The organism is Moorena bouillonii PNG (assembly GCF_001942495.1).
Taxonomy (GTDB): Bacteria; Cyanobacteriota; Cyanobacteriia; order Cyanobacteriales; family Coleofasciculaceae; genus Moorena; species Moorena bouillonii.
The window spans coordinates 715,297-823,804 of sequence record NZ_MKZS01000001.1; the positions used below are offsets into that span (position 1 = coordinate 715,297).

78 protein-coding genes and 3 pseudogenes are annotated in these 108,508 nt (G+C 42.7%); 51 read left to right on the forward strand and 30 right to left on the reverse strand.

Features of this window, described 5'->3' with window-relative positions; all coding sequences use genetic code 11:
• Nucleotides 1-103: 103 nt before the first annotated feature.
• On the reverse strand, nucleotides 104-1,078 hold the full coding sequence (locus BJP37_RS02975; RefSeq protein WP_081431042.1) for a 2-keto-4-pentenoate hydratase: 975 nt from the start codon (nucleotides 1,076-1,078) through the stop codon (nucleotides 104-106).
• Nucleotides 1,079-1,720: 642 nt separating this feature from the next.
• Here BJP37_RS02975 and BJP37_RS02980 point away from each other — a divergent pair.
• The 3 genes from BJP37_RS02980 (at nucleotide 1,721) to BJP37_RS02990 (ending at nucleotide 8,345) form a co-directional block, all read left to right on the forward strand.
• A complete protein-coding gene (locus tag BJP37_RS02980; protein WP_075896347.1) occupies nucleotides 1,721-3,370 on the forward strand; it encodes a response regulator in 1,650 nt (549 codons plus the stop codon).
• A gap of 626 nt (nucleotides 3,371-3,996) precedes the next feature.
• On the forward strand, nucleotides 3,997-5,391 hold the full coding sequence (locus BJP37_RS02985; RefSeq protein ID WP_075896349.1) for an ABC transporter substrate-binding protein: 1,395 nt from the start codon (nucleotides 3,997-3,999) through the stop codon (nucleotides 5,389-5,391).
• Nucleotides 5,392-5,861: 470 nt separating this feature from the next.
• Complete coding sequence (locus BJP37_RS02990; protein ID WP_075896351.1) at nucleotides 5,862-8,345, forward strand: hybrid sensor histidine kinase/response regulator; 2,484 nt, start codon at nucleotides 5,862-5,864, stop codon at nucleotides 8,343-8,345.
• 270 nt (nucleotides 8,346-8,615) lie between these two features.
• Here the strand turns inward: BJP37_RS02990 and BJP37_RS40665 are convergent, their stop codons facing one another.
• Nucleotides 8,616-8,765 (reverse strand): hypothetical protein, encoded by a 150-nt coding sequence (locus BJP37_RS40665; RefSeq protein WP_198953940.1) that lies wholly within the window; start codon nucleotides 8,763-8,765, stop codon nucleotides 8,616-8,618.
• Between the two features lie 46 nt (nucleotides 8,766-8,811).
• Between BJP37_RS40665 and BJP37_RS40670 the strand changes: the two genes are divergently transcribed.
• On the forward strand, nucleotides 8,812-8,976 hold the full coding sequence (locus BJP37_RS40670; protein ID WP_198954358.1) for a hypothetical protein: 165 nt from the start codon (nucleotides 8,812-8,814) through the stop codon (nucleotides 8,974-8,976).
• Here the strand turns inward: BJP37_RS40670 and BJP37_RS02995 are convergent.
• Nucleotides 8,968-9,216 carry a hypothetical protein gene (locus BJP37_RS02995; protein ID WP_075896353.1) on the reverse strand — a complete coding sequence of 83 codons (249 nt, stop codon included), beginning with the start codon at nucleotides 9,214-9,216 and terminating at the stop codon, nucleotides 8,968-8,970. The two genes, BJP37_RS40670 and BJP37_RS02995, sit on opposite strands and share 9 nt — an antisense overlap.
• 149 nt (nucleotides 9,217-9,365) lie before the next feature.
• Here BJP37_RS02995 and BJP37_RS03000 point away from each other — a divergent pair, with 149 nt between their 5' ends.
• The 4 genes from BJP37_RS03000 to BJP37_RS40680 all read left to right on the forward strand — a co-directional run bounded on the left by BJP37_RS03000 (nucleotide 9,366) and on the right by BJP37_RS40680 (nucleotide 14,978).
• Nucleotides 9,366-9,605 (forward strand): hypothetical protein, encoded by a 240-nt coding sequence (locus BJP37_RS03000; RefSeq protein ID WP_075896355.1) that lies wholly within the window; start codon nucleotides 9,366-9,368, stop codon nucleotides 9,603-9,605.
• Between the two features lie 382 nt (nucleotides 9,606-9,987).
• On the forward strand, nucleotides 9,988-12,003 hold the full coding sequence (locus BJP37_RS03005; protein ID WP_075896357.1) for an ATP-binding response regulator: 2,016 nt from the start codon (nucleotides 9,988-9,990) through the stop codon (nucleotides 12,001-12,003).
• Between the two features lie 497 nt (nucleotides 12,004-12,500).
• Nucleotides 12,501-13,790, forward strand: coding sequence for a phosphate/phosphite/phosphonate ABC transporter substrate-binding protein (locus tag BJP37_RS40675; RefSeq protein ID WP_198953941.1), 1,290 nt, complete (start codon nucleotides 12,501-12,503; stop codon nucleotides 13,788-13,790).
• A 21-nt stretch (nucleotides 13,791-13,811) separates the two neighbouring features.
• The gene (locus BJP37_RS40680; RefSeq protein WP_198953942.1) at nucleotides 13,812-14,978 is read left to right on the forward strand and encodes an ATP-binding protein; all 1,167 of its coding nucleotides are present in this window, start codon (nucleotides 13,812-13,814) and stop codon (nucleotides 14,976-14,978) included.
• Nucleotides 14,979-15,429: 451 nt separating this feature from the next.
• Here the strand turns inward: BJP37_RS40680 and BJP37_RS03015 are convergent, their stop codons facing one another.
• The 3 genes from BJP37_RS03015 to BJP37_RS03030 form a co-directional block, all read right to left on the reverse strand.
• Complete coding sequence (locus tag BJP37_RS03015) at nucleotides 15,430-16,242, reverse strand: class I SAM-dependent methyltransferase (RefSeq protein ID WP_075896359.1); 813 nt, start codon at nucleotides 16,240-16,242, stop codon at nucleotides 15,430-15,432.
• Between the two features lie 49 nt (nucleotides 16,243-16,291).
• A complete protein-coding gene (locus BJP37_RS03025) occupies nucleotides 16,292-21,751 on the reverse strand; it encodes a non-ribosomal peptide synthetase (RefSeq protein WP_081431043.1) in 5,460 nt (1,819 codons plus the stop codon).
• Nucleotides 21,752-22,118: 367 nt separating this feature from the next.
• The gene (locus BJP37_RS03030; protein ID WP_075896361.1) at nucleotides 22,119-22,304 is read right to left on the reverse strand and encodes a beta-ketoacyl synthase N-terminal-like domain-containing protein; all 186 of its coding nucleotides are present in this window, start codon (nucleotides 22,302-22,304) and stop codon (nucleotides 22,119-22,121) included.
• Nucleotides 22,305-22,754: 450 nt separating this feature from the next.
• On the opposite strand from BJP37_RS03030, the gene BJP37_RS03035 reads away from it, so the two are divergent.
• Entirely contained in the window at nucleotides 22,755-23,912 is a 1,158-nt protein-coding gene (locus tag BJP37_RS03035) for a YcjF family protein (RefSeq protein ID WP_075896363.1), read from the forward strand.
• Here BJP37_RS03035 and BJP37_RS35495 read toward each other — a convergent pair.
• Nucleotides 23,909-24,127, reverse strand: a complete 219-nt coding sequence (locus tag BJP37_RS35495) for a hypothetical protein (protein ID WP_075896365.1) — start codon at nucleotides 24,125-24,127, stop codon at nucleotides 23,909-23,911. The two genes, BJP37_RS03035 and BJP37_RS35495, sit on opposite strands and share 4 nt — an antisense overlap.
• Nucleotides 24,128-24,349: 222 nt before the next feature.
• A complete protein-coding gene (locus BJP37_RS03045; protein ID WP_075896367.1) occupies nucleotides 24,350-25,228 on the reverse strand; it encodes a glycosyltransferase family 2 protein in 879 nt (292 codons plus the stop codon).
• Between the two features lie 374 nt (nucleotides 25,229-25,602).
• On the opposite strand from BJP37_RS03045, the gene BJP37_RS03050 reads away from it, so the two are divergent.
• Nucleotides 25,603-26,187, forward strand: a complete 585-nt coding sequence (locus BJP37_RS03050) for a DJ-1/PfpI family protein (RefSeq protein ID WP_075896369.1) — start codon at nucleotides 25,603-25,605, stop codon at nucleotides 26,185-26,187.
• A 447-nt stretch (nucleotides 26,188-26,634) separates the two neighbouring features.
• Here BJP37_RS03050 and moeB read toward each other — a convergent pair whose 3' ends face one another.
• Nucleotides 26,635-27,807: a molybdopterin-synthase adenylyltransferase MoeB gene (gene moeB / locus BJP37_RS03055; RefSeq protein WP_075896371.1), complete on the reverse strand. Its 1,173-nt coding sequence runs from the start codon at nucleotides 27,805-27,807 to the stop codon at nucleotides 26,635-26,637.
• Nucleotides 27,808-27,841: 34 nt separating this feature from the next.
• Complete coding sequence (locus tag BJP37_RS03060; protein WP_075896373.1) at nucleotides 27,842-28,318, reverse strand: M67 family metallopeptidase; 477 nt, start codon at nucleotides 28,316-28,318, stop codon at nucleotides 27,842-27,844.
• Nucleotides 28,319-28,580: 262 nt separating this feature from the next.
• Here BJP37_RS03060 and BJP37_RS03065 point away from each other — a divergent pair, with 262 nt between their 5' ends.
• The 5 genes and pseudogenes from BJP37_RS03065 to BJP37_RS03085 all read left to right on the forward strand — a co-directional run bounded on the left by BJP37_RS03065 (nucleotide 28,581) and on the right by BJP37_RS03085 (nucleotide 34,001).
• Nucleotides 28,581-29,768, forward strand: a complete 1,188-nt coding sequence (locus BJP37_RS03065; protein WP_075896375.1) for a hypothetical protein — start codon at nucleotides 28,581-28,583, stop codon at nucleotides 29,766-29,768.
• A 434-nt stretch (nucleotides 29,769-30,202) separates the two neighbouring features.
• The gene (locus BJP37_RS03070) at nucleotides 30,203-31,906 is read left to right on the forward strand and encodes an ABC-ATPase domain-containing protein (protein ID WP_075896377.1); all 1,704 of its coding nucleotides are present in this window, start codon (nucleotides 30,203-30,205) and stop codon (nucleotides 31,904-31,906) included.
• Nucleotides 31,907-31,961: 55 nt separating this feature from the next.
• Complete coding sequence (locus tag BJP37_RS03075; protein ID WP_075896379.1) at nucleotides 31,962-32,303, forward strand: DUF433 domain-containing protein; 342 nt, start codon at nucleotides 31,962-31,964, stop codon at nucleotides 32,301-32,303.
• Between the two features lie 16 nt (nucleotides 32,304-32,319).
• Entirely contained in the window at nucleotides 32,320-33,180 is an 861-nt protein-coding gene (locus tag BJP37_RS03080) for an alpha/beta fold hydrolase (protein ID WP_075896381.1), read from the forward strand.
• 399 nt (nucleotides 33,181-33,579) lie between these two features.
• A pseudogene (locus tag BJP37_RS03085) lies at nucleotides 33,580-34,001 on the forward strand (YccF domain-containing protein).
• Nucleotides 34,002-34,309: 308 nt separating this feature from the next.
• Here BJP37_RS03085 and BJP37_RS38310 read toward each other — a convergent pair.
• Nucleotides 34,310-34,456: a hypothetical protein gene (locus tag BJP37_RS38310; RefSeq protein WP_158069381.1), complete on the reverse strand. Its 147-nt coding sequence runs from the start codon at nucleotides 34,454-34,456 to the stop codon at nucleotides 34,310-34,312.
• Nucleotides 34,437-34,717, reverse strand: a pseudogene (gene brnA / locus BJP37_RS03090) (type II toxin-antitoxin system BrnA family antitoxin). The gene BJP37_RS38310 and the pseudogene brnA overlap by 20 nt, the downstream one beginning before the upstream one ends.
• 113 nt (nucleotides 34,718-34,830) lie before the next feature.
• Here brnA and BJP37_RS03095 point away from each other — a divergent pair.
• From BJP37_RS03095 to BJP37_RS03120, 6 genes are all read left to right on the forward strand, one after another.
• Entirely contained in the window at nucleotides 34,831-35,076 is a 246-nt protein-coding gene (locus tag BJP37_RS03095; protein WP_075896383.1) for a FitA-like ribbon-helix-helix domain-containing protein, read from the forward strand.
• Nucleotides 35,077-35,154: 78 nt separating this feature from the next.
• Nucleotides 35,155-36,057 carry an IS5/IS1182 family transposase gene (locus BJP37_RS03100; RefSeq protein ID WP_075896385.1) on the forward strand — a complete coding sequence of 301 codons (903 nt, stop codon included), beginning with the start codon at nucleotides 35,155-35,157 and terminating at the stop codon, nucleotides 36,055-36,057.
• Between the two features lie 171 nt (nucleotides 36,058-36,228).
• Complete coding sequence (locus BJP37_RS03105; protein ID WP_075896387.1) at nucleotides 36,229-36,651, forward strand: type II toxin-antitoxin system VapC family toxin; 423 nt, start codon at nucleotides 36,229-36,231, stop codon at nucleotides 36,649-36,651.
• A gap of 93 nt (nucleotides 36,652-36,744) precedes the next feature.
• Complete coding sequence (locus BJP37_RS03110; protein WP_075896389.1) at nucleotides 36,745-37,647, forward strand: alpha/beta fold hydrolase; 903 nt, start codon at nucleotides 36,745-36,747, stop codon at nucleotides 37,645-37,647.
• A 155-nt stretch (nucleotides 37,648-37,802) separates the two neighbouring features.
• Nucleotides 37,803-39,173: a DNA cytosine methyltransferase gene (locus tag BJP37_RS03115; protein WP_229415178.1), complete on the forward strand. Its 1,371-nt coding sequence runs from the start codon at nucleotides 37,803-37,805 to the stop codon at nucleotides 39,171-39,173.
• A 110-nt stretch (nucleotides 39,174-39,283) separates the two neighbouring features.
• Nucleotides 39,284-39,508: a DUF433 domain-containing protein gene (locus BJP37_RS03120; RefSeq protein ID WP_075896391.1), complete on the forward strand. Its 225-nt coding sequence runs from the start codon at nucleotides 39,284-39,286 to the stop codon at nucleotides 39,506-39,508.
• Nucleotides 39,509-39,545: 37 nt separating this feature from the next.
• Here the strand turns inward: BJP37_RS03120 and BJP37_RS03125 are convergent, their stop codons facing one another.
• From BJP37_RS03125 to BJP37_RS03150, 6 genes and pseudogenes are all read right to left on the reverse strand, one after another.
• Complete coding sequence (locus tag BJP37_RS03125; RefSeq protein ID WP_075896393.1) at nucleotides 39,546-40,547, reverse strand: hypothetical protein; 1,002 nt, start codon at nucleotides 40,545-40,547, stop codon at nucleotides 39,546-39,548.
• A gap of 256 nt (nucleotides 40,548-40,803) precedes the next feature.
• A complete protein-coding gene (locus tag BJP37_RS03130; RefSeq protein ID WP_075896395.1) occupies nucleotides 40,804-41,241 on the reverse strand; it encodes a DUF2752 domain-containing protein in 438 nt (145 codons plus the stop codon).
• 44 nt (nucleotides 41,242-41,285) lie between these two features.
• Nucleotides 41,286-41,534 carry a CD225/dispanin family protein gene (locus BJP37_RS03135; RefSeq protein WP_075896398.1) on the reverse strand — a complete coding sequence of 83 codons (249 nt, stop codon included), beginning with the start codon at nucleotides 41,532-41,534 and terminating at the stop codon, nucleotides 41,286-41,288.
• 20 nt (nucleotides 41,535-41,554) lie between these two features.
• The gene (locus tag BJP37_RS03140; protein WP_081431044.1) at nucleotides 41,555-43,546 is read right to left on the reverse strand and encodes a WD40 repeat domain-containing protein; all 1,992 of its coding nucleotides are present in this window, start codon (nucleotides 43,544-43,546) and stop codon (nucleotides 41,555-41,557) included.
• 41 nt (nucleotides 43,547-43,587) lie between these two features.
• Complete coding sequence (locus BJP37_RS03145; protein ID WP_075896402.1) at nucleotides 43,588-44,763, reverse strand: hypothetical protein; 1,176 nt, start codon at nucleotides 44,761-44,763, stop codon at nucleotides 43,588-43,590.
• A 627-nt stretch (nucleotides 44,764-45,390) separates the two neighbouring features.
• A pseudogene (locus tag BJP37_RS03150) lies at nucleotides 45,391-45,672 on the reverse strand (helix-turn-helix domain-containing protein); the annotation flags it as partial.
• A 55-nt stretch (nucleotides 45,673-45,727) separates the two neighbouring features.
• Here BJP37_RS03150 and BJP37_RS38315 point away from each other — a divergent pair.
• A complete protein-coding gene (locus BJP37_RS38315; RefSeq protein WP_158069382.1) occupies nucleotides 45,728-45,880 on the forward strand; it encodes a hypothetical protein in 153 nt (50 codons plus the stop codon).
• Between the two features lie 140 nt (nucleotides 45,881-46,020).
• Here BJP37_RS38315 and alaS read toward each other — a convergent pair whose 3' ends face one another.
• Nucleotides 46,021-48,651 (reverse strand): alanine--tRNA ligase, encoded by a 2,631-nt coding sequence (gene alaS, locus BJP37_RS03155; protein WP_075896403.1) that lies wholly within the window; start codon nucleotides 48,649-48,651, stop codon nucleotides 46,021-46,023.
• 86 nt (nucleotides 48,652-48,737) lie between these two features.
• Nucleotides 48,738-49,253: a hypothetical protein gene (locus BJP37_RS35500; RefSeq protein WP_143727445.1), complete on the reverse strand. Its 516-nt coding sequence runs from the start codon at nucleotides 49,251-49,253 to the stop codon at nucleotides 48,738-48,740.
• Between the two features lie 1,423 nt (nucleotides 49,254-50,676).
• Here BJP37_RS35500 and BJP37_RS03165 point away from each other — a divergent pair.
• The 6 genes from BJP37_RS03165 (at nucleotide 50,677) to BJP37_RS03190 (ending at nucleotide 60,329) form a co-directional block, all read left to right on the forward strand.
• Complete coding sequence (locus BJP37_RS03165; RefSeq protein WP_075896407.1) at nucleotides 50,677-50,874, forward strand: heavy-metal-associated domain-containing protein; 198 nt, start codon at nucleotides 50,677-50,679, stop codon at nucleotides 50,872-50,874.
• 530 nt (nucleotides 50,875-51,404) lie between these two features.
• A complete protein-coding gene (locus BJP37_RS03170; protein WP_075896409.1) occupies nucleotides 51,405-53,213 on the forward strand; it encodes a GGDEF domain-containing response regulator in 1,809 nt (602 codons plus the stop codon).
• 92 nt (nucleotides 53,214-53,305) lie between these two features.
• Entirely contained in the window at nucleotides 53,306-54,184 is an 879-nt protein-coding gene (locus tag BJP37_RS03175) for a hypothetical protein (RefSeq protein ID WP_075896411.1), read from the forward strand.
• 2,310 nt (nucleotides 54,185-56,494) lie between these two features.
• On the forward strand, nucleotides 56,495-58,117 hold the full coding sequence (locus tag BJP37_RS44840; RefSeq protein ID WP_438941523.1) for an nSTAND1 domain-containing NTPase: 1,623 nt from the start codon (nucleotides 56,495-56,497) through the stop codon (nucleotides 58,115-58,117).
• Between the two features lie 146 nt (nucleotides 58,118-58,263).
• Nucleotides 58,264-59,334 carry a hypothetical protein gene (locus tag BJP37_RS03185; RefSeq protein WP_075896413.1) on the forward strand — a complete coding sequence of 357 codons (1,071 nt, stop codon included), beginning with the start codon at nucleotides 58,264-58,266 and terminating at the stop codon, nucleotides 59,332-59,334.
• Nucleotides 59,319-60,329 (forward strand): AAA family ATPase, encoded by a 1,011-nt coding sequence (locus tag BJP37_RS03190; protein WP_075896415.1) that lies wholly within the window; start codon nucleotides 59,319-59,321, stop codon nucleotides 60,327-60,329. The genes BJP37_RS03185 and BJP37_RS03190 overlap by 16 nt, the downstream gene beginning before the upstream one ends.
• Here the strand turns inward: BJP37_RS03190 and BJP37_RS03195 are convergent.
• Nucleotides 60,281-61,477, reverse strand: a complete 1,197-nt coding sequence (locus BJP37_RS03195; RefSeq protein ID WP_198953943.1) for an IS4 family transposase — start codon at nucleotides 61,475-61,477, stop codon at nucleotides 60,281-60,283. The genes BJP37_RS03190 and BJP37_RS03195 overlap by 49 nt on opposite strands.
• 69 nt (nucleotides 61,478-61,546) lie before the next feature.
• Here BJP37_RS03195 and BJP37_RS03200 point away from each other — a divergent pair, with 69 nt between their 5' ends.
• From BJP37_RS03200 to BJP37_RS03210, 3 genes are all read left to right on the forward strand, one after another.
• Nucleotides 61,547-63,277 (forward strand): Calx-beta domain-containing protein, encoded by a 1,731-nt coding sequence (locus BJP37_RS03200; protein ID WP_075896417.1) that lies wholly within the window; start codon nucleotides 61,547-61,549, stop codon nucleotides 63,275-63,277.
• A gap of 270 nt (nucleotides 63,278-63,547) precedes the next feature.
• The gene (locus BJP37_RS03205; RefSeq protein WP_075896419.1) at nucleotides 63,548-65,182 is read left to right on the forward strand and encodes a formylglycine-generating enzyme family protein; all 1,635 of its coding nucleotides are present in this window, start codon (nucleotides 63,548-63,550) and stop codon (nucleotides 65,180-65,182) included.
• Nucleotides 65,183-65,245: 63 nt separating this feature from the next.
• Complete coding sequence (locus BJP37_RS03210) at nucleotides 65,246-65,968, forward strand: hypothetical protein (RefSeq protein WP_075896421.1); 723 nt, start codon at nucleotides 65,246-65,248, stop codon at nucleotides 65,966-65,968.
• A gap of 23 nt (nucleotides 65,969-65,991) precedes the next feature.
• Here BJP37_RS03210 and BJP37_RS03215 read toward each other — a convergent pair whose 3' ends face one another.
• Together BJP37_RS03215 and BJP37_RS03220 are read right to left on the reverse strand one after the other, a co-directional pair.
• A complete protein-coding gene (locus BJP37_RS03215) occupies nucleotides 65,992-66,885 on the reverse strand; it encodes a S1 family peptidase (RefSeq protein ID WP_075896423.1) in 894 nt (297 codons plus the stop codon).
• 4 nt (nucleotides 66,886-66,889) lie between these two features.
• Nucleotides 66,890-67,228, reverse strand: a complete 339-nt coding sequence (locus BJP37_RS03220) for a CU044_2847 family protein (protein WP_075896425.1) — start codon at nucleotides 67,226-67,228, stop codon at nucleotides 66,890-66,892.
• A 325-nt stretch (nucleotides 67,229-67,553) separates the two neighbouring features.
• On the opposite strand from BJP37_RS03220, the gene hemB reads away from it, so the two are divergent.
• Both hemB and BJP37_RS03230 read left to right on the forward strand, forming a co-directional pair.
• Nucleotides 67,554-68,576, forward strand: coding sequence for a porphobilinogen synthase (gene hemB, locus BJP37_RS03225; protein ID WP_075896427.1), 1,023 nt, complete (start codon nucleotides 67,554-67,556; stop codon nucleotides 68,574-68,576).
• Nucleotides 68,577-68,844: 268 nt separating this feature from the next.
• Nucleotides 68,845-69,975 carry a pentapeptide repeat-containing protein gene (locus BJP37_RS03230; RefSeq protein ID WP_075896429.1) on the forward strand — a complete coding sequence of 377 codons (1,131 nt, stop codon included), beginning with the start codon at nucleotides 68,845-68,847 and terminating at the stop codon, nucleotides 69,973-69,975.
• A 43-nt stretch (nucleotides 69,976-70,018) separates the two neighbouring features.
• Here the strand turns inward: BJP37_RS03230 and BJP37_RS03235 are convergent, their stop codons facing one another.
• A complete protein-coding gene (locus tag BJP37_RS03235; RefSeq protein ID WP_075896431.1) occupies nucleotides 70,019-70,252 on the reverse strand; it encodes a hypothetical protein in 234 nt (77 codons plus the stop codon).
• A gap of 401 nt (nucleotides 70,253-70,653) precedes the next feature.
• Here BJP37_RS03235 and BJP37_RS03240 point away from each other — a divergent pair, with 401 nt between their 5' ends.
• From BJP37_RS03240 to tilS, 5 genes are all read left to right on the forward strand, one after another.
• Entirely contained in the window at nucleotides 70,654-73,641 is a 2,988-nt protein-coding gene (locus BJP37_RS03240; protein ID WP_229415179.1) for a DUF1574 family protein, read from the forward strand.
• Between the two features lie 227 nt (nucleotides 73,642-73,868).
• Nucleotides 73,869-75,407 carry an MBOAT family O-acyltransferase gene (locus BJP37_RS03245; RefSeq protein ID WP_075896435.1) on the forward strand — a complete coding sequence of 513 codons (1,539 nt, stop codon included), beginning with the start codon at nucleotides 73,869-73,871 and terminating at the stop codon, nucleotides 75,405-75,407.
• Between the two features lie 118 nt (nucleotides 75,408-75,525).
• Nucleotides 75,526-76,620, forward strand: coding sequence for a c-type cytochrome biogenesis protein CcsB (gene ccsB, locus BJP37_RS03250; protein ID WP_075896437.1), 1,095 nt, complete (start codon nucleotides 75,526-75,528; stop codon nucleotides 76,618-76,620).
• A gap of 301 nt (nucleotides 76,621-76,921) precedes the next feature.
• Complete coding sequence (locus BJP37_RS03255; protein WP_075896439.1) at nucleotides 76,922-77,992, forward strand: KGK domain-containing protein; 1,071 nt, start codon at nucleotides 76,922-76,924, stop codon at nucleotides 77,990-77,992.
• Between the two features lie 192 nt (nucleotides 77,993-78,184).
• Entirely contained in the window at nucleotides 78,185-79,198 is a 1,014-nt protein-coding gene (gene tilS, locus BJP37_RS03260) for a tRNA lysidine(34) synthetase TilS (RefSeq protein WP_075896441.1), read from the forward strand.
• Between the two features lie 181 nt (nucleotides 79,199-79,379).
• On the opposite strand, the gene hmpF is transcribed toward tilS, so the two are convergent.
• Nucleotides 79,380-81,143 carry a pilus motility taxis protein HmpF gene (hmpF, locus tag BJP37_RS03265; protein WP_075896443.1) on the reverse strand — a complete coding sequence of 588 codons (1,764 nt, stop codon included), beginning with the start codon at nucleotides 81,141-81,143 and terminating at the stop codon, nucleotides 79,380-79,382.
• A gap of 776 nt (nucleotides 81,144-81,919) precedes the next feature.
• Here hmpF and BJP37_RS03270 point away from each other — a divergent pair.
• From BJP37_RS03270 to BJP37_RS03295, 6 genes are all read left to right on the forward strand, one after another.
• Complete coding sequence (locus tag BJP37_RS03270) at nucleotides 81,920-83,128, forward strand: response regulator (protein ID WP_075896445.1); 1,209 nt, start codon at nucleotides 81,920-81,922, stop codon at nucleotides 83,126-83,128.
• Nucleotides 83,129-83,427: 299 nt separating this feature from the next.
• Nucleotides 83,428-83,793 (forward strand): response regulator transcription factor, encoded by a 366-nt coding sequence (locus tag BJP37_RS03275; protein WP_070396243.1) that lies wholly within the window; start codon nucleotides 83,428-83,430, stop codon nucleotides 83,791-83,793.
• Nucleotides 83,794-83,814: 21 nt separating this feature from the next.
• On the forward strand, nucleotides 83,815-84,345 hold the full coding sequence (locus BJP37_RS03280; protein WP_075896447.1) for a chemotaxis protein CheW: 531 nt from the start codon (nucleotides 83,815-83,817) through the stop codon (nucleotides 84,343-84,345).
• A gap of 90 nt (nucleotides 84,346-84,435) precedes the next feature.
• Entirely contained in the window at nucleotides 84,436-87,495 is a 3,060-nt protein-coding gene (locus BJP37_RS03285; protein WP_075896449.1) for a methyl-accepting chemotaxis protein, read from the forward strand.
• Between the two features lie 7 nt (nucleotides 87,496-87,502).
• Entirely contained in the window at nucleotides 87,503-88,285 is a 783-nt protein-coding gene (locus BJP37_RS03290; RefSeq protein ID WP_075896451.1) for an MlaE family lipid ABC transporter permease subunit, read from the forward strand.
• A gap of 268 nt (nucleotides 88,286-88,553) precedes the next feature.
• On the forward strand, nucleotides 88,554-91,163 hold the full coding sequence (locus BJP37_RS03295) for a M1 family metallopeptidase (protein ID WP_075896453.1): 2,610 nt from the start codon (nucleotides 88,554-88,556) through the stop codon (nucleotides 91,161-91,163).
• A gap of 9 nt (nucleotides 91,164-91,172) precedes the next feature.
• Here BJP37_RS03295 and BJP37_RS03300 read toward each other — a convergent pair whose 3' ends face one another.
• Complete coding sequence (locus tag BJP37_RS03300; protein ID WP_075896455.1) at nucleotides 91,173-92,246, reverse strand: hybrid sensor histidine kinase/response regulator; 1,074 nt, start codon at nucleotides 92,244-92,246, stop codon at nucleotides 91,173-91,175.
• A 497-nt stretch (nucleotides 92,247-92,743) separates the two neighbouring features.
• A complete protein-coding gene (locus BJP37_RS03305; RefSeq protein ID WP_081431047.1) occupies nucleotides 92,744-98,215 on the reverse strand; it encodes a PAS domain S-box protein in 5,472 nt (1,823 codons plus the stop codon).
• A 642-nt stretch (nucleotides 98,216-98,857) separates the two neighbouring features.
• On the opposite strand from BJP37_RS03305, the gene BJP37_RS03310 reads away from it, so the two are divergent.
• From BJP37_RS03310 to BJP37_RS03315, 3 genes are all read left to right on the forward strand, one after another.
• Complete coding sequence (locus BJP37_RS03310) at nucleotides 98,858-100,579, forward strand: ABC1 kinase family protein (RefSeq protein ID WP_075896459.1); 1,722 nt, start codon at nucleotides 98,858-98,860, stop codon at nucleotides 100,577-100,579.
• 232 nt (nucleotides 100,580-100,811) lie between these two features.
• Nucleotides 100,812-100,955 carry a hypothetical protein gene (locus BJP37_RS38325; RefSeq protein WP_158069384.1) on the forward strand — a complete coding sequence of 48 codons (144 nt, stop codon included), beginning with the start codon at nucleotides 100,812-100,814 and terminating at the stop codon, nucleotides 100,953-100,955.
• Nucleotides 100,956-100,971: 16 nt separating this feature from the next.
• The gene (locus BJP37_RS03315; RefSeq protein WP_075896461.1) at nucleotides 100,972-101,346 is read left to right on the forward strand and encodes a hypothetical protein; all 375 of its coding nucleotides are present in this window, start codon (nucleotides 100,972-100,974) and stop codon (nucleotides 101,344-101,346) included.
• 269 nt (nucleotides 101,347-101,615) lie between these two features.
• Here the strand turns inward: BJP37_RS03315 and BJP37_RS03320 are convergent, their stop codons facing one another.
• The 3 genes from BJP37_RS03320 to BJP37_RS03330 form a co-directional block, all read right to left on the reverse strand.
• Complete coding sequence (locus tag BJP37_RS03320; protein ID WP_070396234.1) at nucleotides 101,616-101,870, reverse strand: hypothetical protein; 255 nt, start codon at nucleotides 101,868-101,870, stop codon at nucleotides 101,616-101,618.
• Nucleotides 101,867-102,844: a YkvA family protein gene (locus BJP37_RS40685; RefSeq protein ID WP_075896463.1), complete on the reverse strand. Its 978-nt coding sequence runs from the start codon at nucleotides 102,842-102,844 to the stop codon at nucleotides 101,867-101,869. The genes BJP37_RS03320 and BJP37_RS40685 overlap by 4 nt, the downstream gene beginning before the upstream one ends.
• 80 nt (nucleotides 102,845-102,924) lie before the next feature.
• Nucleotides 102,925-103,035, reverse strand: coding sequence for a helix-turn-helix domain-containing protein (locus tag BJP37_RS03330; protein ID WP_075896465.1), 111 nt, complete (start codon nucleotides 103,033-103,035; stop codon nucleotides 102,925-102,927).
• Between BJP37_RS03330 and BJP37_RS03335 the strand changes: the two genes are divergently transcribed.
• The 4 genes from BJP37_RS03335 to BJP37_RS03345 all read left to right on the forward strand — a co-directional run bounded on the left by BJP37_RS03335 (nucleotide 103,034) and on the right by BJP37_RS03345 (nucleotide 108,268).
• On the forward strand, nucleotides 103,034-104,752 hold the full coding sequence (locus tag BJP37_RS03335; RefSeq protein ID WP_229415180.1) for an alpha/beta hydrolase: 1,719 nt from the start codon (nucleotides 103,034-103,036) through the stop codon (nucleotides 104,750-104,752). The two genes, BJP37_RS03330 and BJP37_RS03335, sit on opposite strands and share 2 nt — an antisense overlap.
• 166 nt (nucleotides 104,753-104,918) lie before the next feature.
• Nucleotides 104,919-105,164: a hypothetical protein gene (locus BJP37_RS03340; protein ID WP_075896467.1), complete on the forward strand. Its 246-nt coding sequence runs from the start codon at nucleotides 104,919-104,921 to the stop codon at nucleotides 105,162-105,164.
• 172 nt (nucleotides 105,165-105,336) lie between these two features.
• Nucleotides 105,337-105,537 (forward strand): hypothetical protein, encoded by a 201-nt coding sequence (locus BJP37_RS35510; RefSeq protein ID WP_143727446.1) that lies wholly within the window; start codon nucleotides 105,337-105,339, stop codon nucleotides 105,535-105,537.
• Between the two features lie 184 nt (nucleotides 105,538-105,721).
• Complete coding sequence (locus BJP37_RS03345) at nucleotides 105,722-108,268, forward strand: glycogen/starch/alpha-glucan phosphorylase (protein WP_075896469.1); 2,547 nt, start codon at nucleotides 105,722-105,724, stop codon at nucleotides 108,266-108,268.
• Nucleotides 108,269-108,508 lie beyond the last annotated feature (240 nt).

Genomic DNA, 108,508 nt, shown 5'->3' on the forward strand with positions numbered 1-108,508 from the left:
CTCCCGACTCCCGCCTCCCGACTCCCGACTCCCGACTCCCGACTCCCGACTCCCTACTCCCTACTCCCTACTCCCTATTCCCTTTGTTATACCGGACTTAATATTACTCAAAACTAACCGATATTTCTACCTTGTCTTTTGGATCTAATCCAATATATTGAGCACGAATAGTAGTACCAGATTTAACAGGAACTAGGGGAGTCATGGAGCCTAAAGACAGTAAATCGCCTTTCTTCAAAACTTTACCTGATGCCTTCAAAGAATCTTTTAACCAAAGTACTACCTGTAACGGATTCCCTAATAAAGCACTACTTTTACCAACAGCTAACTGATTGCCAGCCTTATCTACCATTACAATCTTGATATTTTTTAATCGTTCTTCCCAATCAGGGGTAGCAGATAAAGGAATCGGTGTTCCTAAAACTCCCAAGCGAGCACCGACATTAATGGCTGCCAAAGCAGTGCCATTAAGACTCACTTTTGGGTCATAAACTAAATCTGGTAGTTCCATGAAGGGAATGACGGCATCAAGAGCAGCTAAAGCTTCCTTAGGGGTAGTAGCACTATTAATTTCATCGCTACCAACTCTAACCATTAAGTCTCCTTCATATACAGGTCGAGCACCAAAGTTGGCAGGGACAACCGCTCCACTTTTGAGCAACATTTTTTCGAGAAGTACACCTCGTAAGGGTTCAGAGACTTTGAAGCGCTGTTGAGCAGCAGGATTAGTCAGTCCAGCTTTGTAACCTACAACGTTTCCTAAACTAGAGCTCAACTGTTGTACAAATTGGTCTTGCAAAGCCTGAGCTTGTTCAAGGGTTAGCTTAGTCGCAACTGCTCTAGCTGGGGTTTTGTTGAGATAGCTAGTTGTCAATTCCTCCACCAGACGACTATCAGGGGTTTGATCTAAAACTTTAGTAGGAGAGCTACTAGTTGAGTTGGAGTTCTTTTTAGCCCCAGTGAGGTTGCAGCTTGGCAGATATAGAACCGAAGCCAATAGTAAAATTGCTAGGGAAATAGATTTGATATGTTGCATGGTGTTGCTAGAGCTGTTTTCATGATTCAAACCATTTGGCATAACTCAAGAGCCGAAAATTGCTTTAGTTCCATTTTGTGGTGTTACTTCTGAGTTACAGAAGGGGAAGTATACATATAGAGAATTCACGACCAAGAGGAGGTAACCATAAGCGTAGACAAAAGCTTATCAAAAAGCGTACACAAAGGCGGGATGATTTCAGCTTATCCCATCACTGAATCAAGACACTAGTTGATCACGACTTTCGGCGAGCTAATCAGCAATCGGTAGTGTTGACGGTTAACTGTTAACGGTTGACTGAATACACTCAGCCATCAACGGGAAATCCCATTCCCTGTCTTCGAGGATCAGCTTCAAGAGATTATTAGTCCAAGTCAGATCATGTCCGGTTTAACACTGATCTCGGAACATCTGAAATGTTTAAGTGGAGTGTGAGCGTCTCACTGACTAGCCTATAGTCAGCTAGCAAAATCCTTACACTACAAAATAACAAGTAACAAGTAACGAGTAATAAGTAACAAGTCACAATTTCCCTGAATACGAAGTGATTAAGAGGTGCGCGCCCGTTCGCGCCCCGCGTTTGGCTTTGCCTAAAGGTGCGCGAATTTAATTCTTAATGGGTCAAGCGCACCTCCGGACTTGCTCTCATACCTTGGCGATTAGGAAATATATCAATAAGTAAAAATGAACCAATCACCAAACACTGGAACAATTTTAATCGTTGATGATAATCCCAATAATTTATCAGTTCTCTACAAAACTTTGGAAAGTGCTGGGTTTAAAGTCAGAGTAGAAATGGATGGTGAAGGAACTATTGAACAAGTAGAATATGAACCACCTGATCTCATATTGTTAGATGTAAATATGCCAGGTATTGATGGATTTGAAACCTGTAAAAAACTAAAAAATAATCCAATATCTAAAGATATTCCAATAATTTTTATGACCGCGTTTGCTGATATAAACCATAAGATAAAAGGATTATCTTATGGTGCAGTAGACTATATCCCAAAACCCTTTGAACAAGAAGAGGTATTAGCTAGAGTCAGGCTCCATTTAAAACTCAATTGTTTAAGCAAAACCCTTGCTGAACAAAATGCCTATCTCCAAGAGGCTAAACAAAAAGCAGAAGTAGCTAACCAAGCCAAGAGTGAATTCCTAGCTAACATGAGTCATGAACTCCGTACTCCCCTAAACGGTATTATAGGATATGCTCAAATTCTCCAACGTGAGGCGGCTTTAGCCGCCTCCAAAGGTGAACGAAATTTAACTGCCAAGCAACTGGAAGGCTTAAAAATTATTCAGAAAAGCGGTAGCCATTTGTTGACTTTGATCAACGATATCTTAGACTTTTCCAAAATCGAAGCTGGCAAAATGGCACTGTATTCCACAGAATTTAATTTACCAACCTTCTTAGAGGAAGTTGTGGGAATCATCCGCATGCGAGCTAGTGAAAAAGATATTGTGTTGAGATTTGAAGAAAAAAGTAATTTACCAACTGGTGTTAAGGCAGACGATAAACGGCTCCGACAGGTACTGATCAACTTGTTAGACAATGCAGTCAAATTTACCGACCAAGGCAATGTAACTTTCAACGTTGGAGTGATTCAAGACCAAAACCCTACCTCCCTTGATCAGGGGAAAGATTCCAAAATCCAACATCGGACGATTCGCTTTGAGGTGATTGATACCGGGATAGGAATTAGCCCTCAACAATTAGATAATATTTTCCAACCCTTTGAACAAACGGGGGATAGCAAATATCGGGCAGCTGGAAGCGGCTTAGGCTTAGCCATATCTCGGCAGTTGGTGGAATTGATGGGAAGCCAACTAAACGTTAAAAGCGAGTTAAGTAAGGGGTCAATGTTTTGGTTTGATGTTGCCTTACCTGTGGTTAAAGTTACCGAAGCAAAACGGAATATTGCAGGTCAAGTGATGGGTTACCACGGAAAACGACGCAAACTGCTAGTGGTGGATGATAACAAAGAAAATCGGTTGGTATTACTCAACATGCTTGAACCGTTAGGCTTTGAGGTGGTAACGGCAGAAAATGGTCAGCAGGGATTGGATGTCGCCATAGCGATCCGACCCGATCTGATTTTGACTGATTTATTCATGCCGGTCAAAACTGCTTTTACCATGGTGCCAGAAATTCGGGAAATACCCGATCTGAAAAATGTGCCGATCATTGCCCTTTCAGCCCGTACTTTTGACATAGTCCAGAAGCAGAGTCAGATGCTGGGCTGTGAAGGTTTTATACCGAAACCCGTTGACCAGGATCAGTTACTTGCTTTGTTGGAGCAGCTGTTGCAATTGGAGTGGGTTGATGACTGAGGTACTGTAATATCAAGTTTGGTTGAATACCCATAATTAAGGAGAAGGTGGGAAGTTGGTTCGTGTGGGAAGTGTGGGGAGATGGGGAAATGGGGAAATAGGGTAGATTTTTATTAAAGGTAATTATCCTGACATGATATGAGACCAATTTTCGTAAGCATTCAGCATATGCGCTACGCCCATATGCTTACCTTTCCCTTTTAACCTTTAACTTTTTTGAGATTTATTAAGTTACTCAGGTATTTTTAAAAAAAGTATAAGACTAAATCATTTCATGTCCGAGAGGATCGGTATTGTAATATGTTGGGAATAGGTATTAGGTATTAGGTAATTGTGATTACTCCTGTAGGATTAGTTATTACCCATTACCTATTATCCATTACTTACTATAGTAGTTTTAAATTCGGTGAAGTACTTTCGTCTTGGGTTAATGGGAGTAGGGAGTAGGGAGTAGGGAGTAGGGAGTAGGAATGGGTGCATCTCAATGGATGAAATTATGCAAGAGTGAGATTCACCCAATAATTGACGCAAACACTATCAGAAAAATACTTTTGCAAGAGGTTTATTCACACAGTACTGGATAATATCATACTAAAGGACTTGATAAGTGTAACGGTTAAAGACTTATGCGACGACGGGAATTCAATCAACTCCCTTGGTTTTTCCTTGGTTTGGGATTGGCTAACTGTACTCACAATTTCCAATCATTAAGACAATCATCAAGACAATCATCAACCTTTGACACAGCTAAAACACTTAGCATCTGGTGGCAACAGGGTTTTTATCCAGAAGAAACGGATGCACTCCGGACAATCATCGACAAGTGGGAAAAAAACAGTGGGATTAAAGTTCAATTAGTCATCATACCTCAGAAGGATATTCTCAAAGAAATCGAGAGTGCGATCGCATCAGGTAACCCTCCTGACATTTTCTATGCAGGGGTAGCAGACTTGACCATTATTCCCCGTCTGGCATGGAATAATCAACTGGTAGATGTGTCTGATGTGATACAGCCTCTGAAAAACTGGTACAGTGAAGGGGTTCTGGCTGGAGTCAATTATCAAAACAAAGTTGCTAAAAAACGTAGCTACTATGCTGTACCAATTATGCAATCAGCCATCCATATTCACTACTGGCAAGACATCCTGACCGAGATTGGTCAGGCAAAGGGGTCAATTCCCAGAGATTGGCAGGGATTTTGGCGGTTTTGGGAGGAGGTTCAGGGACAATTGCGTCAGAGCAGTTATCCCAATATGTATAGTATCGGCATGCCTATGTCCCTGAGCTTAGATACCTACAACAATTTTGAGCAATTTCTAGAAGCCTACAATGTCAAACTAATTGATAAAAATGGCAAGTTACGCTTAGACGACTCCCAAGTTAAGCAAGGCATTGAGGCAGCTCTAAGGCAATATACCCGTTTTTATATCAATAAGAATGTGCCACCGGATGCCGTAGATTGGGATAATACAGGCAACAATGTAACGTTACTCAGCCGCACTAGCCTGATGACGGTCAATCATACTCTCTCAGTTCCAGGTTCCCAACGACAAGATCCTGAAATTTACACCAAGCAACTTTCTACAGTTAAGTGGCCCAATAAACCTAGTGGGGAACTGATGAGATTCATCATAGAGATCAAACAGGTCATTCTCTTTAAAGCCTCCACAAAACAGGAGTATGCCAAGAATTTTCTCTCATATTTGGCACAACCGCAAAACTTACAAGCCTACACAGAAGGGTCTCAGGGTCGATACTTACCCGTGATGCCGAAACTGTTTGAAAAACCCTTTTGGAAAAATCCCAGTGATCCTCATATTTCTGTGGCGCTACAGCAGTTACAAAACACCCGACCAGCTTATCAAGTGTTAAACCCAGCTTATAGTGAAGTGGCTGCTCAAAACGTTTGGGGGGAAGTGATTAGAAAAATTGTGGTGGATAATTTGTCAATTAAGCAAGCAACTAATCGAGCTATTGATAAAATTAATAAAATTTTTTCTAATTGGTATAAACCTAGTTAGATTATTCGTTATCACAATAATTGTTATCGCATTCTTATTTTAATTTTGAAGATAAGATTGATATAAAAAGGGAACAGGTAACAGGGTCGATATATCGTAATTACGATGGAGTTTTTGGTGTTATGAGCAAGGGATATAGCGCCGCCCTGCATCCCTTAAAACCATCTTTATAGCATGCCTGTTGTCTGTTGCCTGTTGTCTGTTGCCTGTTGTCTGTTGCCTGTTGCCTGTTGCCTTAAAAAGATAAGCAATGTCACTCAAAGGTTGCTGATAATTGCTATAGTTATGAGTCAGGTGTTGCATTAAATTATATTATAGCACCTCAAGTAGCGTGGCCATAGGCCAATGCTGATAGCACCTCAAGTAGCGTGGCCATTCGCGTAGCGTGGCCATAGGCCAAGGCCAAGGCTGATAGCTCAGTCCCTACAAAGGATTGAGTTGACGCAAAAAGCTAAATTTTAGAGCTTATTATGATTGTTATGATCAAATTAACTCAAAAAACATTACTGTCAAAGCTGGTCAATTACTTTTCACTTTTATCAGTTGTTACGGTAACTATTGTAGCCATTACTGCTTATAGTTTAGCTAGAAAAGCTCTCAAACAATCTGTCTTTGATCGACTCAGTGTTGCTGTGTCTATCAAATCTGCTGAACTCAATCAATGGTTTAACAATCAGCGCCAAGATGTGCTGTTATCGGCTCAGTTACCAGAAATCCGAAGACAAGCCGAGGTCTTGCTGAGCAGCAAAAGGTCTCAAACCAGGTCAAGAGATTATCAAATCGCCTATAATAGCATTTCAGAATACCTGACTGATTTAGCTGCCATTAAGCCTAATCTACGAGAAATTTCCCTGCTCACAACTGGTGGGATTATCATTTTTTCAACTAACAAAACTTTGGAGGGCAACTATCAACCCCTTGGTGCGACTACTACTTACTTCACCCGAGATCAAACGGACATTAAGCCAACGTTTTATAGCTCTTCAAGAACAGGCAAAACAGCCATCACTTTTGCCACACCCGTCCTTAACCAATCCGGTAACCGTATAGGAGTGATTTCCATTACTCTCGATCTTCAAGAAGTTGATAACCTAATTCGAGACCGTACTGGCTTAGGTAAGAGTGGCGAAACCTATCTAGTCGGTCGATTGGAACGAAAAAATATATTCATCGCCTCAGGTCAGTTTGAGAATCAAAAATACTCTGACGGAGTTAGTAGTTTGGGTATTGATAACGCTACCCAAGGAAAAAATAGTGCTGGACTTTATCGAAATTACGATGGGATACCTGTTATCGGTGTGTATCACTGGTTGGAGAAACAGAACCTGGCGTTACTAGCTGAGATCTCTCAGCAAGAAGCTTTTGCTCCTGCTCGTCGGCTAGCTGGGAACATTGTGCTGATTGGATTGAGTTCTACTGGACTGCTCCTAGTAGGAGTTTATCTACTATCAAGCCAGATTACCAAACCGATTCGGGCAATCACAGAGGCAGCTATTCAGGTAGCTAGTGGCAATCTAAACCATAAAGCTCCTGTGTTGAGTGACGATGAAACTGGAGTGTTGGCTCAGTCATTTAACCAGATGGCACAGCAATTGCAGGATTCTTTTACGGCTCTAGAGAAAACGAATCAGGGTTTAGAAATCCGAGTGCAAGAACGTACTGTGGAATTAGGGAAAGCTAAAGAAGCTGCGGAAGTTGCTAACCAAGCTAAAAGCCAATTTTTAGCTAACATCAGCCATGAATTGCGCACTCCCCTCAATAGCATCTTAGGCTATGCCAGAATTCTCCAGCGCGATACAGCTAAAGTTGCTACCCAAAACGATGACGTGAAGGGCAGCACCCCAAGGAGCGATCGCAATTTAAGACAGCAGCAAATACAAGGTTTAAAAATTATAGAGCAAAGTGGAACCTATCTATTGACCCTAATTAACGATCTCTTAGACTTCTCTAAAATCGAAGCCCGTAAGATGGAACTCTACCCCCGTGAGGTTCATTTTCCAAGCTTCTTGGAAGGGGTAGTTGGTATTATCCGCATGGGAGCTAATGAAAAAAATATATTGTTTAACTATAAAACTCAAGGTAACCTACCCACAGGGGTTAAGTTAGATCAGAAAAGGTTACGACAGGTTTTACTCAATCTATTAGGTAATGCAGTTAAATTTACTGACCAAGGTAATGTCACATTTAATGTTGGAGTCATTGAGAAACAAAACTCTATTTTAGGAATATCGAAGTCTTCCAACACCAGGATTCAAGGGGGAGATTATAACATCCATTCTCGGACGATTCGCTTTGAGGTCATCGATACTGGCATAGGAATTAGTCCTCAACAGTTAGAGAAAATATTCCAACCCTTTGAACAAGTAGGGGATACCGAGCGTCGGATAGCTGGAGCGGGTTTAGGTTTAGCGATTAGTCAGCAAATCGTTAACTTGATGGGAAGTAAACTAAAGGTTAAAAGTCAATTGGGCAAAGGTTCAACATTTTGGTTTGATGTTACCTTACCTGTGATAGATATTGTTGCAAATGCTGAACCAGATATTGCTGTTAAAGGGTTGATTTATAAAGGAAAACGACGTAAATTGTTAGTGGTGGATGACATAACAGAAAATCGCTTGGTATTGCTAAATATGCTCAAACCTTTGGGTTTTGAAGTGGTATTAGCCCAGAATGCTCAGCAAGCATTGGAGCTGGCCAGGGTAATTGGACCTGATCTGATTTTAACGGATTTATTTATGCCTGTTAAAACTGGTTTCACGATGATTCCGGAATTACAACAGATACCAGCAATGAAGAATGTACCAATTATTGCCTTCTCTGCTAACAACTGGGATGTTGTGCAGAAGGAAACTCAGAGACTTGGCTGTGATGCTTTTCTGCCAAAACCAGTTGACGAGCAGAAATTATTGGCATTATTGGAGAAGTATTTACAATTAGAGTGGGTTGATCAATAGCTGTCGTCAGCAGTCAGCAGTCAGCAGTCAGCAGTCAGCAGTCAGCAGTCAGCAGTCAGCAGTCAGCAGTCAGCAGTCAGCAGTCAGCAGTCAGCAGTCAGCTTAAAATAAACCTATACAGGCCTATAGCCAGGTTACGGGAACGGGAGAATTTAAGATTGAGAGATTAATGAGAATTGAAAGTCTGGGGATTTGCCCATCAAAGCTGTTCGCGTAGCACCTCAAGTAGCGCATTAGCTGATAGCTTACACTGTTTAGTTATCAATAAAATTACTTTTTTAACAGTAATAATGTAGTCAATATCAGCACTAAAATTGCTTCAGTTCCCAAAAGACCGTAGATGGTTTGTCTTTGCTCAGGGGTGGCGGCAAAATAATCGATAAATACTGTGTAAATAATAAACTGAGAGAGAATTCCCACTAATACCGAGTTGCATTCAAAGAGAGTAGATTAGTTGGATAGGGAGATGGGGAGATGGGGAGATTGGGAGATGGGGAGATGGGGAGATGGGGAGATTGGGAGATTGGGAGATGGGGAGATTGGGAGATTGGGAGATAGGGAGATTGGGAGATGGGGAGATTGGGAGATTGGCGGAAGAGAAAGTTGTACCTTTGACCGCAACTTAGTATAAACACAATCCAATGCCCCAAACTTTTCGTGCTCCTAGTCCAATCACGGCTACTGTATCGAGAATGCCATAGAAAACATCGCCAATTCTCCAGGTTAAGGGTGTTTCTAACCACGGCATTTCCCCAAAACCTGCTATATTACCAAAGTGGACAATCGCGCCATAGGCAAAGATAAAGGCGAGGATTCTTAAATAAATGCTCATCCAAGGGCGTTCTGTAGCTTGGATCCAATAGTCAACCATAGGTCATACGTCCGTGAAAAAAACTACTTCTGTCCACCTTAAGGATAGTGCTCTTAGGGGCTTATGAGCTTTGGCAAAATGACCACGATTGGTTCATCGCAAGGAGTAGAGTTGTGACGTCTGCACAACGGTTTCGAGGTTCAAGAATCATGCAGCGACGCCAATTCACTCGACTATCCTTGTTCTTATTTGGTCTGGGGTTAGCTGAGTGCAGTAAGAATCAAGTCGAGTCTACTAAAGGATTTACGATAAACCGGGGTAATTCGCTGCGCATCTGGTGGAGTCAGGGTAAAGCGATTAGAACAATAGTTGTAGATGGTTTGTCTGTGGCGCAAGCTACCAATCAAGCGATCGCACAAATCAAGCAAATTTTTGCTGATTGGAAGTGATGATAAGTATTAGTCAATACTCCCTCTGTTGCCCCACTGACGGTCTGTTCCCCCTCTTCCGGAACAGTAACTGGTTTTCTTAGGGCAATATTTGCAGTTAGAGTGGGTATATCAGCCAATATCTCAACAGCCTCTAGCTTGATCACAGGGGTCAAAACCCAGTTGTGATCAACGGTTTGTCGTACCCCCCCCTCAGGAAATGGAAGTGCTCTATGAATTGGCGATGCTGGGCAGTACGACAAATTAGAATTGCTATGGCTGGAAGAACTTGATGAAAACATACATTCCCAAAGCCCACCAAACTCAAAAACTTAGCCGGAGGGTTTCAATAAAAAGCAATTGTTACCTTGCTTAAAGACTATCTGCATCTAGAATAAACTCCATGAGTGTAACTGCTAAAACGAATGAGTTTAACTTAAAAAATTATACCATATTGATCATTGACGATAATCCTACTAATTTGAGGGTTGCTTTTGATTATTTGGAATATTGTGGCTTCACCATTTTAGTATCCCAAGATGGTGAAAGTGGTTTAAAACGCGCTAAGTATGCCCATCCTAAAATTATTTTACTGGATGTTTTGATGCCAGGTATAGATGGCTTTGAAACCTGCTGTCGCTTGAAGGCGGATCCGGCTACCAAAGATATTCCTGTAATTTTTATGACGGCGTTATCCAGTACCGAGGATCAGGTGAAAGGATTTGAAGTTGGGGGAGTCGATTATGTCACTAAGCCACTCCAACATGAGCAACTCTTAACTCGGATAATCAACCATTTACGGATTCAGGAGTTAACTGAAAAGCTGCAACTTCAAAATCAGGAGTTAAAACAACAAGCCATTGAACTTGCAAAAGCTAAAGAAGCTGCTGAATTAGCTAGCCAAGCCAAAAGTGAATTCCTATCCAATATGACTCATGAACTGCGTACTCCTCTCAATGGCATTTTAGGTTATGCCCAAATCCTCCAACGGGATAAAACCGCTAGCCCTAAACAAAAGCATAGTATCGATCTCGTTTACCAATGTGGCACTCACTTGCTCAACTTGATCAATGACATCTTAGAGCTGTCGAAAATCGAAGCCAGGAAAATGGAACTGTTGCCGAAAGAGATTCATTTTCCTACTTTTTTGATCTCGGTTGTAGAAATCTGCCGTATCAAAGCTCAGCAAAAGGGTATCTCTTTTATTTATCAACCCTCATCCTATCTACCAGCAGGGATTGTGGCTGATGAAAAACGACTGCGACAAGTTCTGATTAACCTCCTGAGCAATGCTATTAAGTTTACTGACCATGGCGGAGTAACCTTCAAGGTAGAGGTGATCAGTAATGATAAAGCCCTACAACCACCACTCCCTAGGATTTATAGAGATCAGCAAGAGGGAGAAGAGGGGGAAGAGGGAAAAGTTATCACAGACAAAATCATGCCACTAATGGGCAAAGTCTCCCAATCACCCATGGTTATAATTCGATTTAAAATCGAAGATACTGGCATCGGAATAAAAGCAGAAGAATTGGAAAAAATATTTTTACCATTTGAGCAATGTGGGGATAGTGCTATTCGAGATCAAGGCACTGGTCTAGGATTAGCTATTAGCCAGAAAATTGTTAATCTCATGGGAAGTTTTATCCAGGTTGAAAGTACTTGTGGCAACGGTAGCGTTTTTTCTGTGGATTTGGATTTACCTACTACCACAGTAATGGATTACAAACCTAAAATTTATACCAATACTATCGTTGGTTTCCGGGGAAAGGTGCGGAAAATAGTAGTGGTAGATGACAAACCGGAGAATCGCTCTGTTATTGTTAATTTTTTACAACCTCTGGGATTTGAATTTTTGGAAGCGAGTAATGGGGTTGAGGGTTTGCAAAAAGCCACAGAATTTAACCCTGACTTAATTATTACTGACTTAGTGATGCCAGTTATGGATGGCTTTGAAATGATGCGACGTATCCGCTCATCAGAGCAATTGAAACATATCCTGGTAATCGCGACATCTGCCAGTGTTTATGAATTAGAACAGCAACAGAGTCAGGATATAGGCTGGACTGATATTCTTTGTAAGCCTGTGAACGTTGAAGAATTACTCGATAAATTAAAGCAGCATCTGCAACTGGAATGGGTATATGAACAGTATGTTCCAGAAGTATCAAAAATCAAAATTGAATCCGCTCAAAAAGTTATGCCAGACGCCACTTTGCCTCCTCCAGACGATGTATTAGCTGAACTTTATGACCTGGCCAAGAAAGGGAATATGTTCGCTATCACTAAAACGGCAGAAAATCTGAAAGAATTAGATGATAAGTTTATTCCCTTTGCTCAGATTATATCGAATTATGCTAATAAATTCCAATTAAAAAAAATTAGATTATTGATAGAAAAGTATCTTGAAAATAATTAGTATAGCGCAGGGAATCGGGAATCGGGAATCGGGAATCGGGAATCGGGAATCGGGAATCGGGAGTAGGGAATCGGGATGCAGCCCCTCCCCACTCGCTATTTCATCAAGAGAGACAAGGAAAAAAATTTAAATGTACCTCACACTTACTATCAAACGCTCGCTATATTAAACCTATTAATTATTAATTAATGAAATATGTATTGATGAATTAAAAAACGAATTTATTAACCAGAAAATATATATAGCGGTTTATAGCTTAATGAGGTACACATGATTTTTTCTATCTTCCCTACTCCCTACTCCCTACTCCCTACTCCCTACTCCCGCGCAACCCAAAACTTTGTACCTGAACCAATTGATAACTGCTATAAAATATGATTCGTCTTTACTTATTAATTAAATCCAGCCTGATTCTAGGCATGGGATTATCACTAATAGCATCGCCTGCCCCAGGGATTACTTCTGCTCAGGAACCTGTAGATAGAACAGGACAAATAATGAATTCAGAGGTAAAGATTGTTAAGGTGGGAGTGCTGACAATTCGGGGTGTTGAGCATACTAAAACAAAATGGCAACCGACCCTAGACTATCTCAGTGAAACCATTTCCGGCTATGTTTTCCAACTTGTACCACTAGGGTTTGACACCCTTGAAGAAATAGTAGCTAACCAGGAGGTGGACTTTGTGTTGTCCAATCCTGGAATGTATGTACGGTTGGAATCCATTTATGGGGCAATACCAATTGCCACCTTAAAAAATCTACGCCTAGGCAAGCCTTACACCCAATTTGGAGCAGTTATCCTGCGTCATGCTGACCGCAATGATATCCAGGATTTAAAGGATTTACGGGGCAAAACCTTTATGGCCGTTAGTGAAAATGCCTTTGGGGGCTGGCAAATGGCATGGGAAATTCTGTTAGAAGCTGGAGTTAACCCCTACCGTGACTTTCCAGGCCTCCACTTTGGTGGTAGCCATGACGCAGTGATCTACGCTGTTCGTGATGGTATTGTCGATGCTGGCACTGTCCGCACTGATACCCTCGAACGTATGGCACAGGAGGGTAAAATTAATCGAGATGACTTTGTGATCCTCAATCAGCAAACTCAATATCAAGACACTTTCCCTTTTGCTCTGAGTACTAAACTTTATCCACAATGGCCTTTTTCCACACTATCCCATACCCCAGTGGAGTTAGCGGAAGAGGTTGCGATCGCATTAATGACCATACCTTCTGAGCACCCAGCGGCCAAAGCTGGTCGTTATCAGGGCTGGAGTATCCCGGCCAACTACCAAGCTTGTCACGAAACCTTACGGAATCTGCGGGTTCGTCCCTACGAAGATTGGGGAAAAGTGACTCTGGGTCAAGTCATATATCAGTACCGCTATTGGCTGTTATTTGCTGGTGTTTCCTGTTTTGGATTTAGCTATGGTCTAGTTTATCTGGCTGGGCGTAGGCGAATCGAAGCAGAACTGCGACAAACCAATGCTTTACTGGAAATCCGGGTTGAGGAACGTACAGCTGAGTTCAAAGCAGCTAAAGAAGCGGCTGATCAGGCTAATCATGCCAAAAGTCAATTCCTGGCTAATATGAGTCATGAATTGCGTACTCCCCTCAATGGCATTTTGGGTTACGCCCAAATTCTACAACGGGATCCACAGATAACTCCTCAACAACAAGACCAGATCAACCTTATTTATAAGTGTGGCAACTATCTACTCCATCTGATTAATGACATTTTAGACTTATCCAAAATCGAAGCTCGGAAAATGGAACTGTTTCCGACATAAATTCATTTGCCGTCCTTTCTGATGGAAGTTGTAGAAATTTGTCGGGTCAAAGCCCAGCAAAAGCAGATTGCTTTTATTTATCAACCCTCATCCCATCTGCCAGAGGGTATCCTGACTGATCCCAAACGATTGCGACAAGTTCTGATTAATCTTTTGGGAAATTCTATTAAGTTTACTGACCATGGCGGAGTCACCTTTAAGGTAGACGTTATCAGTAACCACCAAGCAATTACTACTATCCAATCCCCCCTAGTAAAACTTAAATTTATAATTAAAGATACTGGCATTGGGATGACCCCAGAACAACTGGAAAAAATCTTTTTGCCCTTTGAACAGGTGGGGGATATTGAGCATCGTGAACAAGGCACTGGGCTTGGATTAGCGATTAGCAAAAAAATTATCAATTTGATGGGAAGTGCTATCAATGTTGAGAGTACTTATGGCCAAGGTAGCCTTTTCTCGATCGAGTTAGAGTTACCGATTACTACAGCTGTGAGTCAGAGTAAGCAAGCCTCCACCAAAACTATTATAGGTTGTCAGGGGAAAGCAGGTAAAATCTTAGTAGTAGATGACAAATGGGAGAATCGCTCTGTAATTGTGAATGTGTTACAACCTCTGGGATTTGAACTGTTGGAGGCCAGTAATGGGGTTGAGGGTTTGGAAAAAGCCACAGCATTTAACCCTGACCTAATTATTACTGACTTGGTGATGCCGGTGATGGATGGCTTGGAAATGATGCGACGTCTGCGCTCATTAGATAAATTTAAAGATCTGTTGATTATTGCTTCATCTGCCAGTGTTTATGAGTTAGACCAGGAACAGAGTTCGAAGGCAGGCTGCGATGATTTTATTCCCAAACCAGTGGACGTAGCCGAATTACTAGAAAAATTAAAACAGTATTTGCAACTGGAATGGGTGTATGAAGACTTCATACCAAAACCAGAAATTATAACAGATGCTGGAGCTGAAGAAATCCAGCTAGATGCCATTGTGCCTCCCCCATCTGATCTCCTGCTCCAACTTTATGACTTTGCTAAGAAAGGTAATGTGTTTGACATCAGACAAGAAGCCGAAAAGCTGGAAAAGTTAGATTCTAAATTTGTCCCATTTGCTAAGGTTATTTATAGATTGGCTAAGGAGTTTAAGGTGAAGAAACTTAGGAAGTTTATCGAACAGTATGTCGATTAACTCAAGGGGTGACAATAGAGCTGTCAACTAGAGAGAATAATGGTTTAAGCTAACCTTTTGCCAAAAAAAACGGGAGGTCTCTGTAGCCTCCCCAAAGCAAATATGTTTCCTGGCCTTTTGGCCTTTAGGCCACGCTACGCGAACGGTCACGCTACTGGAACAATTCTACCAGACTGTGTTGGAGACTAATCAAGACAAGGAAGATATTCATAATTGCTTTACTCACTGCTGTTACTGTACCTCATTACTATGATAATTGCTATATAGTGCCCTTGCTTATGTCCTGATCTATTTTACCTTGATGCCTTCAAGATTAACGATCGCCACTATACATATCTTATTCTGGATTCATCCATTGTATTAGTGGAATAAATTCCATAAAGGTATCTAATTATTTCAGATTTTTATCCACTAACTCCTCTATTATTTTTTCACATTTCATTCTTGATTGCTATAACTTAGTTTCCACAATTAGATATCCATTACGAAAGTAGGGGAATTTGCTAAGGAATTTCAAAAGTAGTTGCCATTGCCAAGGCCAACGTTCTTGATGTAGCTGATAGATAGGCCAAGTATTGACTACTTGCAATCCCATGGCAGCTAAATCTTCTTCATTCTTAACAAACCACTTTAGGGGAGCTCCAATTTGAGATAACTTTTTACTAAACATCTTGGCATAATTTCCTAGAACTTCCACATCTAAGGTAGCCCCTGGAAAACGAGAGCGCATCGTAGATATGAGTTGCTGGACTTCATTTACCTCAAAGTAGGCTAGTAAGCCTTCTGCAATAAATAAAATGTTTTCTGGTTCTACGTTGGGCAAATTATTCATCCAGTCAAAATCCATAACTGAAGCACTAATAAACTGATGCTGTTCTGTCTGTGTATCTAACTTAGAGCGCAATTCAGTTACCATGGGCAAATCTAGTTCTAACCAACGATAAGCATTCTGTCCAATACGGTGAAAACGACTAGATAATCCAGCACCCAATTCCACTACAACTGGATGGTAATGCTTGGCAATATGACCAGATGTTATTTGATCATGCTGGTAAGTTCGGATAGCAACTGCAATATTACCAGCTTTAGCACTTTTAGAATAAAATTTCTCTAGCTCTTGATCCCAACCCGCGAGTTTTAACCACTCAACAGCTAGTGGATCTTGAAATAGGGGATGAGAATTAGCTTGTTCTTCAGCTCGTCCTCTGAGTGGTAAAAGTAGGGTGCGAGGTACACCTGTTAATTCAGTAACAATTTGAGACATAAGATATTGATATCCTGTTTGTTTAAAATTTTGATTAGAGTTGATTCAATTATTGACTATAACTGACCTTACTCAAAGCTTTCTCTATACAAGCTCGTAACTTTTTAGCCAAGGTGGTTACGCCTGGTGGATAAACCATATACTCGTGATAACCAGGAACAGTTTCTACCTTAACCTCGCCAATGGACTCGTCTGCCCAACCTAGAGTTGGTCCCATAGCAGCAATGACTTCCTGGGAGAATCCCAATGAACCTTTTTCAGGTTTGAATAAAGTCATAGAACCTGAATAGTTGGGTGGTGAGTAGCTACGCATTGCATTGTAATTTAGCTCCAAAACTTTCAGGAGACCTTCAATATCAGCAACCTGAAAATCAGGAGGAACTACATTAGCTTGTTGAGCTTTCTTCAAAATAAAGACTGTTCTTTCCTCTGGAGCAAGTTTCTGGAATTCTTCGGTAGGTATAGAAACAGTTCCCCCAAACAATTGAAAGACAACTTCTTCCCCTTCTACTTCTACTATGTTTTGCTCATCAGTCAACTTCGATGGGGCGTAGGTATCAAGTAATCCTAGAAAAGCTACTTGTTCACCTTGAATCGTTAATTCGTAAGCCATCTGTAATGCTACTGCTCCACCAAATGACCAACCAAGTAGAGTATAGGGACCATTTGGCTGCACCTCACGAATAGCAGAAAGGTAAAGACTAGCCATATCTTCTACCCGTGTGAGTGGTTCTTGCCCTTTTTCTATACCTAATGCTTGTAGACCATAGAAGGGTTGCTCCGTTCCCAATAGTTTAGCTAACTCAAAGTAGCAGAAAGCAGTTCCACCACCAGGGTGTATGCAGAATATTGGCACTTTGGAGCCATTTGGGTTAATAGGAAATAGAGGGGAAAAGGAGGAAATACTCTCTTGACGGAGAACAGCAGCTAGTTCCTCAATAGTAGGAGATTGAAAGAGGGTTGACAGGGGTAGAGATTTCCCCAACTCATTTTCAATATATTTCATCAAGCGAACTGCCAAAAGTGAGTGACCCCCTAGGTCAAAGAAATTATCTTTAATACTAATTTGATGAATACCTAAAAGATATTCCCATATTTTTAGCAATAGTAATTCTTGGCGATCGCGTGGTGCAACATATTCTTGGTTTTGATATCTACTGGCCACATCCAGTTCAGGCAAAGCCTTACGGTCTACCTTACCGTTAGGAGTCAGAGGCAGTTGCGACAACACCATCAACCCCGATGGCACCATATACTCTGGCAACCGCGACTGTAGATACTCTCTCAACTGCGGTATCAGTTCCTTTCTGAACTGGGAACTCAACGGATTATTCCCATAATTATTCCAGTTACTTGCTACCACCGATTTTTGAGTTAGGGGTGTTAACACTATCCCTTCTTTAGCTAACTCACTGCGCACAAATACCCCATCCATCAATTCCGGACTTCCCTGGGCAGACCAACACAACTCTAAGTTATACCCTAAAGATGCACTTAGTTCATATAACCTCTCTGGGTCGATGCTCTTGGTTTGCTTTGACTCTAATTTCTGCCTCAACTGCTGCACATTATGTTTTGATTCTGGCTGTGATAGCCACTCTACCAACTCTACATCATTAGCTACTCTGCCATTGACTAAACCACTAAAGCAAATTGATTCTGGCCCTTTGTCTCGCAGATAATTTTCTATCTGTTGAACACTCAGAGAAGCTCCACTTTCTACAGTCGGTGTTATTACTTTTCCTGGTTGTGCCTCTATATGCAACAGTACGCTATAGCGATATTTATTCAGTTCATTGTGTTCTGTTCCCCTCTGTAAACGGATTTGTACATGAGTTATTTCTGGATGTTTTTCTTTGATAGCTACAAACAACTCTGGTGAGACTAACAACTCGGTCTCCTGCTCCATTTTTATGTCTATCTTTTCTAAGAGTTGTTGTTGTGACAGTGAGGGAGTTGCTTGATACAGTTGCACCGAAGAGTGAAAGGCTTTCATTAATGGCAAACTCCGGACATCTCCCAGGAGAATTATTCCTCCTGGTTTGACTATCCGAATTGCCTCAGATATTGCTTGTAACAAATACTCTACATTCGGAAAATATTGAATTACCGAGTTGAGAATCACCACATCGAAGTTTTGAGCTGCTATGTCACCTATCTCATCTGCTCTTTTCTGTGCTAGATTGACCTGAGCATATTTCTCTGGTTCCTGGAGTATTTGTTGTTGGATATACTCTAGTGAAATACTAGATATATCGATGCCATAATAGGCTTGTGTGTGGGGGGCGATTTGAAATAGTAGCAACCCGGTTCCACAACCTATTTCACATACTTTTTTCGGTTTATGTGCTAATACTTGAGCTACAATATCTCCTGCCCAAATTCGCATTTGCCTTTCTGGTAAGGATTGGTTGTCGTAACTGCTACTCCAACCTGAGATGTTGAATAATGGGTCGGTTACTTCACTCTTCTGTTCATCAATTTGTTGATTAAATAGGTTTTGCCAACTGTTGATTTGAGTGTTTGATAGTTCTGGGTTTGATGTGATATTGCTTTCAACTAATGGTACTATATATGCTACAAGACGTTGACTTACTGAGTTATCTTCCCTGGCTACTACTACTGTTTGTTTGACACTGGGATGTTGAGTTAAGGTTGCTTCTATTTCTCCAGTTTCTATCCGGTATCCTCGCACTTTGACTTGGTGGTCTATCCGCCCGATAAATTCTATATTCCCATCACCTAGATAACGGCCTAAATCACCCGTTTTATATAATAATTTTGACTTTTGACTTCCCTTAAGGAGGGGGGTAAGGGGGGGGTTGACTTTTGAGTTGTCAAAGGGGTTAGGGATAAATCTCTGATTTGTTAAATCCTCTCGGTTGAGATACCCACGAGCTAAACCAACACTACCTATATAAATTTCACCTGATACTCCTATGGGTACTGGTTGTAAATTCTTGTCTAGGATGTAGATTTGAGTATTGCTGATCGGCCTACCTATGGGTGGTACAGAACACTCTGGTGAGCATTCGGCCATGGTTGCACATACTGTTGATTCTGTTGGTCCGTAGGCGTTCACAAATTGTCGCCCCACAGACCAGTAGGATATTAGCTCTGGTGGGCAAGCTTCTCCTGCTACCACTATGGTCTTTAAATCAGGTAATTCCTCTTTTGGCATCACTGCCAGAGCTGAGGGGGGTATGGTGATATGGGTGATTTTGTTCGACTGCAACCACTGACTTAAACCAGTTCCAGGCATTAAAGTATCTCGACTGCCTATGTACAAACTGGCTCCTGAACCTAAAGCCATGACTATTTCCGAGATGGAGGCATCGAAACTTAATGATGCGAACTGAACGACTCTGCTGTTGGAGTTGACTTGAAACCCTTGCATTTGAACTGTAGCCAGATTACATAGTCCCTTGTGTTCTACCAATACTCCTTTCGGTTTACCTGTGGAACCTGATGTATAAATTACATAAGCTAAATTTTGGGGACTGACTTCACTCTCTACTTTTTCTGGTGTTTCAGTTGCTATTTTTTCCCAATCTCTATCTAAAAAAACTACTTGGGCTTGATGTTGAGGGAGTTGAGCTAATATTTGTTCTTGAGTTAGTAACACTGACACTTGGGAGTCAGCGAACATATATTCTAGGCGTTCTTGGGGATAGGCCGGGTCTAATGGCACATAAGCTCCTCCGGCTTTGAGTATAGCTAATAAACCTACTACCATCTCTACTGAACGATCTACACATATTCCCACTAGGGTTTCTGGAACTACTCCCAATTTTTGCAAGTAATGGGCTAGTTGATTGGCTTTAGTATTTAATTGGGAGTAGGTCAGCTTTTGCTCTTCAAATACTACTGCTACTGCATCCGGTGTTTTCTCTACCTGCTCCTCAAATAACTGATGGATACATTTATCATTTGGGTAATCTGTTTTCCTATTATTCCATTCTACCAATATCTGTTCTCGCTCTACCTCTGTCATTAATGGTAGTGCTGTTACGCTCTGTTGCGGACCATTCACTATCCCTTCTAACAAGTTCTGGAAATGACCAGCCATTCGGGCAATAGTTTGCTCATCAAATAAGTCAGCATTGTATTTTAACAACCCAACCAGAGATGAGTCCTCTTCAAGCATTTCCAGGAATAAATCATATTGACTTTCATACTGTTCGAGGACAAAAGGTTCTACTTCAAGTCCTCCCCAATTCATCAAGGTTTTTTTGCTGCTCAAAAAACACTTTGGCACATCTTGAGATTCCTGGAATTTTTGTAGTACAAAGCAAGCCTGAAAAAGAGGAGCACGACTGGAGTCACGTTCTACCTGTAACTTCTCTACCAATAAAGCAAAGGGATAATCTTGATGAGCTAGTGCTCCCTGGACTGTCTGGCGTACTTGAGAGAGGAAATCTCTAAAAGAGAGATTCCCTGACAAATCTGCTCTCATCACTACTGAGTCCACGAAGTAACCAACAATAGAAGCAAACTCCCCTTTAGATCTGCCAGAAGTAGGAGAACCTACTAAAATATCCTCTTGACCGGTGTAACGATACAGAAGCACTTGAAAAGCAGCTAACAGAGTCATATACAGAGTTGCCCCCTCTGTTTGAGCTAGTTCTTTCAGTTGTTCAGTCAACTTTTCTGATAATTTGAAGGGATAGCTGCCACCATTATCAGTCTGTATAGGGGGTCGTGGTTTGTCTGTAGGCAAATTCAATACCGGTAATTCCCCGGCCAATCTTTGTTGCCAATAGTTCCATAGTTGTTCTCCTTCTTGTCCTTCTACTAACTCCTTTTGCCAACTAACATAATCTTGATAAGAATGCTGTAGTGGTGGTAGGGATGCCTCAAGCCCATTTAGTTGAGCTTGGTAAAGTTGTGGTAGCTCTTTGGCAATTAAGTTGCAGGACCAACCATCTAAAGCAATGTGGTGTATTGTCAGTAACATGATATGGTCTTGTTCGGAACAAGTGAACCACCTAACTCGCATCACTGGTTCTGTTTCTAGGTTAAAAGGATGTCTGTGAGCTTCAACTACCTTTTTGTTTAACTCCTCTTCACTCCAACTAGAAGCATCTATCTGTAAGAAGTCTAACTCTTGATGTTGATGTAGTTGTTGGATTGGTTGTTCGCCCAAGTTCGGGAATGTACTCCGTAGTAGCGGATGCCTTTCCCTTAGAGCTTGAAAAACTTGTTGCCAAATAGTTAGATCTACCTTGGAGTAAATCCGAACCGAAAATGACACATTATAATTATGACTCTGGGGTGATAGCTGCCACAAAAACCAGAGATCTTTTTGACCATAAGAGAGGGGATGGACTTGGGCTATATCTGGATTTTTGTTTATTAACTGTAAGATTTCTGATTTATACTGCTCTAATTCGGCCATAACATCAGTGGTCAGTACTTCTTGGGAACCTCCAGTTCTTAAATTTCCTTCATCACTCCATAATTTAACCACTTTTATAGAAAGGTCTTTTAAGAATTGAATTAAGTTCATAGTTCTACCTTGATCCAGTTATTTGATTTACTATTATCTGTGCGATCGCTTGGATTTAGTTGTTAATTTAGTTGATTTTAGAGATCAGCAATTGTGATTAATTCCATAGTTTTTTGGTAGTGGTACACAAGTATTGATTTTAGCTACCCAAACCTCCATTATGCCGTAGCAAAATCCTTACATCTTTATCAATACCTTTTATTTAAAGGTTTGTGTATATCGATTAGGTAATTTTTCATGGCTAATACTGGATCTGCTTTATTTTGGATATCAGCAATTAATATCTTTGGCTCTCCTAGCTTGATTGAAAACCCAGTGACATCATAGGGGAGTAATATGATCTAATTCAGTTTGTGTAATATTCTCTTTATAATCTATTTTGATAATCATTTACAGTAAGACTAACAAAAACTCCTGTAGACTCACCTTGTAAGGTTTTTGGAATGTGCCCGTCATTTTCCATGGCTTCCCAACTAACTTCCAGAAGTAACCGATGTTCTGGATCGAGACTGACAGTGTCCCGAGGTGAAATCCCAAAAAAGCGAGTATACATCTTACCTGGAACGCTTGGATCGGGTTTTTAGTAAGCATTGAGCGCGGTTTGCACTTCAGTTAGGTACAAAGGGGTTTGTAGGGAGCAGGGAGCAGGTAAGAGGTAAGAGGTAAGAGGTAAGAGGCAAGAGGTAAGAGGCAAGAGGAACCCACCCCTAACCCCTCCCAGGAGGGGAACGCAAGAGGCAAGAGGCAAGAGGCAAGAGGCAAGAGTGAAAAAATAATGTGTACCTCATAGCTATGAAAAAGTTAATTTTTGTATAAATGGTAACAGACACAAAAATGATTGACTCAATTTTTTGTAAACTTTGAATAAATCCCATCGTAAAGCAGTTTTTTTGTTCAAAGTCAACAAATTTTTCGCTGACTTTAAACAAATATCAAAGATTTTGGTAAAATTTTATGGCTAGATTCAATACTTCTGGGTAGTTGCTAAAGGAGAAAACTACTAATGTCAGAGCACATTTCGTTTGATGAACTGTTAGGTAAAATGAGCGAAGCCTATGAAGATGCCCAGAGCAAAGTTGAGCAATGTAATGTTTTAGTAATTGGTAAAACCGGTGTAGGAAAAAGTACTTTAGTAAACACAATTTTTCGCTCTCGTCTGGCAGAAACTGGAGTGGGCTATCCTGTTACTCAAACCATTCGTCGTTATACGAAAACAGGTTGCCCGATTACAGTGTACGATACACCAGGGCTAGAACTTAAAGCTCAACAGATTGAACGAGTAAGGGGAGATATCTCGAAACTAATTGATGATCAAAGGAAACTAGAGGCAAAAGAACATATTCATGTGGTGTGGTATTGCCTTAATCATGAAACAGCTCGATTGGATCCGATTGAGGAAGAATGGCTAAAGAGCCTCCAACAAAAAGATGTACCCGTTATCTTAGTGCTGACTCAAACCTTAACGAAAAAACGTAGTGAGTTTATTGCTTTCCTAGAGGGTAAGAATCTACCGGTTAGTCAGATTATTCCAGTGCTAGCACAATCAAAACCTATCGATGATGATTATACGGTGACAGCCCATGGTTTAGAGCGTTTAGTAGAAGTGACGGCAAATTTACTGCCGGAAGCCCAGCGCAAAGCATTTCTGAGAGAACAGATTAGAAATATTGAACTAAAAGCAGGTGAAGCGTTTAAATATGTTACGGGTTACGTTACTGGTTCAGCATTGGTTGGTGCCTCACCAATTCCGTTTTCTGATGCGCCAATCTTGGTAACTATGCAAACGGTAATGATTGCTAATATCACCAGCATTTTTGGATTAACGGTTGAAAGAGCTTTTCTGGGCATGGTGATATCTGCTCTTGGGGGTACAGGAGGAATGACTGCAGTGGGTAAAGTAATTGTCGCGAATTTACTCAAAATGATTCCTGGTGCAGGCACCGTGCTTGGTGGAGCAATATCAGGCTCAACGGCAGCAGCACTAACCCTGGCTCTTGGTCTATCTTATATTGAAGCACTTAAGATTTATGTGAAAGCTCAGGTTGATGGTAAAGAAATACCCCTTTCTGAGCTGGCGAAAATTATCATTGAACAATATAAATACTATGCGGGAACAGGTAAAAAAAGCTTGAGCGATCGGGAATTGCCGCCTTCAGATTAGGGGAGGGTGGGAAATGTGGGGAGATGGGGAGATGGGGAGATGGGGAGATGGGGAGATGGGGAACAGGGAACAGGGAACAGGGAATAGGCAATAGGCAATAGGCAATAGGCAATAGGCAATAGGCAATAGGCAATCGGCAATAGGCAATAGGCAATAGGCAATAGGCAATAGGCAATAGGCAATAGGCAATAGGGAAAAAATCCTGTGTACCTCATTACTATTAGAACGTAAGCATTCAGCCGTCAGCCGTGAGCTTTTAGCTCACGCTACTTGAGGTGCCGTCAGCTTTTAGCTCACGCTACGCGAACAGCTTAAAATAAACCTATAACTAGAGAATTTAATAGTTCCAGATCAATGAGAATTGAAAGTCTGGGGAAAAGTCCATGACTCGTGGCACAGGCTTCGAGGCTGATAGCTGATAGCTGAATGCTTAGCTTTTAACTAATCATATATCCTACTATAAGACACACATATTGTAAAGTTGACAAGAGTTGATTTATAAAACCGGGTTTATTGGGAATAAATGGTTTAGGAGTTAAGTCAATGGAGTATAGCTGACTGACTAGTTTGTTGCCTTTTCCATATCTGATAAATCTTTTAATAAATCCGAGAATGCCGTGAGTGAAATCATGATAGACAATTGATTGCCAACTATAGGATAAGTTGCCAATTTCTAATAACCTAAACCCTAAATCTATATCTTCACCGGCAGCAATTTTAATAGTTTCGTTAAAACCACCGATTTTTTCAAGGGCTTTTTTCCACACTAGGGCATTGGCTGTAATTAAATATTCCGGTCTGAGCATCTGGCCATCTTCAATAACTTTTAAGGGGACAAGTATTTCTTGAGTTTCATAATAGTTTGACAATACATCATTGCTCCAGGATTTAACATTACCTGCATATCCGATGGAGCCATTCATGGCATTAAGATAGCCTGTGATTAAGGATTCTGAAGGAATGCAGTCACTATCGGTAAATAAAATCCAATCTCCTTTAGCAGAGTTGATTCCCATATTTCTGGCAGATGCCGGTCCAAGTTTTGAGCATTTTATCACTCTTATTGAAAGCGGAGCAACTTGAAACTGTTTAGGGATAGTAATCTCTGGGCTTGATTGATTATCAACGATAATTATTTCTTTGGGATAGCTTTCTAGATTCTGGGTTTTGAAAAATTCTGACAAAAATAAGTCAATTCCTTTCTGATTATTCCTGACGGGTATAACTATCGATATATCAGAGGATTTAATGGTTACTGGTGCAATTAAATGAGCTTTCTTTTGTGGCTTAAACCCCAATTTACTGATTAACGTCATAGGATTGGCTGAATTTTATCCTTCAGAGGTTTTAGACCCCTATACAGAATCTATGCTACTCCATCAGGACATTTTTGGATAGAGTGGGGAGATGGGGAGATGGGGAGATGGGGAGATGGGGAAGTGTATAATTTATAATTTATAATTTATAATTTATAATTTATAATTTATAATTTATAATTATAGATTCTGCATTCTGCATTCTTCATTCTACATTCTTCATTCTGCATTCTACATTCTTCATTCTACATTCTTCATTCTTCATTCTGACAGACAACCTTGGCCAAAAGGCCACGCTACGCAAACAACCTCAGAACCTTGATAGATTAGGATTGCTCAAGAGCTATTCCGATTCAAACCACAGGAGTGATAACATGGCAGGAAAGCAAATCTTAATGCTCGTAGGTGACTTTGTAGAAGACTACGAAGTGATGGTTCCCTTCCAAGGGTTGCAGATGGTAGGACATACCGTTGATGCTGTCTGTCCTGACAAAAAAGCTGGGGACATTGTTCGCACAGCGGTTCATGACTTTGAAGGAGACCAGACCTACACGGAGAAGCCTGGTCACAACTTCACCCTCAATGCCACCTTTGATGCCATCAATCCTGAAGATTATGACGCCCTAGTGATTCCAGGGGGGCGAGCACCAGAATACATCCGCCTCAATCAAGATGTGATCAAAATCGTGCAGCACTTTGCCCAAGCCAACAAACCAATCGCAGCAATTTGTCATGGTGCTCAATTGTTGGCAGCAGCAGATGTAATCCAAGGTAAAAAATGTTCCGCTTATCCAGCCTGTGGTCCCGATGTTACCCGTGCTGGTGGAACCTATGCTGACATTCCAGTAGATCAAGCAATAGTAGACGGTAATTTAGTAACAGCTCCCGCTTGGCCTGCTCATCCCCGGTGGCTAGCAGAATTCCTCAAGGTTTTGGGTACTCGCATCGAGCATTCATAGCACTTTTCAATGGGGTAAGGTATAAATTCCTGGGTTTTAGGGAGTAGGGAGCAGGGAGTAGGGAGCAGCGATGCAGCGCGGTCTTGGGGGTTTCCCCCATGAGCGACTGCATCAAGACAGGGATCAACTTTGAGATCAGTGCTGAACTATACTTTGAGATCAGACAGTATCTACAGAATTAGCAGCATTGGTGACCAGTAAATAAAATAGCGATCGCAAACTCATCTGCGATCGCACCAAATACAACTAATGGAATTCCCGTTACCGTGGCCAGATCCAGTTCCTATAGCAGTCCAAGACAAGGTTAAGACATAGTTCTGTTCCCTGGTTAAAACCTTCTTGACTATTGCCTTTTGCCTTTTGCCTTTTGCCTTTTGCCTTTTGCCTTTTGCCTTAAAAGGATAAGCAATGTCCCTGACTGGTTCACCATAATTGCTATATATTTAGTTAGTATTGCGGTACTGATGAATCAATTTCCTGACTCCAGGCAGTAATACCTCCTTTGACATTAATCCCTTCAATACCAGCCTCTTTCAAAATTCCCAAGGCTTTCGCTGAGCGACCTCCCTTCTTGCAATGGGCAATCAAGCGATGACCATTAACCAGCTCCTTAACTTTTGCTACACCAGAACCCTGTTCAATATCCGGTAATGGCACTAGAACTGAGCCAGAAATCTTAGCAATCTCATACTCATGGGGATTGCGGACATCAATTAAAACAAAATCATCCGCACCACTATCCATGAGTTCCTTGAGCTCCTGGACATTCATCTCTTTGATATCCATCTGGCGTTTGGCTTCCTCTTCTTTAGCTTGGGGAATGCCACAGAATTGTTGATAGTCAATCAACTTCTCAATGACCGGTCGTTCTGGATTGAGTCCCAGTTTCAATTCCCGGAAAGTCATATTTAAAGAGTTGTATAGCAACAAACGTCCACTGAGGGTATCGCCCTTGCCTAAAATAATTTTGACCGTTTCCGTTGCTTGGATCACGCCAATAATTCCTGGCAGAATGCCCAAAACCCCTCCTTCTGCACAGGAAGGTACCATTCCTGGTGGTGGGGGCTCAGGGAACAAGTCGCGGTAGTTGGGACCACCTTCGTAATTAAACACTGTCGCCTGTCCCTCAAACCGGAAAATAGAGCCATAGACATTTGGCTTATTCAGAAGTACACACGCATCATTGACTAGGTAACGGGTGGGAAAGTTATCGGTACCATCGACGATAATATCATAGGGTGCCATGATTTCCAAGGCATTCTCGGAATTCAGCAGGGTTTCGTAGAGGTCTACCTGACAGTGAGGGTTGATTTCTAGAATCCGCTCTTTGGCCGACTGAATTTTCGGTTTACCTACCCACGACGTCCCGTGAATTACCTGACGTTGGAGGTTAGAACTATCTACAACATCGAAATCGACTAGACCTAGGTTTCCAATTCCAGCAGCAGCAAGATAGAGCAATAGGGGTGAACCTAATCCACCACTACCTATACATAGGACACTGGCAGCTTTGAGGCGTTTTTGTCCATCTAACCCAACTTCTGGCAAAATCAGGTGTCGGGAGTAACGTTCGTATTCGTCTTTACTTAATTGGATTTCATCTAGATTGGGATTTAACATGGCATGTTGGGTTGGAAGCGGTAAGACTCAGCAGTTAACCTTTGATAATGATAGTTTCTTCTGGCTGGAACTGGTGGTGTTCATCCAGGCTCCAACTTCTGAAGTCACACGCTTTACCTTCCTCAACGGCAACAATAATATACGAGTATTGCTGCCAAGCGATCGCACGATCAAATTCTGAAGGTACCGCTGGGTGATCTGGATGAGAGTGATAGATCCCGATTATATCCAGATTGCGATCGCGTGCGTCTTTTTGTGCCCGCAGTAGCACCTCAGGTGCAATGCTAAATCGGCGCTGTCTGCTATAATCTCCCTGAGGTTTGCCCTCAACCGTAGCATAGGCATCAGCTGCTTCACTATCCCAGTTGTTCGGTGTGGGTAATACTTCAACCAGAGTTTTCACCTCACCCCGGTGCTTACCCAATAGTAAACCGCAGCACTCTTCAGGATAGGTGCTCTCTGCGTGGTTTTGAATTGCCAGTTGATGCTCAGTGTCCAGTTTTAAGCCCATACCGATTTAACTATCACCATGTCTTGATGCAACTCTTTTTTGTTCACAGTTGAGTCTATAGTATCGTCAACTGTCAACCGTTAACCAAAAATTATCAATTATCAAATTATCAATTATAATATCACTTGTAATAGGTAAAATATTGTCGGTTGTAATACGTATTAGTCTTCGGGGTTGGTCAAATTTCAATTAACAAGTCTCAATTCACCAGTCTCAATCGTCAAATTTCAATTAACAAGTCGTTAAGGCACCAGGATTTGATATGACTCCTAACCGCACTATAACAGCAAACAACGAAGAATATCGATTTTTTTTTCAGGAGAATGCTGCCAATATTTTTAAACACCATGACCTGGAAGTAATAGAGTCATTGCAACGTCGAAAAATTTCGATTAGCAACATTATACCATTGGAACAGGTTTACAAGATATCTGTAAAAATCGGTAAAAATATTCCCTTTAAGTCAGTAAAAAAATTAGCCTTACAACAAATGGAGGCAGTAGGGGAATTTCTCCAATATTTTCAAATAAGCATCCTCGGTCAACCCACCAGTATCTTCCAACTCCATGAGATTGAAATTAAAATAGATAAAATTTTTACCCCTGGCTTAACCTATGAGGCCGGGAAACTACTAATCTCTATTCCTGACTCTTCCTTACCGTTTCAGTCCCGTTACCTTAGCGATCAGGAGCTGAAAAATCAATGGAATAAGGGTAATCATCTCTCTAAAAAGTCTCTGTCTCGTAAAGCTTGGTGGTTATTAAATCCAATCGGGGAATTTCGGACTAACCTCAGAACAGTGCTATGGCAAGCTGCCCAAAAGCAAATTTTAGGTATTGACAAACTATTACTTAAGTTTGGCTTAATTGATAGATATGATAGAAGTGAGCAAAGCAGTGATCAACCTAGCTTACTGTTCAACCAGAATACGCCACCACAAGACCAGGGGTTCAGAGAAGGTGCGATCGCATTGATCAAAAACTCTGTGAATGAAGAGAAGCTGGGAATAGACTTAGAAGTAGTACTTAAGGATCAAGATGAGGCTACCTTAGGGAAGCTGCTGGGATTATTTAGGCAAAACTTGGCAGACGCCGGTCAAATAGAAGAACTGATTGAAGCTGGTGCTTTAACCCTACAACAAGCCGTTTTCCATGAACAATCTGAAATTGATATTAAGATGTTTGGGTTTGTGAATGTCGGTAATTATCATCGCATTGATGTATCGCTGAATCTAAGTGCTGGTTACTTGAAAAAATATGTTGAATTGATTCCCAGAAAGGCTGTAATCAAAGCAATTCAATTTGGATTTGTAAACGTCTATACTATAGATGATATTACAGTAAATCCTAACTTTCATGGAGCAATTAAGCTCTATTGGGAAACCGCTGCTCTGGAAAAATCACTGCAAGAATTAAGTCTAGTTAATCTATCAGAGCAGTCAAGTCAGTAAACTTAAGCGGTCAGCGGTCAGCGGTCAGCGGTCAGCGGTCAGCGGTCAGCGGTCAGCTTCGTGGCACAGGCTAGAAGCCTGTGACTTCACTAAGATTAAACAAATGGTTAGCTGTTTTATTCAAAAGCACCTCAAGTAGCCTGGGTGGCACAGGCTAGAAGCCTGTGAAGTAGCCCATAAGCTAATAGCTGTTCGCTTAGCGTGCGCGTAGCGCATTAGCTGATAGCTGATAGCTTAAGTCATCACTCAATAGTCATAAGGGTAGTCAACACTCAAAAGTTATCAATCCCTTGTTAATTGACAATTGGCTATACTAATCGGTGTAGGAATTGTGAGAATTTTTGTTCCCTTTTCCCTACTCCCTGTTCCCTGTTCCCTGTTCCCTTTGGTATAGTAACCATTGACAATTAACAAGCAATTTTCTGCTTGCAATTATGGCCACTAGCAATCAATTGGAGTCGTTACTCCTACAACTCGATGACCGCAGCTACAAATCCTACAGAGATATCAAGGGTAGCTATCAGTTTCCAGATTTCACTCTAGTCATTGACAGGGTTCAGGGAGACCCCTTTGCCTCTCCTAGCCAAGTGCGCGTGTACTTACCCCAGTCAGTGGCTGGTTTCCCCAGTGAGCTGTATCGCACTGACAGCCGAGCCATCGCCCTAGAGGATTATCTAACTCGCTCATTTGATTGGGTAGCTGGGGAAATGAGCTGTCGGCGGGGTACCGGGAATAGTGGCTTGATTGCCATTACCCGTGTCGGGCAATCAGTACTGGAGCGCACCTCGGCTTTGGTGAGTGATGAAGGGGTAGAAATCCGGTTTGTGGTAGGATTACCAGCTCGTGGTCGTCGGATTTCTGGGCGTCAGGCCGCAGAAATGCTATGCCAAGATATCCCTGATATTATAGACCAATCCATCAAGTATGAAGTCCTCGATCCAGCTGCTATTAAGCATCATGTAGAAACAGTGGAAGATGCCGATTGGCTGCGTCAACAGCTGGCAAGCCGTGAATTAGTTGCTTTTATTCCTAACGGTGCCATTTTGCCACGGTCGAGTGGGGTGGATGACAAACCATTACAAGAGGATGCGATCGCATTTCAATCTCCCCAGACACTTCAAGTAGCATTCACTTGTCCCAATCGAGGATTAATTACCGGTATGGGAATCCCAGAAGGGATCACCTTGATTGTAGGAGGTGGCTATCATGGCAAATCCACAGTGCTCAAAGCCATTGAATTAGGCGTTTACAATCATATTCCTGGAGATGGACGGGAATTAGTAGTCACCAATCCCACCGCTGTCAAGATTCGGGCTGAAGATGGTCGGGGGATTTCTGGTGTAGATATTTCCCCATTTATTAATCAATTACCTCAAGGTCGCTCTACTGAAAAATTTTCCACCACCAATGCTAGTGGTAGCACCTCCCAGGCCGCAAATATTATCGAAGCACTTGAGGCCGGTACCAAGTTACTGTTGGTAGACGAAGACACAGCAGCAACTAACTTTATGATTCGCGATCGCCGTATGCAGGAGCTGATTGCTAAAGATAAAGAACCGATTACACCATTTATTGATAAAGTCCAACAGCTCTATACCGAGTATGGTGTTTCTACTATTTTAGTCATGGGAGGCAGTGGAGATTACTTTGATGTAGCCGATACCGTCATTGCCATGGAAAACTTCCAACCCCAGGATGTCACCGAAAAGGCTCAGTTAATTGCCGAAAAATACTTTACCGAACGCACCGCTGAAGGCGGGAAACACTTTGGCACTATTACCCCACGGGTACCATTAGCCGATGGGATTGACCCCAGTCGTGGACGCAAAGCCGTAAAATTGAAAGTCCGAGATGTAGATGAAGTAGGGTTTGGTGCAGAAAATATTGATTTATCTGCTGTTGAGCAGATTGTAGAAGTAGGTCAGTTAAGAGGGATTTCCAAAGCTCTTGTTTATGCTAAAGAGAAGTATATCGATGAACGATTGACCCTATCGGAAATTTTAGATCTGGTGATGAAAGATATTGAAGAAAAAGGATTGGATGTACTAACTTTCTTTCCTGAAGGGGATTTAGTCCAATTCCGCCGCTTAGAATTAGCAGCAGCTCTGAATCGATTGCGAACCCTGTCAGTGCTTTGAGGGTAATCTGGTTAAACAGTCCTTTTAAAATTATCAATTATCAATTATTGAACTGATGAAAATAGAAGACTATTTTGATTTTATTGCTCCTGATGATATTCGCATCAAAGGAACGCGAGTGGGCATTGAAAACGTGCTGTATGAGTACATTTATCGTAATCGTACTCCAGAAGAAATTCTTAACTGTTTTTATACTATTACCTTGGATCAAGTTTATGCCACAATTCTTTACTACTTAAACAACAAAGAAGTTGTCACAAAATATATTTCTGACTGGCTGGAATGGAGTCATCAGCAACAAAAAGCTCAAGAACTAAACCCTCCTCCAGGCATAGTTAGATTACGGAAATTAAAAGCAGAACAAGAAGCCAAGAATAAAGCCTATACTATGACTTAAGCGCGATCATCCCATCATGCCCATACGTCAAACCTTAGACTTACCAGACATCCAACTGTCTTACCTAGAATGGAACCAAGGCCAAACTCCCTTGTTACTCTTACATGGCTTAGCGGACCATGGCCTAGTGTGGTCTAGCCTCGGGGATTACCTTGCCCCAAAGTATCATATTGTTGCTCCAGATCTGCGCGGTCATGGGGAAAGTAGCAAGCCGGATCAAGGCTATACCTTTGATGATCACATCGCCGATTTAGAAGCGTTAATGGATCACCTAGGATGGTCTAGTGCTGATATCCTCGGTCACTCCTGGACTGGTAAATTAGTTCCGATCTGGGCTAAGCAAAATCCATCCCGATTGCGCAGCCTAATTTTGGTGGATCCCTTTTTCATGGGCAAAATTCCGATGTGGTTTAAGGTTATGTTTCCCCTACTCTTCCGTGTGTTGCCTTTTGTAAAAGCTATGGGCCCCTTTGTCAGTTATGAGCAAGCGGAAGCACAAGCTAAACAATTAAAACAATACCGGGGTTGGAGTCCCTTTCAGCAAAATGTCTTTCAAGCCAGCATTGAACCTAAACCTGATGGCAGTTGGGGCAGTAAATTTGTGGTTCAGGCGAGAAATGAGATTTTTGAAGACGTGATGCGCGTAGCAGGACTAACGGAAATCATTGCTATTCCTACCCTATTGATAGTACCAGAAAAAGGTCTTAATCGCTCGGATTGGCAGCTAAAACCCTATAAAACTTATCTCAAAAATCTAACTATCCGTCAAGTTCCTGGCAATCATTGGCCATTTTTAGTAGAGCCGGAAGAGTTTAATCGGGCTGTAGAGCTGTTTTTGGAAGAGCAACAGCAAAAGCCCTCTGACTTTGAGGGATGACTTGTTGCTGTCAGCTTTTTGCTCTGATGTTTCAGGATTAAACCATTCAATTTTATGTAAGCATTCAGCAGTCAGCAGTCAGCGGTCAGCTTATTTTATTCAAAAGCACCGATTAGTAGCGTGGCACAGGCTTCGACGCTGGCACTTTCCCCATAAACACCTCAATTAGTATGGGCGAGAGCGCATTAGCTGATAGCTGTTCGCGTAGCACCTCAAGTAGCGCTTAAGCTGATAGCTGTTGGCGTAGCACCTCAAGTAGCGCATATGCTTACAATTTTATTACCCCTACTCCCTACTCCCTACTCCCTACTCCCTACTCCCTACTCCCTAGGAAAAAGTAATTCACCCAATTTAGCTGGTATAATTAAGTAGTACCAAAGGGATTAATAAAGGAGAGTCATGAGCCTTCTAGGAAACATTATCTGGTTAATCTTTGGTGGTTTAGTGGTTGGTACCGGTTACATTATCGGTGGATTAGCGATGCAGCGCGGTCTTGGGGGTTTCCCCCACTCGCGCTTTGCATCAAGACAGGGATTTGTCTGACTATTATTGGCATCCCCTTTGGAATACAGGCTATCAAGCTGGGCATCGCTACTCTGGCACCATTTGGCAGAACAATTGAGGAAACGTCAGAGGTTGGTAGCCTCCTCAATATGATTTTTAACATTATCTGGCTGCTCGTATTTGGCTGGGAGATTGCCGTTGCTCATTTGGTTTCAGGGCTAATTTTAGCGATTACGATTATTGGCCTTCCCTTTGCCCAACAGCATTTTAAATTAATTCCCTTGTCTCTATTTCCCTTCGGAAGAGAGTTGCGATAAATTTTATATTCAATACTTCTGTATTTATGGATAACACAGTTTTATTTGGTATGGGAACTTTGCAGGAGTGGCTAACAGTATTAGGTTATGCATCCTTAATTGCTTTTGTTTTTTGGCGCGTGATGCTCACAAAGCCGAAGTGATATATTTGATATAAGCGAAAACGCATTTAAAATTGGTTTTAGCAAGGCAAAAGGCAAAAGGCAAAAGGCAAAAGCACACTGTAATCTATCTTTTTTATTTGATTTCAGCCACTAATACAGTATTAAATGCACAACAGCTTACTGCCCATAACGCACTCTAGAGGATCAAGCGATCGCATAAGCGCGGAAGCTGAGGCCGTAGGCCACGCTTTGCGAACGCTTCATCGCATCCCGTCTAGTGCGTTCGCGTAGCGGCTCTGAACGAGCATCGCATTCTTTTATATAAAGGTTTTTAAGACGATAGCTGTTCAAGTCGTTCAGCGAGCCATACCTTAATAATTGACTGACGGGTGACCCCCAATCGTTTGGCTTCCCGATCTAATGCTTCAATCATCCAAGTTGGGAAATCAACATTAACTCGTTTCTGCTCATATCCAGGACGTTTAGCATGGGAAGCGATGCAGCGCGGTCTTGGGGGTTTCCCCCACTCGCGCTTTGCATCAAGACAAGGTCTAAGAATTCAGTAATGTCTTCCCCCTGATCGAATTTGGCATCAAATTCTGTTGCTTTCATAAATGGCTACCTCTTCTTTTCGCGTCCGCCTGACTGAGATAATCCGTACTTTGTTTTGTCCATAGGTTTGGTATCACTATGCTATCATGATAGTGTAAACATTAGTGAAAACCATGACCAATTTAAGTCTAAGAGATATTCCTGAAGAGCTTTACCAACAGATTAAAGACATGGCTGCCCGAGAACGCCGTTCTGTCAATCAACAGATTTTAGTGTTATTGGAACGGTCTGTGCGACTCTCCCAGCGACCGTCAGCAGAGGTTCTCAAAGGAATTGATCGCACTAGAGAAAGCATCTTTGCCCGAGTTGGTATTATGCCTGATTCAGTGGAGCAAATTAATCAAGACCGGAGCCGTTAATAGACATCTCCAAAAAATAAAAAACTTAGATTTGCTTTATGTTATAATAGAATTTAAATCTCCTGTTTATTTTTAATAATGATTCCAATTGTCAGTTATATTAAACGTAATCCAAAGTCAACAAAGAGATTGATAGGATTAAGTTATCAACAACTCGAACAACTCCTTGAAAAAGGTCAGGAATACCACCATAAAAAAAAGTCAGAGCTGGCTAAATCAGAACGGAGATTAATAAAAGCTGGTGGTGGAAGAAAAAGCCTTTTAACTACAGAGGAACAAATCATTTTAACCTTATATTATTTACATAATAATCCTACCTTTGAAATCTTAGGAATTCATTTCAATGTGTGCGAATCTACAGCTAACAATGTTTTTCATTATTGGCTGAATATTTTGAGTGAGCTCTTACCTAGCAGCTTGCTAGAACAAGTAAAAAAAAATCCAAGTGACGAGAAATGGGTCAAGGAAATTTTAACAGAATTAGAATTAATTGTAGATAGCTGTGAACAAGATAGAGAAAGACCTTCATCTTATGAAGAACAAAAAAAGTATTACTCCGGCAAAAAGAAAAGACACACTTTTAAAAATCAAATAATTACGACTCCAAATGGGCAAGAAATAGTTGATGTTATAGTAGGACATCCTGGACCTAAAAGTGATATTGTTTTATGGCGAGAACAGTCAAAAAACTTAGCAGATACTCAAAGGTATAACGGCGATAAAGCTTACTTTGGAGAAGAGAGAATAAAAACCCCAAAAAAGAAACCAATAAATCAAGAAATGCCCCCAGAAATTAAAGAAGATAATAAGAAAAAATCTCGGGAGCGAATTTTTGTGGAACACCTGATCAGGGTTATAAAAATATTTAGAGTTGCTTCGGATAAATTTCGCCTAAATAGCCAAAATTATTCAAAAGTTATTTTGACAGTTTGCGGTTTAGTAAGACTCCGAATAGGTGCTTTGATTTTAAGTAATTGTTAGCCTCAGTTTTTGTTAAACAAATTAGATATTTAGTTAAGAAGTTTTAGGTTTATTTTTATCAATAAATCTTGACAAGTCTTATTATTTCGTTGAAAGGTGTCACATTTGTGAATGATCGCAAGCATCTCAAAGCTAGTGATAGAATTGCTTTGCAATTCCTGGAGATGTCTAATGCTGTTGGTGATTGACAGTAGCGTTGTTGCTAAGTGGTTTTTTGTGGAGCCATTAACCAAACAGGCTCTGGCTGTCCGTAAAGATTGGGAGTTATCCAGAGTAGATTTGATTGCACCAGAACTGATGCTAGCAGAAGTCGGAAATATTATCTGGAAAAGACAAAGAGTAGGTTTGATTACTGAACCAGAGGGAAATAGTCTCATTGCCCACCTACTAGCACTCTCTCTGCCAACAGTAGAGACAAAAACTATTCTACCAAGAGCCTATAGTTTGGGAGCAGCTTTTGACCGGACTGTTTATGATGCCCTCTATCTAGCCTTAGCAGAGGCAATGACAGCTAAGTTCATCACGGCAGATCTGCGCTTGTATAATGCAGTTAGTGGGAATTTACCATTCATTGACTATTTAGGGAATTACTAAGTTGACTTGTCCCTTCCCCATCTCCCTATATCCCTATCTCCCCACACTTCTTTTAGTTATAGATTTACAAATATCAGATACACCCCTATCACCATGACTACAGCAACTAATCCAACTCAGATTAACTCTGGTATTGGCGGTACCAAAAATTTCTACAACTGGGATTGGCAAGACAAACACTATCAAGTAGTCTACGAAACTATTGGCGCAGGAAACCCTGTACTATTACTGCCTGCTTTTAGTACAGTTTCTAGTCGCACAGAAATGAAAGGTATTGCCAATCTACTCGCTACCAACTATCAAGTTACCGTGCTAGATTGGTTAGGATTTGGCGAGTCTCAATGCCCTCCTGTGGATTACAATCCCGTATTATTTCAGCAGTTATTAGCAGATTTTGTTAACTCTGTTTTTAATAATAACTCAATTATCGTAATTGCTGCCGGTCATGCTTCAGGATACGCTTTAAAATTTGCCCAAGATAATCCAGATAGTATTTCTAAACTAATTTTAGTGGCTCCCACTTGGAAAGGACCGTTAAGAGTAATGGGTTTACCCGATGGAGTAAGAACGGGAGTAAAAAACCTAGTGCGATCGCCTTGGTTAGGTCAGACTCTATACTATCTCAACACTACCCCTTCGTTTCTGCGCTTGATGTATAAACGCCACGTCTATGTGGATGAAACCAAACTAACTCCCGAATTTATCGCCCAAAAACACAAAATCACTTCCAAAAATGGCGGCAGATATGCCCCTGCTGCGTTTGTTACTGGCGCAATCGATCCTGTCGCTAATCGGGAGGAATTTTTGCAGCTTTTAGACTCTGTGCCCATGCCCGTATTAATGATATTAGCGGAAAATGCACCACCTAAGTCAAAAGCGGAAATGATAGCGATGGCGGAGTTAGAACAGGTGCAAACCGTTCGATTAGCTGGAACCTTAGGTATTTCTGAAGAGTATCATGAAGCGGTAACAGCAGTGATTCAGGATTTTATTTAGCTATTTAGCGATCGCTTGCGTACCTTGTGTAGGGTGCGTGATAAGACGGGCGAGCCCTGATTTTATCCTTAGCCAGTATTAGGACAGTCCGTCCCGTAACGCACCACCAGCTCCAACTGAATTTAAAACCGCTGTAATAGGCTTGACATGATGTATTGGAAGTTTTTCAATTAATGAAACACACGGCTATTAGTCTATTTTGCGGTGCAGGTGGATGTTCTCTTGGGTTTAAACAAGCTGGATATTCAATTCTTTATGCCAATGATAAAGATGCGGCAGCAGTTGAAACATATAGAACAAATTTTCCCCAGTCGTTATGTAGCAATGAGGATATTGATAAAGTAGATTTTGGGAAGGTTCTTTCTGAAATAGTAATGAAACCAGGGGAACTGGACATATTGATAGGGGGACCTCCATGTCAAGGCTTCTCCACAGCGGGCTCAAGGTTCTGGGATGATCCAAGAAATAATTTGCTTAAACAATACGTTAAAGCACTAACTATTGTGAACCCAAAATGGTTTATTATGGAAAATGTTGAAGGGCTACTTACCTCCAACAAAGGAAAATATGTATACGAAGCCGCTAAGGCGTTCATTGAGCTGGGTTATTGGATTAGAATTGAGAAAATTTATTCTCAAGAATACGGTGTACCACAAAGACGAAAGCGAGTTTTAATCATCGGGAATAGGTTGGGGCATGACTTTAGAATGCCAGCACCAAAATTTCAAGTCTCCGGTCAACTATTCCGTAACTCTGACATTACTATTTCTCACGCAATAAACAGTTTGCCGCCAGCAACAAAAGATAAGGGCACCCTACTAAAACCTTTAACCTCGCCTCCTCAAGATTATTTTGATTCTTTTCTTCGTGGAAATGCCACACAAATATCTGACCATTACTACCCAATTATTAACGGCATCCAGCTAAAAAGAATTACTGCCTTAAAGCCAGGTCAAACCATGAAGGATTTGCCAGAGGAACTACAGCATAAGTCATTTAAGAAGAGAGCAAATAGGCGCGTTGCTGATGGCATGCCCACAGAAAAGCGAGGTGGAGCGCCATCGGGACTTAAAAGACTGATTGGAAATGAGCCGAGCTTAACCATCACTGGCGCTGCCACCAGAGAGTTAATACACCCAGTCGAAAACAGACCTTTAACGATAAGAGAGGCAGCACGAATTCAAACGTTTCCAGATGATTTTGTATTTTGTGGGAATGCCTCTCAGAAAATCCAGCAAATAGGCAATGCAATTCCACCAATTTTGGCTCGTGTATTTGCTGAACATATCCGTGATGATTATGGCTTCGAGGGCGATCAAGACAATGAAGGTCGCATGCTGGGCTTTTTGCTTACAAAGGCAGGGGCTATGAGTCCAGCGTTAAAAAATACAGAAATTTTGCTTAATAGCCTGATGGAAAATAAAACCGATCAAGGTAAGTATTCAGCTAATGCGCTACGCGCACGCTACGCGAACAGCTCTCAGCATTCAGCTCTCAGCTCTCAGCTTTTGAATAAAATAAGCTGACCACTGACTACTGACCGCTGACCGCTGACCGCTTACGAAAATACAGGATTTATCATAGCTATAATAAACGCTATATAGCGAGATTAAAATTCATTCTGGAGTAACGCTAGATGTCAGATTTGCTTCAAAGAATTACCATTAATCCGAGACAGTGCGGTGGTCGCCCTTGCATTCGCGGTATGAGAATTAGAGTATCCGATGTACTGGATTTGTTTGCGGCTGGACTTACTGCTGAGCAAATCTTAGAAGAAATGCCTGATTTAGAGGCAAATGATTTGCAGGCAGCACTTTTATATGCCTCACGTAAACTTAATCATCCGGTGCTAGTTCCATGACAATTTGGGTAGACGCACATTTCCTGGGATTGCAACTTTAGTTACACTCCTTTCTGTTTATAATTTTTGCCTTGATAATAGTGTCTTCAACAACTTGCTGTTTGGCAAGTTGATCGATTGCTAAGTCAAGAGGATAATCTTGTAGCTGTAATTTATCTCGATTGAAGTTAATCGTATAGTTAGATTTATCGAGTTTTTTTCTCCTTGTCAAAAATTGCCATTGTTTACTGGATTTGACTTTAAAAGAACCCTCAAGGAGTATTGTTGCCTTCCGATACTTTTTTTGATGCTTCTTGAGAACATCACTGATGTTATTTTTACTCTCAAATTTTATCGGCATTTCCTCACTAGTAGTACAGTGATATACCTCTTTATTTATTCCCCAGATAGATGTTACAATTACAGTAAAAAAAGACATCCCCAGGATTCCTAGGGCGATTAATATAATAACTCTAAAATTAATTAGGGATTGCCTAGGTATGATCGGATTATCTTCCTTTTGCTCAATCTCTGACTTTTGAGGTTTAGAGTTAACCTGGAATGGTTTTAATTCTTCGAGTAGTAAAGGACTACTCGAATCATCCATACTACTTAAGGAAAGCATACTGGAAGGAATGGCTGGATGGGGGTCAATATGCTCCCAAAATTCTGTGTAACCTTCTGTCAGTCGCTGATGAACATCCTCAAGGTTTTGATTGGAAATAGAAACCTGGTTTTTGCTCTTAATACCCTGAATAACCACCCCCTCAATTAGATAAATTTTTCTACCAAATTCATCTTTTAGGATATCATCTCCTTCTTTAGAGTTAAGGTCTTTTTCGGTGGCTTGGATGATTCTAAAGACTATGGTAAAGTTTCCGGCTTCTGTTCCATAAATTTGCTTGATAAATCCTTTTCCTGGTTCGGTTAAATCTCCATCCGTTACTCTCGCCAGTAAGTTAGCAATCTTAGCATCACAGATGAAATCAGGAGCGACAACTGTTCTGTAGTCAAGATAGCGGTTACGGCTTACTAAAAAAGGCCAAGCTTTAATACTCATAGTTACAATTTAATAAATTTAGTTTTTACATTGATTGATGACAAGCAACTCGTTGCCCTGATCGAGTTGCCTTAGCTATGAACTCTTAGAGGATATCTGAAAAGTTTTTTTATACTGAATTTTGCCCCCCTAACCCCCCAACTTTGGGGGGAACAAGAGTCCATTTGCTTGTAAAAGTCCCCCAGAATTGGGGGACCAACGGGGGCTTGGATGTAGCAAATGAGACTTCTCAGACAACCTCTTAAATCACATTTCATTAAGGAGCAAGCCAGGAAAAAGGAGCGAAGGGAATATTCCGCAAAATCCAGTAGGCTAAAATTATTTTCAACATCCACCAAATCCAAGCCGGTTTGATGAAAATTTGGTAAACTTTGCGTCCTGTGAATGCAGGTAAACTGTAGCAAATGTAGGAGTAGATTAGGTAAGGCAATGACAACACCATCAGGGGATTCAGCCCAAAGGCTGCCCACAGATTACCATGAAGTAATTGATGAAGTCCTCGCAGTGTCCAACAGCCTGGAAAATACAAAGCAGTTAACGTCCGAAATGGACTAGGAGGGTAAAGTTTTCCAGGTATAGCAGGATCAAAAAAATACAGAATTATAGCTGAACCTAAAATAATTCCTGATAAAACTTTTACCTTCAATTTTCTTGTAGTTATGGTAGACAAAGAAGATAAGTATGTTTTTTTCATGAGACTATGATTGTGAACGTTTAGTGGATTTTTGGTTTAGGGTTTTAATAACCACGTACGAGGTAAAAAATAACAGATAAACCCATAATTATTGCGGCGGTTATAAAACTAATCCAGCACCATTTTTTAGCATTATCTGATGCTTTATATGCGCCTTCGAGGTCTCCTGCTTTGTATTTTGTATTAACTTGAGCCCCATAGACAATTGCAACAATTCCAAAGGGGAAACAGCAAAAGAGAGTTACTAAAATCGCTTGCGGTAGATAGTTAGGGACAGGGGAGTTGGAGTGCATAGGTTTACTTGAACTAAGGTTTATACAAGTTTCCAAATTTTAATCGTTCTGTCGAAACTGCCACTAGCCAAGGTTTGATTATTTGGACTAAATGCTAGAGTAGTTATAGTGGCAATGTGCCCATTTAGAGTACTGACTATAGTTCCAGTTGATAAATCCCACAGCTTGATCGTGCGATCATCACTTCCACTGGCCAGGATGCAGTTATCTGGACTAATAGCGAGGGAAAAAATTGCTCCGGTATGTCCTGTCAACTCATACCTCAGATTGCGGGTTTTCGGATCCCACACATAGAGTGTTCCACCATAACCACCACTAACCAAAATATTGCCATCGGAACTAAATGCTAAAGCCCTGATAAAACCAGGATGCTGATCTAGGGTATGAAGCAAATTGCCACTGTGGAGTTCCCAAAGTAGCACTCTCTTGTCGCTTCCGCCACTAGCCACAATGTGCCAGTCGGGGGCAACAGCAAGGGCATAAACAAAGCCTTGATGTCCGATTAAAGTGTTTATGAGTGTACCACCACTAGTTCCCAATTGCCAGACTTTCAGAGTTTTATCCCGACTCGCACTGATCAGTTTATGCCCATCGGGACTAACCACAAACCCATTAATCAGGTCAGAATGTCCCTTCAATGGTTTGTATATGCGTTTGCATGTATTGGAATCCCATACCTTAATGGTATTATCTTCACAGCTGGTAAATAGCCGTTGATTGTCTTGACTCAGATTTGCTCTTACCCAACCTGACTTTTCACGCACCATTCCTTGTAATTGTTTTCCCGATACAACTTGCCAAAATCGAACGCTTCGATCATGACTGGAGCTGAACAAGGTTTGTCCATCGGATGTGAAACCAACGGAACACACTACTTTTTGGTGTCCTTTCAGGGTACGAATTAGAGTTGGATTAAATAGTTTCTTCTGGGGGGGAGTTACAGGTGGATCCGGGCAGATAATTTCTCCTCCCAAATTAGCTGCGGGAAAATTTACCTCAAATTTTTGGAGATGATCTACGAAAGTACCAACCAAGTAATTAAGTGCAGTTTCCTCATCCTTGATCTCTTGCAAACGTTCTTCCTGCTTGGGAATAGGCAAGTCAGCTTGTCGATTTAAAAAAGACTGAATTTGCTTGTACAAAGATAAAAATATATTTTTATCTTGAACCTGTTGATGACTATCTTGATGGCCTGATTGTAAAGTATTAATATAAGCGTTTACTCGATCAATCAAGACACAAGCAATAGGAATCTCTAACTGGAACGGTTTAGGAATTGCGCCAGGATTCTTTTTCATCGATCCATCAGGCTGGAGGGTAGCAAAGTCCGAACCAATAGAACTTACAGGAATCAGACGCACTGGACAACCAGCATTGACTCTATTCTTAACAAAAGCCTTAAACTCAGGAACTTTTTCTAATAAGCGTTCTCTTAATTCTGAGAGCTTATAACGACTTTCAAGCAGATCCCACTTACTAATGATAAAATGAACTGGGGTGTCTTTTTTACATTTATCTACCAATTGCATGATATTGGGTAAATCCTTCTGCAACAAATTGATAACTTTTTTATCACTTAGGTCTTGGTCTTCCATGAATTTCAATAATTTGAAACCATCAATAATCGCCAAAACTGCATCAGCATTAGGAACTTTTGTTTTAAAATTAAAATAGTTTTTTTGATCTTTTAATATATCTGTAATCAATCCTCCTGGATAGTCAATATAGGTAAACTTACAAACTGGGAAGTTTTCAATATTATGATTTTTGACACAACAAATAAACTCCCAATCAGTTATATTCCATGTTGATGTAGGCCAGTCATCTTCACTTTTGCCGATAATTTTTTTATAGATTTCAACAAGTTTTTTATCCTGCTGATCTTTGGGAGCTTCCAGAAAAAATCCTTCCCTATCTTGAATTAATAATTGCTTAAAAAGACTAGCCAAAAACACAGTTTTACCAGCCCCTGATGCTCCTAAAGTAAGAATATTGTAATTTTTCATAGTCATTGCTGGAATCTTGGCTTTGATAATTATTAAGATTACTTTAGTTAATCTATGATTATTTCAGAGTCAGAAAAATCTTGGCTAAGTTTATTGCTAATATACAAAAAACTTGTCACAGCACTTTTAAGGGCTGTTGTTTTATCTTGAATTTTTTGGATACTTTCATCTCGTTTTTGACGCAATTCAGTTATTATTTTGTCATTACCTTCAACTTTTTTTCTGATTTTTGCTAAGACAAAATTATCAATTTTTTTGATGATCTCTAGTTGTATAATGTTCGTATCATCATCTAGGATTAATGATACCAAAATTTCAACAAGTATATCAATCAATATACCGAAAGTCAATATACCCTTTAAGAAGTTATTGAATAATTTATTAAATCCACTATCTTCTCCAATCTTTTCGTTACTAATAGCAATGAGTTTCTGACGATTTACCTGAATGTCTTTCTCGACAAGATCTGGTATCACACAAGATATAGGAACTTCCATATGAAAAGGACGTGGAATTGAGCCAGCAATCTTTTTCATACTGCCATCAGGTTGAGGTGTTGCGAAACCAAAACCCACTGAACTTACTGGAATAAGGCGTACTGGAGAACTTTCTCTATTTCGTTCAAGAACTAATTTTTTAAACTCAGGAATTTCCAGGAGACGATCGCTTATTTCTTGTAAACCAAAATTATTTTCCAGCAAATCCCACTTGCTGACTACAAACTGAATTGGTGCTTGAGAATGCGACATCCACTTGATTAGTGCTGGTAAGTCTTTTTTTAAAAAATTATCCATCTTATTGTCTTGATTGCTATTGCTCAGTAATGCCTGGATTTTTTGACCATCTAAAAGTCCCAAAATTGCATCAGCTTGTCTGATTATTGCTTGTAGCTTATGATCGTTTTCGTCCATGTCCCTGAATCGTCCGCCAGCATAATCAAAATAACTAAACTGACAAATTGGAAAGTTTTCCAGATTACGATTCTTGACACAACAAGTAAATGTCCACTCGGATATCTCATCATATGTCGTTCCCTCAGGCCAAATTCCCCCAGCGATCAAGTTTGTATAAATATCATTCAGTAGCTGCTGTTGTGTGAAATCCTCAACTTCAAGATAGAATCCATGTTCCCCTTGGATTGATAGGGACTTAAACATACTGGCAAGGAATACAGTCTTGCCTGCACCAGATGCTCCTAGAGTTAGTATTTTGTAATTTTTCATGGTTTAAATGATAAGACGGCGTGAGGCAGAACCACCCTGATCCATCGGTGAGATGTAGCCCAACAAAGGCTGTTTTCAAAGCTGGGCTTATGGTCAGTATTCAGCTCATACACTACCTGCTGAATCCTGAGTGGTGATAGCCAATTTTTAAGTATCTATAGACTTATCCGGCTAATCATCAAAAGTTATGCAGAAAATTTTAATATCAGGTTGATTTCCCACAGGACTTATCAACCAAGACCCTTAATACCCCGTTTCTTCTTATCAGTCGCTGAAATTGGATATAGGTTTTTCAAACGATTTGTATAATAATAAATTGTCCAAAAAGTCAAGAGCCAAGAGGCAAGAAGCAAGAGGGGCAAAAGCTCCAGAGTTTTATAGGACAATAAAAAAAGACCTTATCAGTTTACATCTTAAATGAAAACGCTATATATATGTCGTTTGATGTGTTCCCTTAACGGCTGTGAAAGAGCATCGCAAAACTCAGCAAAAAGCGATCCGCTTTCCACTTAAACTTACTCCAAGGGTAAACCATCCACCACTAAAAAATCCTGCAGTGAGATATCTAAATTAATGCCCTTATCTGTACCAAATTAAATTACCTGAAAATCAGAAATTGTTTCAATGCTTTACTGTAATCATAGGATTGCAGTCCCCCGTCTTGAGATTGTTGCGAATTACCCTCTGATTAACATGGATAACAGCTTTAGTGTACTTCCTACGCTTTGACCAGTTCCGCTTCGGTCCGCGAGTACCAGGAGTGACCACTGGCATGCCATCAAACCGAGGAATCACCCAAGTTCTACCCACTTTGTAAGCTCCGGTAACTCTGTCCTTGCTGATCAGGAAACGGAGGCGAGTGGCAGAAACACCTAGTAATTTAGCGGCTTGGGCGGTAGAAATCATCATGGCTGGAAAACCATTGCTTCAGCAGTGAGGTAATTGTAACCGAAATTGGATTAACATGCAAGCGCTCAAAAAAAATTATTGCACTAACTTACCAATTACGATGGGTCGGTCAGTGGCTCAAAAAAACTATTGCACTGACGCACTAAATTGCTCACCACAGCATAAAAAAGCGATCGCAAACCGACTGCGATCGCTCCAATACAACTAATACAATTTTCGTTACCTTTGCCAGCTCCAGTTTCTATAGCAGTCGAAGCAAAGCTTAAGACATAGTTTTGTTCCCTGTTCCCTGTTCCCTGTTCCCTGTTCCCTTTAAACCAAACTATGTCCTAAACTATACATCCCTTGCTACTGCAACCCTTCCAACAACTGTTGCAAGGCGCTATCAAGAGCTTCCCCTAACTTACTGCCATCTTTTCCACCAGCTTGGGCCAAGTTAGGTCGTCCACCGCCACCACCACCGCAAATTTTAGCGATCGCACCAATAAACTTCCCAGCCTGCAAGCCTTTCTGATTAACACCCTTACTAAAGGCTGCCACTAAACTCACCTTGTTGGGACTAGGCACTGAACCCAACACTACCGCACTTTCTCCCAGCTTCTGCTGTAGCTGTTGCGCAACACTTTTTAATCCCTCTGGTTCTACTCCCTCCATCTTCGCTACCAGAACCTTGAACTCACCTACTGACTTAGCTTGTGCTAATAACTGGTCAGATTTTGCCAAAGCCAGTTGTTGCTTCAGGGCATCTAACTGTTTATTAGTAGCCTTGAGTTCCTGTTGTAAATTACTAATCCGCTCAGGTAACTCTTCCGGTTGTGCCTTAAAGCGATCGCATAAATCCTTAACCACCTTATCCCGCACATTCAGATAATCCAGCACCGCCGGTCCACCTACTGCTTCTATCCGCCTAATTCCAGAAGCCACCCCTGCGGAAGAGATAATCTTAAACACGCCAATCTCAGCAGTATTGTTGACATGGGTACCACCACACAATTCCATGGAGACACCAGGGAAATCAATCACCCTGACCTGATCGCCATACTTTTCCCCAAACATAGCGGTCGCGCCCTTAGCCTTAGCTTTTGTCAAGGCCATCACCTCCACATCTACAGTATGGGCTTCACTAATCCAAGTATTAACTTGTGCTTCAATTTGCTCTAACTCTTCCGATGTCAGAGCGCGAGGGCAATTGAAGTCAAAGCGCAAGCGGTCAAAAGCCACCAAAGAGCCTGCCTGAGAGATGCTTGGGTCAACAATTTTTTTCAGAGCCGCTTGCAGTAAATGAGTCGCACTATGGTTAGCTTGAACTCGACGGCGACAAGCCCGGTCAATTTGAGCAGTTACTGTTGTGCCTACCCCTAGATTTCCCCGTTCGATGGTACCGAAGTGGACAAAGAAATCCGATTCCTTCTGAACATCTTCGATCCGAACCAATACCGAATCCCCAGACAGATAACCGCGATCGCCTATTTGTCCGCCAGATTCTCCATAGAATGGGGTCTGATCCAAAATCACCTGGACCTTACTGCCAGCTCCAGCGGATTCCACAGACTTCCCATCAACTAGCAAAGCCTCTACCTTAGCCATGGACTGGGGTTGAGTGTAACCAAGGAATGTCGTACTATCGATCTGTTCCCCTAGCTGATCTAAGCTACCCTGTACCGTTAAGTCAATCGTTTCATGGGCAACTCTAGCCCGTTCCCGCTGGCCTTCCATTTCCACCTCGAAGCCATCGAGGTCTACAGTTAAGCCCTGTTCTTCAGCAATTTCCTCAGTTAATTCCACTGGGAAACCATAGGTATCATAGAGGGTAAACGCATCTGTGCCAGAAATCTGCTTAGGCTTCTTGGCCAAAATCTCAGCCAGCAGCTTCTCACCCCGTTCCAGGGTTTTCAGGAATTGAGACTCTTCCCGCTGCATTTCCGCTTTGATAGTCTTTTCCCGTTCCCGCACATTAGGATAAGCTGATTCAGATAATGCGATCGCAGTTTGAGCCACTTCCCAGGTAAATTCCCCATCAATCCCAATCAAACGGCCATGACGCACCACTCGACGGAGCAAACGGCGCAACACATAACCCCGTCCGGTGTTAGAAGCCGTAATCCCATCCGCGATCATATGAACAATTGCCCGGATATGGTCACCAATAACCTTCAGAGAAACCTTCGTCTTCTCATCACTCTTGTTATAGTTAACCCCAGCAATTTCCGCTGCGGTTTTTACAATCGGGAAAATTAAATCAGTTTCATAATTATTCGGCACTTGCTGGAGGATTTGCGCCATCCTCTCCAGCCCCATCCCCGTATCAATATTTTGCTTATCTAACGGAGTGCGGTTACCCTCGGCATCCTGGTTGTATTCCATGAATACCAGGTTATAGAACTCAATAAACCTGGTATCATCTTCCAAGTCAATGCTCTCGTCTCCCAGTTCTGGGTGAAAATCGTAGTAAAGTTCTGAACACGGACCGCAAGGACCGGTTGGACCCGATTTCCAATAATTATCCTCCTCACCCAAGCGCTGGATGCGATGGGCTGGGATGCCAATTTTATCCCGCCAGATCGCAAACGCTTCGTCATCATCCCGAAACACACTGACTACTAAGCGTTCTGGTGGCAAACCGAATACCTCTGTAGAGAGTTCCCATGCCCATGCGATCGCTTGTTCCTTAAAGTAATCCCCAAAACTAAAATTCCCCAGCATCTCAAAAAAAGTATGATGCCGTGCCGTGCGTCCCACATTCTCTATATCATTGTTGCGGATACATTTTTGGGAGGTGGTGGCGCGAGGGAATTCCGACTGACGTTGTCCTAGAAAAATCGGTTTAAACGGCAACATTCCCGCAATTGTCAGCAACACCGTCGGGTCTTCCGGTACTAGGGAAGCACTTGGCAATACATTGTGTTGCCGTTGGGAGTAGAAATCGAGGAAAGTTTGCCGGATTTCGTTACCGCGCAAATAATTAGGGATATCGGGCATGGTTCTCTACAAGTCAGCTTTAGGGTATGGGCATATGGTAATTAAGACCCTATCGCTATATTTATTAATTTACCTATAATCTATTGTTACATAGAACCGAAGGTGAAAGCCCACCATTGATAGGAGAGCAAACCATTGTGATGGTTGTTCGCGTAGCGTGGCCCATAGGCCAAGGTTCGGAGGTTGTTCGCGTAGCGTGGCCCATAGGCCAAGGTTCGGAGGTTGTTCGCGTAGCGTGGCCCATAGGCCAAGGTTCGGAGGTTGTTCGCGTAGCGTGGCCCATAGGCCAAGGTTCGGAGGTTGTTCGCGTAGCGTGGCCCATAGGCCAAGGTTCGGAGGTTGTTCGCGTAGCGTGGCCCATAGGCCAAGGTTCGGAGGTTGTTCGCGTAGCGTGGCCCATAGGCCAAGGTTCGGAGGTTGTTCGCGTAGCGTGGCCCATAGGCCAAGGTTCGGAGGTTGTTCGCGTAGCGTGGCCCATAGGCCAAGGTTCGGAGGTTGTTCGCGTAGCGTGGCCCATAGGCCAAGGTTTGATGGTTGTTCGCGTAGCGTGGCCCATAGGCCAAGGTTGGTTGGTTGTTCGCGTAGCGTGGCCCATAGGCCAAGGTTTGATGGTTGGAGGTTTGATGGTTGGAGATTAGAGGCTTAAAAACTGAAAGCCGGATGATGTATAACTGGCAATCTGTAACGTTAAACCTGTTACATCTAACCTGTAACCTTCAACCTGTAACCTTCAACCTTCAACCTGTAACCTTCAACCTGTAACCTTCAACCTTCAACCTGTAACCTTCAACCTGTAACCTATAACCTGTATGTAACCTTCAACCTTCAACCTTCAACCTCCAACCTTTCAACCTTCAACCTTCTTAATCTTATTATTGCAGTTTGTAAAGACTCCTGAACTTTAACAACAAGTATTCGTAATCTCCAGAAAGCCGTGTTAGCTTTAAAGAGTGGAAGTCATCCTTCAGAAAAAAACCTGAAGCCAAAAACCAAATGGGCATAGATAAGATGATTTCTACCGGTCTATGACCCAGCCACAGTAGGCACCAATCGAACATAGCATCAAGTGGCCAAAAACCAACAGAAGTTGGAGTAAGCCAAACCAAAGTCCGGAAAGACGCGACTGTGTGAGATTTAGTATCAGGTGTATCTGTGTAGTTTGCCAACCATAGTAGTGATCAAAACTGGTAGTCAGAAAGTTAACTCGTTGAAAATTTGTCTTTTTCCACTCGAATGGGTCTAGTCAATCCTGGCTAGGCCCTTTGAGTATTGGGGAAATGTGTTGGGGAAATCCCAGACAAATAAGAAATGATTGCTGCACCGTACCATTAAAGTTAATAAAAGCCTTGCATCTAAAAAGCAATTATAGCAGTCGCCAGGGCAGGCGCGGATATGACAAAAGTCTCAAACCTAAGTAAGCGCAAGAGTTTGACTTCTGACTTCTGACTTCTGACTTTTGACTTCTGCTATAACACTTCACCATTGACCCTACATGCTTCAACCTTCTTAATCTAATCGTTGCAGTCTGTAAAGACTCCTGAACTTTAACAACAAGTATTCGTAATCTCCAGAAGGCCGTGTTAGCTTAAAAGAGTGGAAGTCATCCTTCAGAAAAAAACCTGAAGCCAAAAACCAAATGGGCATAGATAAGATGATTTCTAGCGGTCTATGGCCCAGCCACAGTAGGCACCAATCGAACATAGCAAGAAGTGGCGAGAAACCAACATAAGTTGGAGGAAGCCAAACCAAAGTCCGGAAAGACACGACTGTGTGAGATTTAGTATCAGGTGTATCTGTGTAGTTTGCCAACCATAGTAATAATTCAAAACTGGTAGTCAGAAAGTTAACTCGTTGAAAATTTGTCTTTTTCCACTCGAATGGGTCTAGTCAATCCTGGCTAGGCCCTTTGAGTATTGTAGTCAATCGATCTAAGTTATAGGTAAGCATTAACCTTGCTACCTTGAGCTGCGAGCTTCAAGGGCAAGCTGATTAACCGGTGTAAAAAAAACTGATGAAGTATTGACTATGGCAGTAGTACAGTTAAAAGTTCCCAGTATTGCGTGTGATGCGTGTGCCAAGACCATTACCGAAGGTATACTCCAACAGGAGCCAGACTCTAAAGTCGCAGTGGATGTAACATCAAAGACGGTTAGAGTTGAAACCGAAGCCTCTGAAGAGTCAATTAGACAGATCATAACCACTGTCGGTCACACCGTAGAGTAAGGTAGTGTACATTGAATTGACCTATTTGGTACTTAAGGCCTTGGCCGTTGGCCACGCGTGGCCTTTTGCCACGCTGCTTGAGGTGCGAATGGCCACGCTACGCGAACGGAAAAAGTCGTCAATCCCTCTGCTACTCTCCCCCTCGTCTTGAGTATGCAAATTAGATCGGTGACAGCTTAATCAAAATTGTCTTGATGCAAAGCGCGAGTGGGGGAAACCACGGCAGTCGCTCATGGGAGGAACCACGGCAGTCGCTCATGGGGGAAACCCCCAAGACCGCGCTGCCTCCCCAAGACCGCGCTGCCTCCCCAAGACCGCGCTGCCTCCCCTGTTCCCTTGCTGCATCGCTGTATTAATTTGTGTAAAGTTGCCAAAAGTCCCTCTGCTCCCTGCTCCGAAGTCCCTGCTCCCTATTTAAAGAGTTAATTTTAGTTTTGTCCGACTACTTAGCTGATAGCTGATAGCTGAATGCTTACACAGAATCTTTCTAATCAACTAGGAACTTATTGATCAATAGATAGGATAAATCTATGAATAAACCACTGCGAGTTTTGATTGTCGAAGACTCAGAATATGATGCTGAGTTGCTAGTGGTTGAACTAAAAAATGGTGGCTACGAAGCAATTTATGAACGAGTGGAAGCACCAGGAGCAATGAACGAAGCCCTAGATAATAAAGGGTGGGATCTGGTGATTGCTGATTACTTCATGGCTAAGTTTAGCGCCATTAGTGCCTTACTCCTGTTACAAAAAAAAGGGTTAGACTTACCGTTTATTATCGTCTCCGGCTCGATTAAGGAAAATATGGCAATCGCTGCTATGAAAGCGGGAGCCCATGACTATTTACTTAAACACCAGTTAGCACGATTAGTTCCGGCGGTGGAGCGGGAGTTAAGAGAAGCAAAGGTGCGCAAAAATTACCGGAAGGCAATCAAGAGGTTACAAGACCTGACGTTTTATGACGAATTGACCGGTTTGCCTAATCGGACATTGTTTTTATACTACCTTCGCCAGTGGTTTAAGCCAGTAAAGCCAATTCACAATCGCAAATGTCTACCGATGGCATACCCGATTCTACCAACTCTTTGCTGGGATGAACCAATTGTTGGAAACACTCAGAAGGATAATGTATTTGCTGTGCTATGTCTGACTCTCAGTCGCTACCTACTTATCCAATACAGTCTAGGTGATCTACTCAGTGAACAACTCCTAGTTGCTACTGCTCAACGCTTACAGGAATGCATCGGTGCTCAGGATATAGTGGCGAGGATGGGAGAGAATAAATTTGGGATTTTGCTCTCGAATATCCAAGACTTAGATCAGGTGAAAGAGACAGCTGAGCGTATCCATCAGGAGATTTCCATCCCATTTGAACTCAATGGGCGAGTCGTGTCTTCTAATTGCTACATTGGTATTGTCCTGAGTACCATGGGGTATGAGCAACCGAAAGATTTGCTGCGAGGGGCAGATACGGCGATGTATTATGCCAAATTAGAAGGTATTGGCTCCTCAGAAGTTTTTCATCCTAGTATGCAACAGAGAGCTATTGAGCGACTACAGTTAGAAACCGACTTACAACAGGCAATTAAATACGAAACATTGCATCTGAATTATCAACCAATAGTGTCCCTGACAACGGGCAAAACTATTGGTTTTGAAGCCTTGGCGAGGTGGCAGCACCGCACTCGCATCAAGGTTAGTCCTAGTGAGTTTATTCCGGTAGCAGAAGAAACAGGACTAATTATCCCCCTTGGGGAATGGATTTTGCGGGAAGCCTGCAAACAGTTAAGCTTTTGGCAAGACCAGTTTCCTGATTATTCTTCTTTGAGTATCAGTGTGAATCTGTCTGGTATTCAACTCAACCAACCCCAGCTGATTGACCAGATTGACCAAATCTGCACCACCTTAGAATTGAGTGGGGCGAACTTGAAGCTGGAAATTACTGAGAGTGTGTTGGTAGATAATGCCTCAGTTGCTAGCACTATCTTGCAGAAACTTAAAGACAGAAATATAAAATTGTGTATCGATGATTTTGGCACCGGATACTCATCGTTTTCCTATCTAAATGATTTGCCAATTGATATCCTGAAAATTGACCGTTCTTTTCTTAGCAAAGGATTTCCAAAAAATGGCAAAACTTTGGATACGCTAGAAGCGATAGTTAATCTAGCTAAAAAGCTAAAAATTGAGGTAATTGCTGAGGGCATAGAAACCCAAGAACAAAAGGATATTTTGCAAGATTTAGGATGTGACTATGGACAAGGATTCTTGTTTGATGAAGCCCTTACTCCGGAAATGGTGACCAATTTGATGTTAACCAAGCCAGATAGGTTTTGGTAATCGCTATAGTAGGAATTAAGACAAGCAAAAGGGTATCCCCCCTTATCTCTGGGAAGATCAGGGGGCAAGCTTGCATGTAAAAGAGGCGAAACATGAAACCTGACTTGGAAAACAGATCCTACACTGCAAGAGCTGACCATAGACTAGGTGATTCAGTCTTGAGCACGTCTTACCACTCAAGACAATGCACTCAAGACAATGCACTCAAGACAATGCACTTAGGACTCAAAACTCAAGACAATGGACTGAGCACTCAAAACTCAGCACTGAGTTTGCTTAAACGTTTACTAATTGCCACAACGGTGCTGTTGGCTGTTGTCCCTATAACGACTAGTTGCAGTCTACTGGAACGTCAGCCTCGGTCAAACTCTACCTTGGTCTACAAAGGACCAGTTACCCAGGAGGTGAAAGCTGGTTCATTGATACCAGGGACTGATATTCGGTACATCAGTAGGACGGAGGATAAAACTGCTGAAGTGTTGATCAATGGACAGCGTGCATTCAAGCGCAGTGGTGACTCTCTTGACTGGACTGGAAGTCCCCTGAGGGGAGTCGAAATGCGCCTCAATCAACGGGTATTAGTTTATAGTGAGGAACGCCTACAAGCTGGTGGTACTGTTCGTCTAACGGTAGATGGGGTATCTTCTAAACCGGGTTTAGTACCGCAGGTAGCGGACAAAACAAACCCCAGTATAGTGGTTTACAAGGTTCCAGTGTTATACCGAGTCAAGCAGGGAGAAACAATTCCTGGCACCACTTTGAGTTATACGGGCAAAACTGAAAAAGGTGCGCAGTTGGGTGGATTACCAGCCGGAGAGTCTCCTTACCGCCAAGGGGGTGACTCGATCAGTTGGCAAGGAGAATTACGCCCCAGAGTTTATCTCGATTTAGTAGTGCGTACCGCCTTCTATAACGAAGACCGTCTGAGTGTGACTGGCTTAGCAACAGTTATCCTAGCGATCGGTGGTTGACGGTGGTTAGCCTTTGGCCTACCTTTTTGGAGTTTGGATGTTACAGTTGACACTTGAGATGGCTACTTGAATGGCGGGAAGACCCTACATTGGTCGATGGATAAATCTAATGCGATCGCAACTGAAAATCAGCATGCCCTGAAAAAACTGGCGTCGGCAGTAGAAGCGTCTCAGGGACAGTTCAAGCTGATTTTAGCCCGCTGTAATTATATCAGGGTGCGTTTCCGTTTGGTAGCGCAATTACCAACACTCTGCTCGGTTGACATTAATACCCTCACCCTTAAGCCATCGGACAAAGTTCTATATCACACCATTCGGTCAATAGTGGGAGAAGAACGCCCTACTGCTGTGATGGTGTTGGGCTTAGAATCGGTGCAGAATCTAGCACAGATGCTGAGTGTGACTAATCAACTGCTCGAAGAGTTTCAGAAAAATCTTCCTTTCCCCTTAGTGTTATGGATTACAGATGACATTCAGCAGCAACTAACCCAGTTTGCTCCAGATTTCGAGAGTTTGGGGACACCGATAGAATTTGCGAACGCAACAGAAACCTTAATTACTGAACTCCAAGAGACTACCGATGCTATCTTTGACTATATTTTAAAATCCAGAAGCATAGCATACTTTGTCCCTACTGATATAGGTGTTCTACGTCACCGGGAAATTGATGCTGCTCTGAAGGATTTACAGCATCGGGGTGAAACCCTTGAACCTGCGCTCAAAGCTAGTATAGAATTCCTTCGCGGTCAACAGGCTTATGCTAACTATCAGTTGGGTAGTGCAGTAACTCACTATGAGCAAAGTTTGGCATTTTGGCAACCAGCGCCAAGGGAGACTGAGAGATGGGGAGATCAGGAGATCAGGAGATCAGGAGATGGGGAGAGTGAGAAGCATGTTTCTTCATCTAATTTAGAGAACTTAGACGATCTAGAGAACTTAGACGATCTAGAGAACTTAGCAGATCTAAATTATTTAGAAGATTTAGATAATTTAGAAAACGGCAGTGATACTACGGTCAATGAGATTACCGTTTCTGATCAGCAATTCCTGGAGCGTCAGGGAATAGTCCTGTTTTACATTGGGTTGTGTTATTTCCAGCAGGGGGAAAAGTCTCGGGAACCAGAAAACTGTCTCTATTGGAACGATGCTAGAGGATTATTCCAGCAGTGTCTTGATCGGTTTGAGCAGTTGAATCGTCATGATTTAGTCACAAAGTTTATCAATCAACTAGGTGAGGTGATGCAACGCCTAGAGGATTGGGATGATTTGTATCACTTGGCTCACAATGCCCTAGGGTTACAGCAACGCCAAATCCTATTAGGGGCGCAAGGTCTGGCACCACTAAAAGCCCAAGCTTACGGATTTTTAGCAGAAGTCGCTCTTAACCAATCTCGTTGGCAAGAAGCTAAGCAAAATGCTCAGAAAGCATTAGATACTATAGGGAAAGTTTCCTATGGTGTTACCCAAGAGGGCACAGAGGAAACAGAAGGCATAGAGGGCACAAAACCATCTCTTACAGCAAATTTCGCCCCCCTAGCCCCCCAACTTTGCGGTGCGACCCGTGGCGAATTTAATTCGCCTACGGAAAGCGCACCGGGGGAGACTTTAACTTACTTTTCTCCCCCAGGATTGGGGGTCAGGGGGCGNGTCCTGTTTTACATTGGGTTGTGTTATTTCCAGCAGGGGGAAAAGTCTCGGGAACCAGAAAACTGTCTCTATTGGAACGATGCTAGAGGATTATTCCAGCAGTGTCTTGATCGGTTTGAGCAGTTGAATCGTCATGATTTAGTCACAAAGTTTATCAATCAACTAGGTGAGGTGATGCAACGCCTAGAGGATTGGGATGATTTGTATCACTTGGCTCACAATGCCCTAGGGTTACAGCAACGCCAAATCCTATTAGGGGCGCAAGGTCTGGCACCACTAAAAGCCCAAGCTTACGGATTTTTAGCAGAAGTCGCTCTTAACCAATCTCGTTGGCAAGAAGCTAAGCAAAATGCTCAGAAAGCATTAGATACTATAGGGAAAGTTTCCTATGGTGTTACCCAAGAGGGCACAGAGGAAACAGAAGGCATAGAGGGCACAAAACCATCTCTTACAGCAAATTTCGCCCCCCTAGCCCCCCAACTTTGCGGTGCGACCCGTGGCGAATTTAATTCGCCTACGGAAAGCGCACCGGAGGGGGAAATTGAGTTAAAGTCCCCCAGAATTGGGGGATTTAGGGGGCTTGCAGCTAAAGGTAGTGAGGTCAATTCATCTGAAAACGCTTGTAACTCAGGAGTCAGCATTCAGGACAATGCACTCCAGACCATGCACTCACTTCAAACGAGTCTGTATCTACTACTGTTAGCTGAATCTGAGCAACGGCTGGGTCACCCTGAAGCGGCACTCCAACATCTAGAACAGGCAAGAGTTATTGCACCTGAGGATAATCCTCGGTTTTACAGTCGGATTTTGCAGGCATTACGTTCCCTTTATTTCCAGCAGGGGCAGTATCTCCAAGCTTTCCAACTTAAGCAATATCAACAATCCCTAGGGCAACAGTATGGTTGGGGAGGATTTATTGGTGCTGGTGGATTACAGCCACGACAACGGATCAGGTTGGTGGGGTTGCCAACAAATTTAATCGGAGCGCAACCCCTTGCACCCCTGGAGGAGGAAAATCGAGAAACTATAGCGCTAGAAATTGCAGCGTCTGGGCGACAGCAGGATGTCAATCGATTGCTTGAACGGATTGGAAGCAATGATTACAAGCTAATTGTGATTCATGGGGAATCGGGGGTGGGCAAGAGTTCTCTGGTTAATGGGGGATTAGTACCAGGGTTGCAACAGACTGTGATTGGTACAGAAGAGGTGTTGCCTGTAGTGATGGCAGTCTATACCAATTGGGTAGAAGAATTGGGACGCTTATTGGCAGAGGGATTAAACCGAATAAATATAGAAACATTCCATGGAACATCCCTACAAAGTCCAGATAGTATTATACAGCAATTGCGGCAAAATGAACAGCACAATTTGCGGACAGTACTGATTTTTGACCAGTTTGAAGACTTTTTCTTTGTTTACCGGGATAAAGCTGAGCGACGGCAATTTTTTGAATTCCTAGGAGAGTGTCTTACTAGTCCTTCAGTGAAGGTGATTCTGTCGATGCGGGAGGATTATCTCCATTATTTACTGGAATGCGATGGACTTCGTCCCGCTTTCAGCGAACGCGCACCATGGTCGGGTAGCGTTAATCCCATGGCCAGTATGGACATTATTGGCAATGACATATTGAGTAAGCATGTGCGCTATCCTCTAGGGAATTTTTCCCGAGATGATGCCAAGTCCGTGATTGAGCAAGTAACTAAACAATCGTCTTGTTACCTGGAACCAGCTTTGATAGAAGAATTGGTACAGGATTTAGCTGGGGAGTGCTCGGAAGTACGTCCGATGGAATTGCAGATAGTAGGAGCGCAATTGCAGGCGGAGAGTATTACTACCCTGGAACACTATTGGGAACAGGGTTCAAAGCAAGGATTGATGGCGCGGTATTTGACTGGAGTAGTGGAGGATTGTGGACCAGAGAATCAGCAGGTGGCGGAACTGGTGCTATATTTACTGACAGATGAAAAAGGCAATCGTCCCCTGAAGACTAAAGCTGAGTTAGCTAATCATTTAGGAACAGAAGCTGATAAATTAGAGTTGGTGTTAAGGATTTTAGTAGAGTCAGGCTTGGTAGTTAAAGTACCGGATACTGTTGCTGACCGCTATCAATTAGTCTATGATTATCTTGTTTATTATCTACGACAACGAGCACTGAAGTTAGATGAGTTAATTACAGAACTAAAACCAGCTTATCAGGCTAAGCAGATATTGGCAAACTCTAACCAAAAAGCAACCCATCAGATTAGGATTGGGTCAGCAGTATTGAGCCTGACATGGGTTAGGTAAAGGGTGGATCTCATTCGCAACCCTTGATGCCTCTGGAGAAATATCCTCTAGTTTATTGGCCAGAAGCCTCAATTCCCGGCTGTACCAGTTAAAATCAGGAGTAAGGTGGAAAACTACTATCTTAGACTAAATCTTGAGAGTGACCAATGCCCTCACTTAGACGCTTGAAGCAACAACAAGAAGATTTGAACGGAGATCTAGAAGATTTGAAAGAAACCCATGAAAGGTTACGCAAAAAGTTGAATAGACTCAGAAAAAAGTGCGATTATGAGACTGATACACGAGAGAAAATTAAGCTTGAGGAGGATATTAAAGAATGTAAAAAAGAGAAGGATAAAATATCTGAGGAAATTGATGATATAGAAGAAAAACTTGATGATATAGAAGAAAAAATCGAGAACTATCAGAGAGGCAATCCTTCTCAGCCTATAAACAAACCTCAAAACGTTGATACCTTACATAAAGTTTTGCTAAAGTTGGGGTATTGGGAGCAACAAAAGCTATTTGAAAAAATTGTCAGAACCCATCAAGAATCTCACGGTGCATTTCTCATTCATGGTAAGTCCCGTGACTATGGTCAACGATGGTTAGCGAATCGATTAGCCTTTAATGCTGCCCGAAACTTGGCAGGTAAAACTATCCTTATTGATCTAAACCGAAGAAGCTTAAGGACTGATATGTCCAGTATTTGGGAAGAATTTGCAGGTAGAATTAGTTTAGCAGAAGAAAGCTCTCCTGGTGAGATTGTGACTGGACTGTTAAAGTTATGGCAATCCCAGCATGTTTTGATCTGTTTTAACAATGTCGATGAATCAATTGAAGATAATTTGAGAGATTTAATTGAAAATTTATGGACTGGGCTAGTTCAAAAGATATCCCAACATCAACCAAATCAATATAAGTTGTTAATCTTTTTTCTGGATTATGAAGGATTGGTCAGGTCTTGGAATATTGGTTTTGTCACTGATTACCAACCTGATTTTAAAACTAGACTTCCCTTTGAATTGCCAGAAATTATCCCCTTTTGTCGCGAAACCATTAGAACTTGGCTCGATCACCAAGAAGACTATTTACCAGAAAAACTTTCCGATGATAAAGAGGAAACGGTTAAAATACTGTTGGCAAAGAAAGGCATTCCAGATCCTACGTTTTATAAAATTTGTGATCTCTGCGGCTGTAATTGGTATGACCAGGAGGGAAAATGGTTTCGCCTGTAAATAAAAATTATCCTAAATACACCGGTCGAGTTCAACCCAAAACCCCTGGAGAAACCTATCAGGGCAAACTCATTTATCCCTATCTGCCTAGCAAAGAATTAATAGACGCAGTGAATTTAGCGATTTACTTAAAGCGTCCACTACTGCTAAGGGGTGAGCCTGGATGTGGTAAAACCAAATTAGCGATCGCAGTAGCCTATGAGTTAGGACTGCCTTTCGAGGCTTGGTATATCAAATCCACTAGCCGAGCCAAAGATGGACTCTATACCTATGATACCGTGGGCAGGTTGCGGGATGCTCAATTGGCGGCGTCTGGTTCCTTGACAAAGGCAGAAAAGCAACGATTTGATCACCCAACCTCCTATGTGCGTCTGGGACCATTGGGACGAGCTTTTAATAATGAGAAACCTACGGTGGTCTTGATTGATGAAATTGATAAAGCTGATATTGATTTCCCTAATGACTTGCTTCTAGAACTTGAGGAACAAATTATTAAAGTTGAAGAAGTTAGAGTCGATGATCAAGAAATGGAAATCCGTGCCAAAGCTGCACCGATTATCTTTATAACCAGTAATGATGAGAAAGATTTACCGGATGCTTTCCTACGCCGGTGTTTATTCCACTACGTTAAATTTCCTAAATACCAGCAGATTGTCCATATTGTCAAAGCTAGATTTCCAGATATTGCCGATGAACTCACCAAAAAATCCGTTTCCCGATTTTTAGAATTGCGTGAATTAATGGCAGAGGAAACTGGACGATCTAGTAAAAAAGTAAGTACCAGTGAGTTATTGGATTGGATTCAAGCCCTAAAGCAAGATACTCTAGAAGAAGCATTACGAAAATTATCCCAAAAACAGCTTCCCTATTTAGAAGTATTGCTAAAGAGTTGGGAAGCACATATTAGTTATCTCAGGCTAAGTGAGCTGACAGGGGGACATAAAGCTTATAACGTACACAGTGCAAACTCTATAGCCCGCTCACCCTTCTTGTAATAATTGAGCCAACGACGGTTAATTTCCAAAAGTTCGTCCACTATTTTTTGGCATAATCCCCTTAAGAAAAGCCACGAATGCTGATGTAGGCCAACATAAAAAGCGCTATGTTGCCGTTGTCCACTTGATTGGGTTTCTGGTCTGACCACATATTTTTGAATTCCCATTCGCTTAATGTGTCGCCCTTGGAGAATCGCACTGGTATAGGCAATCGCCACAATAATCATCAGTTTTGATAGATACTCACCACTCAGTTTAGACCCTTCAAGACTATAGCCTCCCGACTTGAAATCTCGAAACATTTCCTCTATTGAGAATCGTCTTTGGTAAGCTACAATAGCCGGTTCAACATCATCAAAGTTAGTCAAAATATACCAGGGTTCTTTCGTCTTAAATCCCTGGTAAGTCCGCTTCCACTTACAGGCTATATTAAACGTCCCAAATCCTTTTTGTTTCGTCACATGGCAGTCATTAATAAATAGTTTTACTCCTGGTTTAACTCCATAGTCTTTCAACTCCCGAGCCACCTCAGTATCCTGCCAAACAAGGGTATTATTTTTCTGTCTCAAACAAAAGTATGCACCCTCGAAGCTCAGCCAGTTGCCCAGTTTGGGTGAACAAAATTCCCGGTCTCCTAACACCACTACGCTATAGTTGGAGAGTAACCCAAGACTTTTAGCCAAAACAGCCGTTTGCTCATCAAAGTTACTGCTGCCTTTTTTATCCAACAACTCCCAGTAAATCGGCCAGGCACGATGATCATAGATCACGCTAACCATCAAGATATTAATCACCCCCCAACTGGTACGGTCTATCGCTAAATATATCCTATCGTTCGGGTTAAACATCTCTTCTACCAGAGCACTTACGCAGGGAAACCAGATTGTTTCAATATTGAACTGTTTGATGCGCAAAAACCGACGTAATTTCTTTCGACGACTTTCAAATAAAATAGGTAACGGCAGCGCTTCAGCTAACACTTCTAGTTTGACCTGTCTGAGCAATTGTAGGCTGGCAACGACTAAGATTAGTAACAAATACCTGGTGTGATGCAGCTTATTTTGTAGGATTTTCTGGTATGGTTTAGCTATCATTTTTGCTAGATAGGTCAGCATGACTATATTTGACCTATCTTTTTTTTCCTTCATCTGCTGTATCCCTTGCTACACAATGGCTATACCCGCTCTGTCCCCCCGTTAGCTAAGTGAGGATACCCAATGAATGAGCCAGCACTGCTAGAGTTATTCAATCGTCTCCGAGAAGCAGGGCTACCCTTAGGGTTACAGGAATATCACCTGTTGCTCCAAGCAGTGGATGGTGGTTTCGGTAAGGATGACCGCAATGCCTTAGCTCAACTTTGTTCTACCCTTTGGGTTAAATCTGAACAGGAGCAACTTATCTTTCAAGAGTATTTTGACAAGTTAATTCCCGAAGATACTAGACAAGACATTGATGCCAATACCAAACAGCGTAAACCTATTCGACGGATTTGGTACATTATTTTTGGAGTTATTGCTTTCTTAGTAACAGCTATTGTAATTCCTTTCTTATGGTCAACACTACTTCAACAAAATCCTGGGACTTTAAGCTTTAAGACTATTCCCTTCTCTAACTCCCTTGGCACTATACAAGAGAATGACAAAAATCCCAAAATTCTGATTGCCCGCACTGGTGGCAGTAGAGGTAAGGTGAGTGCAACAATTATTATTGATGAAACAGATGATTATTATTTAGGACGATCAGTTGATTATTGGAAATTGATTAGAGAGGAAACAGACGATTTTTTTATAAAAATAAAATCATCACTTAAAGACTTTAAACAAAAATCTATCACTGTAACCTTTACTGATGGTCAATCTGCAGTACAGGAAGTACCTATACCTATCTTAGATGACACAATATTCGAGGGTGATGAGCAAATTACTCTGCGATTAACTAACCCCCAAGGGCAAGTCAAAATAAATCTACAAGACACTGCTACATTGACTATTACTGATTCAGAAGATTTAGACTTATTTGCTTGGTTTTATTCTTTAGTAGAATCTTTAGTAGAACGGTTTGGTTCTTGGTGGGAACTTGGTCTGATTATAATTGCAGGCTTGTTGACCCTACTGATTGTTATTAAAATGAGAAGTCTGCGCCACATAATTAGTGCTTCTGATCACGAAGATACTGAATATCTGACCAATTTACCGATACCTAAGCTTTCCCCTCAAGTTATTCAAACCCTATTTGACGAAATACAAGTTTCCAAGGCAATCAAACAGCCTGACAGTCAGCTGGGAGAGACTTTCCTGATTATAAATAACGATCTTCCGGTTACCTATCGGCAAATGAAGCAGGGGTGGCGGTATCTGCGACATTTGATGGGAGAGGGGGTACCAACGGAACTAGACCTGGAAGCAACCGTAGAGCAAATTGGACAACAGGGTTTTCTACTGAATCCGGTAGTAAAACCTCGTCGCATCAATAAGATAGAGCTTTTATTGCTGATTGATCAAGATGGCTCGATGGTGCCTTTTCATCACTTTTCACAAGCATTGGTCGATACAGCCTCAAGAGGTGGACGTTTTAATCAGGTCAGGGTTTATTATTTCCATAACTGTCCCAGTGACTATCTTTACCACGATCCATACCACCTAGAAGCAGTACCCATTGAAGATTGTCTGTCACAACTGCCAAAAACACGAGTAGTTTGCCTAATTTTTAGTGATGCCGGGGCTGCTCGTGGACAGTTTAGTTCTAGGCGTCGTCGTCGCACCAAATTTTTTCTGAAGGAGTTAAAACACTATGTACCTCCCATTGCTTGGCTTAATCCTTTCCCCCGTCACCGTTGGGAATCCACCACTGCTGAGGCAATTGCCAAGCTAGTTCCTATGTTTGAAGTTAATCGTCAGGGACTTTATCAAGCTATAGAGACATTGCGTGGACGGGATCAAAAATTATGACAATCAATCAAAATCAATCTGTTATAGAGTTTCCTAATCTAGGAAAATTAGGGCGGATTCAAAGCTGGTGCTTTACGGGGCGGACTATCCCAACTTTGACGGTGCGTTACGGGACGGGCTATCCCAACACTGGCTACGAGGCAGAAAATGAGGGCTCGCCCGTCCCTAACGCACCCTACGAGGCTTGCCCCTCTTGCCTCTTGCCTCTTGCCTTTTGCCTTTTGCCTTTTCCTGCAATACGTATGTTCACAACCCAGATAAAAACACTATATGATCCAGGCTAGTGTATCCACAGACATTATCCAAAGAATTCAATCCTTTAGGGATAAATTTGGTGAACCACATCTGTATTTCGCCTATCATGCCGCGTTTCCCATTGCTCTGACACCTGATTTGCTCTACTGTCTGTGGGCTAACTTTCAGCAAGATATACGAAACGAAAATTTAAAGATTCCCTGGATAGCAGTAGCAGACTTACTACTATCCCCTCTCTGTCATGAAGTCGGACATGAGCTATACGAGATAGAGCCGGAGACACGAAATGTATTGCTAGAGCAACTAAACAACAATCCTCGATTTAACCAACATAATCATCAGCGCATTAAAACTTTAGCTCATTTCCTGCTGGCTTATATAAAACCACAACTCAAGAGTGGCAAAAATTCTGTTCGGACTATTGCCCAAGCTCAACGGTGGACTGCCCTAGCATATATTGACCCTGAAGCAGCAGCTCGTGACTTAGCTTTACAACTGACCCAATTAAGTCTAGATCAAAAAACAGAGTGGGTGCGGATGTCTAAGCTAGCCGAAACACTAGCTACTCCCCTCAGGGAAGGACAATTTGAGCATTTATTGATCTACCTTGAAGGGATGCGCGACTTAGCTCGTGGCCATGAACAAAGAGCAGCCTCTAAATTTGACCAGTTGCCAACCCACCATAATCGCCTAGTCGTAGCAGGAGTTACTTTACCTATTCCAGAATTTGAGGAGTCAGTTTGGACTATTAATACTGTTAAAGTCCCTCCTCCGTCTTTACATGAATTGGAGTTTGAAAAGGCTGAACTGATTAAAAAACCTAGATTTATGGGATTGGGTTCAAAATGGGTGATCAATTGTTATTGGGGTCAGGCAGAAGTTTTTTATGAACAACTGGGAAAGTATAGTCTAAGTGTATTGGAAATGGTATACATCCCAGGAGGGGAATTTCACATGGGCTCACCAAAGAAAGAGGGGGACTATCGAGAACAACCCCAACATCTAGTTAACGTTGCTCCCTTCTTTCTGAGTAGGTTTCCTGTGACTCAAGCCCAGTGGCAAGCTATTGCCAGGAACGATAAAGTTAGGATTGACTTACCACCTGCTCCCTCACGCTTCCCAGGTGAAAACCTGCCAGTAGAAGGGGTTACCTGGTTCGAGGCAATTGAGTTTTGTGAGCGCTTGCAACTCAAAACAAGTAGACCCTATCGCCTACCCAGTGAAGCAGAATGGGAATATGCCTGTCGTGCTGGCACAGCTACTCCTTTTCACTTTGGTGAAACTATTTCTCCAGAAGTAGGGACTTATGATGGCACTCAAGAATACCGTTCTGGACCAAAGCGTTATTACTATTTTAGTCAACAGACAACGGAAGTTGGCTCTCATCAAGCAGCTAATGCCTTTGGACTAGAGGACCTCCATGGTAATCTCTGGGAGTGGTGTGCCGACCACTGGTATGAAAACTATATTGATGCACCCGTAGACGGAACTGCTAGGACAACTAACTCTAGAGAATCCCATCGGGTAATACGGGGAGGGTCTTGGATGGACCCTCCCAACGTTTGTCGTTCTGGCTATCGCAATGGTGTTCCTCCGGACAATAAAGTTCTCACCATTGGTTTGCGAGTTGCTTTGTCCATAGAAGCATAAAATTGATATCAAATACCATATAATTTGACCTTGTTTTAAAAAAAAAACTTTTTATGGATCAATATGACTATTCTATATGAACTTAAAATCCGGAAACTCGGATTAATAGAATTACTGGTGATTGCTTTTTATATTTACTTTAAAAATATCAAAAACTTTATGATAACCTATTTAACTATACTAGTACCTTTTTCAGTAATTTTGTATACTTTACAAGTATATTTTGTTCCTTTTTTTTGGCAATCATGGTTATTATTGGTTATAATTTATTCAACTATTTTTTCAGAGGTTTTACTGATAGTTTGCTCTATCATTACAGAGAATTTCATCCTAAGCATAAAAACGAATTTAAATAATGTGATTCAGGTAGTGCTATCACGTTTACTTGCTCTGATTGGTTTGAATTTAAGATTTGATTCCATTTGTGGCAGTGGCTTATTATTGATGATTATTCCAGGCATTATTTATTGGGTAAATAACGGTTACTATGGTTTAGCTTTTGTCCTAAGAGACCAAAGGTGTGGAGCAGCGTTTGCATATAGTCGAGCTATCGTTAAAGGGAATTGGTGGAGAGTATTTTTATTCGGATTTATTAATTTGTTTGTAATTTTTGGATCATTCCAAATATTTAGTAAACTTTTCAGTTTTATCCCAATTATTAAGTCTTCAGAAGTCTTAATGACAGTTCTAACAAGTCTATTATCTGGATTTATATCTGTCGTACCTTTAGTAGGTTATATACTTCTATTTTTTAACTTAGAGTTCCAGAAAAATCTGCAGAGCTAATGACAGCGTAATTATGCTCAGTTCTAACCAAGCTTTTCGTCAATTTCCTCAATCTGCAATTTAAGTTTATCACGTTTACCTTTTTCTTCTGAGATCTCCACATCTAACTTAAATTCAGTACTAGGGTCATTGGCAATAGCCCGTTTTTTCTCCAATTTCCGAAGTCTTGCCCTTCCTATATCATAAAGCTCTTCTAAATCTTCCAATTCTTGCTCAAGGCGACGGCGCTTTCGAGGTGTTAACGGTTTAGAATTAGTCGAATTTTGCCCCAATTGCCGTAATTCAGACCAAGATTGATTCAAAACCTGAGTAGGAACTAAAAATCCGGCTTTAACATTCTCTCTGCGCTTGTCTGCTGCTACTGCCATCCCCACCACTCCTGCTAACTCCTCATCCCACACAGGAGCACCGCTAAATCCTGGCTCAACTTGATACCCAGGAACTTTAATATCTTCTATCTGTAGCCAGCCTTTGGCATTTTTGTCTCGCAATACTGCCGATGCCCATACCCCATTATCATGCCGTTTGGGAAAACCAAAAACTCTGATCGAATGGTTCCACAAATTCTGTGCTGTCACTAACTGCACTGGTTGAGCGGAGTCAGGTAATTTACTATTGAGCCTTAACCCAGCAATATCTTCAATTACTTCAGTCTCGGAAACAGGTTTCCAAAACACCACACTAGCGGTTAGTTTCTGACCGGGAGCAATCAAGGGAAAATCCAAGTGAATTGGTTCAGTAGGAGCCTCTTGAGTAGTTTGTAAAATTCCCAAGGCTTCAGTAATCACATGAGCACAGGTTAGCAAATAGCCGTTGGATACTAAAAACCCTGCTCCCACAACTGCGCCATTGCTATGATAGATTCTAACAATAGAGGTTTTAAACCCTTCAAAGGAATTAGTGGTCTGGTTAGCCATTGACTTATTTAGATTTATCTTGGGACCATTTCAGAGTAATTTCGTAGCTAACCTCACCACCGACAGAGGTAAAGATTGCCCCAGCATCAGCAGTGAGCTTCAACCCAATTTTAACCTCTACTTGATCAGCAGGAGTATCGAGGTCACGCAATTTGGAAATAATCGTAGACGCCACAGGTTTAACCTTTTCCAGTGCTTCTTCAAAGGACTGTTGAGCTTTAAGCACATACTTCCCAGAGGGTAAAGCTACCCGTTCAATGGCGTTGCTTTCTGGTTCTTCGACCTCCACCAGGAACGTAGTGCCATCGGACAAGGAAAATTCAGCCAGCTGTTTTTCTTTCATGAAGCTATAAATAACTATAAATAACTCTACCCGTAAGTGCATGATGAAGGCACCCTACTATTTATAACGTTTAGAGTCGAGTTTCGCGGAAATCATGCCAGTACATCTAGCAGCTGATCTCACCCCAGACCGATCACCGGATTATCCCTTACTCCTCTTAAGTGACCAGTCCCTTCATCCCTGACAACCAACCGTCACTAGTCAAGTCAACCAGCAAAATCAAAGTTTTATTGCGCAGAAGAATTTTTGAAACCAAAATGCTTGATAATGAACCTCACGAATTTAACAGACTTAACTCAAGTTCACATCTACTTCCGGATTCACTATGACCTTACCCAACTTGATTGACAAGTCAATAGCCTCGGACCAACTCCAATTAACCCATCGGCCTCGACGTCTGCGCCGTACAGCAGCCTTTCGTCGGATGGTTCAAGAGACTCAACTGACTGTTAATGACCTGATTTATCCAGTATTTGTGATGGAAGGTCAAGGTCTCAAACCAGAAGTTAAGTCCATGCCAGGGTGTTACCGCTATTCTCTGGACTTATTGCTCAAAGAAGTAACCGAGGCATTTGAACTGGGGATTAATGCGATCGCACTTTTCCCCCTCATTCCCCAAGACTTGAAAGATGCTACCGGTACTGAAAGCTACAACCCTGATGGATTAATCCAACGCACCATCAGAGCAATTAAGCAAGAAGTTCCAGAGCTGGTAGTAATTACCGATGTTGCCCTTGATCCCTTTTCCAGTGATGGTCATGATGGCATTGTCACCGAAGATGGCACTATCCTAAATGACGCCACCGTGGAAGTTTTGATAAAAATGGCCTTATCTCAAGCTGCAGCAGGGGCAGATATGGTTGCGCCTTCCGACATGATGGATGGACGCATTGGTGCAATTCGCAAAGCTCTAGATAGTGAAGGCTACACTGATGTCGGAATTTTGGCCTATTCCGCTAAATACGCCTCCGCTTATTATGGACCATTCCGGGATGCCCTAGATTCAGCTCCTAAATTTGGTGACAAGAAGACTTACCAAATGGATCCCGCTAACGCCCTTGAAGCCCTAAAAGAAATTGACTTGGATATCTCAGAAGGGGCAGATATGGTGATGGTTAAACCCGCTTTAGCCTATATGGATGTTATCCACCGGGTTAGACAGCATACTAATTTACCCGTTGCTGCATACAATGTTAGTGGTGAGTACGCCATGATTAAAGCAGCCGGTCAGAATGGTTGGATTGATGAGAAAAAAGTGATGATGGAAACCCTAACTAGCATGAAGCGGGCTGGTGCTGACTTAATTTTGACCTATTTTGCCAAAGAAGTAGCTACAATCCTGCAGTAAGGAATTGAACCGTAGTTAGCGGTCAGCGGTCAGTTATCAGCAGTCAGCGATCAGTTATCAGCAGTCAGCGGTCAGCCGTTGGCCTTTTGCCTTTGGTTGATAGCTGATACGCGACACACTGATAGCTTGTAACTGATCGCTGATAGCTGATAGCTGACCGCTGAATGCTTACCTAGGCTGTAGTCTGTAGACTATAGGAACAACACAAGCAAGCCTATAGTTGATAGTCTAGAGTCGAGAAAGGAAAAGTCGCTAGGTTACACATAATATGGTGGTGAAGCAAAATGAGCTAGAGCAATGCTATAGAGTTCTTGAACTGGAGCCTGGAGCATCACCGGAAGAAGTGAACCAGGCTTACAAGGATTTAGCATTTATTTGGCATCCCGATCGTGTTCCTGAGGATAATCCTCGCCTCAAGCAAAAAGCTGAAGAAAAACTTAAGTTACTCAATCAGGCACGAGAAAAATTGCGATCGCATCATAAATCACCCACTGCTTCACAAAAACAAGCTAGGGGCAGAACACAGTATCGGAATTATCGTAATTCGAATCCCAGACCAAAACCACCACCATCAGCGCAACCAAACCCACCAAACTATTACAAATACAAACAACCAGAACGATCTAGAGCCCAATCATCAACGACCGCTCAATCTCGGACCCCCAAGACCCCTGCTAACGCTAGAGCCCAACCATACACTCCCGCCCAACCTCGCACTCCCAAGACTCCTGCTAACGCTAGAGCCCAACCATACACTCCCGCCCAACCTCGGACCCCCAAGACCCCTGCTGAATCAACAGCCCAACCATACACTCCCGCCCAACCTCGGACTCCCAAGACCCCTGCTGAATCAAGAGCCCAACCATACACTCCCGCCCAACCTCAGAATACCAAGCCCCCTGCTGAATCAAGAGCCCAACCATCCACTCCCGCCCAAACTCGGACTACTCAAGCCCAAGCTCGGACTGCCCAGCCCCCCGGTAACTCTAGAACCCAGCCATCCACGACTGCTCAAACTCGGGCTCCCAAAGCCCCTCCTGACTTGAGTGGGGCTGATTTTAGGGGAGCAGACCTCAAAGAAAGAGATTTCTCAAATCGGAATCTCCAATCCGCTAACTTAAGTCAGGCTAACCTAAAAGACGGCTTTCTCCATCGGGTCAATCTTGCTGAGGCTAACCTCGAAGGTGCTAATCTATTTAGAGCCAATTTATTTCAAGCTAACCTCAGTAAGGCTAACTTACGAGAGGCTAATCTGATTGGAGCTGATTTGAGTGGAGCTGATTTGAGTGGAGCTGACATGAGTGGAGCTAAAGTGGGTTCTAATGGTAAGCTCTTGGTGAAACTGACAGGGGCAAACCTAAGGGGGGCAGTTTTGCCCGATGGCAGTATCCACGACTAGGAGCAACTTTGTAGTACATAGCAAAAACAACAGCAAATTTGGATTATTGATCATCCCTTTCCAAATCTGGGAAGGGGAGAACAGGCAATCTCTCCCCTCGAAACACTTCCTCACTACTAATACCTGTGGTTTCTAACCATGAACCGATAGCTTGTATTGAGAGTATACCTAAGAGCATTGGAGCAGTGCCTAGACTTACGAAGAATTTTGTGGGCATTTCTAAATTAAACAGGTCAGCAGACCTGATTTCTGGTATTTCGGGTTTAGAAGAAGACATCTGGGTTAGTTTTAGTACAAATGAACTAAACAAAGCCGAAAATTTAACATTGGGGCACAAGAGCAGAAGTTAGGCAGCAATGGGCTGCTACCTGAGTAGTATTGACTTGGGAACCGATTGTCATGTAGTCCTGTGAGTGAGGATTTCAACCTCTATTGTCAGCTACATTAATTTTATTTGCCCAACAAATAAGTAGTCTTCAGAAAATTGTGCTTAAATCAAGGCGAGCATCTAAGATATGAAGAAATCATTCGTCCGTTACCAGTCCAGTTAATCAATTTGTGATGTTGGATGTCGATCAGCGTCTCCCAAAAGCTCCTCCGTCCTCCCTTGCCAAGTGGGCTTATTGTGCCATTAGGCAACCCGGGTTATCCATACGAATCCGTTTGCGAGGGAACAATTTGCACATTCTGTGTGAAAACCCTCAAGGAGTAGAAGCAAATAAGGTGGTCAACCGCCTTATCAAAGCCCTGAAACTGCAACAGGGAGAAGTTCAGTTTCCCCTAGACTTAGCAAACCCGATCTATCAAATAATTGTTTATGGGCGTCGAGTGGGCCAGAAGCGTCCAGACTGGATTAAGCAAATTGCTATTAAACTACCGACCGATGATACCACTCATGCTTCTAACCAATCTTCCCAGACGTCTTTCGATGCCATAACCACTGATGCGGACTTAACTGTCTCAAACGAAAGTCTTGCCCGTTCTGGTTCGCCAGATGCGATCGCTCGTTATCTCAGTGAATCCCTGAGTTACCTAGGTGTCAGTGTTAAAGTCCGGATCCAAAATCAAGATTCCAAAGCTAGAAGATTCTTAGGGGCAACTTCTAACCTTCACCCTTCACCCCCTAACCGACGGCTCTGGATAATTTGTAATTCTAACTACAGCCCAGATCCGTCCTTACTATCTGAGCCAATCATCGACCGGTTACATTCCTTGCAACTCCAAGGGTTTCGGGATGCCGTGATTTGCTTTCAGGTAAGTGGCGAAGCCACTCCTGATTGGAAGCAGCGAGTGGATTTGACCCCTCCAGAACAAGTCCTCAAGGAATGGGCTCGTTGGGGAGATGTAGAAGCAATCCAGCGGTTATTAAATCAGGGCTTGGCAGCAGTGGGAATAACCGTTAGAGCCATTCTTAAAGAAAGCACCCTACATGTATTTTGTAGCTTCATCCACCGCCGGAAAACTATTGCCCCAGAAAAAGAAACTGTAGTCAGTGCCATTGCCTCAGTACTGGATTTAATTGCTCCTCAAGGAATCCATGGTGCCACTATTTATGGTGTAGATTCAAGTCAATTCCCTAGTCAAACCTTACTGTCTCAGCAAGCTGACTCTCTCCAACCCCCCTTTGGAAAGAATGATCAAGCTGTCAACAATTCCTTACTGCCAGAAACCGAATCCCCAGCCTGGATTCATTGGCTCAACTTACCAGGAGCAGACCACCAAAGTTTAGGAGAATCCACCTATTCCTTAGCTCAAACAGGGCATCACCATGCCTTGACCTTTTTGTTGGAACGCTTACTCAATCCCGACATTGACCAACGATTGGTAACAGGTGGAATAAGGGTGAAAATTCGCCGTAAACAAGACTTGTTGCACATCATGAGCGAGGCAACGGTCTGTCCTCGAAAATCTCAGGTCACTCGAAAAATTACCCGCTTCCTAGAGCAGCTGGCTATGTCGGAAATTACTGGGTTACGGCTCTATGGACGTCGGGCTGGTGCTACCTCCCCCTCCTGGAACTATGGAGTTGATTTTGTTCATCGACAGCGTCTAGTCCCAGAAGCTACCCCAGAGTTTGCTGCCTCAGATGCCTACCTGAGTGATTTGGTAACTTCCACTGGGGAACCAGTACTGCGTCGTGATTTAACCCACCACGATCTCAACCAGGGTTTAAAAGGAGCAGTTGATGGTCTAGTTTACATACTCCAGCGTTTGCTATGCTACTCTCAGCTATTTGTACCCACTGTAGAAAACCAAGACATGGGAGCCTTCTCAGACAAGAGACAGGCAAAGGGGAAATTATCTATCCAAGGCGTAACAGTAGCCATGGTATGGGGCGTAGCCGGATTACTACTAACACTGATCACAGATTGGCGTTTTAGTGAGCTCCTACAGTCTCAAGCCTCACCATCAGCAGAAGTAAAGGCAGTGACTAACTCATCACCGAAACCCATTGCTTTGCCCCAAATATCTTTGCAGAAAGGGGCGGGTCTCGGGACTGAAAACTTCAACACCTCTGGGTTTACTGCTCCTGGGGATACCATGGTGATTATGAATGAAAACGGCAATGCCACCATGGCAGCCATGCTGGCTGCAGCGCGATCGCCCAATCCTTCATTCAATAACCAGATGTTAGATGAAAAGCTAGCTCTGTACCAACAACGCCTGCTTCAGAGTGGTATCCCTGATGTACTGATTATGGGGAGTTCCAGAGCCATGCGGGGAATCGATCCCATTGCCCTCCAAGATGCCTTAGAAGAACAGGGCTATCCTGACATTGACGTCTTTAACTTTGGGGTTAATGGTGCCACAGCTCAGGTAGTAGACTTCATGGTTCGGCGCGTCTTAACTCCGGAGCAACTGCCTAAATTGATTATTTGGGCTGATGGGGTCAGAGCCTTTAACAATGGTCGAGTGGATGCTACCTACAACTCGATTATCGCATCACCAGGCTACCAAGCTCTAATGGCAGGAGTTTTTCCGAACCGCACTAAAGAACCGCCATTACCGACAGATGCCACAGACCAACCTCTAGAGGTTTTGAATGATAGTTATCAGTTCATTAGTGGCTGGCTAAATCAATCAATAGCAAAAATTTCGTTAACTTATCCTCACCGAAGCCAGCTCAAATCTCTGTTACAGGAAAAGTTGGTTGACCTAGAAAAGTTCCTGCAACCAGACACAACCCAGACTGCCAAAAAGCCTCAAAATACATTATTACCAACGTGGAAAATTGACTTTGATGGCTTCCTGCCCCTGTCAACTCGTTTTAACACCGCTACCTACTACCAGAAACATCCTAAAGTTCCCGGTATTTATGATGGTGATTATCGGTATTTTCAGCTAGGAGGTCAGCAAGACAAAGCCCTAATAAATTTGATGGAATTTGCCCAGAAGCATGACATTAATATCGTTATGGTCAACCTACCATTGACTAAAGAATATTTAGATCCAGTGCGGACAAAATATGAGAAACAATTTCAGCGATACATGTACAATTTTGATTTAGAAGGGGGATTGATTTTCCGAGATTTCAATAAAATGTTGCTAACTAAACATGACTACTTTTCCGACCCCAGCCATCTCAACCGCTATGGTGCTTACCAAGTTTCTAACCAGTTGGCTAAAGATCCAATGATGCCTTGGTCATTAGTGATTAGTGATTAAATTATTAATTTTAAATTGAATAACAACCAATAATTATATAGCGGTTTGCAACCCGCGCTAATTACCATAAGAACAAGTAGTCAGTAGTCAGTACTCAGTAGTCAAGATTCGTAATTATACTTAACCTACACGCAAACCGCTATAAGTATTCAAAGCGAAACGATATTAACCCTTCAGCCTACCCTACGGTAACGGTATCAGAGGAACATCCTTAATCCTTTATCTTTATGTCATTTATTTCGATTACCTACAGCTGTTTATTGTTAGCAGTTTTGGGAATCTACTGGTTGGTGCAACCTTCTACAGCTGCCACAGGTTCTCCTAAACTAAAACTTTTGGTTTTATTAATTAGCAGTCTAATATTTTATGCTTCACTACAAATCCAATATATTCCCCTTTTGGTATTGATTACCCTAATTAATTTTTACTTTGGACAAGCACTAGGGACGAATACAGTTGCTGGTTCCCATGCTACTAATTATCATCTCTCCAATGAAGAATGGCTATTAGCTGATAGTTTTTGGAATAACCGACGATTAAGACTACTGTGGCTAGGTATTTTCATAAATGTGATCTTTTTGCTAGGCTTCAAGTATCTTCCTTTCTTCTTGTCCAACTTAGCAGTAATTCCCAACTTTACCATTGCCCAAGATGGGGCTAATTGGATTAGGGATAACTTAATTGTGCCTCTAGGAATATCATTCTTTATATTTGAGGGTATTGCTTATATCATTGATGTTTATCGTGGGGCTCCTGCAACTCGTAATCTACTCCAGTTTGCTGCTTATAAGTTATTTTTCCCTAAACTTATTTCTGGTCCAATTACTCGTTATCATCCGTTTGCCCTTGAACTTAAAACCCTACAATTTCCAAATCTTGACCGAGCAACAGAAGGACTTTGGTTGATTACATCTGGTGCGATTAAAAAGGCACTCTTAGCGGACCACATTGGGATTTTTGTGGATTTGTGTTTTGGCAATATAGAACGGGCTGGTAGTGGAGATTTATGGTTAGCTATCTTTGCCTACGGTTTACAACTCTATTTCGATTTCAGCGGCTATGTAGACATTGCCCGTGGTAGTGCAGTGTTACTGGGCATTAATCTTCCAGAAAACTTTGATTTTCCCTATTTCAGTATCAGCATTGCGGATTTCTGGCGTCGCTGGCACATCACTCTAGGAGATTGGATCCGTAACTATCTCTACTTTCCCTTGGGCGGTTCCCGTAAAGGGGTTGCTCGTACCTGCGTTAACCTATTCATCGTAATGGTCATTATTGGTATCTGGCATGGAGCAGCTTGGGGATTTGTAGCCTGGGGTGGCTTGCATGGTCTAGCGTTAGTCCTTCATCGCTTGACCGAAGCTTTCTGTGAAAATAGAGATGGCATAAAACGTTGGTGGCAAAGTTGGTCAGGGGTCTTAGTCAGCTGGTTTTTGACCCAATTTATGGTGTTTACTGCCTGGATTTTTTTCCGCATCCCCAATCTCACACAAGCCAGTTTAGTCATCCAGAATCTCTGGGGTCACCCAGCTGACATCCAATTTGGTCAAAAAGTCTACTTAACCGCTATTGGTATGGAACGCTTCTGGGTGCTTCTGCTGTTAGTTAGCTTAGCAGCCTCAATGGCTGGGGTTTACAGTATCCGAAGGGGTCTGAAATTACAACTCAACTGGCCGGTGAAGTTGTTGTTGGTACCAATAGGTCTCTACGTAGTTTGGTTGTTTGCTCCTCAGAGTGGTCTCCCTTACATTTATTTCGATTTTTGACTTGCGCGTAGGGCTATAACGCACTAGAACTCTATCAAAAAGGGCAGATCGAAGGGATAGGATAGTAGTAATGCTGCAATAATATATGCTTTATACAAGACTTAAGAGAGAACGCTTTATGGATCTGGTTACACTCCAGAACAAATTAGATAATATTTCCTTTTTCGTCCTGTTTGTGACGATGTTAATTTACTGGGTAGGAGCCGCTTTTCCTAAAATTCCTTATTTGTCAGCCTTAGGAACATCAGGGATGGCAACCGCCAACCTTTGCACTGCTACCTTACTCGGAGCAAGATGGCTAGAGGCGGGCTACTTCCCGATCAGTAATCTCTATGAATCCCTGTTTTTCCTTACCTGGGGAATTACCACAGTTCATCTAATTGCTGAAAACATGAGTCGCAGCCGATTGGTAGGGGTGGCTACTGCACCAGTCGCCATGGGAATTACCGCGTTTGCGGCTCTATCCCTACCACCAGATATGCAGGAAAGTGCTCCATTGGTACCTGCTCTGAAATCCAATTGGTTAATGATGCATGTTAGCATCATGATGCTCAGTTACGCCACCCTGATGGTCGGTTCCGTGGTAGCGATCGCATTTTTAGTAATTACCCGTGGTCAGAAGGTGGAACTGCGAGGAAGTTCTTTCGGGACTGGTGGCTATCGCAGCAAGACTAACTTATCGAATAACATACCAGGGAATTCCACTTTTAAACTACAGCGCAACGGTAATCAACCAATTTCTCAGCCTCTAGTTACCTCTGATACCTCATCCCCTTTAGCTGAACTGGGACAGAGTAAAGCAGCTAGTACTACAGCAGTGCTCGATTTAGTAACTACCCCCGACTCACCCGTACCATCAGTATCGACAGCACCCACCCTCTCACCCCAGAGGCTTAATATTGCCGACACTCTCGATAATATCAGCTATCGTATTATTGGGCTGGGGTTTCCTCTGCTCACCATTGGGATTATTGCCGGTGCCGTTTGGGCAAACGAGGCTTGGGGTTCATACTGGAGTTGGGACCCAAAGGAAACCTGGGCATTAATTACTTGGCTAGTGTTTGCTGCCTATCTCCATGCCCGCATTACCCGTGGCTGGCAAGGACGCCGACCAGCAATTTTGGCAGGGACAGGACTTCTAGTTGTCTGGGTTTGCTATCTGGGAGTCAATCTATTGGGTAAAGGCTTACATTCCTACGGCTGGTTCTTCTAAGAACTCTATATTTCCGTGATTGAGTGCATGCCCTAAATTGCTTCTACTGAAAACCTGCTTTAATGCCTAGAGGCATCGGAGAATTAAGCCTAGGAAAACTACCTTTGACTCAAAGGAATAGTTGGGTCTATGGTTGGGAAGCGATGCAGAGGTGCGACCCGTGGCGAATTTAATTACGGGTCAAGGGCACCATTACCGACCTGGGGGGGTTTCCCCCACTCGCGCTTTGCATGGCTGACAATGAAACTCCTGCCCTCTAGGCATGGAAGCTTATCGAAAAGTTTGATCGGGGAAAATAGTTGTGGATAATCAGTTCAAGCCACTCGCTGTTGGTGAAGTACTATCAGTGGATGAATCTGCTCAAATCTTTATTGGAAACCGTACCTTTAGGGTCGGTGAATTCTTAGTTGCTATCAAAAAGAAATTGGTAGAAGTTTTAGGGGATGAATGGACTCCAGAACAGGAAAGTTGGTTTAGCGAATCGGGTATTCCCTGTGAAGTGTTGCAATTTTATGCTAATGACTGGCAGCAAGGCAAGGTAAGAGTTAATCTAGAATTTTGCCTTGTCGAGGCTGAGAATAATGTTGATAATATATCAGCTATTGGTGGTGAAACATTACAAAGCACATCAACCCAGGTAGCAGCACCGCCAGACCTCACAGAGCCAGAAACTAGCAATGATTCTGGATTGGAGCTTGGAGTTGGAGCAGCCACAGCCGCTGTGACTGCTACTGGAATATCACTAGCTGAAGAACTGGAAGAAGATGCCTCAACTGCTATCTCTGATGAGATGACACTTAAACCAACACTTGATGCAGATGAAGACATTGCTATCGAACAAACCCCAACTAGTAGTGAAGATGAGTTTGATTTAGGAGACTTTTCCGATAGCGAGGAAGATATTTCTATCGAACAAACCCCAACTAGTAGTGAAGATGAGTTTGATTTAGGAGACTTTTCCGATAGTGAGTCGGAAAGTGAGGAAGATATTGGTTTTGAACAAACCCCAACTAGTAGTGAAGATGAGTTTGATTTAGGAGACTTTTCCGATACTGAGTCGGAAAATGAGGAAGATATTGGTTTCGAACAAACCACAACCAATACTGAAGATGACTTTGATTTAGGAGAATTTTCCGATAGTGAAGAAGATATAGAGTTCGTAGAATCACCGACAGCAGAGGAAGAAGATTTGCTGGATTTGTCAGCAGTATCAACAGACAGTAGTAATGATTTTGATCTGGGTGATATGTCTGATGATAGTGATGAAGACATGTTTAAACTGGACGATATTTCCTTTGATGAGGAATCAGAAAACGGTGATGATAATTCCCTAATGGATGATGTCTGGCAGGAAATGAATGAACTTAAATAAGGGTAAATAATAGTGTATTGGTAAATGTTGTGGTAAATGTTGACATGGAAGCATCATAGTGAACACAGTGAACATGCCGATTTCAAAGCTTTCAAGAACCTTGAGCGTTTAGGATTTATCGGATTCTAGGGTATCTATGACCTACAAAATTCAAAATTTAAAAGTTTTGGATAACCATTCATAACGACTCTAATGTCTGAGATACCGAGTTGGACACCTCTTCATGCACGGCTACATAGAACCCTGCGGCAAAAGAAGCTACTACCAAAGAATCAGCAGGTTTTAGTAGCCGTATCCGGTGGGCAAGATTCCCTTTGCCTAACCAAACTACTGCTAGATTTACAGCCCAAGTGGAAATGGCAGCTAGGAATCGCCCACTGTGACCACCGTTGGCCCTATGATGAAGGAATTTCCCTTCATGTACAGCAAATTGCTCAAAGTTGGGGGCTTCCATTTCATCTACGAACTGCCCCTGAAGTGACAAAGAGCGAATCAGCAGCGCGGCAGTGGCGTTATCAAGCCCTGATTGACATTGCCCAAACTCAAGGTTACCCCACTGTTGTCACAGGTCACACAAAAAGCGATCGCGCTGAAACAGTCATCTATAACCTGATCAGAGGTTCAGGCACTGATGGCTTGCAAGCCTTGACCTGGGAACGACCTCTTGCTCCTGGAGTAAGTCTGGTGCGTCCCCTACTTGACACATCCCGTAGCGAAACTCTCCAGTTTTGCGAGCAGCAGCAACTGTCCATTTGGGTAGATGCTTACAATCAAGACCTTAACTATGCTCGTAACCGCATCCGCCAAGAGCTAATCCCCTATTTAAAAACCCATTTCAACCCACAAGTTGAGACAGCCTTGTCCCAAATTGCTGAAATCTTGCGAGCAGACGTGGAATATCTCGAAAACACTGCTGAGCAAATCCAAAAGCAAGCCATGGCAGTACCTAGGGTTGAGGAAGATCCTGGTAGCAATAGCCCTCCACGATTGAATCGTCTGGTATTACAGCAAGCTCCCCTAGCTCTGCAACGTCGTGTGATTCGGAAGTTCCTTCAGGAAAACCAAACCAAAGCCCTGAGCTTTGAGCAAATCGAAGCCGTGACTGGTTTAATTGCTGCTCCCAACCGCTCTCGAACGTCATCCTTTCCTGGTGGAGTAACAGCCTTGGTAGAAGAGGAATGGATTATTCTTAATACCGAAGTATGAAGTATTAAGTATTAACTATAAAGTATGAACTACTAAACAGTTCTATCTCTGAGTTTCTGAGAAATTGTTCTCCTTCAACCTACCCTACACCGAATACGGGGCGAACAACATTCAACCTTTAACATTCAACCTACCCTACACTGAATACGGGGCGAACAACATTTAATATTAAACCTTAAACCTAAGAAGCTGCCAACTCGGGAGATTGGCTTAAGCTACTGATGATTTGGGATATTTGAGCGATCGCTTGTTGTTGAGAATCACCTGTTTTCTGGATGTGATTCAGAGCATTTGCGATCGCATCCAGCTTCTGTCGAAGTTCATTGAGAGCATCTTGCAATGGCTGTAGGGTTTTTTCATAGAGATGAACTTTGCCCCAAAGTTGAGCTACCTTCACCTGATTGGAGAGCCAACTTTCCTCCAAATTTTTTACCTGAGCCAGCTTAGCATCCTTTTCTTGGGTTTGTTGATTCATCAATTCTTCAGCTTGGCTAACCCTAAGGCGCATCTGTTCAATTTCTCGTTCTAGTTGTTGCAATTGATCTGACTGTTGTTTGCACTGTGCTTCTAGTTCGATCAAAATTGGTCCTAAGTCAATTTTCTGGTTTTGTTGACCATTACTATCCACAATTCCTTGCCGCAGTCGCAACACTCGTAGGTGCTGATTTAGAATTTCTTCTCGTTCCCATAGAGTCCGGCGTTGACCCACCAAGGTTCTGTCCAGCATCTGGTAACGGTCTTGCTCATCTGCTAACTGGGTTTCTAGACTAATACGATCGTACTCACTAGCGACCCTAATCTGTTCTTGTAGTTCTTCAATCCCTTGGTGTTGGAGTGTTAGTTCTTCTTCTTGGTCATTGACGAAGCGTACAACTTTTTCCAAATCCTGCTGCAAATTCTGAACTATATCCTGTAACTCACCCAAGGGCATTTTTTCTAGTGCTGCAATATCCACCATTTGGCTAATCTTGACATCCCCTGATGTTGCTGCCATTCGAGCCAGTTCTTGGTATAATTTTTGCTGAGTTTGGAGTTGCAGACTCACCATCCTAGCTGATTCAACCTTGATCTCTAGATTGGTTTGCTGCACTTGCCTTTCTCGGTTTGCCTGTTCACAGGATGCTTGTAATTGTTGTAGTTGTTGGGTTTGATGTTGGACTTCTTCCCCTTGACCCTTAACATCTGCTTCCAATTTTTGAGCTAATAGACGCTGTTCATTTAACTGCTGCCAGTGAGTATCCAACACCGAATGCTGATGCTTGACGACTTCCAAGGCTTGATTCAGTGGTTCCCAGACAGATTGTGTTGATTCTGCTCCTCCTGATAAGCCATTGAGCAATTGCTGAATCACACCAGCCTGCTGAGCATCTAAACCAGCAGAGTATTGACCATCTGAAACTTGTTCTTCTAAGCGTAGCTGCTGTCCCCGGAGTTGTTCCCAAGCCCCTTCAAGCTCCTTACTTTTACGCTCCAATTCTTGGCTGAGTTTAGCAGTTTCTGTCTGAGAACTTTCCAGTTCTTGGCGTTGTTGCTCTATTCTAGAAAAATCCTCCTCCATCGTTTGCATCTGCTCAAGCCGTGCTTCCATTTCCATCTCGCGACGGTTGAGTTCTTGACTTTGATAGGTCAAAGATTGCTTCCACTGCTCAATTTCTTCTTCCTGGTTTTTTGACTTTTCTAGCAAGCGAGAGAAATTTTGCAATAGATTGACTAACCTTCCCCCCGCTGCCTCGATTGTCCCCTGTATTTGTCGATTCCCACTCAGGTTAACAATCACCAACGCACCATCACCAAAGTTATTGGCTTGTTCTGTCGGAAGCACTTCCTCCCCAGACACCTTATTCCAACTCTGGTCAGTCCGCTGAAAAGCCAGCAGTTTGAGTTCGGCCTGAGCTCTACCCATAAACCCAGTTTTCTGCTTTCTTACCTCTGCGAGATACAGCACACTGATCGTCCTCTTTTAATTGTATTGTGCCCAATTCTTGATTAACACATTTGAACGCTTAACCCCAAAGGGGTTACAGGGTGGTAATTTTCGGAGATTATTGGTCAACCGATCTATTTTTTCTCCTTAAGGCTATTAGTCCTTTAAAGGATGACGGCAGTCAGTATATTTAGACACTTAATGTATTTTAAGGTATTTCCCAGACTTGATCTGCGAATCAATAAAGGTGATCAGAATAGAAATAGATTGATGAGGATAGTCTTAGGAATCTTCCCACAGAGGGGGTATAGTTTCCCCAACCCGTCTAGTTTCCCGAACCATAGATTTTATCCACCCAGAGGGTCGAATTTTCTAGATTGAACATAACATCTTACCCCATCACTTTCTTCCCTTGTGCCTAATCCCTATTCAAATAAATATACTTAATTTATATGCTTATATGTTATCCAATGGTGTTTAAAGTCCTAACCTATAACCTTGGACATCTTAGCTTAAGTTTCCAGTAACCGTCAAAATCCCAGTCTTACCGCTAATCAGTTACTTCGCGCTTTGGTTAGCTGTCTGCAGCCATGCTAAGCTTCCACCAGTTGGCTTACAGAAGTGATTCCTTAGCAACTCTCCTAGCCTCACCCAATTTTTGGGGATATTTTCATTGTACAGTTAAGCCATTTCTTGAGCAAAGATAGATCAGTACCAGTTTATGGGCATCCTTTAACTCAATGACAGGTCATAATCTCAGATACATCAACAGGTTGTTAGGAGCACATTGTCTTTAAATGCAGGGAACTTTGAGTGAAATTGATATCCGTAGCATCCTGCAACTGATCGAGCTAGGTCAGCGAACCGGGGAACTCTTAGTCGAGGCATACAGCTCTCACCCTAGTAGCAAGGCTAGCAATAGTGGCAGTCATCGTTTTGCCTCAGGTAGACTTTACCAGCAGCCAAAACTACCAAGTCCCGGTCCTTATTGGTTTGTCTTCTTCCTGAATGGCCAGATTGCCTATGCTGCTGACAGCGATGGGAGCTTGTCGCGCCTGCATGATTATCTGCGCCGCTATAAAGCCAATGATGCTCTCAAGGAATTGGAAAGTCTGTCCATTGCGGCTACCAATGCTCTAGAGTATGGTTATCTTTGGGCTTTGTTAGAAAAGCATGTGATCACACCAAACCAAGGGCGAAGCATTATTCAAAGCATGGTTAATGAAACCCTTTTTGATTTGCTGAGCTTTCACCATGGCTACTTTGTATTTGAAATTGGTCCGGCATTAGCACCGCAACTTACTACCTTAGAAATAGGACCATTGGTCACAGAGATTATGAAGCAGGTGCAGGAGTGGAAGCAATTGTGCCCTCATATCCAATCTCCCCATCAGTGTCCAATGATTACTGCCCATGACCAGTTACAGGCTACACTGCCCGAAAAATCCTTTAGACTCATCAGCAGTTGGGTAGATGGCAAAACTTCTCTACGCCAGTTGTCCCGTTATCTCCATCGCGACCTGATCACCGTAGCTCGGGCTATTTATCCCTATGTACAACAGGGGTCAATCCAAATGGTGACCCCCAAAGAAGCAGATACGCCAGCCATTGAAGAGCAATGGGAGTTGAAGAAAGTTACACGATCTGTTGTCTGTGTTGATGATGATCTCGCAGTTGGAAAAGCTGTGGAATATACCCTAGAAGCCAAAGGTTATAAAGTTACAGCAATTCAGAAGCCCCTAAAGGCTCTGAGTCAGGTTTTTCAACTCCAACCGGATCTCATCCTCTGTGACCTAGTAATGCCTGACCTAGATGGTTATGAGCTTTGTGGCATGTTACGCCAATCCAGAGCATTTCGGCAAACCCCCATCATCATGCTCACAGGCAAAGATGGCTTTATCGATCGCGTCAGAGCCCGGATGGTAGGCGCAACTGACTACTTAACGAAGCCCTTCGGAGATCATGAGTTATTGATGCTTTTGGAGAAATACATTTGGTCGAGGTGACCAACGAACAATGCCAAGATAGTAATGCCCTGACCAAAGAATTAGATCAAGGGGAAAATATTGCTGTGTCAGCCTTTGAGTTATTAATACAGGCGTCTAACCCATCAGTTCATTAACCAACACTATCCTAATTAAACCCACTGGTCAAGCTAGGGGCTTCCACAAATTCAAGAAAAATCTAGTCTTTCTTGGTATCACCACCAATAGATGAGCGATACTGTAATCATGATTCAGTTTATAGACCCAAATCGGGCTATGGTTTAATTTCACGACCTTTCCCGAGGGTCGAGCTAGGAGTTATGAGTAAAGTTTTAGTTGTAGAAGACAGCCTTGCTCAACGGCAGATGATCTCAGACCTCCTCAAAGGTAGTGGTTTGAAGGTGGATGTTGCCAGTGATGGTGTTGAGGCTTTAGAACATATTTTAGAGTATTGTCCAGATGTAGTTGTCTTGGATATAGTGATGCCACGCATGAATGGCTATGAGGTCTGTCGGCGTCTTAAGGCTGACCCCAAAACTCAGAATGTGCCAGTGGTGATGTGTTCTTCAAAAGGCGAAGAATTCGACCGCTATTGGGGCATGAGGCAAGGTGCAGATGCATACATTGCGAAGCCTTTTCAGCCAACGGAGTTGATTGGAACAGTTAGACAGCTACTCAGAAGATAAATATATTGGTATTTGACGGTAATGGTTGCTAATCCGGACTTTGTAACTGAATCGGCTCTTGAACAAGCCCCAGAATTGCAGGAATTGGAAAGTCCTGAAGGCGAACTATACCTGCGGTTTTATCTGCCATCTGGTGATGAATTTGCTCTGCCTGCTACTGGTATCAAAGAGGTAATTGACCCTTGTCCTGAACAAATTACTCCTATTCCTAATGCTTCCCCTCTATTGTTGGGGACCTTCAATCGACGTGGGCGCGTAATTTGGGTCTCAGATCTGGGTCAGTTTCTAGGGGATAAAACGGTTTTAAATACAGACCGTATGGAAATCCCCGTTATTGCTATTGAAGATCAAGACACTATGCTGGGGTTGGCAGTTCAAAAAATTGTCTGTACAGACTGGCTGGATGTGGAAAAGTTACATATGCCTACCAATGTTGCCGATAGTATGGCTCCTTTCTTACGCGGTGAGTGGTTGCTAGATATTGAGTCTAATCAGGTTCTGCGACTACTTGATCATGTGGCTATTATACGCTCAGCAAGGTGGGCAGCCTAAAACTAATTATTAAAAATTGAACATTAAAAATTAGTGGGATTAATTATTATTAAACATTAAATTAATTTTTAATGCTTCGGGAGGAGGTAAATGGCATCCAGTATAAATTACCCCCAGCAGTATGGGGAAGCCGAAAAAGCCTATATGCAGGGCAAATACCAAGAAGCGGCAACACTCGTTGATCGTTTGATTGAGTATTTCCCTAATGAACCCAGTGCGTTGCTACTGCGGGGTCATATTTACTGCTATGGTCTACAGCAGTACGATTTGGCTCGGCAACAGTATGAATCAGTACTCAATCTGACCTCTGAACCAGATTTTGTGAATTATGCCAACAACGGTCTAGAGTACGCCCAGCAATCTACAAATGGTGATCAGGAGGCTGGGTTATCACCTGATGATGATGTCAATACATCACAGCTAAAACTAGATGATACTGAGGAGTTGAGTGCAGAACCCACAGCAGGAAATTGGCAAGACTTCGCTGATTTTAATGATATCAGTGAATTTGACCCGGAAAGCTTAAGTTTTGAAAACACAGGGGTTGATGATTTTGCTTCAGAATCAACCTCACCCTTTAACGATTCTTTTCAAGATTCCACTAGTGATGAAGGCACCATAGATTATCAGTCTTCTTCTAATCTAGACCCCTTTAGTATCGTTAGTGACCTAGAAGAAGACAGTGAGGATTTAGAGAGTTGGGAAATTGCCTCTGAGGATTTAGAACTCGATGTGAACCCTGTCAGTAGTCAGACTTCTTATAATGGCACAGAAGGACACTTTCCTGAACTCTCTCAAGAGGAGGGTCTACAAACATTTATGGTGTCTCCTGAAGTTAATTTAGACGAAGATATATCTTATGGTTCAGAAGAGTTAACTAGTGAATATAGCACAGTTGAGTTTAACGTCCTGGCTGAAGAAGAATTAGAATCCCTGCCGGATTACGAGTTTAGCGATATCGAGGAGCAATCAAAGAATTCCTTTGTTGAAGCTGCAACCCTGTTAATGAATTCAGCAGAGCTTGAGGAGCATTTTTACCCGACTCCAAGTTCTGAGCCTACCGCGACTACCCAAGAAAATTATGCCAGCACCGAGCAGTCTTTGGAACCTGAGGAACCAACGGGGGATACTCAAGCCTATGCTGACAATCAAGAGGACTTAGAATATCTCAATGATGAGGCGACTGACTCTACTGAACCCTATTTATCGGAAAACTATGGCTCGGATGAGCAACTTTTGGACTCAGCTTACGAACAAAATGGGTTCAACTCTCCAAGGCCAAACCAAATTAATTTGGAATCCTTTGATGATGATTCTTGGACAATGGATGATGTAACGGAATCAGAAGAGGAAATATTGTCAGGAATTGAAGCACATCAAGGGGTAAAAGAGGGTTTTTTAGATGAGTTTGACCTATTTGATGATGATTTAGATTCAATCCCTGATTTCTCTGTTGATGATCAGCAACCACTGTCCAATGAGAGTGGTGACAATAGTGATTTTGATGTCTTAAGCAGTACTGGCTCAACACTCGGAAGTACTGGGTCAATGGATATGAACACCAGTGGTGTAAGTGCTGTAGCCAATCATGATTATCCGTCAGCCACTGGCAATGAGGAGCTATTTAGCCTTAGTAGTGCCACCGAGCCAATTCCTATTTATAATCCCACTAAAGACATTGACAAAGAGCTAGTTGTTAGTATTGAGCAAGGTCCACTAGCTCCGATAGAAAACGCTCCTGTCAACCAGAAGAATTGGATGACTGCCTTGATTACTGGCGCGGTCTCAATGGTGGTGGTAGCGGCGGTTAGTGCTGGAGCTCAATACATGGTTCGAGATGATCCATCCTTCAAAAATCATGTGCGAAATACTGGTATTATGATGACCCTAGCCGCTGGTGTTGCCAGTTTTGGTACGACTTTGGCTGTGGGGAATATTACAGCTAGGCAGATTAGACGTAGTACCGAAAACCTGAAAACCCAGTTTGAAGGAGTCTCTCAGGGTAATCTCAATGCCCATGCTACGATTTATTCCCAGGACGAATTGGGTCAGTTAGCCCATAGTTTCAACCAAATGGCCAGAGTCATCTTGACAACGATGACTGAAGCACAACGAAAGGCAGAAGAGCAAGAACAGGCCAAAGAAGACCTCCAACGCCAGGTAATTCGATTGCTTGATGATGTGGAAGGGGCAGCACGAGGGGATTTAACCGTACAAGCAGAGGTAACTGCTGATGTTTTGGGGGCAGTTGCTGATTCCTTCAACCTGACCATTCAAAACCTACGGGAAATTGTACAACAAGTCAAGCAGGCAGTCCGTCAGGTGACCAAATGTTCCACCGATAGTGAGTCCTTTGCCCGTAGTTTGTCTTCTGATGCTTTACGGCAAGCTGAGGAACTGGCCGTAACCCTGAACTCTGTACAAGTGATGACCGATGCTATTCAGCGGGTGGCAGAAAGTGCACGAGAAGCTGAGGAAGTTGCACGCTCAGCCTCGGCTACCGCTCTCAAAGGTGGTGAGGCTGTGGAGCGCACTGTGGCAGGAATTTTGCAAATTCGTGAAACAGTAGCAGAAACGACTCGTAAAGTCAAGCGTTTGGCAGAATCTTCCCAGGAAATTTCTAAAATTGTTACATCGATTTCTACCATTGCCTCCCGAACGAATTTGTTAGCACTCAATGCTAGTATTGAGGCGGCAAGAGCTGGAGAAGCTGGTCGAGGCTTTGCTGTTGTTGCAGATGAGGTACGACAGCTCGCTGATAAGTCAGCCAAAGCACTCAAGGATATTGAACATATTGTGTTGCAAATCCAGAGTGAAACTGGTTCAGTGATGACCGCTATGGAAGAAGGCACCCAACAGGTGATTGAAGGTACTAAACGAGCAGAACAAGCCAAGCGATCGCTCGAAGATATTGTGCAAGTGGCAAACCGGATCGATGCTTTAGTACGTGCCATCACTGCGGATACTATCGAGCAAACTGAAACATCCCGTGCTGTTGCCCAAGTGATGCAATCCGTTGAGTTAACCGCTCAAGAAACCTCCCAAGAAGCCCAAAGGGTTTCTGGAGCTTTGCAAAACCTGGTCGGTGTGGCGGGAGAGTTGCGGACATTTGTTGAGCGTTTCCGTGTGGAAGCGAATGATGGGAAATGATTGATTAATGGCTAAAACTTCCAGCCTCGGGTTATGGAGTCAGCGTTTACTGGCGGCGATTTTCTTAGCTGGGCAAGTGATACTTCATCTACTGACTGGGAAGATTCACCGCCGCAATACTATCGAGCAAATGGTAACCGTTGGACCAGAGTCTCTGATAATTGCTCTGCTCACTGCTACTGTAATTGGTATGGTGTTTACCATTCAGGTAACACGAGAGTTCATTAATTTTGGTGCCACCAATGCCATTGGGGGAGTCTTGGCTCTGGCTTTGGCTAGGGAATTGGCTCCGGTTTTGACTGCTGTGGTTTTAGCAGGACGAGTTGGCTCGGCATTTGCTGCTGAAATTGGTACGATGCGCGTTTCAGAGCAAATTGATGCTTTGTATATGCTCAAGACTGACCCGATTGATTACTTAGTGATTCCTCGAGTTATTGCTTGTTGTCTGATGCTGCCAGTGTTGACGATTCTCGCCATTGTGACTGGTATGGTAGGAGGAGTAGTCCTGGCTCAGAATATTTATGGTATTCCCCAGTCTGTGTTTCTTGATTCCGCTCGTAACTTCCTAGGAATTTGGGACTTGTTCTCTGCTGCTATTAAATCTGTAGTGTTTGGGCTGTTAATTTCTGTGATTGGTTGTAGCTGGGGGTTAACCACGACAGGAGGTGCTAAGGGTGTAGGTCAATCTACCACCACTGCTGTGGTTACTGCTTTGCTGGCAATTTTTATTAGCAACTTTTTCTTATCATGGTTGATGTTCCAAGGCATGGGTAGTGCGGTAATTAGCTAAATCAGCTAAATCGGTTGTTGATCGTTAATTGTTAATTGCCCAAAAGCAATGAGTTAACAGACACTCACAAACCAGTAATCTTTCCTCAAGGTCTGTAGCTGTTGAAAATTCCATAAAACCTGACCTGATCAGGATTAATCCACAGATCAGTTAATTTAAAATAGAGCAATCGACCGCTACAGGAAGGGCGATTCCTTTTCCTTTCCGAAACTTCCCATAGCTCCACTTAACCCTATTGTCCACACTGTTCAGTTCTACAACTTCACTAATGTCCCAGTCGTATTTTGATACCGAAAGCAAAACTCACAAGTCCTTTGAATTACCCGGTGCTAGACCCCAATACAATCCTGACCGCCCAGGACAAGTGGAGCATATTTTCCTGGATTTAACTCTGGATATCCCCCTCGAAAGGGTTAGCGGTACCTGCACTATCACCCTCAACCCAATACGCGGCATTAAACAGCTAGTACTTGATGCGGTCAACTTGACTATCGCTTCAGTGCAGGTTGACCAAATCCCCCAACCCTTTGACTATGATGGGGAACAACTAAAGATTCAGCTACTTAACCCGGTTGTTGTTGGAAAAGCGATTAAGATTGCGATCGCATACAGTGTAGACAACCCCCAGCGGGGTATTTACTTCATTCATCCAAACCAACACTACCCCAACAAACCCACCCAAGTTTGGACCCAAGGAGAAGATGAAGACTCTCGCTTCTGGTTCCCTTGTTTCGATTATCCTGGTCAACTTGCTACCTCCGAAATCCGGGTTAGAGTGCCAAAACCCCTGATTGCTATCTCCAACGGGGAACTAATTGCTACAGAAGAAGACGGGGATGAAACCATATACCATTGGCGGCAACAGGAAGTTCATCCCACTTACCTGATGACTCTAGCAGTAGGGGACTTTGCGGAAATTCAGGATGAATGGCAGGGCAAACCAGTCAACTACTACGTGGAGAAGGGGCGAGAGGAGGATGCTCGCCGCAGCATGGGCAAAACCCCTGGAATGATAGAGTTCTTGAGTGAAACCTTTGGCTATCCCTACCCCTATCCGAAATACGCCCAAGTCTGTGTAGATGACTTCATCTTTGGTGGTATGGAAAACACCTCCACCACTCTGCTAACAGACCGTTGCTTGCTCGATGAACGAGCAGCTATCGATAACCAACGGACTGAAAGCCTTGTGGTTCATGAACTCGCTCATCAGTGGTTTGGGGACTTAGTGGTGATTAAACACTGGTCCCATGCCTGGATTAAGGAAGGGATGGCATCCTACACAGAAGTATTTTGGACCGAACATGAGTATGGTAAAGATGATGCTGCCTACTACCTACTCAATGAAGCACGCAGTTATATCTCAGAAGATAGTTCTCGTTACCGCCGCCCCATGGTGACCAATGTCTATCGAGAAGCTATTGAACTCTACGATAGGCACCTTTATGAAAAAGGTGCTTGCGTCTATCATATGATTTGGGCAGAGTTAGGGGAAGACTTGTTCTGGAAAGCAATCCAAACCTTTGTTCAAGATAACGCTCACAAAACCGTAGAAACCATTGACCTGCTAAGGGCGATTGAAAAAGCTACCGGTCGTAATCTGTTGTTCCTATTTGACCAGTACGTCTTCCGGGGCGGTCATCCTGAATACAAAGTTGCCTATTCCTGGGATGGGGATAGCCAGTTGGCTAAACTTACAGTAACCCAAACTCAGGCAAAAGATAGTAACACCGGTAGCGATAGTGAGCTATTTGACCTGAAAATCCCGATTGCCTTTGGTTACACCAAGCTCGAAGACGATTCTCCTGTGAAAACGTCTAATGAAACCTGTCTACAGACATTTACAGTCAGGGTTCATCAACGGGAACAAAGTTTCTATTTCCCACTGGAGAAAAAACCTAACTTGATTAGCTTCGACCATGGGAATAATTATCTCAAAACCGTTTCCCTAGAATATCCAATAGCCGAACTCAAAGCCCAGCTGAAATTTGACCCAGACCCCATCTCCCGTATCTATGCAGGAAAAGCCTTGGCGAAAAAGGGAGGATTAGAAGCAGTAAAAGCCTTGTCTGATGCCCTAAAGAGTGATTCATTCTGGGGTGTTCGTTTAGAAATAGCCAAACAATTAGCTAAGGTAAAACTAGATCAAGCCGAAGCCGCCTTAATTGTTGGCTTGTCCGACTCAAATCCCCGTGTGCGTCGTGCCGTTGTCCAAGCCTTGGGTGAAGTGAAGACTCCAGAAAGCTACAATGCTCTCAAGCAATTACTAGAAAAAGGGGATGCCAGCTACTACGTAGAAGCCTTAGCAGCCAGGTCACTTGGGGGAATGGTTTCGGCAAGCCTTAAGGATAGAGAAGATGAAGTCATCCAATTGCTGAAAAAAGTACTCCAAGAACGGAGTGGTTGGAATGAAGTAGTACGTGGCGGTGTCATTGCTGGCTTAAGTCAAATTAAATCCTCACCCATTGCCCTAGACGTAATTTTAGAATATACCACTCCTGGCATACCTCAACCCCTTCGTCTAGCAGCGATTCGAGCTTTAGGAGACATTTCTAAAGGTCAGAGTCCCAATAAAATAGAGTCGATCCTGGAGCAATTAGAAGAAATGTCCCGTGAAACCTTCTATTTGACTCAAGTGACCATAGTTCGGGCTCTAGGAAAAATGGAAACCCCAAAAGCCATGGATATTTTGCGATCGCTTTTAGAGCATACGCCTGATGGGCGAATTCGTCGGATTGCCGAAGAAGCCATTCAGAAAGTTCAGAAAACCATTGGCTCTGACAAAGCCATTAAACAGCTAAGAGAGGAACTTAACAAACTCAAAAAAGATAATCAGGAACTCAAAAGCCGCCTGGAAAACTTGGAAGCTAAATCTAATTAAGATTGATAATTAAATTTCTACAGTGAACACTGACCCTGATGGTTGATTATTTTCTACAAATATTCTACCACCATGGGCTTCAACTGCCATTTTACAAAAAGTTAATCCCAGACCAGTTTGAGAAATTCCAGTCATTAAATTTCCCACATCGTATTTATCAAAAATACGTTTTCGCAATTCTTCTTCAATCCCAGGCCCAGAATCAGCAATGCGAATTATAGCTTGGGGTTTGGGATCTACTGGATAATCTACTTGCAGTAGAATTTTACTTTGTGAAGGAGAAAATTTGATGGCATTTGAGAGCAAGTTATCTAAGACACGGCGAATTAAATTGGCATCAATTAAAAGAGTCTTACTGGATTCTGGTAGCTCGCTAACTAGCTGAATGTTTTTCTCGTGAGCAATGGCTTGGAAATCTAAGACTACCTCTTGTTCGAGTGCATTGAGATCCACGAAGTCTCTATGAAGCGTAAGTTTTCCCGATTGTAACTTCGCCATCATCAATAAGTTATCCGTCATTGAGCGCAGCTGGAGAGCTGACTTCAAGATTTGTTCAGTCTTTCTTTGCTGTTTTTTTTCAAGTTCAGTTTGCTGCAAAATCTCACAAGATATGATAATATTAGCCAAAGGATGCCTCAAATCATGCACGATCATATGAGACATATCTTCCCTCAGCTGTAGAGTAGCAGCTAGCTGATCATGTTGTTTTTTAATCCGCAACATCGAACGCACTCTAGACCGCAGTTCGAGTCCACTAACAGGTTTACCTAGGAAATCATCAGCTCCTGCATCCAGGCATCGGGCAAGATCTTCCTTAGAATTCAGAGCCGTTACGATAATAATTGGGATATGGTGCCAGTTTGGGTGAGACTTGATCCGATGGCAAACCTCTATACCATCAAGTTCTGGCATCATCACGTCCAATAAGATTACGTCCGGCTGAATTTCCTCTAGACGGTTCAATGCCTCTTCACCACAAGAGGCATAGCTCAAGTTGTAACCTTCCTTGAACAGTAGAGCCTCAATGACATCAAACCCACAGGGTTCATCATCAACTACTAGTATAGAGTTTTGACTATTCATCAATAACACCCTTTATGCGCTTGAATAGTTGATCATATTAAATACAGATGTTTGGGATTGATTTTGGTTAATATCCATTAATATATAGCAAGTCTTATACCCATGAGGTACAAATCTCTGGTTTTTAGGGACTTCGGAGCAGGGACTTCGGAGCAGGGACTTCGGAGCAGGGAAGAGGGAAGAGGGAAGAGGGAAGAGGGAAGAGGGAAAAAATAATGTGTACCTCATAGCTATGAGAAACGCTATAGCGTTTTTAAATAGGTTGTAAACACAGTTATGGCAGAAATTGGCAAGCCTAAAATACGCAAAAGGCAATATAAGAAAGAGATCTAGAGTTTTATTGAACAATCAAAAAAGACCTCCCAGGTTTACATTTCATTTATAAACGCTATATACTATTAATTTATATACCAACCATGGATTAGTAGGTTTAAACCTACTTGGAACTGATAACTTAATGATTAATCACGCTAATCACGAATAACTAATGCAAATAACTAATTACTAACTAATTGCAAATCCTTAACCTCTACATGAACATACTTTTGAATAGTACTGACTAAGTTCTTAAGACTCACTGGTTTAGAGATGTATTCGTCCGCGCCAGCCCCTAGGCATTTCTCCTTATCTCCTGGCATCGCCAGTGCTGTTACGGCAATAATGGGAATAACCCTCGTTTCCTGATTGTCTCGAATTCGCTTAATCGCTTCAATACCGTCCATATCTGGCATCTGAATATCCATCATAATCAGCTGTGGGTGATACTCTTTAGCTTGGCTAATCGCTTCCCAGCCATTCTTGGCTAATATCAACCGATAGCCTTTGTTGAGCAAGTAATCCCAAATCGTCTTAATGTTAGTTTCATTATCCTCTGCAATTAAGATTAACGGTGACTCTGGAGCTTTGTGAGGCGTAACCATCAGAGCAGTTTCGCCATGCTTGACTGACTCTGGTGTTTCTAAAGGACCCAAAATTTTGCTAATTGTTGAGCGCAACAGTTGGCGGGAAACGGGTTTAACCAGATATTCAGACGCACCCATCTCCAACGCTTGCGATCGCTCATCCACTACAGAAAGAATAATCACTGGGATGTGTTCGGTTTGGGGATGAGCTTTTAGCTGAGCCAAAACCTTCCAGCCAGACACCTTCGGCAATTGCAAATCTAGGATAATCACCCCTGGGTTGACCTGTATAACCTGCTCGAGAGCACCTTCTCCTTCAGGGTAAGTCAAGGTTTGTAGCCCTATTTCCCTGATATAGCGAGAAATCACTTCAGCTGCAGTAATAGAGTCTTCGATGATCAGCACTTGGGGATTGGAGATGCCAGATTGAGTAAATTGGCTTAGCTGTTCCAAATCACTGTGGTATTCTCCGTTTGCCTGACCGCTTTGTTTGATCGGCAGAGTTACTGTGAAGCAACTACCTTGACCCACTTCACTCTCGACATCTACCCTACCCCCGTGAATTTCTATGGTTCGTTGCACCAAAGCCAAACCCAATCCTGTACCGGCGTAGCGACGAGACAGACGGCTGTCAATTTGGACGAAGGATTGGAATAACTTACGCATATTTTCTTGAGCAATGCCAATACCAGTATCAATGACACTAAAACAAATAGTGTTTCTCAATAAGTCTTCCTCAGCTTTTAAAATAACGCTTCCTCCGGTTGGGGTAAACTTCACAGCATTGCTGAGCAAATTGATCAGGACTTGTCGGATACGTCGCTCATCCACTTCTATTTCCCATAGCCTCTCAGTTACCTGAGAAGTCAGCTTAATATTTTTGTGATGGGCTTGGTTTCTAACAAACATCAAGCTGGAATTGCAGAGTTTTTGGAGGGAAACAGCACCGATGTGGAGTTCCATCTTCCCAGATTCAATTTTGGCAAGGTCAAGCAGATCATTGATTAGTTCTAGCAAATGTTGACCACTGCCCTGAATTGTGCTGAGAGACTTACGCTGCCTATCTGTAATTGAACCATACACTTCCTCTTGCAAAGCTTCTGATAAACCAAGAATGGCGTTGAGGGGAGTACGTAATTCATGACTCATGCTAGCCAGAAACTCGTCTTTGAGACGAGTAGCCCGTTCTAACTGGGCATTAGCCAGAGCCAGTCTTTGATGATTTTGCCGCATCTGCTCTTCAGCATTTTTACGCTCTGTAATATCTCGACAGACACGGATTAAACCACCATCCTCAAGTAATGTTAGAGAAAATTCCTCAGCAAATGTGCTACCATTCTTGCGCACAGCCGTAGCTTCTCCACTCCATTTTCCTGTTTTAAACAATTGGGGAAAAACTGACTTCTCAATACGCTCAATTTCTTCTGGCGGATAAATCATATGCCATTGTTGACCCACCAGTTGATCCGGTTTAGTGTAGCCAAACAATTCCAGGTGAGTCTGATTGAGGTAAAAGTATTCACCTGCTGGATTAACTAATGCTATGCCATCAGTAGCTGCTTCGAGAGCTGTTAACTGACTTTTGAGAGCTTCTTCTGCTTTTTTACGCTCTGAAATATCGGTGTGAGAACCTGCTATGCGATAAGGCTTAGCTGTTTTATCCCACAGCGCCGCTCCACGAGTCAGCAGCCAACGGTAGGTGCCATCTTTGTGTAAAGCACGGAACTCTTCTTGATACTGAAAAAGCTTGCCCTCTAGATAATTATTAAAACTCAGTAAGGTTTGCTCTAGGTCGTCTGGGTGAATAATCTCTGTCCAGGATTCAAACGTATTGCTAATTTCATCATCTTCATACCCCAACATACTCTTCCAACGAGGGGATAAATACATTTCACCAGTTTGGAGATTGCAATCCCAAATCCCGTCGTTGACTCCTTCTACAGCTAAGGCAAATCGCTCTTTACTATCCCGAAGTTCCTGCTGAGCCTGTTTTCGTTGTTCTTCTACACCAATAGCACTGGCAATCAGGTTCAGCAGTTGTTTGTCTTCTGTACTTGGTTCTACCTGCTGCTGATACAAAACACACAGGGAACCCATTACCTTTTTGTTCCATTTGACTGCAATACCGATGTAAGTACACAAATTATAAGCTGTAATGTTGGGATCAGTTTGAGCATAAGCTGTATTCTGAAGATCCTGCTTGACAACTGACTCATCAGTTCCTTCTCTAATAACGTCGTAGCAAATACGTCCTTTTGCGCTATCCATAGTCGGGTAATCTGGCGGGACTTGCCACTGTCCTAATGTCACCAGTTGATTGTATTCCAGGCAATTATAGAGAGCAAAACTAGCATTGAGTAATTGCCCACAAACGGCTACCAGATGATTAATATTTTTGTCGGGATTGCTACCAAAATTAAGAAAGCATTCATTAAGTTTCTCCAGTCGGTCTTCAAATTGCTTCCGATGAGTCAAGTCTCGAATAACCCCTACAATATAGGGATTATTTTTAGAATCGAAGAAACGAGTTTTCTTGGTAGAAATGAAATGAAGGATACCTTTAGCATCAGTAAAGTATTCTTCATTTTCATTAACGACACCATTATTGATGACGAGTTGATCGGTTTTTCTAAAAACCTCAGCTTCTTCTGAGACGAAAAATTCAGAATCTGAATGACCTAATAGTTGCTCTCTAGAATATCCGATAAACTCACAAAAGCTATCATTAAAGAATTTCCATTTATAATATCTATCTTTTACAAAAATTGGATCAGATACTGCATTAATTATGTTCGTGATAAAGTCTTTGCTTGCTGCCAGTTCTGTGTTAGCTACTTCTAGTTCCAAGGCATGATTACTCAACTCTTGATTGAGCTGAGTAACTTGGGCTTCTACTTGCTTTCTCTGGGTGATATCTCGGAAATACCAGATTCTAGTATAGTAATCACTAGCTTCAGACACCACAGAGCCAGAGTAACGGTCAAAAATCCGACCATCATTCAAGTAAATTTCATCACGACTTACTTCGCTCGGATGTTCATACAGATACTTCAACCTGTGGATAAATTCTTTAGGTTTATTTAGCTTAGATAGCACACTTTTCAATATTTTTTGGTCGTCACCAGAGTTGAGAATCTCCTCTGGGATATTCCACATCTGACCAAAACGGCGATTGTGCCATAGGATTTTTTGGTTTTCGTCAATAACTAATATACCATCAATTGATGCCTCTTGTTGCGCCCTTAACAGAGAGTTAGTTCGTTTTAGTAAATTTTCACCCTGTTTACGCTCGGTAAGATCGCGAGCAATAACACAGTTGTATTCTTGATCATTAAACTGTAAATAATTAACCCCAATTTCTACAGGAAATTCCCGCCCGTCTTTAGTGCGATGTACTGAATCTTGCTTAAAAGAACCTTGCTGTTTCAGGTTTTTCCAAAACGGTGACCAGTTATCTTTTGACAGTAAGGTATCGATATCATAAACGTGCAACGTCAGTAATTCTTCACGGGAGTAGCCAAGGAAATTACAAGCAGCTTCATTGACATAACAAAATCGGCCATCCTGTTTTGATAAAAAAACTGCATCCCCTACCCGATCCAGAGAAAACTCGATCAGCCTTAGTGTTTCCACAGTAAGGAGACGTTCTGCAATCTCTTGCTGCAATTGAGTGTTTAGTCGTGATTGCTCAGCTGCATAACGTTCCCTTTGCTTAAAAGCAGTCAACAGACTATCAGCCATAGGATTGAAATTGATACTAAGTTTCCCTACTTCATCTTTCGTCCACACCTCTACTCGCGCTTCCAAATTGCCAGCAGCAAATTCTTGGGTAGTTTTTTGTAGCTGTTTGACCGGTTTAGCAATTGATCGTCCAAGCAAGATAGCCAAAAAGATATCTGCGATTAAGGCTATAGCAAGGACGATCAGCTCAAGTTCTAAATTATCCCTAAGAAATTGATTGAAGCAGTATTCAGTAGTTCCTCTGACTAACACTACTGTCGCTTTACTATCAAAATTAGTTAGAGCTTTAGCGACTATGATGTAAGATTGCTTACCAAAGGTTTGGCGTGCGTAAACTACCTGTGATGTTTGGGCAACTGCTTTCTCCAACAGGGATTGATCCACTACATCTAAACTCGATTCCCCTTGCTCTAAATCTTTAACATCACTGTTATCCAAAGTAGCAGTGGCTAAGTTAAATTCCCCCGAACCCTGGCGATAATAGATGGCACTATAGCCTTTGTCAACCCCCTGCAGGGTGTTGTGAACTATGGGCAATTTGCCATTGACCAAATCACCAGACACCAAGACAGCTACTATATTTCCAGTCTCTGGGTTCTTGACTGGAGTTAGTGTGTAACGAATTAGGGCGTCTTGTTCAACAAAACCATTCGGTAACTGAGGTGACTCCTTAGCTAACTCAACCCAGCTGACAATTTGACTGCTCCCAATCCCCGTTCGATTCTGGAAAACTTGACTGACTAATTGATTAGGATTAAACCTCTCTCCTGTACGGTCAGCGTTAGCATTAGCAATAATCTTGCCATTGGTACCTACTAAAGTGCCATATTCAATGTTGCGGGCTTTAATTTCGTTCCTCAGAACCCGTCTGACTTCAGCCTTGAGGGCTGCTTTGATAGGCTGACCAGAATGATGAGCGATCGCAGCAGCAATGATGGCAGCATTATCGGCTTGACTACGGAAGCCCAGCTTAGTTTGCTCAAGTTTAGAATTGTAGTTAGTCTCGGTGAGTGCTAATTGAGACTCAGCTTGGTCTCGTAGTTCGATTTGCCCTCCTATTACCATCATTGAAGCAGCGACGCCGAAGAATCCAATCAGAGAAATTAGCTCAGAGGCAAACAAACCAGTAAGCAGCTTACTACTTAGTGGTAAGTTATAAAACCACTGTAGGCAGCCTAACCGAATGTCTTGGGAAGGGTTAGGGACAGAGGGATAATCTTGCATAATCCAGGGGAAGTTGCTTACTGGCAGAGGATTTTCGTGCGTCTGTAACTGACATCCAATTCGGTAGTGCCGATTTGGTCCGCACAATCGCGGAAATAGCATAGTTGTAGATAAATCAACGTAGATAAATCAACAGATTGCCCATGCTTGTTCGCTACGATACCACCGCAATCGATATGACACCATTGTTGCTTTGTTGATTTAGCCCCGTCATGGAGGATTCTGCTGAAGTTTTAATTTAAAGACTGTCGGTGATAACACGCAAATCAGAGCTGAAATCCGAAGCTAGAGCCTCGGTTAATGTAATAATGGAAGTTGACAATTTTACCGATATATGCATCAAGAGGTGCGACCCGTGGGGAATTTAATTCTTAATGGGTCAAGCGCACCTAGAAAAAATCTATGACACAGGACTAGTAAACCTTGGCAGAAATTTGTGACCAGTTCCTCTGAAGATGACCAGATCAGGGAATGAGGGGATGAGGGGGTGATTTTGACTGGTCAGTTATTTTGAGCGTAATCTACTCAATTGACCATAATTGACTATCGGAAGTTCAGGAAATGGGCAAGTTTCTGGTGTAGGTTTCTATGGGACTCTCAATTGTCCTGGTAGCAAAACCTGCCCTAAACCTTCGATTGGACTTAAACACCAAAATATTGTATATGTACAAGTGTATACTTATTTAATAAAACGCAAAAGATAGATAAAAAACTATAAATTTCTTAGAGAGGCCTATACTCAGCGTGAGTCAGCATCAACTTGTATCTCCTGAACAGCGGTCTAATGAACCCCAAAGGTACTATGATCCACAAGCGATCGCCCGCTACTATCGTTCCAGACCTTGGGTAGTGATTTGGCGTTGCCTGAGGATTGTCTGGGGTTTCGCTAGCTTTGTTTTTAGTATTAAGTTAGACCAATGGCGCAACCGGACTGAGCAGAATAAGTTAAAACGAGCGACACAGCTGCGGAAACTTCTGACTAACCTCGGTCCAACCTTTATTAAAGTCGGACAAGCTCTTTCCACCCGTCCTGACTTGGTTCGGCAAGATTTTCTAGATGAACTGATCAAACTACAAGACCAGCTACCTCCCTTTGACAATGCGATCGCATTGTCCATAATCGAGCAAGAGTTAGGGCGCTCCATCCAAAAACTCTTTAGCCAAATTTCCCCAAGACCTGTAGCAGCGGCTAGTCTTGGTCAAGTCTATCGGGCTAAACTTCACACCGGTGAAGAGGTCGCGGTTAAGGTACAACGTCCTAACTTACGCCCTGTCCTCACCCTAGATCTTTATTTGATGCGGTGGGCAGCTAGCTGGATTGCCCCCTGGTTACCACTCAATCTCGGTCATGACCTAACTTTGATTGTAGATGAATTTGGTACTAAGCTCTTTGAGGAAATTAATTATCTCAATGAAGGTCGCAATGCCGAACGATTTGCTCTAAACTTCCAAGACGACCCCACTGTGAAGGTTCCAGCAATATACTGGCGCTACAGCAGTATCCGTGTCCTCACCCTAGAGTGGATTGATGGTTTCAAGTTAACCGATACAGAACGTATTGAAGCCTTAGGACTAGACACCGCAAGCTTGATTAAAACCGGTGTCACCTCTGGTTTGCGTCAGTTGTTAGAGCATGGCTTTTTCCATGCTGATCCTCATCCAGGTAACTTATTTGCCCTTCCGGATGGACGCATGGGCTATATTGACTTTGGTATGATGGATCAGTTAGATCAGGATACCAAAGAAACCATTGTCAGCTGTGTCGTTGATCTAATTAATCAAGATTATCAATCATTAGCCCAGGCTTTTGTTAAATTAGGTTTCTTAGCACCCAACACAGATATTCAGCCGATTATCCCAGCCTTAGAAGCTGTGTTGGGAGAAGCAATTGGTGAAAGTGTCGGAGATTTCAACTTCAAGACGATCACAGATCAGTTCTCAGAGTTGATGTACGACTATCCTTTCCGGGTTCCAGCCAAGTTTTCCTTAATTATCCGTTCTCTGGTCACTCAGGAAGGACTGGCACTGAGCTTAGATCGGAATTTCAAAATTGTCGAGGTTTCCTACCCCTATGTAGCTCAGCGTTTGCTTACCGGTGAAACTCCACAAATGCGGCGGCGTTTGATTGAGGTGTTGTTCAAAGACGGTAAATTTCAGTGGGAACGACTGGAAAATATGATTGCGATCGCTCGCTCTGATCAGAACTTTGATTTGCTACCAACCGCTCAACTTGGTTTGCAGTATCTGTTGTCTGAGGAAGGTCAGTTTCTGCGACGTGAACTGTTGTTAGCGTTAACCGAAGATGACCAACTCCATGGAGCAGAAATTCAGAGTCTGTGGAACTTAGTCAAAGATGATTTACCCCCAGAACGTTTATTCAATGTAGCTTTGAATGCACTAAGTACTATTTCCAGTGATGGGATTGGGGCTATTTTACCCAAAGCTCCTGCTGTGAGTAGCAAATAGTAGTTAGACCAACTGGCCTACAACGATATTCCTGATCATGACTACTTACTCCTGACTATTCACTACTTGTTGTTATTGTAATTAGCGCCGGTTCCCAAACGTTATAAAATTCGGTGGGTTACAGCCCGAAAGAAAATCAATGCTGCGCTTAACCCACCCTAGGAAATTATAAGATTATAGTCACCAAAACCACCGGATAGCATTCGCCGCTTTAGCAATCCGTGTCGGAATTGTGAAAATTTTTGATACCATATTCCCTACTCCCTGCTCCCTGCTCCCTGCTCCCTGCTCCCTGCTCCCTACTCCCTGCTCCCTATTCCCTATTCCCTTTGCTATCATTTTTTGCAATAATCTTCACAGGCTAGTAAAAGCATGAAGATTAGGAGTTATTTGTGTATAATTTTTGGCCAGACCCACCGTATTTTTTGTTAATTTTTGGTTTGTTTGCTGGGATTACCTGTGGGCTAGCTTTTGAAGCTACACTCAAAGAAAAAGTACAGGAATGGTATAAGACCAAATCCAGTGAAACCCTGGCTGAAATTAAAGGAATCCAGTTACTGTTCCCATTTGTGGGAATTGCTATTGGGATTTGCCTGTTTCTAGCCTCTGGGTTAGGAATTTTTGCCTTGCCCTATTGGTTGTGTTACTCAATCTCCATACCGATGACGTTGTTTATTAGTGGGCTAGTTTGGTCACAACTCGGTAACCTGTTGATTCAGTTAGAGCGAGGTGGTTCCAAAGCTCTAGATTTAGATTCCTGGGAATAGATAGAAACAGGGTTATCAGCTATCAGCTATCAGCTATCAGCTATCAGCTATCAGCTATCAGCTATCAGCATATGCGCCTAGCGTATATGCTGAGATGGGCAAATCCCCAGACTTTCAATAATATTAAGTTCTCCCAAATAAAGTTGATTTTAAGCTGACAGCTGACCGCTGACCGCTAAATGCTTACCGACTCCCGACTCCCGACTCCCGACTCCCGACTCCCTATTCCTACTTCCTAAAACCAAAATAATCCTCTTTTTTGTTATCCATTAAAAAAACCATAGAATAATATTTAAGATGACTAATACAAGCAATAGTAAGCCATTTATAATTAAATCATGACGACTTTCGTTGAGCTTTTTACCTAAAACTAGGCTGCCGCGCTCAAGAAAGTATTTTTTCATAAACCCTGGAACTTTTTCATAGTATGGCTTGTACTTTAGCAGATTAATAATTAGCTGTATTAAGCCATAGGTAGTCAGAATTAATAGGGTAATTCGGTACCAGGAATAGAGGTTAATCATGATGTCTGACTCAGGATATATTTGACCAAAATAGCGAGAATGGCTGCTGCAATGCTGCCGATTAAACTGATTCTGACAATCCGATTGTACTTGCGGACTTGGATCTCCGCCATCTTTTCTGCCTGTCTTTCCATATAGTTTTCTAGTTCCTGAGCTAGGGTGGAAACTACGGCAATGATTAGCGCTGCATCATCAGCTAATCCAGCTACGGGAATTACGTCGGGCACAGCATCAAAGGGGGATATTAAATAGACTAAGGCTGCGATCGCTAAAGCTTTTCCCTTCCAAGCCGCATTAGGGTCCCGAACCATTTTAGCTAAACCTTGAATTTTCGGCCAAATTTCTTTAATTGGTCCCCGGTTCATCCGTTCTAAGTTCTTGTCAATTTTTTGGATGTCTTCTGGCTTGGTATTTTGGAGCAATTTGTGAAATCTTTCTTTTATCCTCCCCCGGTTCATCTGATCCAGACTCTGGTCAATTTTATGGATGTCATTGGGGGAGATATTTTTTTGTAATTTTTCCAGTAGTGTTCTAATCTTACCAGGGTTGCTTGCTGCTGAGTTTTCCGACCGTTGGGGGGTATCTTGTTTAGTGGTAGATTTTTTAAATTTGCTGAGCATCCCTGTAATTTTGCCTCTAATTTTGCCAGTGTTGCTTGGTGCTGAGTTTTCCGACCGTTGGGGGGTATCTTGTTTAGTGGTAGATTTTTTAAATTTGCTGAGTATCCCTGTAATTTTGCCTCTAATTTTGTCAGTGTTGCTTGGTTCTGGATTCCTTACCCTTACTAGGGTGTCCTTAAGAGTTCCTGGTTTGGGTATTTTGCTCAGTAGTGACTGAATTCGCCCAGGGGGTTTTTGTTCTAAGGTCTGGTCAAGTTGTTCTAAGGTCTGGTGGAGGGATTGGGTATCCTCTGGTTTTTCCTCTGGTTTTTCCTGTTTTTGAAATCGCCGAAGTAGTCTTTCCTGTAAACCCATTACTATGAACCTTGTTATATCCGAGGATTTATCTGTTTTAGTTGTTAACTATTATAATGACTTTTATGGTAAGCTTATTGCTAAATGGCTAGTCCCCAGTTGTAGACCCATCTAGAATAGCCAGCATGTTGTGCCATCAGGGTTTTGTGTTGGTTGTTCAGTTTGACTTTGGTCTTGAGAGCTTTATACATGTTTAATACACTTGTCACAGCTTTTCCCTTAACTATTACCAACTCCCCTAGTCTTTCCCGAGCAGCTAAAGTGAGCACCCAATCCTTTAATTCTAACCCACTGCGCCAGTGGTTAACTCGCTTTTCCCTATCCCTAGGCTTGAGTCTAGTATCTACATTCAGTGCAATTCCTGCCCTAGGAGCAGAGCGAATTACTTTCTTCGTTTCTCCCTTTGGACAATTTAATATAGGGATTGAAGACTTGGAAATTTTTGCTAAAGATGGCACAATGACAAGGCAATTTGCCTATTATGCCAACTTTGCTACACCAACACAATTAGCAGCACTGCGGATTCTACTAAATAGTCGATTTAATATTTCTCCCAGATATGTTTATTTGTTCACTCGCTTACCGGTGGGTAAAACCTTACTGCGCCGATTAGGGAATGTCATAAAAGCAGATTTTAATCGCAATGGTTTCTATCCTTTACGGGGTGCTTTGATTTCCGCAGCTTCTGATCCAGAAGGCTTGAGCGTTATTAATGTATTGCGTAAATTTTCCCTAGAAACTATTTACCTGGATGTGGAACTAATTTCTGATGTTACTGATGAGCTATCACGGCTCTTTGTGGTAAATAATGTTGTCTTTAGTGCCATTAAAAATCGGGCACAAATACAGACAAAAAGCTCAACATCGTTTAATTTCTCAGCACAAGCAGATCTCAGGAATTCTGGAGGAATAGGTTGGCGTAAAGAAACCTTTGAGGTTTATAACTCTGAGCGTCAAGCTTCGTTTCCGGTTGATATTTATCTACCTAAGTCTTCAGACCAAGGAGGAATAAGAGGCTCGATTCCAACTCTGGTTATCTCCCATGGTTTGGCTTCAGACCGCAATACCTTTGCCTATCTAGCGCAACATTTAGCATCTTACGGTTTTGCGGTGGCGGTGCCGGAGCATATTGGTACTAGTTCCGAACGGATTAATCAAATCTTTGCTGGCTTCGCAACTCCCCTCAATCCTACTGCGATCATCCATCGTCCTCTCGATGTGAAGTATTTGTTAGATGAACTTTCGGCTAAAGCTAATTCTGACCCGAGTAAGTTTGGCAAGCTCAATCTAGAAGAGGTGGGAGTAATTGGTCAATCCTTCGGAGGCTATACTGTTCTTGCTCTAGGAGGGGCTAAGCTCAATTTTGAACAGCTTACTAGTGACTGTGATGCTGCTCGACAAAACAATTCATCTTTGGATGTATCCCTGCTACTCCAGTGTCGAGGTACTCAACTACCCCCAGAAGACTATAATTTGGGAGACGAACGGGTAAAAGCGGTGATTGCTGTTAATCCGCTCAGCAACCCGATCTTTGGTGAAACCGGGATGTCACAAATTCAGGTTCCGGTCATGATGGTTTCAAGTATCAGAGACATCTTCGCGCCACCTGTAGAACAACAAATTACCCCCTTCAGCTGGCTAACTACCCCAGAAAACTATCTAGTGGTGACAGAAGCAGGTACTCACTTTTCCTACCTGGGTGGAGCAGGAGAGGGTGTCTTACCGGTTCCACCTGAATTGATTGGGCCAGATCCTGCGATCGCTCGTCCTTACCTGATGGCACTTAGTACTGCTTTTTTCAAAACCTATATTGCTAAACAACCCCAATATGCTTCCTATCTCAGTGAGTCCTATGTCAAAGAGATTAGTCAAGACCCATTGAATCTGTTTTTGCTCAAGTCTTTTTGATTCTCCCGATCTCCCGACCTCACAGGGGTAGGTTTTTTACATTTGGGTCGGGAGTCGGGAATCGGGAATCGGGAATCGGGAATCGGGAATCGGGAAAAGCGGGAAATGGGGAGAATTATCCCGGAAANCCCCCTTCAGCTGGCTAACTACCCCAGAAAACTATCTAGTGGTGACAGAAGCAGGTACTCACTTTTCCTACCTGGGTGGAGCAGGAGAGGGTGTCTTACCGGTTCCACCTGAATTGATTGGGCCAGATCCTGCGATCGCTCGTCCTTACCTGATGGCACTTAGTACTGCTTTTTTCAAAACCTATATTGCTAAACAACCCCAATATGCTTCCTATCTCAGTGAGTCCTATGTCAAAGAGATTAGTCAAGACCCATTGAATCTGTTTTTGCTCAAGTCTTTTTGATTCTCCCGATCTCCCGACCTCACAGGGGTAGGTTTTTTACATTTGGGTCGGGAGTCGGGAATCGGGAATCGGGAATCGGGAATCGGGAGTCGGGAAAAGCGGGAAATGGGGAGAATTATCCTGAAAATTATTGTATATTTTAATACAGATTTTGATGAATTTATACGTAGCGATGCAGCGCGGTCTTGGGGGTTTCCCCCATGAGCGACTGCATCAAGACAATCAAAGTACATACTTGCCCCTTTGTAAAAAACCTACCCTTGTAAGGATCTCCCGACTCCCTCGGTGCGCTTTCCAATGGGCGAGTAAATTGCCCTTGGGTCGCACCGCTCCCGACTCCCGACTCCCGATTCCCGACTCCCGACTCCCCTAAATACCACAAATTTCCCTTAAGTCTTCTTCCTCTTCATGAGTGACTAGGTAATCATGGAGCCAATCACAACTCTTTGCCACTAAATCCCTTGGGGTTAATGGGAGCAGCCACTGACCATGGTTACTCTCTCACAAAAGAGAATCCATAATAGAGTCACAAGTTTTTGGTCAGGATGAGCCATACTATGAAGGAAGCTACCAACCTCACACAACAAATCAAGGTTAAGGTAGAAGATGACCGTACAGGTATGTCGGTGGAAACCCTTAAGCGAGCCTTTGCTGATAATCTTTATTATATCCAGGGTAAAAATCAGTTTTTGGCTACACCCTATGATTACTATATGGCTCTGGCTTATACGGTAAGAGACCGGCTACTTCAGCGGTGGATTAAAACCTTAGAAACCTATACTAGAAAAAATACTAAGACGGTATATTACCTGTCAGCAGAATTTTTGATGGGTCGCCAGCTTACTAACAATTTGCTCAACTTGGGGATATATGATCGGCTCAGCCAAGCTCTCCACGAATCTGGGCTGGAGCTAGATGACCTGAAAATCCTGGAAGCTGAGCCTGGTCTAGGGAATGGCGGTTTAGGACGCTTGGCTGCTTGTTTCCTGGACTCCCTGGCAACCTTAGAAATTCCTGCTGTTGGGTATGGCATCCGTTATGAATTCGGTATCTTTGACCAGCGGATCATTGACGGTGGTCAAGTTGAACGTCCTGACAAGTGGCTACGCTTCGGCAACCCTTGGGAAATCCGACGCCCAGCATTAACGGTTGAGGTGAATTTCGGGGGTCACACAGAATCTTACAAGGATGAGGAAGGGCGCTATCGGGTGCGTTGGATTCCAGAGTGGCAGGTTTTGGGTACTCCCTACGATATACCAGTGCCTGGTTACAAGAAAAATACGGTCAATACCCTGCGTTTGTGGCGTGCTGGTGCCAGTGAGGAATTTGATTTTGAGGTGTTCGACAGCGGTGACTATGCTGGCTCTGTGACTGAAAAGATTTATTCTGAGAATATCTCGAAAGTTCTCTATCCCAATGATAAAACTTCCCAAGGGAAGCAACTACGGCTGGAGCAGCAGTATTTCTTTGTTAGCTGTTCTCTTCAGGATATTATTAATAATTATCGACGAACTCATAGTAATTTCGACCTCTTCCATGAGAAAATTGCGATTCAGCTGAATGATACTCACCCATCAATTGGGGTGGCGGAGCTGATGCGGTTGTTCTTGGATAAGTACAAATTGAGCTGGAATAGAGCTTGGTATATTACTAAGAACACTTTTGGCTATACTAATCATACTTTGCTAGCAGAGGCTTTGGAACGCTGGCCAGTTAGCCTATTTGAGAAACTATTACCGAGGCATATAGAAATTATCTATGAAATCAACCGTCGCTTCTTGGATCATGTGCGTGCCAAGTATCCAGGTGATAATGACCGGCTCAGACGAATGTCCTTGATTGAAGAAGGACCTGATAAGTCTGTGCGGATGGCTCATTTAGCCTGTGTAGGTAGCCATGCTATTAATGGGGTGGCCGCACTGCATACGGAATTGCTGAAGAAGGATGTGCTCCAAGATTTCTATGAATTGTGGCCAAATAAATTTATTAATATGACCAATGGGGTCACACCCCGTCGGTGGCTATTGCTGAGTAATCCTCAATTGTCGGAACTGATTACTGAGAAAATTGGGGAGGGTTGGGTTACTGATCTAGACCAGCTCAAACAGTTAGAGCAGTTTGTTACTGATGCTGAGTTTTGCGATCGCTGGCGCAAGATTAAGCAGCTGCACAAGCAAAACCTGGCAGATTATATTCTGCTGCACAACAATATTAACGTTGATCCTAATTCCCTGTTTGATGTTCAAGTCAAGCGGATTCACGAGTACAAGCGTCAGTTGTTGAATGTACTCCATATCATTACTCTCTACAACCAGATCAAGGAGAATCCCTCTATCGATATCTTGCCCCGAACCTTTATTTTCGCTGGCAAAGCAGCACCGGGTTACTACATGGCTAAACTGGTGATTAAGTTGATCAACTCAGTAGCAGAGGTGATCAATGATGACCCTGATGTAAGCGATCGCATAAAAGTAGTTTTCTTAGAAGGCTTCTCGGTTTCCCTCGGAGAGCAGGTTTACCCAGCAGCCGACCTTTCAGAGCAAATTTCCACTGCTGGCAAGGAAGCCTCTGGAACTGGCAATATGAAATTTGCCATGAATGGAGCGTTAACCATTGGTACCTTGGATGGTGCTAATATTGAAATCCGAGAAGAAGCAGGAGCAGAGAACTTTTTCCTGTTTGGTTTAACTACTGAGGAAGTATACGCTATCAAGGCTGGGGGATATAACCCACAGGATTACTACTACAACAATAAAGAGCTCAAGCAGGTAATCGATCAGATTGGCTCTAGGTACTTCTATCCCCGTAATCCTAAGCTGTTTAAGCCACTGGTGGATTCCCTACTCTACGGCGATGAGTACCTGCTTTTGGCAGACTACCAGTCCTATGTGAATACCCAGAAGCAAGTAAGCCAAGCCTATCGGGATCAGGATCACTGGACTCGCATGTCGATTATCAATGCGGCGAATATGGGCAAATTCTCTTCAGACCGCACGATTCGGGAGTATTCTCAGGAAATTTGGAATGTTGAGCCGATTTCCGTTGACCTAGACGAGTACGACCAGAACTCTGCTGGGTTGAAGCGAGTAACTAATTTACATTAACTTGAACAGTAACTATAGCAGTTGCCTTAATCAGGGAGTCGGGAATCGGGAGTCGGGAGTCGGGGAGATGGGGAGAGTGTGGGAAGTGTGGGGAGGGTGGGAAGTGTGGGAAGTGTGGGAAGTGTGGGGAGATGGGGAGATGGGAAACATTTTTATAGGGTACGAGGTACATTAAATTTTATTACCCCTACTCCCTACTCCCTACTCCCTACTCCCTACTCCCTACTCCCTACTCCCTAC

Coding starts and splice junctions, on each gene's coding strand:
- BJP37_RS02975 (WP_081431042.1), bottom strand. CDS start 1,078: ATGCCAAATGGTTTGAATCATGAAAACAGCTCTAGCAACACCATGCAA.
- BJP37_RS02980 (WP_075896347.1), top strand. CDS start 1,721: ATGAACCAATCACCAAACACTGGAACAATTTTAATCGTTGATGATAAT.
- BJP37_RS02985 (WP_075896349.1), top strand. CDS start 3,997: ATGCGACGACGGGAATTCAATCAACTCCCTTGGTTTTTCCTTGGTTTG.
- BJP37_RS02990 (WP_075896351.1), top strand. CDS start 5,862: ATGATTGTTATGATCAAATTAACTCAAAAAACATTACTGTCAAAGCTG.
- BJP37_RS40670 (WP_198954358.1), top strand. CDS start 8,812: ATGGGGAGATGGGGAGATTGGGAGATGGGGAGATGGGGAGATGGGGAG.
- BJP37_RS02995 (WP_075896353.1), bottom strand. CDS start 9,216: ATGGTTGACTATTGGATCCAAGCTACAGAACGCCCTTGGATGAGCATT.
- BJP37_RS03000 (WP_075896355.1), top strand. CDS start 9,366: ATGCAGCGACGCCAATTCACTCGACTATCCTTGTTCTTATTTGGTCTG.
- BJP37_RS03005 (WP_075896357.1), top strand. CDS start 9,988: ATGAGTGTAACTGCTAAAACGAATGAGTTTAACTTAAAAAATTATACC.
- BJP37_RS40675 (WP_198953941.1), top strand. CDS start 12,501: ATGAATTCAGAGGTAAAGATTGTTAAGGTGGGAGTGCTGACAATTCGG.
- BJP37_RS40680 (WP_198953942.1), top strand. CDS start 13,812: ATGGAAGTTGTAGAAATTTGTCGGGTCAAAGCCCAGCAAAAGCAGATT.
- BJP37_RS03015 (WP_075896359.1), bottom strand. CDS start 16,242: ATGTCTCAAATTGTTACTGAATTAACAGGTGTACCTCGCACCCTACTT.
- BJP37_RS03025 (WP_081431043.1), bottom strand. CDS start 21,751: ATGAACTTAATTCAATTCTTAAAAGACCTTTCTATAAAAGTGGTTAAA.
- BJP37_RS03030 (WP_075896361.1), bottom strand. CDS start 22,304: ATGTATACTCGCTTTTTTGGGATTTCACCTCGGGACACTGTCAGTCTC.
- BJP37_RS03035 (WP_075896363.1), top strand. CDS start 22,755: ATGTCAGAGCACATTTCGTTTGATGAACTGTTAGGTAAAATGAGCGAA.
- BJP37_RS35495 (WP_075896365.1), bottom strand. CDS start 24,127: ATGAGGTACACAGGATTTTTTCCCTATTGCCTATTGCCTATTGCCTAT.
- BJP37_RS03045 (WP_075896367.1), bottom strand. CDS start 25,228: ATGACGTTAATCAGTAAATTGGGGTTTAAGCCACAAAAGAAAGCTCAT.
- BJP37_RS03050 (WP_075896369.1), top strand. CDS start 25,603: ATGGCAGGAAAGCAAATCTTAATGCTCGTAGGTGACTTTGTAGAAGAC.
- moeB (WP_075896371.1), bottom strand. CDS start 27,807: ATGTTAAATCCCAATCTAGATGAAATCCAATTAAGTAAAGACGAATAC.
- BJP37_RS03060 (WP_075896373.1), bottom strand. CDS start 28,318: ATGGGCTTAAAACTGGACACTGAGCATCAACTGGCAATTCAAAACCAC.
- BJP37_RS03065 (WP_075896375.1), top strand. CDS start 28,581: ATGACTCCTAACCGCACTATAACAGCAAACAACGAAGAATATCGATTT.
- BJP37_RS03070 (WP_075896377.1), top strand. CDS start 30,203: ATGGCCACTAGCAATCAATTGGAGTCGTTACTCCTACAACTCGATGAC.
- BJP37_RS03075 (WP_075896379.1), top strand. CDS start 31,962: ATGAAAATAGAAGACTATTTTGATTTTATTGCTCCTGATGATATTCGC.
- BJP37_RS03080 (WP_075896381.1), top strand. CDS start 32,320: ATGCCCATACGTCAAACCTTAGACTTACCAGACATCCAACTGTCTTAC.
- BJP37_RS03095 (WP_075896383.1), top strand. CDS start 34,831: ATGACCAATTTAAGTCTAAGAGATATTCCTGAAGAGCTTTACCAACAG.
- BJP37_RS03100 (WP_075896385.1), top strand. CDS start 35,155: ATGATTCCAATTGTCAGTTATATTAAACGTAATCCAAAGTCAACAAAG.
- BJP37_RS03105 (WP_075896387.1), top strand. CDS start 36,229: ATGCTGTTGGTGATTGACAGTAGCGTTGTTGCTAAGTGGTTTTTTGTG.
- BJP37_RS03110 (WP_075896389.1), top strand. CDS start 36,745: ATGACTACAGCAACTAATCCAACTCAGATTAACTCTGGTATTGGCGGT.
- BJP37_RS03120 (WP_075896391.1), top strand. CDS start 39,284: ATGTCAGATTTGCTTCAAAGAATTACCATTAATCCGAGACAGTGCGGT.
- BJP37_RS03125 (WP_075896393.1), bottom strand. CDS start 40,547: ATGAGTATTAAAGCTTGGCCTTTTTTAGTAAGCCGTAACCGCTATCTT.
- BJP37_RS03130 (WP_075896395.1), bottom strand. CDS start 41,241: ATGAAAAAAACATACTTATCTTCTTTGTCTACCATAACTACAAGAAAA.
- BJP37_RS03135 (WP_075896398.1), bottom strand. CDS start 41,534: ATGCACTCCAACTCCCCTGTCCCTAACTATCTACCGCAAGCGATTTTA.
- BJP37_RS03140 (WP_081431044.1), bottom strand. CDS start 43,546: ATGACTATGAAAAATTACAATATTCTTACTTTAGGAGCATCAGGGGCT.
- BJP37_RS03145 (WP_075896402.1), bottom strand. CDS start 44,763: ATGAAAAATTACAAAATACTAACTCTAGGAGCATCTGGTGCAGGCAAG.
- BJP37_RS38315 (WP_158069382.1), top strand. CDS start 45,728: ATGCAAGCGCTCAAAAAAAATTATTGCACTAACTTACCAATTACGATG.
- alaS (WP_075896403.1), bottom strand. CDS start 48,651: ATGCCCGATATCCCTAATTATTTGCGCGGTAACGAAATCCGGCAAACT.
- BJP37_RS03165 (WP_075896407.1), top strand. CDS start 50,677: ATGGCAGTAGTACAGTTAAAAGTTCCCAGTATTGCGTGTGATGCGTGT.
- BJP37_RS03170 (WP_075896409.1), top strand. CDS start 51,405: ATGAATAAACCACTGCGAGTTTTGATTGTCGAAGACTCAGAATATGAT.
- BJP37_RS03175 (WP_075896411.1), top strand. CDS start 53,306: ATGAAACCTGACTTGGAAAACAGATCCTACACTGCAAGAGCTGACCAT.
- BJP37_RS44840 (WP_438941523.1), top strand. CDS start 56,495: ATGCACTCACTTCAAACGAGTCTGTATCTACTACTGTTAGCTGAATCT.
- BJP37_RS03185 (WP_075896413.1), top strand. CDS start 58,264: ATGCCCTCACTTAGACGCTTGAAGCAACAACAAGAAGATTTGAACGGA.
- BJP37_RS03190 (WP_075896415.1), top strand. CDS start 59,319: ATGGTTTCGCCTGTAAATAAAAATTATCCTAAATACACCGGTCGAGTT.
- BJP37_RS03195 (WP_198953943.1), bottom strand. CDS start 61,477: ATGAAGGAAAAAAAAGATAGGTCAAATATAGTCATGCTGACCTATCTA.
- BJP37_RS03200 (WP_075896417.1), top strand. CDS start 61,547: ATGAATGAGCCAGCACTGCTAGAGTTATTCAATCGTCTCCGAGAAGCA.
- BJP37_RS03205 (WP_075896419.1), top strand. CDS start 63,548: ATGATCCAGGCTAGTGTATCCACAGACATTATCCAAAGAATTCAATCC.
- BJP37_RS03210 (WP_075896421.1), top strand. CDS start 65,246: ATGACTATTCTATATGAACTTAAAATCCGGAAACTCGGATTAATAGAA.
- BJP37_RS03215 (WP_075896423.1), bottom strand. CDS start 66,885: ATGGCTAACCAGACCACTAATTCCTTTGAAGGGTTTAAAACCTCTATT.
- BJP37_RS03220 (WP_075896425.1), bottom strand. CDS start 67,228: ATGAAAGAAAAACAGCTGGCTGAATTTTCCTTGTCCGATGGCACTACG.
- hemB (WP_075896427.1), top strand. CDS start 67,554: ATGACCTTACCCAACTTGATTGACAAGTCAATAGCCTCGGACCAACTC.
- BJP37_RS03230 (WP_075896429.1), top strand. CDS start 68,845: ATGGTGGTGAAGCAAAATGAGCTAGAGCAATGCTATAGAGTTCTTGAA.
- BJP37_RS03235 (WP_075896431.1), bottom strand. CDS start 70,252: ATGTCTTCTTCTAAACCCGAAATACCAGAAATCAGGTCTGCTGACCTG.
- BJP37_RS03245 (WP_075896435.1), top strand. CDS start 73,869: ATGTCATTTATTTCGATTACCTACAGCTGTTTATTGTTAGCAGTTTTG.
- ccsB (WP_075896437.1), top strand. CDS start 75,526: ATGGATCTGGTTACACTCCAGAACAAATTAGATAATATTTCCTTTTTC.
- tilS (WP_075896441.1), top strand. CDS start 78,185: ATGTCTGAGATACCGAGTTGGACACCTCTTCATGCACGGCTACATAGA.
- BJP37_RS03270 (WP_075896445.1), top strand. CDS start 81,920: ATGCAGGGAACTTTGAGTGAAATTGATATCCGTAGCATCCTGCAACTG.
- BJP37_RS03275 (WP_070396243.1), top strand. CDS start 83,428: ATGAGTAAAGTTTTAGTTGTAGAAGACAGCCTTGCTCAACGGCAGATG.
- BJP37_RS03280 (WP_075896447.1), top strand. CDS start 83,815: ATGGTTGCTAATCCGGACTTTGTAACTGAATCGGCTCTTGAACAAGCC.
- BJP37_RS03285 (WP_075896449.1), top strand. CDS start 84,436: ATGGCATCCAGTATAAATTACCCCCAGCAGTATGGGGAAGCCGAAAAA.
- BJP37_RS03290 (WP_075896451.1), top strand. CDS start 87,503: ATGGCTAAAACTTCCAGCCTCGGGTTATGGAGTCAGCGTTTACTGGCG.
- BJP37_RS03295 (WP_075896453.1), top strand. CDS start 88,554: ATGTCCCAGTCGTATTTTGATACCGAAAGCAAAACTCACAAGTCCTTT.
- BJP37_RS03300 (WP_075896455.1), bottom strand. CDS start 92,246: ATGAATAGTCAAAACTCTATACTAGTAGTTGATGATGAACCCTGTGGG.
- BJP37_RS03305 (WP_081431047.1), bottom strand. CDS start 98,215: ATGCTATTTCCGCGATTGTGCGGACCAAATCGGCACTACCGAATTGGA.
- BJP37_RS03320 (WP_070396234.1), bottom strand. CDS start 101,870: ATGATTAACCTCTATTCCTGGTACCGAATTACCCTATTAATTCTGACT.
- BJP37_RS40685 (WP_075896463.1), bottom strand. CDS start 102,844: ATGGGTTTACAGGAAAGACTACTTCGGCGATTTCAAAAACAGGAAAAA.
- BJP37_RS03335 (WP_229415180.1), top strand. CDS start 103,034: ATGTTTAATACACTTGTCACAGCTTTTCCCTTAACTATTACCAACTCC.
- BJP37_RS03330 (WP_075896465.1), bottom strand. CDS start 103,035: ATGTATAAAGCTCTCAAGACCAAAGTCAAACTGAACAACCAACACAAA.
- BJP37_RS35510 (WP_143727446.1), top strand. CDS start 105,337: ATGCAGCGCGGTCTTGGGGGTTTCCCCCATGAGCGACTGCATCAAGAC.
- BJP37_RS03345 (WP_075896469.1), top strand. CDS start 105,722: ATGAAGGAAGCTACCAACCTCACACAACAAATCAAGGTTAAGGTAGAA.